The organism is Psychrobacter sp. NPDC078631 (assembly GCF_050268165.1).
Classification (GTDB): domain Bacteria; phylum Pseudomonadota; class Gammaproteobacteria; order Pseudomonadales; family Moraxellaceae; genus Psychrobacter.
In genome coordinates this window covers 519,043-633,768 of record NZ_JBNNGG010000002.1, presented here as the reverse complement: position 1 = coordinate 633,768, position 114,726 = coordinate 519,043, and the positions used below count along the sequence as shown (strand labels likewise).

At 42.4% G+C, this 114,726-nt stretch carries 98 protein-coding genes and 1 tRNA gene (1 of these 99 only partly in view); 47 read left to right on the top strand and 52 right to left on the bottom strand.

The window, feature by feature from the left end:
* Positions 1–851 precede the first annotated feature (851 nt).
* From thrS to rnr, 4 genes are all read left to right on the top strand, one after another.
* Entirely contained in the window at positions 852–2,786 is a 1,935-nt protein-coding gene (gene thrS / locus ACQKCP_RS08760) for a threonine--tRNA ligase (protein WP_057762153.1), read from the top strand.
* Between the two features lie 23 nt (positions 2,787–2,809).
* Complete coding sequence (gene infC / locus ACQKCP_RS08755; protein WP_057762155.1) at positions 2,810–3,313, top strand: translation initiation factor IF-3; 504 nt, start codon at positions 2,810–2,812, stop codon at positions 3,311–3,313.
* 407 nt (positions 3,314–3,720) lie between these two features.
* Positions 3,721–4,965 (top strand): toxic anion resistance protein, encoded by a 1,245-nt coding sequence (locus ACQKCP_RS08750; RefSeq protein ID WP_427612026.1) that lies wholly within the window; start codon positions 3,721–3,723, stop codon positions 4,963–4,965.
* Positions 4,966–5,104: 139 nt separating this feature from the next.
* Positions 5,105–7,381, top strand: a complete 2,277-nt coding sequence (gene rnr, locus ACQKCP_RS08745; RefSeq protein ID WP_427612025.1) for a ribonuclease R — start codon at positions 5,105–5,107, stop codon at positions 7,379–7,381.
* Between the two features lie 108 nt (positions 7,382–7,489).
* Here rnr and ACQKCP_RS08740 read toward each other — a convergent pair whose 3' ends face one another.
* The 3 genes from ACQKCP_RS08740 to hisA form a co-directional block, all read right to left on the bottom strand.
* The gene (locus ACQKCP_RS08740; protein WP_191114411.1) at positions 7,490–7,771 is read right to left on the bottom strand and encodes a hypothetical protein; all 282 of its coding nucleotides are present in this window, start codon (positions 7,769–7,771) and stop codon (positions 7,490–7,492) included.
* A gap of 81 nt (positions 7,772–7,852) precedes the next feature.
* The gene (locus tag ACQKCP_RS08735; RefSeq protein ID WP_427612024.1) at positions 7,853–9,526 is read right to left on the bottom strand and encodes a mechanosensitive ion channel domain-containing protein; all 1,674 of its coding nucleotides are present in this window, start codon (positions 9,524–9,526) and stop codon (positions 7,853–7,855) included.
* Positions 9,527–9,595: 69 nt separating this feature from the next.
* Positions 9,596–10,333: a 1-(5-phosphoribosyl)-5-[(5-phosphoribosylamino)methylideneamino]imidazole-4-carboxamide isomerase gene (hisA, locus tag ACQKCP_RS08730; RefSeq protein WP_102091064.1), complete on the bottom strand. Its 738-nt coding sequence runs from the start codon at positions 10,331–10,333 to the stop codon at positions 9,596–9,598.
* A gap of 1,096 nt (positions 10,334–11,429) precedes the next feature.
* Here hisA and ACQKCP_RS08725 point away from each other — a divergent pair.
* The 17 genes from ACQKCP_RS08725 (at position 11,430) to ACQKCP_RS08645 (ending at position 30,809) form a co-directional block, all read left to right on the top strand.
* Complete coding sequence (locus ACQKCP_RS08725) at positions 11,430–12,782, top strand: Na(+)-translocating NADH-quinone reductase subunit A (protein WP_101204726.1); 1,353 nt, start codon at positions 11,430–11,432, stop codon at positions 12,780–12,782.
* Between the two features lie 5 nt (positions 12,783–12,787).
* Positions 12,788–14,023 carry an NADH:ubiquinone reductase (Na(+)-transporting) subunit B gene (locus tag ACQKCP_RS08720; protein WP_057762164.1) on the top strand — a complete coding sequence of 412 codons (1,236 nt, stop codon included), beginning with the start codon at positions 12,788–12,790 and terminating at the stop codon, positions 14,021–14,023.
* Entirely contained in the window at positions 14,004–14,906 is a 903-nt protein-coding gene (locus ACQKCP_RS08715; RefSeq protein ID WP_057762167.1) for a Na(+)-translocating NADH-quinone reductase subunit C, read from the top strand. The genes ACQKCP_RS08720 and ACQKCP_RS08715 overlap by 20 nt, the downstream gene beginning before the upstream one ends.
* Before the next feature lies 1 nt (position 14,907).
* Positions 14,908–15,579, top strand: coding sequence for an NADH:ubiquinone reductase (Na(+)-transporting) subunit D (locus tag ACQKCP_RS08710; protein ID WP_057762168.1), 672 nt, complete (start codon positions 14,908–14,910; stop codon positions 15,577–15,579).
* On the top strand, positions 15,579–16,187 hold the full coding sequence (gene nqrE, locus ACQKCP_RS08705) for an NADH:ubiquinone reductase (Na(+)-transporting) subunit E (RefSeq protein ID WP_057762170.1): 609 nt from the start codon (positions 15,579–15,581) through the stop codon (positions 16,185–16,187). The genes ACQKCP_RS08710 and nqrE overlap by 1 nt, the downstream gene beginning before the upstream one ends.
* Positions 16,188–16,309: 122 nt before the next feature.
* Positions 16,310–17,545 (top strand): NADH:ubiquinone reductase (Na(+)-transporting) subunit F, encoded by a 1,236-nt coding sequence (gene nqrF, locus ACQKCP_RS08700; RefSeq protein WP_102078341.1) that lies wholly within the window; start codon positions 16,310–16,312, stop codon positions 17,543–17,545.
* 175 nt (positions 17,546–17,720) lie between these two features.
* The gene (locus ACQKCP_RS08695; RefSeq protein WP_427612023.1) at positions 17,721–18,521 is read left to right on the top strand and encodes an SDR family NAD(P)-dependent oxidoreductase; all 801 of its coding nucleotides are present in this window, start codon (positions 17,721–17,723) and stop codon (positions 18,519–18,521) included.
* A gap of 123 nt (positions 18,522–18,644) precedes the next feature.
* On the top strand, positions 18,645–19,799 hold the full coding sequence (locus ACQKCP_RS08690) for an FAD:protein FMN transferase (protein WP_427612022.1): 1,155 nt from the start codon (positions 18,645–18,647) through the stop codon (positions 19,797–19,799).
* A gap of 200 nt (positions 19,800–19,999) precedes the next feature.
* A complete protein-coding gene (nqrM, locus tag ACQKCP_RS08685; protein WP_057762175.1) occupies positions 20,000–20,245 on the top strand; it encodes a (Na+)-NQR maturation NqrM in 246 nt (81 codons plus the stop codon).
* 396 nt (positions 20,246–20,641) lie between these two features.
* On the top strand, positions 20,642–21,874 hold the full coding sequence (locus tag ACQKCP_RS08680; RefSeq protein ID WP_427612021.1) for a CynX/NimT family MFS transporter: 1,233 nt from the start codon (positions 20,642–20,644) through the stop codon (positions 21,872–21,874).
* 311 nt (positions 21,875–22,185) lie between these two features.
* Positions 22,186–23,049, top strand: coding sequence for a GDSL-type esterase/lipase family protein (locus ACQKCP_RS08675; protein WP_427612020.1), 864 nt, complete (start codon positions 22,186–22,188; stop codon positions 23,047–23,049).
* A 25-nt stretch (positions 23,050–23,074) separates the two neighbouring features.
* Positions 23,075–23,794, top strand: coding sequence for an ABC transporter ATP-binding protein (locus tag ACQKCP_RS08670; protein ID WP_427612019.1), 720 nt, complete (start codon positions 23,075–23,077; stop codon positions 23,792–23,794).
* Positions 23,795–23,813: 19 nt separating this feature from the next.
* Positions 23,814–26,441 (top strand): ABC transporter permease, encoded by a 2,628-nt coding sequence (locus ACQKCP_RS08665; protein ID WP_427612018.1) that lies wholly within the window; start codon positions 23,814–23,816, stop codon positions 26,439–26,441.
* A 208-nt stretch (positions 26,442–26,649) separates the two neighbouring features.
* Entirely contained in the window at positions 26,650–28,125 is a 1,476-nt protein-coding gene (locus ACQKCP_RS08660; RefSeq protein ID WP_427612017.1) for an AAA family ATPase, read from the top strand.
* A complete protein-coding gene (locus ACQKCP_RS08655) occupies positions 28,118–28,669 on the top strand; it encodes a hypothetical protein (protein WP_286741465.1) in 552 nt (183 codons plus the stop codon). The genes ACQKCP_RS08660 and ACQKCP_RS08655 overlap by 8 nt, the downstream gene beginning before the upstream one ends.
* Before the next feature lie 317 nt (positions 28,670–28,986).
* Complete coding sequence (locus ACQKCP_RS08650) at positions 28,987–30,309, top strand: valine--pyruvate transaminase (RefSeq protein ID WP_427612016.1); 1,323 nt, start codon at positions 28,987–28,989, stop codon at positions 30,307–30,309.
* Positions 30,310–30,341: 32 nt separating this feature from the next.
* Positions 30,342–30,809: a hypothetical protein gene (locus tag ACQKCP_RS08645; RefSeq protein WP_427612015.1), complete on the top strand. Its 468-nt coding sequence runs from the start codon at positions 30,342–30,344 to the stop codon at positions 30,807–30,809.
* Positions 30,810–30,830: 21 nt separating this feature from the next.
* On the opposite strand, the gene ACQKCP_RS08640 is transcribed toward ACQKCP_RS08645, so the two are convergent.
* From ACQKCP_RS08640 to hisB, 3 genes are all read right to left on the bottom strand, one after another.
* Positions 30,831–31,220 carry a hypothetical protein gene (locus ACQKCP_RS08640; protein ID WP_191114424.1) on the bottom strand — a complete coding sequence of 130 codons (390 nt, stop codon included), beginning with the start codon at positions 31,218–31,220 and terminating at the stop codon, positions 30,831–30,833.
* Between the two features lie 183 nt (positions 31,221–31,403).
* A complete protein-coding gene (hisH, locus tag ACQKCP_RS08635; RefSeq protein ID WP_427612014.1) occupies positions 31,404–32,039 on the bottom strand; it encodes an imidazole glycerol phosphate synthase subunit HisH in 636 nt (211 codons plus the stop codon).
* A 188-nt stretch (positions 32,040–32,227) separates the two neighbouring features.
* Complete coding sequence (gene hisB, locus ACQKCP_RS08630) at positions 32,228–32,893, bottom strand: imidazoleglycerol-phosphate dehydratase HisB (protein WP_220455963.1); 666 nt, start codon at positions 32,891–32,893, stop codon at positions 32,228–32,230.
* 375 nt (positions 32,894–33,268) lie between these two features.
* Between hisB and ACQKCP_RS08625 the strand changes: the two genes are divergently transcribed.
* On the top strand, positions 33,269–33,691 hold the full coding sequence (locus tag ACQKCP_RS08625) for a hypothetical protein (protein WP_427612013.1): 423 nt from the start codon (positions 33,269–33,271) through the stop codon (positions 33,689–33,691).
* A gap of 122 nt (positions 33,692–33,813) precedes the next feature.
* Positions 33,814–33,889: transfer RNA gene (locus tag ACQKCP_RS08620), tRNA-Phe, on the top strand.
* 124 nt (positions 33,890–34,013) lie between these two features.
* Here the strand turns inward: ACQKCP_RS08620 and ACQKCP_RS08615 are convergent.
* Positions 34,014–34,496 (bottom strand): hypothetical protein, encoded by a 483-nt coding sequence (locus tag ACQKCP_RS08615; protein WP_427612012.1) that lies wholly within the window; start codon positions 34,494–34,496, stop codon positions 34,014–34,016.
* 80 nt (positions 34,497–34,576) lie between these two features.
* Here ACQKCP_RS08615 and ACQKCP_RS08610 point away from each other — a divergent pair, with 80 nt between their 5' ends.
* Entirely contained in the window at positions 34,577–35,077 is a 501-nt protein-coding gene (locus ACQKCP_RS08610; RefSeq protein WP_347162763.1) for a DUF4385 domain-containing protein, read from the top strand.
* A gap of 117 nt (positions 35,078–35,194) precedes the next feature.
* Positions 35,195–35,878: a phosphoglycolate phosphatase gene (locus ACQKCP_RS08605; protein ID WP_427612011.1), complete on the top strand. Its 684-nt coding sequence runs from the start codon at positions 35,195–35,197 to the stop codon at positions 35,876–35,878.
* A 50-nt stretch (positions 35,879–35,928) separates the two neighbouring features.
* Here the strand turns inward: ACQKCP_RS08605 and ACQKCP_RS08600 are convergent, their stop codons facing one another.
* On the bottom strand, positions 35,929–37,509 hold the full coding sequence (locus ACQKCP_RS08600) for a YifB family Mg chelatase-like AAA ATPase (protein WP_427612010.1): 1,581 nt from the start codon (positions 37,507–37,509) through the stop codon (positions 35,929–35,931).
* A gap of 431 nt (positions 37,510–37,940) precedes the next feature.
* On the opposite strand from ACQKCP_RS08600, the gene hemN reads away from it, so the two are divergent.
* Complete coding sequence (hemN, locus tag ACQKCP_RS08595; RefSeq protein ID WP_427612043.1) at positions 37,941–39,434, top strand: oxygen-independent coproporphyrinogen III oxidase; 1,494 nt, start codon at positions 37,941–37,943, stop codon at positions 39,432–39,434.
* Positions 39,435–39,511: 77 nt separating this feature from the next.
* On the opposite strand, the gene ACQKCP_RS08590 is transcribed toward hemN, so the two are convergent.
* The 4 genes from ACQKCP_RS08590 to ACQKCP_RS08575 all read right to left on the bottom strand — a co-directional run bounded on the left by ACQKCP_RS08590 (position 39,512) and on the right by ACQKCP_RS08575 (position 42,416).
* Complete coding sequence (locus ACQKCP_RS08590) at positions 39,512–40,372, bottom strand: SPFH domain-containing protein (protein ID WP_057762202.1); 861 nt, start codon at positions 40,370–40,372, stop codon at positions 39,512–39,514.
* Positions 40,373–40,388: 16 nt separating this feature from the next.
* On the bottom strand, positions 40,389–40,868 hold the full coding sequence (locus ACQKCP_RS08585; protein ID WP_424505743.1) for an NfeD family protein: 480 nt from the start codon (positions 40,866–40,868) through the stop codon (positions 40,389–40,391).
* A 210-nt stretch (positions 40,869–41,078) separates the two neighbouring features.
* Positions 41,079–41,663, bottom strand: a complete 585-nt coding sequence (locus ACQKCP_RS08580; protein WP_427612009.1) for a porin family protein — start codon at positions 41,661–41,663, stop codon at positions 41,079–41,081.
* A 213-nt stretch (positions 41,664–41,876) separates the two neighbouring features.
* Complete coding sequence (locus ACQKCP_RS08575) at positions 41,877–42,416, bottom strand: porin family protein (RefSeq protein WP_201547565.1); 540 nt, start codon at positions 42,414–42,416, stop codon at positions 41,877–41,879.
* Positions 42,417–42,720: 304 nt separating this feature from the next.
* Here ACQKCP_RS08575 and ACQKCP_RS08570 point away from each other — a divergent pair, with 304 nt between their 5' ends.
* Positions 42,721–43,953, top strand: coding sequence for an 8-amino-7-oxononanoate synthase (locus ACQKCP_RS08570; RefSeq protein ID WP_427612008.1), 1,233 nt, complete (start codon positions 42,721–42,723; stop codon positions 43,951–43,953).
* 71 nt (positions 43,954–44,024) lie between these two features.
* Positions 44,025–44,834 carry a methyltransferase domain-containing protein gene (locus ACQKCP_RS08565; RefSeq protein ID WP_427612007.1) on the top strand — a complete coding sequence of 270 codons (810 nt, stop codon included), beginning with the start codon at positions 44,025–44,027 and terminating at the stop codon, positions 44,832–44,834.
* Between the two features lie 229 nt (positions 44,835–45,063).
* Here the strand turns inward: ACQKCP_RS08565 and dnaK are convergent, their stop codons facing one another.
* On the bottom strand, positions 45,064–47,004 hold the full coding sequence (gene dnaK / locus ACQKCP_RS08560; RefSeq protein WP_057762214.1) for a molecular chaperone DnaK: 1,941 nt from the start codon (positions 47,002–47,004) through the stop codon (positions 45,064–45,066).
* Positions 47,005–47,187: 183 nt separating this feature from the next.
* A complete protein-coding gene (grpE, locus tag ACQKCP_RS08555; protein WP_057762215.1) occupies positions 47,188–47,787 on the bottom strand; it encodes a nucleotide exchange factor GrpE in 600 nt (199 codons plus the stop codon).
* Between the two features lie 433 nt (positions 47,788–48,220).
* On the opposite strand from grpE, the gene ACQKCP_RS08550 reads away from it, so the two are divergent.
* Positions 48,221–49,633 (top strand): alpha/beta hydrolase, encoded by a 1,413-nt coding sequence (locus ACQKCP_RS08550; protein ID WP_427612006.1) that lies wholly within the window; start codon positions 48,221–48,223, stop codon positions 49,631–49,633.
* A 52-nt stretch (positions 49,634–49,685) separates the two neighbouring features.
* Here the strand turns inward: ACQKCP_RS08550 and ACQKCP_RS08545 are convergent, their stop codons facing one another.
* The 8 genes from ACQKCP_RS08545 to fmt all read right to left on the bottom strand — a co-directional run bounded on the left by ACQKCP_RS08545 (position 49,686) and on the right by fmt (position 59,908).
* Entirely contained in the window at positions 49,686–50,819 is a 1,134-nt protein-coding gene (locus ACQKCP_RS08545; RefSeq protein ID WP_427612005.1) for a metallophosphoesterase, read from the bottom strand.
* Between the two features lie 86 nt (positions 50,820–50,905).
* Positions 50,906–51,916, bottom strand: coding sequence for an epimerase (locus ACQKCP_RS08540; RefSeq protein ID WP_427612004.1), 1,011 nt, complete (start codon positions 51,914–51,916; stop codon positions 50,906–50,908).
* 290 nt (positions 51,917–52,206) lie between these two features.
* The gene (locus tag ACQKCP_RS08535; protein WP_427612003.1) at positions 52,207–52,836 is read right to left on the bottom strand and encodes an L-threonylcarbamoyladenylate synthase; all 630 of its coding nucleotides are present in this window, start codon (positions 52,834–52,836) and stop codon (positions 52,207–52,209) included.
* 117 nt (positions 52,837–52,953) lie between these two features.
* The gene (gene dprA, locus ACQKCP_RS08530; protein WP_427612042.1) at positions 52,954–54,219 is read right to left on the bottom strand and encodes a DNA-processing protein DprA; all 1,266 of its coding nucleotides are present in this window, start codon (positions 54,217–54,219) and stop codon (positions 52,954–52,956) included.
* A 75-nt stretch (positions 54,220–54,294) separates the two neighbouring features.
* Positions 54,295–55,392, bottom strand: a complete 1,098-nt coding sequence (locus ACQKCP_RS08525; RefSeq protein ID WP_427612041.1) for a LysM peptidoglycan-binding domain-containing protein — start codon at positions 55,390–55,392, stop codon at positions 54,295–54,297.
* A 325-nt stretch (positions 55,393–55,717) separates the two neighbouring features.
* A complete protein-coding gene (thrC, locus tag ACQKCP_RS08520) occupies positions 55,718–57,139 on the bottom strand; it encodes a threonine synthase (protein ID WP_427612002.1) in 1,422 nt (473 codons plus the stop codon).
* A 46-nt stretch (positions 57,140–57,185) separates the two neighbouring features.
* A complete protein-coding gene (locus ACQKCP_RS08515) occupies positions 57,186–58,772 on the bottom strand; it encodes a transcription antitermination factor NusB (RefSeq protein ID WP_427612001.1) in 1,587 nt (528 codons plus the stop codon).
* A gap of 65 nt (positions 58,773–58,837) precedes the next feature.
* Positions 58,838–59,908 (bottom strand): methionyl-tRNA formyltransferase, encoded by a 1,071-nt coding sequence (gene fmt / locus ACQKCP_RS08510; RefSeq protein ID WP_427612000.1) that lies wholly within the window; start codon positions 59,906–59,908, stop codon positions 58,838–58,840.
* A gap of 327 nt (positions 59,909–60,235) precedes the next feature.
* On the opposite strand from fmt, the gene ACQKCP_RS08505 reads away from it, so the two are divergent.
* On the top strand, positions 60,236–62,989 hold the full coding sequence (locus tag ACQKCP_RS08505) for a response regulator (RefSeq protein WP_427611999.1): 2,754 nt from the start codon (positions 60,236–60,238) through the stop codon (positions 62,987–62,989).
* A 105-nt stretch (positions 62,990–63,094) separates the two neighbouring features.
* Here the strand turns inward: ACQKCP_RS08505 and ACQKCP_RS08500 are convergent, their stop codons facing one another.
* The 8 genes from ACQKCP_RS08500 to rpmH all read right to left on the bottom strand — a co-directional run bounded on the left by ACQKCP_RS08500 (position 63,095) and on the right by rpmH (position 70,567).
* Entirely contained in the window at positions 63,095–63,769 is a 675-nt protein-coding gene (locus tag ACQKCP_RS08500) for a riboflavin synthase (protein WP_057762236.1), read from the bottom strand.
* Between the two features lie 435 nt (positions 63,770–64,204).
* Positions 64,205–65,260 carry a bifunctional diaminohydroxyphosphoribosylaminopyrimidine deaminase/5-amino-6-(5-phosphoribosylamino)uracil reductase RibD gene (gene ribD, locus ACQKCP_RS08495; protein WP_427611998.1) on the bottom strand — a complete coding sequence of 352 codons (1,056 nt, stop codon included), beginning with the start codon at positions 65,258–65,260 and terminating at the stop codon, positions 64,205–64,207.
* A 126-nt stretch (positions 65,261–65,386) separates the two neighbouring features.
* On the bottom strand, positions 65,387–65,845 hold the full coding sequence (gene nrdR, locus ACQKCP_RS08490) for a transcriptional regulator NrdR (protein ID WP_057762240.1): 459 nt from the start codon (positions 65,843–65,845) through the stop codon (positions 65,387–65,389).
* A gap of 87 nt (positions 65,846–65,932) precedes the next feature.
* Entirely contained in the window at positions 65,933–67,321 is a 1,389-nt protein-coding gene (gene mnmE / locus ACQKCP_RS08485; protein WP_427612040.1) for a tRNA uridine-5-carboxymethylaminomethyl(34) synthesis GTPase MnmE, read from the bottom strand.
* A 280-nt stretch (positions 67,322–67,601) separates the two neighbouring features.
* Complete coding sequence (gene yidC / locus ACQKCP_RS08480; protein WP_427611997.1) at positions 67,602–69,284, bottom strand: membrane protein insertase YidC; 1,683 nt, start codon at positions 69,282–69,284, stop codon at positions 67,602–67,604.
* 215 nt (positions 69,285–69,499) lie between these two features.
* Positions 69,500–69,880, bottom strand: coding sequence for a membrane protein insertion efficiency factor YidD (gene yidD / locus ACQKCP_RS08475; RefSeq protein WP_427611996.1), 381 nt, complete (start codon positions 69,878–69,880; stop codon positions 69,500–69,502).
* 1 nt (position 69,881) lies between these two features.
* A complete protein-coding gene (rnpA, locus tag ACQKCP_RS08470) occupies positions 69,882–70,253 on the bottom strand; it encodes a ribonuclease P protein component (protein WP_427611995.1) in 372 nt (123 codons plus the stop codon).
* 179 nt (positions 70,254–70,432) lie between these two features.
* Complete coding sequence (gene rpmH / locus ACQKCP_RS08465) at positions 70,433–70,567, bottom strand: 50S ribosomal protein L34 (protein WP_007394757.1); 135 nt, start codon at positions 70,565–70,567, stop codon at positions 70,433–70,435.
* A 590-nt stretch (positions 70,568–71,157) separates the two neighbouring features.
* Here rpmH and dnaA point away from each other — a divergent pair.
* From dnaA to ACQKCP_RS08440, 5 genes are all read left to right on the top strand, one after another.
* Entirely contained in the window at positions 71,158–72,597 is a 1,440-nt protein-coding gene (dnaA, locus tag ACQKCP_RS08460) for a chromosomal replication initiator protein DnaA (RefSeq protein ID WP_101204765.1), read from the top strand.
* 160 nt (positions 72,598–72,757) lie between these two features.
* Positions 72,758–73,933, top strand: coding sequence for a DNA polymerase III subunit beta (gene dnaN, locus ACQKCP_RS08455; protein WP_427611994.1), 1,176 nt, complete (start codon positions 72,758–72,760; stop codon positions 73,931–73,933).
* Positions 73,934–74,030: 97 nt separating this feature from the next.
* Positions 74,031–75,242: a DNA replication/repair protein RecF gene (gene recF, locus ACQKCP_RS08450; protein ID WP_427611993.1), complete on the top strand. Its 1,212-nt coding sequence runs from the start codon at positions 74,031–74,033 to the stop codon at positions 75,240–75,242.
* 517 nt (positions 75,243–75,759) lie between these two features.
* Positions 75,760–78,375, top strand: coding sequence for a DNA topoisomerase (ATP-hydrolyzing) subunit B (gyrB, locus tag ACQKCP_RS08445; RefSeq protein WP_427611992.1), 2,616 nt, complete (start codon positions 75,760–75,762; stop codon positions 78,373–78,375).
* A 126-nt stretch (positions 78,376–78,501) separates the two neighbouring features.
* On the top strand, positions 78,502–79,125 hold the full coding sequence (locus ACQKCP_RS08440; protein WP_427611991.1) for a manganese efflux pump MntP family protein: 624 nt from the start codon (positions 78,502–78,504) through the stop codon (positions 79,123–79,125).
* A 110-nt stretch (positions 79,126–79,235) separates the two neighbouring features.
* On the opposite strand, the gene rlmF is transcribed toward ACQKCP_RS08440, so the two are convergent.
* A complete protein-coding gene (rlmF, locus tag ACQKCP_RS08435) occupies positions 79,236–80,273 on the bottom strand; it encodes a 23S rRNA (adenine(1618)-N(6))-methyltransferase RlmF (protein WP_427611990.1) in 1,038 nt (345 codons plus the stop codon).
* Positions 80,274–80,360: 87 nt separating this feature from the next.
* A complete protein-coding gene (locus ACQKCP_RS08430) occupies positions 80,361–81,116 on the bottom strand; it encodes a LysE family translocator (RefSeq protein WP_427611989.1) in 756 nt (251 codons plus the stop codon).
* A gap of 238 nt (positions 81,117–81,354) precedes the next feature.
* Here ACQKCP_RS08430 and ACQKCP_RS08425 point away from each other — a divergent pair, with 238 nt between their 5' ends.
* Positions 81,355–82,155 (top strand): crotonase/enoyl-CoA hydratase family protein, encoded by an 801-nt coding sequence (locus ACQKCP_RS08425; protein WP_427611988.1) that lies wholly within the window; start codon positions 81,355–81,357, stop codon positions 82,153–82,155.
* 193 nt (positions 82,156–82,348) lie between these two features.
* On the opposite strand, the gene ACQKCP_RS08420 is transcribed toward ACQKCP_RS08425, so the two are convergent.
* A complete protein-coding gene (locus ACQKCP_RS08420; protein WP_427611987.1) occupies positions 82,349–83,167 on the bottom strand; it encodes a hypothetical protein in 819 nt (272 codons plus the stop codon).
* A gap of 366 nt (positions 83,168–83,533) precedes the next feature.
* Here ACQKCP_RS08420 and ACQKCP_RS08415 point away from each other — a divergent pair, with 366 nt between their 5' ends.
* Complete coding sequence (locus tag ACQKCP_RS08415) at positions 83,534–84,691, top strand: MalY/PatB family protein (RefSeq protein WP_427611986.1); 1,158 nt, start codon at positions 83,534–83,536, stop codon at positions 84,689–84,691.
* Positions 84,692–84,912: 221 nt separating this feature from the next.
* Positions 84,913–86,523, top strand: a complete 1,611-nt coding sequence (gene guaA / locus ACQKCP_RS08410) for a glutamine-hydrolyzing GMP synthase (protein WP_379543447.1) — start codon at positions 84,913–84,915, stop codon at positions 86,521–86,523.
* Between the two features lie 224 nt (positions 86,524–86,747).
* Here the strand turns inward: guaA and ACQKCP_RS08405 are convergent, their stop codons facing one another.
* From ACQKCP_RS08405 to ACQKCP_RS08390, 4 genes are all read right to left on the bottom strand, one after another.
* Positions 86,748–87,281: a hypothetical protein gene (locus ACQKCP_RS08405; protein ID WP_427611985.1), complete on the bottom strand. Its 534-nt coding sequence runs from the start codon at positions 87,279–87,281 to the stop codon at positions 86,748–86,750.
* Positions 87,282–87,453: 172 nt separating this feature from the next.
* Positions 87,454–88,455 carry an oxidoreductase gene (locus ACQKCP_RS08400; RefSeq protein ID WP_427611984.1) on the bottom strand — a complete coding sequence of 334 codons (1,002 nt, stop codon included), beginning with the start codon at positions 88,453–88,455 and terminating at the stop codon, positions 87,454–87,456.
* A 72-nt stretch (positions 88,456–88,527) separates the two neighbouring features.
* Positions 88,528–89,505 (bottom strand): zinc-binding dehydrogenase, encoded by a 978-nt coding sequence (locus tag ACQKCP_RS08395; protein ID WP_427611983.1) that lies wholly within the window; start codon positions 89,503–89,505, stop codon positions 88,528–88,530.
* A 235-nt stretch (positions 89,506–89,740) separates the two neighbouring features.
* The gene (locus tag ACQKCP_RS08390; RefSeq protein WP_427611982.1) at positions 89,741–89,995 is read right to left on the bottom strand and encodes a DUF2798 domain-containing protein; all 255 of its coding nucleotides are present in this window, start codon (positions 89,993–89,995) and stop codon (positions 89,741–89,743) included.
* Positions 89,996–90,338: 343 nt separating this feature from the next.
* Here ACQKCP_RS08390 and ACQKCP_RS08385 point away from each other — a divergent pair, with 343 nt between their 5' ends.
* The gene (locus ACQKCP_RS08385) at positions 90,339–91,058 is read left to right on the top strand and encodes an aspartate/glutamate racemase family protein (RefSeq protein WP_427611981.1); all 720 of its coding nucleotides are present in this window, start codon (positions 90,339–90,341) and stop codon (positions 91,056–91,058) included.
* Between the two features lie 19 nt (positions 91,059–91,077).
* On the opposite strand, the gene ACQKCP_RS08380 is transcribed toward ACQKCP_RS08385, so the two are convergent.
* Positions 91,078–92,127, bottom strand: coding sequence for an NAD(P)H-dependent flavin oxidoreductase (locus tag ACQKCP_RS08380; protein WP_427611980.1), 1,050 nt, complete (start codon positions 92,125–92,127; stop codon positions 91,078–91,080).
* A gap of 216 nt (positions 92,128–92,343) precedes the next feature.
* Between ACQKCP_RS08380 and ACQKCP_RS08375 the strand changes: the two genes are divergently transcribed.
* On the top strand, positions 92,344–93,252 hold the full coding sequence (locus ACQKCP_RS08375; protein ID WP_427611979.1) for an abortive infection family protein: 909 nt from the start codon (positions 92,344–92,346) through the stop codon (positions 93,250–93,252).
* Between the two features lie 115 nt (positions 93,253–93,367).
* Here ACQKCP_RS08375 and ACQKCP_RS08370 read toward each other — a convergent pair whose 3' ends face one another.
* The 4 genes from ACQKCP_RS08370 to ACQKCP_RS08355 form a co-directional block, all read right to left on the bottom strand.
* Positions 93,368–93,745 (bottom strand): DsrE family protein, encoded by a 378-nt coding sequence (locus ACQKCP_RS08370; protein ID WP_427611978.1) that lies wholly within the window; start codon positions 93,743–93,745, stop codon positions 93,368–93,370.
* A 177-nt stretch (positions 93,746–93,922) separates the two neighbouring features.
* Positions 93,923–94,474, bottom strand: a complete 552-nt coding sequence (locus ACQKCP_RS08365) for an acyl-CoA thioesterase (RefSeq protein WP_201572178.1) — start codon at positions 94,472–94,474, stop codon at positions 93,923–93,925.
* Positions 94,475–94,533: 59 nt separating this feature from the next.
* On the bottom strand, positions 94,534–95,631 hold the full coding sequence (locus ACQKCP_RS08360; protein ID WP_427611977.1) for a YheT family hydrolase: 1,098 nt from the start codon (positions 95,629–95,631) through the stop codon (positions 94,534–94,536).
* A gap of 202 nt (positions 95,632–95,833) precedes the next feature.
* Positions 95,834–96,436 (bottom strand): YigZ family protein, encoded by a 603-nt coding sequence (locus ACQKCP_RS08355; protein WP_427611976.1) that lies wholly within the window; start codon positions 96,434–96,436, stop codon positions 95,834–95,836.
* 197 nt (positions 96,437–96,633) lie between these two features.
* Here ACQKCP_RS08355 and ACQKCP_RS08350 point away from each other — a divergent pair, with 197 nt between their 5' ends.
* The gene (locus ACQKCP_RS08350) at positions 96,634–97,338 is read left to right on the top strand and encodes a pseudouridine synthase (protein WP_057757631.1); all 705 of its coding nucleotides are present in this window, start codon (positions 96,634–96,636) and stop codon (positions 97,336–97,338) included.
* Between the two features lie 393 nt (positions 97,339–97,731).
* Complete coding sequence (locus ACQKCP_RS08345; protein ID WP_427611975.1) at positions 97,732–98,796, top strand: disulfide isomerase DsbC N-terminal domain-containing protein; 1,065 nt, start codon at positions 97,732–97,734, stop codon at positions 98,794–98,796.
* A 154-nt stretch (positions 98,797–98,950) separates the two neighbouring features.
* On the opposite strand, the gene ACQKCP_RS08340 is transcribed toward ACQKCP_RS08345, so the two are convergent.
* The gene (locus ACQKCP_RS08340) at positions 98,951–99,601 is read right to left on the bottom strand and encodes a DUF2939 domain-containing protein (protein ID WP_427611974.1); all 651 of its coding nucleotides are present in this window, start codon (positions 99,599–99,601) and stop codon (positions 98,951–98,953) included.
* A 43-nt stretch (positions 99,602–99,644) separates the two neighbouring features.
* Here ACQKCP_RS08340 and ACQKCP_RS08335 point away from each other — a divergent pair, with 43 nt between their 5' ends.
* The 4 genes from ACQKCP_RS08335 to ACQKCP_RS08320 all read left to right on the top strand — a co-directional run bounded on the left by ACQKCP_RS08335 (position 99,645) and on the right by ACQKCP_RS08320 (position 103,169).
* The gene (locus tag ACQKCP_RS08335; protein ID WP_265089150.1) at positions 99,645–99,773 is read left to right on the top strand and encodes a hypothetical protein; all 129 of its coding nucleotides are present in this window, start codon (positions 99,645–99,647) and stop codon (positions 99,771–99,773) included.
* A gap of 251 nt (positions 99,774–100,024) precedes the next feature.
* A complete protein-coding gene (gene dnaJ / locus ACQKCP_RS08330) occupies positions 100,025–101,161 on the top strand; it encodes a molecular chaperone DnaJ (RefSeq protein WP_057757637.1) in 1,137 nt (378 codons plus the stop codon).
* Between the two features lie 173 nt (positions 101,162–101,334).
* Positions 101,335–102,165, top strand: a complete 831-nt coding sequence (gene dapB, locus ACQKCP_RS08325; protein WP_427611973.1) for a 4-hydroxy-tetrahydrodipicolinate reductase — start codon at positions 101,335–101,337, stop codon at positions 102,163–102,165.
* A gap of 77 nt (positions 102,166–102,242) precedes the next feature.
* Positions 102,243–103,169: a hypothetical protein gene (locus ACQKCP_RS08320; protein ID WP_427611972.1), complete on the top strand. Its 927-nt coding sequence runs from the start codon at positions 102,243–102,245 to the stop codon at positions 103,167–103,169.
* 86 nt (positions 103,170–103,255) lie between these two features.
* On the opposite strand, the gene ACQKCP_RS08315 is transcribed toward ACQKCP_RS08320, so the two are convergent.
* From ACQKCP_RS08315 to erpA, 8 genes are all read right to left on the bottom strand, one after another.
* Complete coding sequence (locus tag ACQKCP_RS08315) at positions 103,256–104,431, bottom strand: type III PLP-dependent enzyme (RefSeq protein WP_427612039.1); 1,176 nt, start codon at positions 104,429–104,431, stop codon at positions 103,256–103,258.
* 146 nt (positions 104,432–104,577) lie between these two features.
* The gene (def, locus tag ACQKCP_RS08310) at positions 104,578–105,132 is read right to left on the bottom strand and encodes a peptide deformylase (protein ID WP_057757649.1); all 555 of its coding nucleotides are present in this window, start codon (positions 105,130–105,132) and stop codon (positions 104,578–104,580) included.
* A 233-nt stretch (positions 105,133–105,365) separates the two neighbouring features.
* Positions 105,366–105,620, bottom strand: coding sequence for a GlsB/YeaQ/YmgE family stress response membrane protein (locus tag ACQKCP_RS08305; protein WP_057757652.1), 255 nt, complete (start codon positions 105,618–105,620; stop codon positions 105,366–105,368).
* 358 nt (positions 105,621–105,978) lie between these two features.
* Positions 105,979–107,460, bottom strand: coding sequence for a UDP-N-acetylmuramate:L-alanyl-gamma-D-glutamyl-meso-diaminopimelate ligase (gene mpl / locus ACQKCP_RS08300; protein ID WP_427611971.1), 1,482 nt, complete (start codon positions 107,458–107,460; stop codon positions 105,979–105,981).
* A gap of 261 nt (positions 107,461–107,721) precedes the next feature.
* A complete protein-coding gene (locus tag ACQKCP_RS08295; RefSeq protein WP_427611970.1) occupies positions 107,722–108,366 on the bottom strand; it encodes a copper resistance protein NlpE N-terminal domain-containing protein in 645 nt (214 codons plus the stop codon).
* Between the two features lie 436 nt (positions 108,367–108,802).
* A complete protein-coding gene (locus ACQKCP_RS08290) occupies positions 108,803–109,315 on the bottom strand; it encodes a disulfide bond formation protein B (protein WP_057757661.1) in 513 nt (170 codons plus the stop codon).
* A 105-nt stretch (positions 109,316–109,420) separates the two neighbouring features.
* Positions 109,421–110,995: a glutamate--cysteine ligase gene (gene gshA / locus ACQKCP_RS08285; protein ID WP_427611969.1), complete on the bottom strand. Its 1,575-nt coding sequence runs from the start codon at positions 110,993–110,995 to the stop codon at positions 109,421–109,423.
* Positions 110,996–111,348: 353 nt separating this feature from the next.
* Positions 111,349–111,729, bottom strand: a complete 381-nt coding sequence (erpA, locus tag ACQKCP_RS08280; RefSeq protein ID WP_057757666.1) for an iron-sulfur cluster insertion protein ErpA — start codon at positions 111,727–111,729, stop codon at positions 111,349–111,351.
* A gap of 661 nt (positions 111,730–112,390) precedes the next feature.
* Here erpA and ACQKCP_RS08275 point away from each other — a divergent pair.
* Positions 112,391–114,412 carry an ATP-binding cassette domain-containing protein gene (locus ACQKCP_RS08275; RefSeq protein WP_427611968.1) on the top strand — a complete coding sequence of 674 codons (2,022 nt, stop codon included), beginning with the start codon at positions 112,391–112,393 and terminating at the stop codon, positions 114,410–114,412.
* Between the two features lie 72 nt (positions 114,413–114,484).
* On the opposite strand, the gene ACQKCP_RS08270 is transcribed toward ACQKCP_RS08275, so the two are convergent.
* On the bottom strand, positions 114,485–114,726 hold the 3' portion of the coding sequence (locus ACQKCP_RS08270) for a septal ring lytic transglycosylase RlpA family protein (protein WP_057757673.1). 121 nt of this gene lie beyond the right edge of the window; the window shows 242 of its 363 coding nt (coding positions 122–363); its start codon lies off the right edge, out of view; it ends in the stop codon at positions 114,485–114,487.

Below are 114,726 nucleotides of genomic sequence, written 5' to 3'. Positions count from 1 at the left end.
CCAATGTGGCTTATCCTATTTAGCGAGCTGACCATCATATCATGTTTTAATAGTCTGTCAACTTCTTTTTTTAATTTGTTTCAACAAGTTAACTGAGTTATTAATGTGTAATTACACACTAGCTACTTCCAGCTCGTCTTGATGAGGTGCGTATTATAGACGGTTTATCTTTTGTGTCAACCCGTTTTATTAATGTTTTTAATCTTATTTTAGGAGATGAATAAATCTGTATTTCTTTCAATGGGTTATGAACTTAGGGGTCTTTATCTTCTTAAGTACTAGTGTGCAATACGACTTAATTCAACAATTTTTAGTAAAGGTAAACTTTATCTAATCCTTATGACTGGATCTATTCGTTCTGTCATTCTTGAGTATTTTCCTTAAACAAATTACCTCTTATATTTTTGAATGTTGATATTCATATAATTAGCACTATATACAAGCTAAGTTATTCAGGCTTATATGACGCTTTCAGTATATTGTCTTACATAATGCAGTATTTAATACTACCTCTATCATAAGATATGGCTCTTATATTAGTCGTCGCGCAATCCCTTGATATCTAGTGTTGAGAGACAGTTTTTGCTATAATAGGTATTTTGCTGCATTACTTATATATTTTGGCTGTTATGTTACTTCTATAGCGAAATGCGTTTTGCTGCAATGCTATTGATTAACTGGCTTTAAGCCTTGCATCAGCTCTAGCATATATAGTCATAATAAGTCTTTAGGTAATGCGTCCCTTTCACAACATATCACGATGATTAGATATAATTGATGTGGTCTCACGGTTATATGATTGATGGTTGCAATCATCACTGCCAACGGACCCAATAATAGGCGAATAGATTATGGTAGCGATTACTTTACCCGATGGTAGTGTAAAAGACTTTGAAGGTCATACAACAGTCATGGAAGTGGCGCAAAGTATTGGGACAGGACTCGCTAAAGCGACGGTTGCTGGACGTGTAAATGGTCATCTAGTAGATGCACATGATCCTATCGTCGCTGATGCCAACGTTGAAATCGTAACGCCAAAAGACGACGACGGTGTCGATATTATCCGTCACTCATGTGCTCACCTATTAGGTCATGCGGTTAAGCAGCTTTACCCTGATGTGAAGATGGTCATTGGTCCTGTTATTGATGATGGTTTTTATTACGATATCTTTAGTGAAACGCCATTTACGCCTGAGCATATGGAAGCGATTGAAAAACGCATGATGGAGCTGATCAAGCAAGATTATGACGTTATCAAAAAAATGACGCCACGTGCCGAAGCGATTGAGATATTTGAATCACGTAACGAAGACTATAAGCTAAAACTTATTAATGATATGCCAGGTGAAGAAGCCTTTGGCTTGTATCATCATCAAGAATACGTCGATATGTGCCGTGGCCCGCATGTGCCAAACACGCGCTTTTTGAAAGTATTTAAACTGACCAAAATGTCAGGTGCTTATTGGCGCGGCGATGCAAAAAACGAGCAGTTACAGCGCATCTACGGTACTGCGTGGGCTGATAAGAAACAGCTAAAAGCTTATATCCAGCGTATTGAAGAAGCAGAAAAACGTGACCATCGTAAAATTGGTAAAGCGTTAAACCTATTTCATATGCAAGAGCAAGCGCCAGGTATGGTGTTCTGGCATGCTAATGGTTGGACGATTTATCAAGTACTTGAGCAGTATATGCGTAAAGTACAATACGACAATGGCTATGAAGAGATTAAAACTCCTCAAATCGTTGATCGCAGTTTGTGGGAGCGTTCAGGACATTGGGGCAACTATGCGACCAATATGTTCACGACTTCTAGTGAAAACCGTGATTATGCGGTAAAACCGATGAACTGTCCTTGTCACGTGCAAGTGTTTAACCAAGGACTAAAGTCTTACCGTGACTTACCACTGCGTATGGCTGAGTTTGGTTCTTGTCATCGTAATGAGCCATCTGGTTCTCTACATGGTTTGATGCGCGTACGTGGTTTTACTCAAGATGATGCGCATATCTTCTGTACACAGTCGCAGATTCAACAAGAAGTTGCTGACTTTATTAAGCTAACGCTTGCTGTCTATGAAGATTTTGGCTTTGACAATATTATTATGAAACTGTCTACCCGCCCTGAAAAACGTGTTGGTAGTGACGAGTCTTGGGACTTTGCAGAAAAAGCGCTAGCAGATGCGCTTGATAGCTCAGGACTAGACTGGGATTACTTACCTGGCGAAGGTGCATTCTACGGTCCAAAGATTGAGTTCAGTCTAAAGGATTCTTTAGGACGTATTTGGCAGTGCGGTACCATTCAGGTTGATCCAAACATGCCTGAGCGTCTCGATGCTGAGTTCGTCAATGAGCAGAACGATCGTGAAGTACCTATTATGTTGCACCGTGCAATCTTAGGTTCGTTTGAGCGTTTCATCGGTATTTTGATCGAAAACTATGCCGGTTGGATGCCAGTATGGCTAGCACCGCAGCAAGTTGTGGTCATGAATATCACCGATAAGCAAGCTGATGCATGTGAAAACGTGGTTAGCGAGCTCAAAAATGCAGGTTTGCGCGCTATTAGCGACTTGCGTAACGAAAAGATTGGATTTAAGATACGAGAGAAAACATTAGAACGTATTCCCTATATGCTAGTATTAGGGGATAAAGAAGTCGAATCGGGCAGTGTTAACGTCCGAACTCGCGAAGGTGAGAACCTTGGCGTGATGAGTGTTTCTGAATTTATTACATTAGTACAGACCGCTGTCAGTAAAAAAGGCCGACAGACCCCAAAAACAGATGAGGAGTAATACCTATTAAACAGTCCAACCGTTTGAACATCAACGAAGATATCAATGTCAAAGAAGTCCGTCTCGTTAAAGAAGATGGCGAGCAAATGGGCGTGGTTGATATCGCAACCGCGATGAAAGCGGCACGTGATGAAAATCTAGATTTGGTTGAATTAGTTCCTGAAGCTAAGCCGCCAGTATGTAAGATCATGGATTATAAGCATTTCCTCTATGATCAAAAGCAAAAGGCTAAAGAAGCTAAGAAAAACCAAAAGCAGACTCAGCTTAAAGAGATGAAGCTACGTCCTAGTACCGAAGAGGCCGATTATCAGGTTAAACTGAGAAAAATCGTGAGCTTCTTGGAAGATCAAGACAAAGTTAAAATTAGCATCCGTTTCCGCGGACGTGAAATGGCGCACCAAGATATCGGTCGCAAACAACTTGATCGTATCATTGAAGATACTGCTGATATCTCAAACGTCGAACAGTACCCTAAGATGGAAGGTCGTCAGATGGGTATGCTGCTTGGACCCACTAAGAAAAAGTAATCTGTCTATTGGATTGCTTTGAGTGGTGGCTGTTAGTCTATATAGCTATTTATAACTCTAACCATCAATATGCTGCGGGATATTGATGGTTTTTTATTATTTGGACTCAAAAACTGCTGTAATGAACATAGCTATGCTGAACATAAATAGCCTAGCATCATTGACTGACGCTATTTTACAAAATCTACCTTCTCAACTTTCTGATTACACGGTAATCTAAAGGTCTAGTGATATTTGCTCGTCAGTATTTAGCAGTAACTAGTGATTATTTGATAAAAATTAGTACGAGCTAAAGACAAATCTATAAATGTATAAAAGATAAGTGTATAAATAAAAACAATGTATATCACGGCTGTCAGAGTCGTTGACAAAAAACACTTCCTTTCTCCGATATCATAGGATATTTCATGCAAGAATTGACACCACCAGAAAACGCTACAACTCCCAGTATTTCTCTAACAGCACCCAAACCTGTCAAAGAAATACAGAAAAGTGAAGCAGATCAGATGGTCAAATTGGATGAAAGCCAAATTCCTGAGCTCGATGCCAAGGTTGATGCTTTTGTTGATCATGTGATTACCAACTCTGTGCATAGCGATGAATTTCGACAGAACGTGCAGTCTATTCATAATCTAGGTACCAAAGAGATTCGTGAATCTGCACAAGTCTCTAATCGAATGTTAGATTTGCCCGCAAAAAGCCTAAATGACAGCTTATTTGATAATTCCCCTATCGCCAAATCGTTGACAGAACTACGCGGGATTGTCGAAGACTTAGATCCGAGCAAAAAAGAACTGACCAGCTCGCGCAAGCTGTTCGGTCTCATTCCGTTCGGCAACAAGGTACAGGATTATTTCCGTCAATATGAATCAGCACAATCACACATCAATGCGGTCGTTACCAGTCTCTACAATGGTAAAGACGAATTGCTCAAAGACAATGCGATGATTGAGCAAGAAAAAGTCAATATGTGGGAGCTGATGCAGTCTATTCGCCAGTATGTCTACGTTGGCAAAAAGATTGATGAGCAACTTGAGCAAAAGGTCTATGCGATAGAAGCAACAGATCCAGAAAAAGCTCGCATCATTAAAGAAGAGATGTTGTTCTATGTCCGTCAAAAAAACACTGACTTTTTAACTCAGTTAGCAGTGAATGTACAAGGCTATTTGGCGCTTGATACCATTCGCCGTAATAACTTAGAGCTGATTAAAGGGGTGGATCGTGCAACCACAACTACCGTGTCTGCATTACGCACGGCTGTGGTCGTTGCTCAAGCAATGACCAATCAGAAATTGGTATTGGATCAAATCACTGCGTTGAACAAAACCACCAGTAGTTTGATTGAATCAACCTCCGCCATGCTCAAACGTCAGTCAGGTGAGATTCACGAACAGGCGACTAGCAGTAGTATTGAGCTTGATAAACTGCAGAATGCCTTCAATAATGTCTATGACACTATGGATATGATTAGTAATTATAAAATTGAAGCGCTAGAGAATATGAAGCAAACGGTCAATACACTGACCACGGAAGTAGATAAAGCACAAAAATACTTGGATAAATCAAATCAGACTACGGTATTAGAAGTCTCAAAAGAGCTGGATAGTAAAAAAATCACTAACCAATCGAGCAATGTCGATATCGATATTTGATTTATCCCTATAGCGGTCGCCAGAAAACTGACCGCTTCCTGCTACCTAATACACATAAGACAATTGACGCAAGATATTGCGACGTCGTTCGTGTTAAGATAGCCACTATTAATAATTTTAAAAATAGATACGGTAATTTATGAGTTGGAATGATCCAAACGCCTCAAGTGAGGCAAAAAAATATGACAACCCGATTCCTAGTCGTGAGCTGATACTCAACACGATTAATGAGCATGGGGAAGTCACGCATCAACAGTTGGCAAAAGCCTTTAACATTGATGATCCTGATCAGTTTGATGCTTTGGGCAATCGCCTAAAAGCAATGGCGCGTGACGGCCAAGTGAATCGTGATGGTCGTCCTTATCGCTATCGTACGGTAACTAAGCAAGATATCGTCTCAGGTACAGTGTCTGCCCATCCAAAAGGTTTTGGTTTTGTGGTGCTAAGTGACATGCCAGATTTGTTTTTACATGAAAAACAAATGCGCTGGGTATTCAATGGCGATACGGTAGCAGCTGTCGGCACATCGACAGATAATCGTGGACGTACTGAAGGGCGTATCGTTGATGTTGTCGAACGTCGTCAAAACAACTTTATTGGTACACTTGCTCGTGATGAAGACGGCTATTGTGTTGAGCTTGGTAGCCCGAACAATCATCAACCTATTACGGTTACTGATGACAATGTTCAGGCTCTAAATATCAAGCAAGGTGCTCCTGTCAAAGTCGATATCATTGACTGGCCAAACCAGCATGAATTTGCCACTGGTAAAATCACTGAAGTGCTGTCTGATGATAATGACCGTGAATTGATTATTGAGACTACCCTGCTCAACTATGATATTCCATCAGATTTTAGCGAAGCTGCGCTTAAACAAGCTGATGACTATCAAGAGCCAACCGAAAAAGATATAAAAGGTCGCACAGACATACGTCATCTACCGCTTGTCACTATCGACGGTGAAGATGCTCGTGACTTTGACGATGCTGTATTCGCTGAAAAGCGTTCTGGTGGTAACTACCGTGTCGTGGTTGCGATTGCGGATGTCAGCTATTATGTGACACCGAATTCACCACTTGACCAAGATGCCTATGAGCGTGGTACTTCAGTATATTTCCCGCATCGCGTGATTCCGATGTTGCCTGAAGTGTTATCTAACGGTCTGTGTTCACTGAACCCTAATCTAAATCGCTTATGTATGGTTGCTGATATCAAGATATCGCGTGCCGGTAAAGTGACTGGATATGAGTTCTATCCGTCAGTGATGCACTCACAAGCCCGTCTAACTTATAATCAAGTAAATGATTATCTTGTGAACCCGAATGATAAGAGATTACCTAAATCATTAACAGGTAATAAAGACGTTAAAAAATCTGTTGATACGTTACATCAATTGTATGAGCTACTGCTTAAAAAGCGTGAAGAACGTCATGCAATGGAATTTGAAACGGTTGAGACGTATATCAAGTTCAACGAGAAAGGCGGAATCGAAGCGATTTTACCACGTACTCGTGGCGACTCTCAGAAACTAATTGAAGAGTGTATGCTGCTTGCTAATACTTGTGCTGCAAACTTCGCGCTTAAGCATGAGTTACCAGTTTTGTATCGTAACCATGATAAGCCTGATAATGAGAAGTCGATGCGTATTCATGAATATGCAAAAAACTTTGGTTTACCATTCCCAGAAGAGAACCCAACTCAAGCGGATTATCAACGCATTATCGAAGCGACTAAAGATAGACCAGATGCCATCAGTATTCATAGCATGCTGCTGCGTTCAATGATGCAAGCAAACTATGCACCTGACAATATTGGTCACTTTGGCTTAGCATATGACGAATATAGCCACTTTACCTCGCCGATTCGCCGTTATCCAGATTTGATGCTGCATCGTGCAATTAAGGCAAAAGTCACCAATAGCCAGCAACCTGTTATGGACTTTTCTCTGGAAGGTGCTGGTACACAAACATCAGATACAGAACGCCGTGCAGAAAAAGCATCACGTTATGTAGAATCTTGGCTCAAGTGTCACTATATGACCGATCATGTTGGGGAAGAGTTCGAAGGCGTTGTGACTACGGTTACTAGCTTTGGTCTATTCGTCACATTGACTGACTTATATATCGATGGTTTGGTTCATATCTCCAACGTTGGCGATGACTTCTTTGTCTACGATGAACAGCAACAGCAGCTTATCGGTAAAGATAAAGGCACACTATTTGGACTGGGCGATTCGGTTAAAGTTAAGGTTGCGGGTGTCAATATGGACCTGCTACAGATTGATTTTGATTTGAAGGCTAAATTGCAATCTAGTGCAATGAACCAAAGCAAAAAAGGTCAACCGAAGAAAGAGCAGCCTAAGAAAGCTCCGGCGAAAAGAAGCAGTAACCGCAGAGGCGCTGCCAAAAAAAGCTAAGCTGAGACTGATACTTAGATACTGGTGTTGTAATACAATAAAAAAGGCTAACGTAATCGTTAGCCTTTTTTATGTTGTGTACTTTTCAATTGTAGATAGCATAGCTACTTATTGCGCATCGTCCAATTGCTCTACACGGTCTTGCTCGGCTTGCTGTGCTTGATCAATTTTGCTAGTAGCACTATCTACGATAGCTTTCGGCTGTTGACTAAGTGGCTGGCTAGTAATATCTGTATCGGAGGTAGCTACTGTAGAATCAGGCTGTTCAGCCGCTACACTACTGGTTGCAATCTCTCTATTTTGTTCGCGACTATTGCCATTGATAATGTTAAAGCCAAGCAATGCCACAATACCAATTATTGCAAAGATAATAACGTGTTTCATTTCCATAAAAAGCCCCGTATTTGAATAACCACCAAATATAGATTCTGTTGCACTTTTTATGCCTAAATCTTATTTAACGTCTAGTACCTATTCTTGCGGGCTATTATTATTCAATAAATCAGTCTCATCTGAGCTTTGAGCAATCTCTTGCTCAACCTTTTCCATCAGCTTATCGTCAGGACGGGCATCGAGAACCTCATTAGCACTGCGACCTTGTAAAATGGTTTTGGCTCGAGCCTTGGCTTGTTTTTTATTTTGGTCATCCGTATGACTCCCGCTGACCTGATTTGTTTCAGCAGGTTCAGGAATCGACGGCGTAATCGTTATATCAGATTGAACATTATTAGCATTGTTGGCACTGCTTTGCATGTGTTCAAAGGCTTTTTCTAACTTGTTGTTAAAGCGCAGACGATAGATAGGCTCAGGTAAGCTAAAGCCTTTATCTTCTAGTGCGTGCTTGGTCTCACGAATGGCGATACTGCGTGCTTTAGCAAAGTCAGTCTCTGATTGATCTACCCAAACCTGAAATTCCAAAACAATATTAGAATCACCCACATTGGTAATAACCGCAATCGCCTTTGGTTCATTCAACACAAACGCCAGCGTATGTATCGCATCCAATCCGACTTTGATTGCTGCTAATGGATCATCATTGGCATCAACGCCCAATGCAAAAGTAAATCGGCGCTCAGGGTTTTTGGTGTAATTTAATATCGTACCTTTAAAGACTTCAGCATTAGGAATGCGCAGCTGATTACCATCCAGTGTCATCAGTATCGTCGCGCGCGAGGTCAAGCGAACCACGATGCCCTCTTGTCCATTAATCACGATATGGTCACGAGCACGAAAAGGTTGGCGAATGCTCAGCATTAGTGAAGCGATATAATTTTCAATGGTATCTTTGACTGCGAAACCAACCGCAATACCAATGACACCTGCCCCACCAAGCAATGTACCTAAAATAGTCTCTGCACCTATCAGACTTAGCCCTAGAATCAGACCAAAGATAATAAAGATGACTTTGACCGTTTGTGACAGCAGCTCAGCGACAAATGGATTGGGTGTTAGACGTTGCCACATTTTTTTGCGATTAGATAACCAACTGCCAAACCATGCTACCAAGGCAAATATAACGATGCCAACTAATAGGAGTGGTAGCGCCTTAACTAGGTTGGTCACCTGCGCTTTTAAACCTTGATAGACCGTTGAGACATTCTCTTGAACATCTAGTGTACGGTTAATTCTGTCTTCTACAGTGACGACATCTGTTAGTCGGTTGGTTAAGTTGATAGCTTGTTGTGCTTTTTTTTCGTTGGCTGTTTCTCCCGTTAGGGTAACAACCCCTTGGGTGACACTAACGTTGACGGCTTGTAAGCCTTCGATTTCAGAGAAAATACCGCTGATACGTTGACGAATATCGTTGTCTTTTTGCGGTGTGGGTGTGGTTTCAATTTGAGCATTATTAGTGCTTTCGCCACTGATTACTGGCGGTGGAGCAGGCGTTGGCAATGAGCTGTCAGGTTCTGTGGTTTCAACTTTCGATGCCTCATTTTCTGATGTGGCAGAATTATCGTTAGATACGCTTTCCTCTGTCGTCTCTACACCTTCAGTTGTCTCTATACCTAGCGCTGCTGCGATACCAGAAATTTCTTCACTGGCAGCATGCGCTGAGAACGCAAAAAGGATGCTTAGTAGCAACACCATTTGACCCCACGCTTTTATAAAACTGCGTATTATTGGACGGTCAATGTAAGTGGCCATAAGCATCCTTTATTTTTTACGGATTTTTCTCGCTTAGCTGATTGCTGATAATTAGCTGCTTGGCTTTATTTAGCTATCCAAATAAAGCTGTGCTTCGCTTAAGTTCAGCGTGCCTTCGTAGATAGCACGACCAGTGATGATACCTTCGATACAATCACCATAAGGCTTTAACAGCTCAATATCTTTCATATCGGTAACGCCACCTGATGCAATCACAGGTAATCCGCCTTCACGCGCCAAATTAACGGTTTGTTCGACGTTAACGCCTTGCATCATGCCATCGCGGGCAATATCAGTATAAACGATTGAAGACACACCTACATCTGCAAAGCGCTTAGCAAGCTCGGTCGCTTTGGTATCTGTCACGTTTGCCCAGCCATGAGTGGCTACCATACCATCTTTGGCATCGATACCGACGATGATATGCCCTGCAAATTCGCGACAAGCTTCCGCGACAAAATCAGGATCTTCAACGGCTTTTGTACCGATAATAATATACGTCAAACCTGCGGTAATATACTGCTCGATGGTGTTCATGTTGCGTACACCGCCGCCCAATTGAATAGGCAGGTTCGGGTAGGCTTTGGTAATATCGTTGACCACTTGTCTATGTACTGGCACGCCATCAAAAGCACCATTCAAATCGACCAAATGTAAGCGACGCGCGCCTTCATCTACCCAACGCGCTGCCATAGCAACTGGGTCATCAGAGAACACCGTATCATCTTCCATACGGCCTTGTTTTAAACGTACACACTTACCATCTTTTAAATCAATAGCCGGGATAATGACGGGCACAGCACACATATAGCATTCCTTATAAAGCACAAGATTGGCAATAAATTTAGTAAATTAAAATTTTGAGAATGAAACGTTATCGAAGCATCAAATAACGAGAGAAAACGCTGCTTAAAAGTAGCATAAATTATGGACAGATCGAAAACCAAGATACTGCTAAGTTAGCAATCTGTTTGAATATAAATAAGAAAGACAGAAACTAGACAATCATAACCATAAGTTTTAGTACGTAGAATCACTACCAACAATCTTTAAATTCTATTACTGACTGGCAATTTTAGGTCAATTTAGCGTATAATCCTAGGTAAATTTTTATTTGTTTCTATGTGATAGTAACCATGTGTTACGCTTTTTGTTGAGTTGTTACAACTCACTAATACAGCATGGTAATCAGGATGGATCGAGCAATCGCTCAATACGCCAATAAAATATTGGCCAAGAAATTGCTAAAAAGGACTATCTGAAAAAATCTCAACCAATAGTCTCTAAACCATCGATTCTGCGGTATTTAACCTCAATTAGATGTCTTGCAAGTCCCTATCACTAGCTAACTATATTAAAACCGTTACGATTAAAACTATAGCAGCTTATAATAAGTGAAGTTTGCTTATCAGTTGCTTAGCTAGTTTGTCTTTTAACCAGTATATCATCTACCTTAATAGATCGTTATTTGGCCACACTCTTATTCTATCGAATATCTGTAAACGGTATTAGTGAACGAGAGATGGTCAAACATACTGGTGTTACAAGTTTTAAATTTCAATGAAACGTGTGATAAAGCCATTTGTATTTAAACCAGTCTCTTTTAGCCATGTGCTGTAGCGATTGATTTCGATGAAACGGTTTTAGCATACACCTTGGTAGCCAGTCGCCACTTTGGTAATTCGAATAAGACATTAACGTGTTGTTAAGGAGTCTAAGGTCAGCGTTAATACTCTTACTAGTAGTTATGATCATGTATTGTCTTCACAGAGCTTTCATCCCTATTTCACTATAAAGGAAATAGACGATTGAAGGCTTTATTGAGTGATACAAACGTTCATGCTACCGATATACCAAACAGGACGTCTGGTATCGTTTTAGACTATGGACTAAGTTTTCGCTTATGATTACCATCAAAAAAGGTTTGGATTTGCCCATCACTGGTGAACCCTCCCGCGAGATATCTGAGCACCAACCGACACATGTAGCACTTGTTGGCTATGATTATGTGGGCATGAAGCCCACTATGAATGTCAAAGAAGGTGACATTGTAGCCAAAGGTCAGCCCGTTTATGAAGACAAAAAACGTGTTGGCGTGATCTACACTGCCCCTGCTGCCGGTAAGGTCGTCGCTGTTAAACGTGGCGAACGTCGAGTGTTTGAGAGTCTTGTGATTGCGGTCGACCCCAATGGTGAAGAAGTAGACTTTGAGCGCTATGACTCACAGCAGCTTGCTGACCTAGACTCTGAAGTCGTTGAAACCCAACTGATTGCCTCTGGCGAATGGACGGCGTTCCGTACGCGTCCTTATAGCCGCGCACCCGAAATCGGCGCTCGTCCACATGCTATCTTTGTCACAGCAATGGATACCAATCCACTTGCCTTTGACCCGATGCTTGTGATCAATGAGCAGCTACAAGCGTTCAATGATGGACTTGCTGTATTATCTACGCTTAGTCCAAAGACCTTTGTCTGCCATCACGGCGATACCCAACTGACGCCAGTTGCAAAAACTGCAGCGAATAACGTCACTGAGTATCATGGTTTTGCTGGTAAGCATCCAGCTGGTCTTGCTGGTACGCACATTCATTTCTTGCATCCTATCAGCCGCGGTGTGACCGTATGGACGATTGGTTATCAAGACGTGATTGCCATCGGTAAATTGTTTACGACAGGTCGTCTATATACGCGCCGCATGGTGAGCTTAGCAGGTCCTGCTGTCACTAACCCGCAGTTGGTTATGACTGAACGTGGTGCTGATATTACTGCATTAACCAAAGGTAAACTGGCTGCTGGCGAGAACCGTATCATTTCAGGTTCAGTATTGTCTGGTCGCAAAGTGTTTGAAAACATTGCCTATCTGGGCCGTTTTCACAATCAGATTAGCGTGTTGACTGAAGGCCGTGAGCGTCCTGCGTTCCATTTCTTTACTCCAGGTAAAAACCGCTTCTCAAAACTGCCTATCTATATTTCGCAGTTCTTTGGTGGCAAAAAGTACGACTTTACTACGACAAGTAACGGCTCACCGCGAGCGATGGTACCAATCGGTGTCTATGAAGAAGTCATGCCACAAGATTACCTACCAACTCAATTACTACGTGCATTGATTGTCGAAGACATCATTAGTGCCGTAGATTTGGGTGTGCTTGAACTGGACGAAGAAGATTTGGCACTATGCACCTTTGTATCTCCTGGCAAATATGAATTCGGTGATATTTTGCGTGATAACTTAACGCGCATTGAGCTGGAGGGCTAACCACGATGAAATTTTTACACAATATGTTCGATCGTATGGAGCCATCTTTCACCAAAGGCGGCAAACACGAAAAGTACTACGCTATTTTTGAGATGTTTGATACGTTCTTACGTCAACCAAGCTCAACCACATATGCGTCATCGCATGTACGTGACGGGATTGACCTAAAACGTATTATGATTACCGTATGGCTATGTACCTTCCCAGCGATGTTTTGGGGTATGTACAACATTGGTCATCAAGCACTGACCGCTATCGCTCAGCTTGGCTTGCAGCCTGAAGGCTGGCGTACTGTTATCACTAGCATGGCAGGCTATAATCCAGACAGTATCTGGGCAAGCTTCGTCTATGGTGCGATGCAGTTTTTGCCTATTTACATCGTGACGTTTGCGGTAGGTATTCTCTGTGAGATTATCTTTGCTGTCGTCCGTGGACACGAAGTTAACGAAGGTTTCTTTGTGACTTCAGTTCTATTTGCATTATGTCTACCACCTGATATTCCTTTATGGCAAGTTGCCCTAGGTATTATCTTTGGTGTAGTTGTCGCAAAAGAAGTGTTCGGTGGTACTGGTAAAAACTTCCTTAACCCTGCCCTATCGGGTCGTGCATTCTTATACTTTGCTTATCCAGCCTATATGTCTGGTGACTCAGTGTGGACAGCAGTAGACGGTTTCTCAGGTGCGACGCCTCTTGGCCTTGCAGCCCTTGGTGTGGTTCCTCAGGACTTCGTCGATGTCTATGGTAATGCGATCACGTGGAGTGATGCATTCTTAGGTAATATGCAAGGTAGTATCGGTGAAGTATCGACGCTAGCTATCCTAATGGGCGCTGCAGTGTTGCTATGGACGCGTATCGCTTCTTGGCGCATTATGGCAGGTTGTGTGGTCGGTCTGATTGCTACGTCTCTTGTATTCAACATGATTGGCTCTGAAGACAACATGATGATGAGCTTGCCGTTCTACTGGCACTTAGTTATCGGTGGCTTTGCTTTCGGTGCTGTATTTATGGCAACCGATCCAGTATCAGCTGCACATACAAACAAAGGCCGCTGGGCTTACGGTATCTTGATTGGTTTTATGACCGTATTGATTCGTGTCATCAACCCTGCTTTCCCAGAAGGCATCATGCTGGCCATTCTATTCGCCAACTTATTTGCTCCATTGTTTGATTACTTTGTGACTCAAGCAAATATCAAACGCCAAACCGCTCGGAGGGTTCGCTATGTCCAAGCCCAAAAGTAATAACGCGAAAACCATCAGTGTGGCTTTGACGCTATGCTTGGTGTGTTCAGTGTTGGTTTCAGCAGTGGCTGTTGGTCTAAAGCCTGCGCAAGTCGAAAACGCACGTTTAGACCGTAACAAAAACATCTTAGTCGCGGCTGACATGTATGACGCTGAGTCTGATACAGCAGACGATGTCGCCGAACGTTTTAAAGACTTTGAAGTAAAAATCATCGATCTAAACGAAGGTACTTATCTCGATGACGATGCGCTAAAAACTGCTGGCATCCCTGATCGTAATGCTTATGACGCCAGTCAAGCGACAAAGAACCAAGCTCTAAGTGAAGACTTGGGTGACAACGATCCTGCTGGTATTGGTCGTAAGCCAAAATATGCCAAAGTCTATGTCAAAAATGATGACGCAGGTCAGCCAGAAACGGTTGTATTGCCAATTCAGGGCTACGGTCTATGGGGCACTATCTATGGTTTCTTAACGCTCGAAAGTGATATGAATACCATCAAAGGTATCAGTTTCTACGAGCATAAAGAAACCCCAGGCCTTGGCGCTCGTATCGAAGAGCCAGAATGGCGTGCAAAGTGGAGCGGTATCGAGTCTTATGACGAGAATGGTAACGTTGCCACTGGTGTAACCAAAGCTGGTAACCCAAAAGAGAATTGGGTTGATGGCATTAGCGGTGCGACATTGACTAGCCGCGGCGTCAGCAACATGATTCAGTTTTGGTTAGGCGAGCAAGGTTATAAGCCTTATCTAGATACGCTACGCGAAAAGAGCGGCCAAACGGTTGAAGGTGCAGATACGCAAGCAAATCAATCAAAGCCGGCAGCTCAACCTAAAACCGAATTGGCAGCCAAGCTACCAGTAGCAAATGGCAAGGAGGCATAACATGGCTGACACTAAAAGCATTTTAACCACGCCTATCTTTGATAATAACCCTATTGCCCTACAGATCCTTGGTATCTGTTCGGCATTGGCTGTCACCACCAGCATGGCTAACGCTATGGTCATGTGTGTGGCATTGACTTTGGTAACGGCATTTTCAAGCTTCTTTATCTCGATTATCCGTAAGCAGATTCCATCAAGCATTCGTATCATCGTACAGATGACGATTATTGCTTCGTTGGTTATTTTGGTTGATCAAGTACTAAAAGCAGTGGCTTATGACGTCAGTAAAGGTTTGTCAGTTTTCGTTGGTTTGATTATCACTAACTGTATCGTTATGGGCCGTGCTGAAGCATTTGCTATGAGCAACCCACCTATCCCAAGCTTTTTAGACGGTATTGGTAACGGTCTTGGTTACTCAGCAGTATTACTATTCGTTGCAACTATCCGTGAGCTATTGGGTGCTGGTACTTGGTTCGGTATTACGATTCTACAGCCAGTCACTGATGGCGGTTGGTACATACCAAACGGTCTATTATTGTTACCACCATCAGCGTTCTTTATCATTGGTTTGTTCATCGCTGTTGTCCGTATCTGGAAACCAGAACAAGTTGAAGAAGCTGAGTTTGTAATGAAGCCGCAGTCTAAAGGCATGGCACATGGAGGCGGTCACTAATGGGACATTATGTTAGTTTATTTATAACCTCAGTCTTTATTGAGAACATGGCGCTTGCCTACTTCTTAGGCATGTGTACTTTTTTGGCCGTATCCAAAAAAGTCTCTACAGCGATTGGTCTAGGTGTTGCGGTTATTGTCGTGATGGCAATTACCGTTCCACTAAACAATTTACTATTCCAGTTCATCCTAAAAGATGGTGCGCTGGCATGGGCAGGTTTCCCTGATATCGACTTGAGCTTCTTAGGATTGCTAAGTTATATCGGTTTGATTGCAGCCACCGTACAGATCCTAGAGATGTTCTTGGACAAGTTTGTACCGAGTCTATATAACGCACTTGGGGTATTCTTACCACTAATCACCGTAAACTGTGCCATCTTGGGTGGTGTACTATTTATGGTTGAGCGTGACTATAACTTTGGTGAATCTGTTGTCTATGGTGTGGGTGCAGGCTTCGGTTGGGCACTTGCTATTACAGCATTGGCGGGTATCCGTGAAAAGCTAAAATATTCAGATATTCCAGCACCGCTGCGTGGTCTTGGTATTACTTTTATCACGGTTGGTCTTATGTCGCTCGGCTTTATGTCGTTCGGTGGTATGTCCATCTAAACCGCTAAGCTCAAAGCTTTCATTAGCTATTTGACTTATTTAATTCATTTATTCGGTAGAGGTTTGGGTACAGCATAGATTATGCCCCCACACCCCTACCCCATAGATTAAGGATACCTACCATGGATTACGCTACGGCGATTGGTGGCGTTGCTATGTTTACCTTGATCATCATGGGCCTTGTCGCTATTATTTTGGCGGCGCGCTCAAGACTGGTCAGTTCAGGCGATGTCACTATCCATATTAATGATAATCCCGATAATGATGTGGTGACACCAGCTGGCGGCAAACTACTACAAACGCTAGCGGGCGAAGGTATATTTTTATCTTCAGCTTGTGGTGGTGGTGGTACTTGTGCGCAGTGTCGTTGCCGCGTTATTGAAGGTGGTGGTTCTATTTTGCCCACCGAAGAAGGCTATTTTACTCAAGGTGAAATCCGCAATCACATGCGCTTAGCTTGTCAGGTAGCTGTTAAGCAAGACATGAAAATTGAGATTGATCCTGAGTTCTTTGATGTACAGAAATGGGAATGTGAAGTTATCTCTAACGATAACGTTGCCACTTTCATTAAAGAGCTGGTACTAAAAATTCCAGAAGGCGAAGAAGTAAACTTCCGCGCTGGTGGTTATGTACAGTTGGAAGCGCCACCGCATGAAGTGCATTACAAAGACTTTGTGGTTGATGAAGAATATAGAGAAGATTGGGAAAAATTCGGTATCTTCAACTATGTCTCAAAAGTTGATGAGCCTGTTATCCGTGCTTACTCAATGGCTAACTATCCTGAAGAGAAAGGCCTCATCAAATTTAACATCCGTATCGCAAGTCCACCGCCACGTGGTCCTGACGGTATTCCACCAGGCAAAATGTCTTCATGGGTATTTAGCTTAGTACCTGGTGACAAAGTGACAGTTTCAGGTCCTTATGGTGAATTCTTTGCCAAGAAGACCGAAGCTGAAATGATCTTTGTTGGTGGTGGTGCTGGTATGGCTCCAATGCGCTCACATATCTTTGATCAGCTCAAACGCCTGAACACTGATCGTAAGATTAGCTTCTGGTATGGTGCTCGTTCTATTCGTGAGATGTTCTACGTTGAAGACTATGATCAGCTAGAAGAAGAATTCGATAACTTTGAGTGGCATGTTGCACTGTCTGACCCATTACCAGAAGATAACTGGGAAGGTCCAACAGGCTTTATCCATAACGTATTGCTCGAAAACTATCTGAAAGATCATCCAAACCCAGAAGACTGTGAATACTACATGTGTGGGCCACCGATGATGAACGCTGCTGTAATTGACATGCTACACAGCATGGGCGTAGAAGACGAAAACATTATGCTTGATGATTTCGGTGGTTAAGTTAGATAATTAATCTGACAGCACAAATCTAAGAATATAAAAAGAGTCTCAATTGAGGCTCTTTTTTTGTGTGATTTTTACATATAGTCGTGGCTTTGTAGGCTACAAATCTAGCTAGTAGAGTCGCTTTATTATCCTATATTATGGACTATCTAAACATTGAGAAAGGACTCTTATGAAAACGAAATACAAAGATCTAACCATTTGGATTACCGGTGCTTCTAGCGGTATTGGGCAAGCATTAGCCGTTGCCTTCGCCAAACGCGGGGCTAGAATCATTCTAAGTGGACGTGACAGCGATAAGTTAGAGGTGGTCAAAAATAGCTGCAAACGTGCTAACAAGCATATTGTCGTTCCTTTTGATATTAGCGATGCCAATCAAGCCAAAGAAGCTTATGACACTGCTAAAGCTCAGGCGGAAAAAATCGACTGGCTCATCAATAATGCTGGTATCAGTCAGCGTTCACTCATCATGGACACGGCTGAAGAAGTTGAACGCCAAATCATGGAAATAGATTACTTTGCTCAGACGCGTCTTACTAGACTTGCGTTGCCTGATATGATCGCACAAGGCGGCGGCAAAGTCGTGATGGTCTCGAGTGTGGCAGGCCTATTGGGTACACAATATCGCGGTGCTTATGGGGCAGCCAAGGCAGCGCTGCATATGTGGGCAAACAGTTTGCGAGCTGAGCTACATGACCAAGGTATCGAAGTAGCCACGATATTCCCCGGGTTTATCCAGACTAATATCTCTATTAATGCGTTGACTGGCGACGGTAGCGCACAAGGTACGATGGATGAGGCAACCAATAACGGTCTGACTGCGACTGAGTTTGCTAAACAAGTCGTGAAGGCGCTCACCAAGGGAGAGGAATATATTATCGTCGCTGGTCGCAAAGAAAAACTGGCCACACGAGTCAACCGCGTCTCTCCGCCAAAACTCTATAAACTCATACGTGAGTCACAAGTGAAATAAGCTACTTAACCGAACGAATTGTCGCTGAATGGTGCCTTCATTAGTATTTTGGGGTTCAAGGGGTGTAAAATAGGCGTGGCTTGTTTTACACCCTACTCATTTCTACGCCATACCGAAAATATTATGAAAAACACTATAATCAGCTTATCTCCCAAAAAACCTCTGCACTTTACCTTAGTAAGCGTCGTCAGCCTTGCTAGTACTTTAGGGCTCAGCGCTTGCCAGCAAACCCCAGACTATAACTATCTGATCGGTGAGACGATGGGGACGAGCTACCATATTAGCTATCAGTTGCCTGATGATGCGGACGAAGCTGCCATACAAGCTGCGGTAGACGAGCGCCTAAAACAAATTAACGATAGTATGTCTACTTATCAAAACGACTCAACGATATCTACATTCAATCGTTTGGGCAAAGACAAACCTATCACTATCGATGCTGATTTTAGTCGTGTGCTCGATGTGTCGCAAATTGTCTACCAGCAATCTGGCGGCGCTTTTGATCCTACCGTTATGCCACTCGTAAATACGTGGGGCTTTGGAAGTACCATGACAGTCGAGCGCCTACAAAGCCCCCCAACTGCCGTTGAGATTGCGCAAGCCAAAGCATTGGTCGATTTTGAGAGCATCATAAAGAAAGAAGATACCATCTATAAAACCAAAGACGGCGTTGGTTTAGACTTTTCTGCTGTAGCCAAAGGTTATGGCGTCGATGTCATCGCTGACGTGTTGAGAGATGATTATCAAATTCGTAATTATATGGTTGAGATCGGCGGTGAGATTGCCACCTCTGGTGTGAATAACCAGCAGCAGCCATGGCAAATTGCGATTGACGCTCCTATTGAAGGCAGTACTGTCAGCGAACGTCAAACCATATCTGCTATTCGCCAACCAAAAAATACAGCTAGCCAAATGCATCTAGCGACCTCTGGTAACTATCGTAACTCCGTCATATTCGATGGCAAACGCTATAGCCATACTATCGACCCGACAACGGGTAACCCTATTGCAGGCGGCGCACCTTCAGTCACTGTCGCAGCGGATTCGGTTGCATTGGCGGATGCGTGGGCAACCGCCCTTACCGCGATGCCTTATCACAAAGCACTAGACCTCGCTAAAACGCAAAATCTGGCGGCCATGTTCGTGGTACTAGCTGACGATGTAAAAGCAAAGAGTTCTGACGATATGTCTAACGAAGCTGCTGACGATGATATTGACGACTGGCAGGTGGTACAGACACCAGCGATGAAGGCGTTACGTGCTGATAAAAAACTCTAAACGTTCTCCAAACTCTAGATGGCACACTCTAGAAGTCACTGGTAAATGATAGATGTGAAACAAGAGAATACGTTAACGCACAACGAGCCGCACTAAAATTTGCTATACTATTATACAGTTGTTATTAACGGTGCTTAGCTGTCATGAACTTAGACAGCACTACTAATAACTGCCCTATTTTTTAAAATGAGGTTTCCTCTATGCTTAGCCAACTGCTTCCTATGCTTGCCATTACTTTCACCGTATTTGTCCTATTCTTCATTTTTATGGGCGTCGGTTATATGGTCAAAAAAAAGCCGCTTAGAGGATCTTGTGGCGGTGTTGCCAAATTGATGGGCGACGAAAATTGCTCGTTTTGTGGTAATGATCCTAATAAGTGCGATTCACTAATCGCTGAACAACAAGAGAATGCATTAAGAGCTGCTCAATTGGGTAAATCAGTTTAATAGCCTATTGGTTACCATACGCTGGTAGCATTTACCTGACATATGTTCTTATAATAGCGTCAAGTCATTCAAAAGTGACTTGGCGCTATTTTTATTGTGCGATAAGAATGCTTATTTAAGATTCGTCATTACCGCCATCTCTTATTATCATTGTTCTAAAGCCGTAACTCGAAGTAACCACACATATATCTTGACTAACCTGCCTGCCAATTTAGCAAAGTCAGTTAAGCAAATTGTATGTCTTACGCGCTACATATATTTTTCGGTCTAATTTACGATATCGATTACCGTCTAGGTACGTGTCTGAGTAAATGCTCTCTGGTGTTATTTTATAAGCGGCAATTTCTTGGCGCTGTTTAATAACGTGTTCTTTTTCGCTGTCATCGTTGTGCTGCTATGTCTACCTCGTCCAATCTATCTGCTTCATCTAGCCTGCCCTCCTCGCGCTTTACCTTTTGGTTGGTACTGTGTGCCATGATTCTGCTAGCCACCAATATGCGTGCACCTATCGTCGCGCTAGGTTCTATCGCCCCAGTGGTAAAAGACGCGCTTGATATCTCTGAGTTTCAGATAGGTTGGCTAGGAGCAGTGCCTATGCTGAGTTTTGCCGTTGGTGCGCTGATTTCTCCAGCAATTGGTAAGCGATTCGGGCTAGAAAACACACTGATTTCTATGATTGGGCTATTAACGGTAGGGATGATTATTCGTACCGCTATCCCGACGTGGAGTGGGTTTTTAATTGGTACTTTGTTGCTTACCCTCGCCATTGGTTTCGCTAATACTTTGGCAGCACCTGTTATTAAGCAGCGTACCCCGCAACATATTCCGCTGATTACAGGGTTGTTTAGTTTAACGATGACCACAGCAGCAGGTATCGTCGCAGGCGTCGTATTACCGCTATCGGAGCAAGTTGGTTGGCAGTGGGCATTAGGTGGTTGGACGATTTTAGGTGTTTTTGCCTTTGTTATTTGGCTGTTCTTACGTGTACGTTTGGGTTCATCCAATCATCAAGCGGTTATCCCTGCGGCCTTAGGTTCTTCTGATATCTCTATGTGGCGAACCACTTTTGCGTGGCAGATTGCTATTTTTATGGGATTGCAGTCATTATTGTTTTATACCGTTGCCAGTTTTTTACCATCGATTTGGGTGAGTAAAGGGTTATCTGCCGTCAGTGCTGGACAAATGGGCTCTGTATTTCAGTTTATGGCACCGGTTTCTATCTTAAGCTTAACTTGGCTAGTCAATCGCGGTCGCCCTATTCAAGCGTTAGCAGTGTTCGCCGCTGTGCTAAATGTCGTTGGTATATTGGGCGTCAGCTATCTATCGACTGATTTGGCATGGCTATGGTCAGGCATGATGGGCATGGGCTGTTCGGCGATTTTCACCTTGAGCATGATGCTGTTCTCTATGCGTACTTATACGACCAATCAGGCAAGTGAGCTGTCTGGCATGGCTCAAGCAGTTGGTTATGTTATTGCGTTTTTTGGCCCGTTGGGTACAGGCTGGCTGCATGAAATGACTGGTAGCTGGAGTATGCCGCTTTTTATTATGCTGATACTGATGATTGTCAACGTCGTGATTGCTTGGCTTGTTAGTCGTCCAGTGATGGTCGATGGCAAATATATTTAACTGCTATCAGCTTTCATTTCTATCGGTTTTTGTGGTCTACAAGGCTATGATTGCTAACGCGCAATAAAGCAGCCTTAAATTAACCTTAGGGCAATATAGGTCACTGTCTTATTTTGCTATAGTCAGTTCAATATAACTTAGATACTTAATATAAGCTGGATACTCAATATAATCCGGATAAAAGGAAGGCGAGCGAAAGTACTACCAATAGTAGACTGAGCGATCCTGACGATTCATCCGACTGTTACTGTATCTGGTTTAGATAGGATTTGACTATACACTGGTTTGATTGCATATAGGACATAACACCCATGATGAAACTCCCCTCTCATTTTGCTCAGCGCTTGCCTGCTATGGCTATGCTCGCGGCTGTAATGGCTATCAGTGGCTGTCAGAAAGATGCTGAAACGACATCTGCTACTGACACGCAGAGTACCAGTACCGAAGCGACTAACAGTCAAGCCAGCACTGCTCCAGTAGCTACTGAAACCGCAGCAACAACTGATCAACAGGTTAAATCCTCATCACTTACTATTTTAGCGCTTGGTGACTCACTGACAGAAGGTCTGGGAGTGGATAAAGACGACAACTATCCTGCTCAGTTAGAAGATCGTCTACAAGAGATGGGCTACGCTAATGCCAAAGTTATCAACTCAGGTCTAAGCGGTGAAACCAGTACGGGATTGGTCAATCGATTGGACTGGGTATCGCAAACCAAACCTGACATCACCATATTGACTATCGGTGCTAACGACGCCATACGTGGTATCGATGTAGCAACCATTGAAGCCAATATTCGTACTGCGGTTAAACATCTACAGGACAATGGTAGTGTCGTCATCTTGGGCGGTATGTCGATCTATGACAATCTAGGCAGTGAATACGTCGCGGCATTCTCAGACATTTATCCTCGTGTTGCTAAAGACATGGATCTGACGCTTATTCCGTTTTTCTTAGAGGGCGTCGGCGGTGACCGAGAGCTCAACCAAGCAGATGCGATTCATCCGACTAAAGAAGGCTATGAGATTATCGTTAATAACAATATCTTGCCTATTCTAGAGCCGAAATTAAATGAATTAGAAGAGCTAAAAGAGTTAAAAACAGCCGATACCGATAACACAGCTGCAACGGCTCAAGACGACACGACAAAAAATACGACAAATGAGACTACTTAACGAGACCATTTAACGAGACACTGTAATGACATTATCATCTTCGACTGCCACAGCAACGCCACAAGCAGACGCTAAGACACAAGCACTACTGACCGCTTCACAATTAAATAAAACCGTGCAAGTCGGTGAGCAAAAGTTGTCCATCATCAAAGACGTAGATATCTATGTGAATGCTGGCGAGTTTGTGGTCATCATGGGTAAATCAGGTTCGGGTAAATCTACTTTGTTAGGCTTACTCGCAGCATTAGACTATCCCGATAGCGGTACGGTATCGCTGGCAGGTCAAATGCTTAGCAGTCTTGACGAGGATGCGCTAGCCGTTATTCGTCAGCAGGATATGGGCTTTGTCTTTCAGTCATTTCATCTACTTCCCACACTGACCGTCGCTGAAAATATCGCCTTTCCACTTGATATTGCCAGACGTCCAAATCCATCACGAGTAGACGAGCTGATAGATGCGGTCGACTTAGGGCATAGACGTAACAGCTTACCCAATCAACTATCTGGTGGTGAACAGCAGCGTACAGCAGTGGCGCGAGCACTAGTATCGCACCCAAAGATTGTGTTTGCGGATGAGCCAACGGGTAACTTGGATGAGCAAAACGCCGATCAAGTGATGCAGCTGCTATTGGATTTACGCCAACAGGTTGGCTCGGCACTGGTGGTCGTGACTCATGATCCTGCACTTGCCGAGATGGCAGATCGCGTCATCACCATGCATGACGGCCGCATTGTACCTACATGAATAACTGGATTGTATCTTAATGAATAGTAAGCCCACAGACAACAAATCGCCTGATACAAAAAAGACTGATACCAGTATGCATCAAGAGTCCAGTTATCCTAGCGGCATCCTTAGTCAATTCTTTACCCGTACCCTAGGCTCCCAAGCACTCAGCCGTAGTTGGTGGCAGCGCTGGGTATATCCCGTGTTGTTTCTACTCACATTGACCTTGTCACTTGCAACCTACCTGACCCTCGACTCGGTACAGCAGTCTGTCGATAGTTATATCAATGACAATCAGCGTGCGCTCGTTGGTGGCGATTTGATTTTAAACAGTAAGCAAGACTGGCCAAGCGAGGTACTGGCGCAAGTAGAAACCATCCCCGATACGCAGACCGTGTATGACTATCAGTTTAGCGCCATGCTCGTCACTGATGAACAAACCTTGCTTGCCAGCGTCAAAGCCGTCTCACCGTCCTACCCTTTATACGGTACAGCTGAGCTTGCCTCAGGACAGCCGCTTTGGGATCAGCTGACGTCTGACAGTTTGATCGTCGCACCAGAAGTGCTCAGTAGTCTAAAAGCAAGCATCGGCGACCGTATTACCATTGGTGATGCGCAATTCACGATCAGTGATGTACTGACCAAAGAGCCTGACCGTCCGCTGACCACATTTGGTTTTGGTGGGCGGGTCTTGATGAAACAAGATGCCTTAGAGGCGACCAATCTACTCGGTCAACGCAGCCGCATAAACTATCGTATCGAGATGGCAGGTGATCCTGAGCTGATAACGACGCAGCGTGATGCGTTCACAGATATTCTGACCAATTATCCTGATATTGAGCTCTCTGATGCTGATTCGGCGGACACTTCGGTCTCGCGTATCTCTGATAATGTATTGATGTTCTTAAAGCTACTGGTCATTGCCGTGTTGCTACTTTCTGCGGTCGCCATGTACGGCGTCATTAGTGCCTTTGTCAGTAAGCAGCAGTCCAATAATGCGATTCGCTTAGCGTTAGGCGAGCCGCTTGGCTCACTCAAACGTAGCTACTATCAACTGCTTATCGTCACTACCGCCATTGCTTGTGGCGCCGCGATTGTCCTTAGTCTGGGTTTGCTTAAAATAGGCCAGCCGTACCTCGTGGCTATCTTACCTGCTGATGTGGGTCTATCTATCAATCCAATCAGTGCGATCAAAACTATTGTGATTGCCTTAGCCCTGACGTTGCTGATTGCGCAGCGCGGTTTAAGCGCGCTTAACACCACTAAACCCGCGACCTTGCTAAATCAAGGGGCGAGTACGCAAATGCAAAACCTACCGTGGTATCGACGCACGCCATTACTGTGGTATGGGTTAGTGCTGGCAGGGCTGTATGCGTTCTTTGCTTATGAAGTGGGCTCATTGTCATTAGGGGCGCAGTTATTGGGCGGCTTGATCGGCTTTGTGGCGATATTTTGGCTACTGGCGCGTGGGTGGCTATGGCTGCTTAACAAGCTAGCGAGCAATACCAAGATCAGCTGGATGCAGCGTATCGCCATTCATAATCTGGCGCGCAAGGGCAATCAATCAGCATTGTTCTTTGTCACCTTATCGCTATCGGTCGCAGTGCTGACGCTCATCACGACACTCAATCACAGTATCAACGCGCAGTTTATCAATGCCTATCCTGAAGACGCGCCCAATCTGTTTTTGCTGGATGTTCAGAGCGATCAACATGACGATATTGATGCGATCATTGAGGCGCCTGTTACTTATTATCCGGTCATTCGTGCGCGTGTGGAAACGGCCAATGACGTACCTGCAAAAGATATCGAACCTGAGGATGGCTTTGATGACCCTACGCGGGTGTTTAACTTAAGCTACACAGATACGGTGATGGATACCGAATACATCGTTGACTCGCTCACAGACGATGCGCTGTATACGCCTATCGATGATGCCGATCAGCAAGTCAAACCCTTATCTATCTTGGACACTGCCGCCAGTATGCTCAATGTCGGTATGGGCGATCAGGTACGCTTTAATATTCAAGGTATCGAAATCGTCGGGCAAATCACCAGTATTCGCACGCGCTATGAGCGTGGCCCAAGCCCGTATTTTTACTTCTTGTTTGAGCCGTCGGTGCTATCCGCTGCCCCGCAAATTCAGTTTGCTACCGCGCACGTATTAGAAGATGCCATTCCAGAGCTACAAGGCAAACTGGTACGCGAGTTCCCTGCGGTCACCACAATCGATGGCACGGCTATTGCCAAGCAAATCCAAGAACTGGTGGTACAAATGAGCCGTTTGGTCTATGTGTTCACCTTGCTTGCCCTGCTTACTGGGGTCATGGTGCTGATCAGCTCGCTACTATCTACTTCGCAAGATCGCATGAAGGATAGCGCGTCATTTAGACTGCTCGGTATGCAAAAGCGTGACTTGTATATGCTCAATATTTTAGAGTTGGGTGTACTTGGTATTAGCGCGGCGACCTTTGCCGTGGTCATTGCCAGTGTTGGCGCATGGGCGGCAATCACGCAGTGGTTTAATCTACAATTTAGTGTGCCGTGGACAAGCTTGGCGATTGGCAGTGCAGCATTAGTCGTATTGCTGTTTGCTATTGCTATTATTTATGTGAGATTGGTGATTGGACGCGGGATTATGGCACGGGTACGGGCGATGATTTAGTGGTTGTAGCTAACCCTGCTTTTGCTGCTATTTCGACGTACATGGGGCTAAAAGCATTTCTTATTAGCTAGAATTTTGTAATTGAAAAACTTCACTAAAAAACGAATAGTAAGCTGCACAATTGACTAAAATAGCAGATAATATGTATTGGTGATAATATACTCTATATTTTGAAGTGATGCGCTTTACTAAAAGTAGGAAAGCTATAATGAATTATGATGTTTATATTGAGAATTTAGGTGCTATTAGAGAAGCTAATGTTACTATTACGCCTCTAACAATTCTTGCAGGAGAAAATGGCACGGGTAAAAGCTTTGTTACAAAACTCCTTTACTCTATCTTAAATGTCATTAATACTAATATCTACGCTAAACAAATGACTACTACTATTTCTCAAATAACTAAATTGCTTGAGAAAACTATTAAAAATGAAGACTTAAGTCTTAATGATATTGAATTAATAGAATTGAATTCATTTAAAAATACTTTCAATACATTGAAGAGTATCATAAATGAGGAAGATTTTTTGACATTAGATAATGTTGACTACTCTTCTGTGATAGATATTATCGAGCAATCTTCTTTATTTTTTAAAAAGCATGTAATTCCCAAAGTGATAAATGAAGAAAAAAGTTCGAAAGAATCTAGTATTTTTTCGGATACCATAAAAGAAAATATAGGACTTAAAGGGGATTTAAGCAATATAATATTTAGAATCGAAGTTAATACAATAGTTTCAAAGTTAGAAGATTTGGTAACCTATCTTCAAAGCCCAATTAATACCTATATAGAACTTACAAAAGAAGCTCTTCAAAATGAGATCAAAGAAAATTTTCAGATATCAGAATTAAAAGATATCATCAATTTTGGGCAAAGTAGGTGTATTTTTAAAATAAAAGAATTGATTGATATTAGAATAGATATTGATAATGATATATATGTGAAATTTGATCAAAAGTACTTTGAAAAAATAATTCAAATTAATAGACTAGTATTTTTCGAATCTCCGGTTTACTGGCGTTTATTAACATTGATTAATGACAATAATAGACCTTATAAAAGATTACTATCAAAAGAGGTTAATGACGAGAAACTCTCTGGGGTACCAAAACACTTTCTTGACTTAAAAGAACTTTTATTTACTAATTTTAAGGATGGTGAGCGTCCAAGCTTTATTGTCGAAAGTGCTAAGAATTTAAGGGAACAATTAAAAGGCAATTTTGATTCTAGTAATAATGATTTGGTATTTCAAAATCTAGAAGGGCATAGTATATCTAAAAGCTTAGTGTCTTTTGGGATGACAAATATAGGAATTATTCAAGCTGTGCTAAGCAAAAACATTATAAACAAGGGTGCTTTTATTTTCATAGATGAGCCTGAATCTAACCTACATCCTTCTTGGCAAAGCATTCTATCTGAAGTTTTGATAAATCTTTCAACAAATGGCGTGTATGTGATTATTACTACTCATAGCTCGGATATGCTTAAAGCATTAGAGTTTAATATAGACAACAAAGTTCACTTTGAAAATGATAATTTAATTTCGACTAGCTATTTTAATGGGGAAGGAACTCTACTAGAATTAGAAGGTAATAGCTCTATTATGAAAATAGCTTCTGCTAGAGCTGAGTTATTAAAACCTTATAACGCCCTTTCAATTAAAAAGAGTCTTTTTGATGATTGATTTAATGCCTTACAAAAGAATAATTCAGCATGATCCTGATAGAGAAGGTAACATAGAATCGTCAACTAAAAGCGCTATACAATTAGACGGTAATTCTGGGTTAGCTTCAGATTTAGGGTTTAATGCTAATATTCTGAAGAAAGTAGACTACTTTAGATCTGTTGATAATAATGTTTATCTTATAGAGTTAACTAACTTACAAGATGATATTAGAGAATGTATAGAGTGCGATGAGCTCCTTAAAAATTCAGCAGAAGTTAGAAGGATTGTTAAAGAGGTTGATAGTAAAGGATTAAAATCTGTACAGAAAAAATTGTGGATGGAGATATTAGAGGAGTTTAAAGGCAAATGGATGGGTTCAATAGCTGCTTATGAAAGATTATTAAGAAAAAACCCAGTAGATGAAGATCCAGTTTATCATCTAGTAGTGATTCTAAAGGATGATACTGATATCAAGGATAGAGATTTACTGCAAACCACCTTAAATAATAAATTAGTCGGGATGACAGCGACAATTGATGTACGTTTGACAAAAGAAGTTTAGTCTAACTGCTTCGATTAATTAACAATAGTAACCATAGCAAGGCTTTTTAACAGTGATTGAAACGGTAGCTTGGTGGGCTATAGCTTTTACAGCAAGCGTAAAGCAGGATTAGCTACAAAACCTCAGCCTCTAAAACCTCAAACCAAAGCGCCTTCTACTCACCTAGAAGGCATTTTTTATTTCACAACCTGTATAGACATATAAGTCAATATCAGTCCCGCACTTTGCTTATTTTATAGCCCTCATTTGCTATACTAGCCCAACTTTATCGGTTAAATACCCACTTATAACATCCTCCCAAACAGCATGGTAGCCTTATGAAATTCTCAAAGTTCGGTCAAAAATTTACCCAGCCCACTGGCATCTCACAATTGATGGATGATCTGGGCGATGCGCTAAAAAGCGATCAGCCAGTTAACATGCTAGGCGGTGGTAACCCTGCCAAAATTGATGCCGTCAATGAATTGTTCTTGGAGACCTATAAGGCGCTGGGCGTTGATAACGACGCAGGCGTGCCTAATAGTAGCGCGATTATTAGCATGGCGAATTACTCCAACCCGCAAGGGGATGCAGGCTTCATCGATGCGTTGGTTGGCTTTTTTAATCGTCATTATGATTGGAACCTCACGGCAGAAAACATCGCCCTGACCAACGGCTCACAGAATGCGTTTTTCTATCTGTTTAATCTGTTTGGCGGCGCGTTCACAAATGAGCAGAATGAATCTGTCGACAAATCCATTCTACTGCCATTGACCCCTGAGTATATCGGCTATAGTGATGTGCATGTGGAAGGTCAGCATTTCACAGCGGTATTACCGCATATCGATGAAGTGACGCATGATGGCGAAGAAGGCTTCTTTAAATATCGTGTCGATTTTGAGGCGTTAGAAAACTTGCCAGCCCTAAAGGAAGGTCGTATCGGCGCGATTTGCTGCTCACGCCCGACCAACCCGACTGGCAACGTGCTGACCGATGATGAGATGGCGCATTTGTCCGAGATTGCCAAACGCTATGACATACCTTTGATTATCGATAACGCCTACGGTATGCCTTTCCCGAATATCATCTACTCTGATGTCACTTTAAATTGGGATAGCAATACAATCCTGTGCTTTAGCCTGTCGAAGATTGGCTTGCCTGGTATGCGTACGGGTGTTATCGTGGCTGATGCTAAAGTGATCGAAGCGGTGAGCGCGATGAATGCGGTGGTGAATCTAGCACCGACACGCTTTGGTGCAGCGATTGCCACGCCACTGGTCGCAAATGACCGTATCAAGCAGTTATCTGATAATGAGATTAAGCCGTTTTATCAAAAGCAGGCGAAACTCGCGGTGACGCTATTAAAAGACGCATTGGGCGATTATCCGCTTATGATTCACAAGCCTGAAGGCGCGATATTCTTTTGGTTATGGTTTAAAGACTTGCCGATTAGCACGCTTGATCTATACGAGCGCCTAAAAGAAAAAGGCACATTGATTGTACCAAGCGAGTACTTCTTCCCCGGTGTTGACGTTAGCGATTACCAACATGCACACGAGTGTATTCGTATGAGTATTGCCGCGGATGAGCAAACACTGACGGATGGTATTAGAGTGATTGGTGAAGTCGTACGTGAGTTGTACGATGAGGCTAATAGCTAATAAATATAGCTAACATATAAACCTAGAGTCTGATGGCTATGTACCCAATATTTTTACTCTATGGCATATTTATATTTTCAGCTATTTTTTTGGTGTGGATCTTAATAGCGATCATAACTGACTTTATATTTTTATGTTTTCCAAAAGTAGATTCAAAGGTTTTAAGCAAAAGAGTAGTGATTACTTCTGCCAAATTCTCTTATCTAGATGATGTGCATGAGCTTTTCATTAAGTATCAATATGAGTTCGAAGGTGTCATCTATACCAGCACATTACTGAATGCTTTTGGAGGGGTGCGTAGTTTTGGTGAAAAAGGAGTTAGAAAGGCAGTAGCGAATTCGATGACTTCAGAAGACAGAATAGCTGTCTATGTCTGCCCTTTTTACCCGAAGCTGGCTTATGCTTTGCCGTTTGGATGGAGTAAATTTTTGGTGTTGCCGATAATTGCTGTGGTATTAGCTTTGTTTCTCTCCTCAAGCAACAAACTAAATATTTTTTGAGGTACAACAAAAACGGACTTATTAATAGTCCGTTTTTTTATGGCGTTTGGTCAATGAAGTCGATTTATTGGTTGGTCGAAATATAGTCGTCCACTTGTTCAGAGCAAAGAGTACATACGGCAGCATACAAGTATTAATCAAATCGCGGATACTTGCGAGTATCTGATCACGGCTCAAGCCTGCCAAGCCAAGTGATTCAATCGTATCTCGATTGTCCAAATACTCACCCAACAGCGCAATGCAAGTTACGACGATCAAAGCAATAAATGACCGAATACCTTGGCTTTTGATAATAGGTCGCAGCGCAACCAGACACAGCAGATAAACACCGACACCGACATAGATATGTAAGGCATCTTTGGCAAGGCCCGTTGTTTCTACAACATTCATTTTAAAGGCAGTAAAATCCACTGAGATATTCCAAATATAAGCGAGTAGAAAATAACTGAGCGTATCACTAAACCATGATGGCTAAACTATAGTAGCTAAAGAATGGCAGCTACAAAGTGATTGCTGAGCATAAAAAAGGCAGATTATACAATTGATAATCTACCTTCTACTAAATTAAATATTCACTTCACGTTTATCAACTACTTACACATTCCACTCTACAAAGTTCTTGAGCAGTTGCAAGCCAGCAGTATGGCTCTTTTCTGGATGGAACTGGGTGGCAAATAGATTGTCTTGGATCACACTGGCGCAGAACGGTTGACCATAGTCACATACCGCCGCCACTTGTGAGCTATCGGCAGGTTCACAGTAATAACTATGCACAAAGTAAAAGTGCGCGTTGTCTTCGATACCATGCCATAGCGGATGGTCAAAATCCATACCACTAATGGTATTCCAACCCATATGCGGTATTTTTATCGTCGCGCCCTGTTTATCTTTCCACGTAGGGTCAAACGCTTCTACAGTGCCGTTTAAGATGCCCAAACAGTCCGTGCCACCATTTTCAGCTGACTGCTCAAACAACGCTTGCATGCCCACACAGATGGCCATAACGGGCTTATTAAATACTGCATGCCGTATCACTTCATCAATGCCTGCATCACACATACCAGCGATACAATCACGCATCGCACCCACACCAGGGAATACAATCTTATCAGCCGCCGCGACGACTTTTGGATCATTGGTGATAGAGACTTCTGCCCCGACTACCGATAGGGCCTTGCTAGCAGAGTGCAGGTTGCCCATACCATAATCTAATAGTGCTACTTTAGTCATCGATTGGTTCTCATTTTTAAATATTTTGACTACTGTACTATTTATATTATTGACCATTTATATTGTTGGCTATTACTAAGGTGTAGATAAGGTTTTGCTACAAGGAAGTCAAGCGCAGGCTGTACAACTAGTACGCCAAGCTTGACTGGCCCTTTTGAGTAACCTTGTAGAACAGCCTTAAATGCGCCTTAGAAAGCCTCTTTGGTCGATGGCAAGGTGTTCAACGCACGCTCATCGTACTCACAGGCCATACGTAACGCACGAGCAAAGGCTTTAAAGGTTGATTCGATCTGATGATGGCTGTTTTTGCCTTTTAGATTGTCCAAATGCACAGTCATCCATGAGTGATTGACGAACCCGTAAAAGAACTCACTAAATAAATCAACATCAAAACGGCCGACGTGCGAACGCGTAAATGGGATGTCCATATGCAAACCAGGACGACCTGACAGATCGACGACAGCACGGGTCAATGACTCATCTAGCGGCGCATAAAAGTGCCCATAACGACGAATGCCTTTTTTGTCACCCAATGCTTTATTGAACGCTTGGCCAAGGGTAATGCCAGTGTCTTCAACGCTATGATGGTCATCAATAAACGTATCACCGGTACATTTGATGTCTAAGTCAAACAAACCGTGACGCTTGATTTGATCAATCATATGATCCAAAAATGGTACGCCAGTGTCTACCGTGCCTTTACCTGTACCATCTAAATTAACGGTACAGGTGATTTGCGTTTCGGCAGTGATACGTTCAACGGTCGCGATACGTTCAGGGCGACCATATAGATTTACGTTTTTTGACTCAGTTTGCTCAGGTGTGGCAGCAGTCGTCGTTGCATTGGCTGTCATGGCTACTCTCTATCAGTTTTTATCAGTGAAAAGCGGTCAATAAATAAGGCAAAAATATTTTACTAGTGTCTGGGTTAGCCCCTAGCAAAAAATGTATTAGAAAATGATATATACAAAAGATATCAATATATTAGGGTTTATACATACTAAATATTATATAGCCTCATCATAGCAAACCCTAACATTTACTGCCACGACCAAGCGGTAAACCACGCACAAAATCACGTCATTCTGCTAAAATAGTGTGTTTAGTATTATCAATCATGACTCGCACCAACTTTGAAGACCCTTACTTATGGCACTACACGCTATGACATTGTGCTGTCTCATACTGCTAATTTATACTATAGAAACCCTCTATTTATAGGAACTGCTATGCCTTTAGAAGCGATCGCCATTAATAGTTTGGATGCGCCACTTATCAAAAAACCTGCTCGCGACAATGAGCTAGCAGAGCGCTTGCAGGCGTTGTACGATAGCGATGATGCGCAGCCTGACGGTATTGAGGTATTAAATATCGTTGAGCAAGGGTTTAAACGTGGACAGTACCTCTATGTCGGTATGTTCAATGATAAGCCTATCGCTGCGGTCGCCTGTTTTGATGATGGTCAGACCAATGCTAAGCGCCTGCAATATCTCACGGTGCATTCCGAAAACCGTAAACGTGCTATCGATGCCAAGTTTATTAAACTGGTCTATGATTGCGAAGTTAGAAAAGGCGTACGTGAATTTGTCCCTGCGGACGCTGATATTCACCGCATCATGAGTGAGTACGAACTGTTGCGTGTAAAAGACTAAATTGAGTGCTAAAACGGTTAATTTTACTAATATCTAATTATTTATCGCCTTTTATTCGATAAAATGCAAAAATTGCTTGACAGCTGAGCCTATATTTAGTTTAATAGCGCCTCAACGAAGACGGCTCGATAGCTCAGTAGGTAGAGCAACGGATTGAAAATCCGTGTGTCGGCAGTTCGATCCTGCCTCGAGCCACCATTCGTTAATAGAATTCTAAAAGGCCCTGAACAGCAATGTTCGGGGCTTTTTTTATGTTTAAATTTTACCGTATTCGTTAACATTCATTCTATTTATGCATTGTTCTTATTCGTATAGCCGACCACTATTCGTAAAAACGACCACGTAATAGTAAATTACAGCGCTCACGCGAATCCAAGTCGTATATAGTTGCGTGGTAATCAATACCGTGACGCCCTTCAAAAAATATCACTCGGTCGCCCACTGCCAAAAAACAAGACGTACGCGCATCATAGATAAAGCCATCTATCACAAATGCCAAATCGCGATCTATCTCGCGTACCGTATACGTCTCACCTTGCGGAATCAAACGTTCAAACCACGCGCTGTGGGCAGCCGTAGTAGCTAGTATGCTTGTCGTTAGCAATAGCCACGCTACCAGTATGTTTTTTGGTAATCGCAAACGGCTGAGCTTATTTAAACTTATTTTATTTCTCAACATAGTATCTCTCGTGGCATTGTATTCATCATACTCATAGCCTTCATACCTCTCACAGCTGACTTTACCATAACCATTTTCGCTCATCGCTTCTGACGCTAAATACTTACTGTCACGGTTGCATAACATTTTTGTGCTTTTTTCTAAACAGCTTGGCTAAGTATACTCAATAACCATATACGAATAGATAAAAATAATAGGTCATAGATATGAGAGAGTTTGATTACGACTTGGATTATAAGAGTTTGGATTTGCGCGCTCAGCCTGAGTTGTACCGTGTCGGTCGCGGTGAGCAAGGCGTATTACTGGTAGAGCCTTATAAGTCTGAGATTTTACCCCATTGGCGTTTTGCGACTCCTGACATCGCCCGCGAGAGTAGTGAAGTTATCTATCAGATGTTTTTAGATTACTTGGCTGACGATGACTTCGTCGGTGCAGATATGGCGCGAAAATTTATCCAAATGGGCTATACCCGTGCTCGTCGCTATGCCAATCATAAAGGCGGCAAAAAATATAAAGGCGCGGTACCTGATGATAAAAAAGGTCAAAGCGGCGCCCATGGCCGCGAAGAATTGCCACGACAAGAGGAAGACCCAATCAAAGCAGAATCCGCACGAATCTTTAAAGTTAAATGGGATGAGTGTCGTGAGAACGAAGACTATTTAAGAATGAAAAAAGAGCATCGTGAACGCTATAAAAATGTCGAATAGTTGCTAATACTCAAGACATTCAGCACAACAGGCAACTAAATTGACTGGTCTCGAAATACTACTGTGCTAAGGTATGGCCAATATAATAAATATAACGATTTTTAATAGTGAGGAATAATGAATAAGCAGCTTTTAATTTTTGATTTTGATGGAACACTCATTGATAGCGTACCTGATTTGGCCGATGCAACCAACGCCATGCTAACCACATTAGGCAAAGATACTTACCCTATCGAGACAATACGTAACTGGATAGGAAATGGTTCACGACTGCTCGTAGAGCGCGCTTTGGTCGGCAAGGTAGAAGTAGCAGAGGGTGAGCTAACGGTTGAGGAAGCCGATCACGCAGAGCAAATATTTTTTGAGGCTTATCAAAACCTCAGTGGTAGCAAAACCGTTGCCTATCCAGATGTCGATGACGGACTCAAAAAACTGCATGCAGCTGGCTATACACTTGCTTTAGTCACCAACAAGCCCATTCGATTTGTGCCGAAGATATTGCAGTCGTTTGGCTGGCAAGATTTGTTTAGTGAAGTGATGGGCGGTGACAGTTTAGCTGTCAAAAAACCAGACCCAGCGCCCCTACTACACGTCTGTGAGACTCTCAATGTCAGTGTTGATCAGGCAGTGATGATTGGAGACTCTAGAAACGATATGTTGGCTGGACAGAACGCCAATATGGACACGCTCGGCCTATCTTATGGTTATAACTACGGGCAAGACATTCGCGAATTAAATCCGACCGAAGCATTTGACCACTTTGCTGACTTAGTTGCTTGGATTATGAAAGATAGATTTTAGTCTATAAAGAACCTATCAAATCATCATGATGTAACTTGCTCAAACATAGATTACGCTTTGCTGCGATAGCTCAGCGCCTCAGATACGTGGGCGCTGTTGATATCGGTACTGTTAGCCAAATCCGCGATTGTACGCGCTACTCGTAATACTCGGTGGTAGCCACGCGCTGATAAATTCAGACGCTGCTGAGCAAGTCGCAATAACTGCTTTTCATTGTCGCCTAGCTGGATATATTCATCGATTTCGCTAGGGCTAAGCTCATTATTAACCTTTTGCTGGCGCTGCATTTGATGCTGATGCGCTATTACTACGCGAGCCCGTACTTGCTTGGATGTTTCACCTACCTGACTATTTTGCAGATCGGCAATCGGTAACGCAGGCACGGTGATATGCAAATCAATACGATCTAACAGAGGCCCAGATAATTTGTCTTGATAGCGTTTGATCTGCTCAGGTCGACAGCGACAACGTCCTGATGTATCGCCATCATAACCACATGGGCAAGGGTTCATCGCAGCGACCAGTTGAAAATTCGCCGGAAAGGTCATTTGAGAGTTAGCGCGGCTAATAGTAATTTGCTTAGCTTCTAGCGGCTGACGCAATACTTCCAGCACACTCCGATCAAACTCAGGTAACTCATCTAAAAACAACACGCCTTTATTAGCTAGCGTAATCTCGCCCGGTTTTGGCCGTGAACCACCACCGACTAGTGCTACTGCTGATATCGTATGATGTACTTGTCTAAATGGCCGCGTCCCATAGTTGTAGTCGCTGTCTGCCACCGAATACGTACTGGCAACCTCTAGTGCATCCTCATCACTCAAGTCTGGCAATATCGTTGGCAATCGTGATGCCATGAGTGTCTTACCTGACCCCGGTGGCCCTGTAAATAACAATGAATGGCCGCCCGCAGCGGCAATCTCTAACGCGCGCCGAGCATGGTGCTGTCCTTTGACATCAGCTAAATCCACTTGATAGCCAACATGCTGCTGTGCAGGACTAGGCTGTACCACTGCTAGACTCTCATAGCTTGCACTTGGGTCAACGAGTGACTGTAAATGGTCGCAAACTGCTTTTAAGCTCTGTGCAGCTAGTATCGTTACGCCATCAACGCGGCTGGCCTCACGACCATTATCAATCGGCACGATCAGTTGCGGTGTTATCGGCGGCAGGGTATCTGGATTACTTTGCCCTTGTTCATTGGCTTCTACCTGAGACAACGCTATTGCCAATTTCTCAGCTTTAATTGCCCGTGCAACTGCCAAACTACCAGTTACTTGTCGCAATTGACCATTGAGCGCTAATTCGCCAATAAACTCAAATCCTGATAGCACCTCTGGCTCAAGCTGTCCGCTTGCTGCCAGTATACCGATAGCAATTGGTAAGTCTAAACGCGCGCCATCTTTAGGCAAATCAGCAGGGGCTAAATTAATAGTGAGGCGGCGGTTAGGAAACTGGAAACCTGAATTGAGAATGGCGGAGCGTACCCTGTCTTTACTCTCACGCACGGCGGCCTCAGGTAGGCCAACGATGGTCAATGCAGGTAATCCTTGCGATAGATGCACTTCAATGATGACCTTGGGAGCATGCAGACCAACCACCGAACGGGTATAGACTTGGGCAAACGACATCAGCATCTTCCTAATACAGAGTGTCATTGATAATAAAGTATTATTTATCAACGCGCAAACGTCGTGTTTTATTGCTGGTGTAGAGAGAATCACCACAACCTCAGCGTCGTTCTGGGGTTTTTTATGTGTAAATGATAGCTCTATTTTAATATTTAAGAATACTCACCGACCACCCCACTGCCAACAAGGATTTGTTATACTATCTACTATACATTTAGCGATACATACTGCTGCCGATGACGTATTCAAAATTTATTATCAATCAGTCATAAAATTGAAAAATGAAAATTAAATTCGAAATCATTGATAATATAAAAACTAGCAGTATCTAGAGCAAAAACGAGGAATATCGCATGACAGACTATTCAGAACAGAACGCTCAGCAGCCCTACAACCGTGCGGACGAGCCGCCCACGACTGTGCGCCCTGTTATGCAACCTGACAACCCTTATGCCAGTACACGTGGCAGTATTACTAGCAAGCAGCTACCAGCATTTGATGAGGCAATCATCAATAAGTACAATCGCTCAGGGCCACGTTATACCTCTTATCCGACTGCTCTAGAGTTCGCTCCAATACCAGATAACCTTGAAACAAACAGCTTTGAAGCTATTGGTCTTGAGACAAAAATCCTGCAAAGTCGCGAAGCGCGTGCTCTCTTATCATTATATTTTCACATACCGTTTTGCCGCCACCTTTGCTACTACTGTGCTTGCAACAAGATCATTACCAAAAAAAATAGCTATTCTGGCGATTACTTACAGTATTTGATTGCTGAAATTACTCATAAACGCCGCTTGTTATCTACGCCAGAAGGCAGCGACAAACCATTAGTCAAACAGCTACATTTGGGTGGTGGTACACCAACGTTTTTGCGTGACGAAGAGATGGTGCAATTATGGGATTTTTTACAGACTCAGTTTAAGTTTTTGCCAGAAGATGAAGGTGACTACTCTATTGAGATTGACCCTCGTGAGCTGAGTGAAAACACTCTAAAGATACTGCGTAATCTCGGTTTCAACCGTATTAGCTTAGGCGTGCAGGACTTGGATGAAACGGTGCAAATCGCCGTTAATCGTGTGCACTCAGCAGAGCTTATTGAAAGCGTGCTAACAGAAGCACGTGAGCTTGGTTTTCGCTCTATTAATATTGATTTGATTTATGGTTTGCCGCATCAAACGCCTGATACGTTGGACAAAACCGTAAATCGTATTATCGAGATGTCGCCAGATCGCCTGTCAGTCTTTAACTATGCGCATTTGCCTGAACGATTTAAGGCCCAGCGTCAGATAAAAGATGAAGACTTGCCTAGCCCAGCTACCAAACTGACGATGCTCGGCAGTACTGTTAACACATTGACCGAAGCTGGCTATCAATATATCGGTATCGATCATTTTGCCAAACCTGATGACGAATTGGCTATCGCCCAGCGTGAAGGTAAATTACATCGTAATTTTCAGGGTTACACCATCATGGGTGACTGTGACTTATTAGGCTTTGGTGTCTCATCAATCAGTCAGATTTCTAATGCCAATACGCGCTATATTTTGCAAAACGATACTGATCTACAGAGCTATCAAGCCAAGATTGATATGGCGAAAATTAATCCGACTGTCATGCCTGCGGTAAAGTATATAAAAACCTCTATTAAGGATCGCTTGCGTGAGTACGTCATCATGAACCTACTGTGTCATGACTATCTTGATTTTAAAGATGTGAATCAAAAATTTGGTATCGATGCCATCACCTATTTTATTAATGAGATTCAGCAGTTGGGCGCTATGCAAGACGACAGACTGGTTGATATGGATGCAGCAGGTATTCGCGTCTTACCCAGAGGTCGCTTGCTTGGCCGTAACGTCGCTATGGTATTTGATGAATACTTAGAAAAGAAACACCAAAACCGCTTTTCAAAAGTTATCTAAGTTAGCGATTCATTCGTCAATTATTAAACATAAAAAAGACCTCAAACGAGGTCTTTTTTTAATATTGCTATGACTTTTTACACTTTTAATTTATCACCGACCATACCTTTTACGGTACTTAAGATATCTGCTGGTAGTACCACCATTTTAGAGTTGTCAGACTCAGCCAACTCTCGTATCGCTTTGATATACTGCTCACCCAGCAAGTATACGATCGGCATCTCTTCCTCGCCCATCGCACTAGTAATCAAACGAATCGACTCTTCAGAACCTCTGGCTAGTACTACCTGCGCTTCAGCATCACGGCGTGATGCTTCCAAGCGACCATCGGCTTCTAAGATAGCAGCTTGCTTTTGACCATCAGCACGGGTCACGGTTGCACGGCGTAAACGCTCTGCCGCTGCTTGCTCTTCCATAGACGCTTGCATGGTCTGCGAAGGATTAATATCTTGAATTTCCACTGTCTTAAGGGTAATACCCCAATCCGCGATATCTTCTGAAATAGCATGTTTTAGCTTGGTTTTGATCTCGTCGCGACTAGACAATGCGCTATCAAGATCCATTTCACCAATAATCGAACGTAGCGATGTTTGCACCAGATTACGGATACCGTATTCATAATCTTCAATACCATAGACCGCCTTGTCAGGACGCACGATATTAATATAAGCGACAGCGTTTGCAATGATAACGACGTTGTCACGAGTAATGACTTCTTGTGACGGGATATCGAGTACGATGTCCTTGGTCGTTACTTTATAAGCCACATCATCTACATAAGGGATGATGAGGTTGAGTCCCGGCTCTAGCGTTTGGCTATATTTGCCCAGTCTTTGTACGACCCATTTATAACCTTGCGGTACAATACGTACGCCTTTAAACACGGTGAATACCACCAGTGCAATTAATACCACCATGACAATACTAAAGCTTTCCATAACTCATCCCTTATTATTATACCTGCATGCTTTTATGCATCGCTGCCTGCGCTTTTGTACTGCTCACAATCAGCTCGTTACCCACGATATCCGTCACGACCACTCTATCACCGATTGCTACCTGCTCCCCTCTCGTACGGCACATCCATTCAGCCGCACCAACGATAGGAACACTAAATCTAACCGTGCCAGCTTTATCTAGTTGCGGTGACACGATAATCATGCCAACCTCACCAACTATGACACTACCACCCAGCCCAGCTTTGGTACGATCTACTGACAACGGTTTGATAAACTTAAACCAAGCCAGCAAAAACACAGCAGAGAGCACTAACCAGACGATAATCTGAATAGAAACAGAAATAGGCAACAGCCATGATAGCGCTGCAACGATGATGGCAGCGGCACCAAACCACAGACTGGCAAACGTCGGTACAAACATCTCGACTATTAGTAATAAGAAGCCCAATACCAACCAATGCCAAGGTTCAATCATCCAAAGTATCTCCATCCTTGCCACCATTCCTATCTTTATCATTCCAGTTTTTAATGTAGCACATTTTTAAGGATAACAACGCTTTAACGATAATGATATATTATCGGTGAGCTACTTATAAATTATTACCCTAAAAGTTTCATCATAAATTTTAAGCAAAAAAAACGACCACTTAAAGTGATCGTTCTATTGACTAACTCTAACTCTATACTAGAATTTAAAATGGGCACCTAGAGTAATGCCGCTTGCATCAAAATCATCGCCTTCTACATCTATAGAAGGATAATAGTTGTACATGACTTCGGTAGAGACCATAGGAGTGAAGTTATAGCCTAAACCCAAGCCACCAGCTATACCTGTTTCTGAGTAGCTATCATCTGCACTAAACTCAGAATCTTCTTTGTCAGTATATTCTAAATCTAATTCATTCTTTGCTATTCCTAAACGACCTTTTGCATAAAGTGTAGTATTTGGAAATGCATAATCATAAGTTGCATATAAACCGTATACATCAGCGCTGTATTCTAGCTTTTCGAATGCATCATTGAAAACTTCTTCATCGCTAGTTGTCAAATATTCAGCTTCAATACCTATCTCTGGAGCAAACTTGTATCCCCCATAAACTCCATATGATACCGCATCATCAAGGTCAACTGCATCTACATCTGGGTTGTACTGGCCTACTTTCGCACCAACGTAAGACTGACCAGCACCATAAGAGATTGCTGCTTGTGCGCTCATCGTCATTACTGAACTAGCGATTACTGCGATTAAAGCCTTTTGTAGATTTTTCATAGATTTTCTCAACTTTATGTTTAGTAGAAAAACAACTTTCTAGTTATCAGATTTTACTGAACTATTTTTCACTAAATAGCAGTGTCAGTATCATACCAAACTGTTTGATAAAGTAAACATATGTTTTATATAATTTTAAGCAAAAAAAACGACCACTTAAAGTGATCGTTTCTTTATTATAGCTGTTTAGCTAAAAGCTTATTTTCTAAATAATTAGAATTTTAGCTGTGCACCAACAGTCATAAGATCAGCGTCGCTACCTAGCATGTCATATTCAGCTTCAACACTGAAGTCAGAGTTTACTGCGTAACCAAGACCTACACCACCAGCGATGTTAGTATCGTCGTCTGAGAAATCAGAAGCGCCAGCAAAGTTAGTGTTGTTAGCTTCTACTTCAGTTTTTGCAACACCTAGCTTACCTTTTGCGTATAAGCCGCTATTTGGGAATGCATAACGGTAAGTACCATAAGCACCGTATGTCTTAGCATCGATGTCGCCGCCTCTATAGTCAGCATCATCTGAACCTACGTATTCTGCTTCGATACCGAAGTTAGGATCAAAGTTATAACCAGCAGTTACACCGTATGCAGTTGGATCATCAGCGCCATCAACATCTAGATCGAACTGACCAACTTTAGCAGCAACATATGGCTGACCTGTGTAGCCGTTGCCATAGTTAACAGCAGCTTGTGCACCTACAGAAAGTAAAGAACCAGTTGCTAGTGCAAGTATTGTTTTTTGTAGAGTTTTCATGATTAGCTCCTTGAAAGAAATTTGGACAAACAAGTTATTTATTTATATTGGCCTTGTGGCCCTATCGCCTTGTCTGCTAACGATGAATGCATAGTAACAAACTATTTCAGACACTCTGTCAGTGTTTAATGGTATGAGAGTTAAGAATTGAAAGCGTTTATCAGTGTGTGGGTTACAAAGGCCTAGATATGAAACCTTTTGTTACATCCATCCAGTTTATGCAATAATCCGTACTCATTTCACAGTTTTCTTGCTAGACAAATCAGCTAAATATGGCTGATATAACAATAATTAGAGAGAAAAAATGCAAAATTCAATCACTGAGCGTTTGCAAAGCGCACTTGCAGACTTAAAAGCAAAGCAGCAGTATCGTCAATTACCAAACTTGCAGCACGATGGACGATACGTCGTTAGTGCAGGTAAAGCTTTGCTTAATATCGCGAGTAATGATTATCTTGGATTGGGTGGTGATACTGAGCTGCAAGCTGAGTTTCTTACTCAAGTGAGACAGCTATCTACTACGCACACTCCTAAAATGAGTGCCACTTCCTCACGCCTACTCACAGGCAATGATATACAGTTAGAAGCTCTAGAAGAGGAACTGCAAAATTGGTATCAAAGCGCCATAGAAAAACAGAGTTTAGCCGATTCAAAGTCGGTGCTGGTGTTGAACAGTGGCTATCACGCCAACCTAGGTATCTTGCCAGCATTGACAGCTTTGCCAGTCAAGACACTCATTTTGGCTGACAAGCTAGTACATGCCAGCATTATCGACGGGATGCGCCTGAGCCAAAGTAAACTTGTCACCTATCGTCGTTACCGTCATAACGATTACGAACATTTAGCCAAGTTTATTGAACAAGCAGACGAGACGGTTGAACGCATCATTATTGTCACCGAGAGTATATTTAGTATGGATGGTGACCGTGCCGACTTGCCTCAACTAGTACAATTAAAATCCAAAGATGCTCGTATTGAGCTGTATGTCGATGAAGCACATGCTGTTGGAGTGCTTGGCGATACAGGTCTAGGATTAGCGGAAGAAACGCAGACCTTGGCGGATATTGACTACTTGGTGGGTACCTTTGGTAAAGCATTTGCTTCAATTGGTGCTTATATAATGTGTGATGAAGTCGTCAAACAATGGCTGATCAATGCCATGCGTCCGCTGATTTTTAGCACTGCACTTCCTCCGATAAACCATGCATGGACACGATTTATTTTGGCAAAAATGTCGACCTTAACTGACCAACGTGCGCATCTAGCACAGTTGTCTACCACGCTTAGCCAAGCCATTAACCCACGGCACCGTGTATCGCCAACTTTGCAAGATATACACTATAAATCCCCTATCGTTCCTTATATATTAGGCGATAATGCGAGTACCCTTGCCAAAGCACAACAGCTACAAACCGCTGGATTTTACGCGCTACCTATCAGGCCGCCTACTGTGCCTGCAAACACTGCTCGCATTCGCTTAGTTATGAATGCCAAACTGACTAACGAAGACTGCGAGCGATTGATACAGCAGTTGTAACTTTATCGTTTGACACAAACTTTATTTCTACTATTGATAGATAACTGGTGCACTTGGACATAATAAAGCCTATGACAACATTCGACACAGCTGATGACCTCAGTGTTAGAAAACAAACCATCGCTCGCCACTTTGCTAATGCAAGCGACTATGACCAGCATGCCAATGTTCAGCAGATCGTTTGTCAGTACTTATTAGACAGTATTGCTCATACCAAGCAAAGTAGTGTGCTAGAAGTGGGTGCAGGTACAGGTCAAATGACGCGCCTACTCGCTGATCATATTCAAGGCCAGTACTGGCTCATCAATGAGTTATGTAATGAGCAGAGTGCTACATTGCAGTCAATACTGCCAACCGCTAATGTAATGATTGGTGATGCTGAAACCATAGATTTAGCAGAGAATCATAGTTTGATAGTCAGCGCCAATGCCGTGCAATGGTTTGATAGTCCGTTGAGTTTTGTCACGAAATCAGCGCAGCGTCTACAATCTAGAGGACAACTGGTCTTTAGTACTTTTACGCCAAATAACTTTTTGCAAATTAAAACTCTCACGGGTCAAGGACTTCACTATCCAGATATTGATGAATGGCAATTAGCATTAGATAGTGCTGGCTTTAAGAATATCGAACTTTCTATTAAACGCTTTGATTTACCATTTCCTACTCCCTACGCTATCTTAAAGCATATGAAACTCACCGGCGTATCGACCAATCAAACTCAGATTACGTCAGATGATACTCAAACCTTTGTATGGACAAAATCGCGTCTACAGCAATTTGAGTCAGACTATTGGCAGCAATTCTCAGAAAAGAATGGCATAGGACAGCTCGTGGTTAATTTAACCTATGAAGTGCTCATAGTGAGCGCGTTTAAACCATAAGCACGCATCTTATTAAGAAAAATAATAGCTAGCAGAAACAGTAGCCGATAGGAAAAACAGCCATAAAAAAAACGCACCCCGAAGGATACGTTTTTTAATTTAACTAGTTATCGATTTGTATCGACTATACCATTTTCAAAAACTTGAGTAGCAAGGAAAACGGGCGTAAGTACTACATTAAGTAGACTAAGCGAGTTTGACACAGCTAATCGCGTTTTTGGATTTGGTATTACTTCTTGTCTTCGTCTACTTCAGTGAACTCAGCATCAACGACGTCGTCATCAGCTTTGTTGCTACCAGCATCGTCAGCACCTTGTTGGAACTGGCTTGGATCCATACCTTCTGCACCAGCGCCGCTATCAGCGTAGATTTTTTGGCTGATTGGCAAGAATGCATTGTCTAACGCTTCAAGCTTAGCTTTGATTTCGTCATGGTCATCTTCTTTCGCTGCGGCTTCAAGCTCAGTGATAGCAGATTCTACTGTTGACTTTTCTTCATCAGTGACTTTATCTTCTGCTTCTTTTAGCGCTTTTTGTACGGCATGAATACGACCATCTGCTTCGTTACGAACTTGCGCTAGGTTAGCGAATTTCTCATCTTCAGCAGCATTGGCTTCTGCATCGCGAACCATTTGTTCGACTTCTTCGTCCGACAAACCAGAATCTGCTTTGATTTGGATACTTTGTGCTTTACCAGTACCTTTATCGGTTGCAGAGATGTTCATGATACCATCAGCATTGATGTCAAAAGACACTTCAATTTGCGGTAGGCCACGTGGTGCTGGTGGAATATCCGTCAAGTCAAAACGACCAAGCATTTTGTTTTGGTTAGCGATTTTACGCTCACCTTGATATACCTGAATCGTTACAGCTGGCTGGTTGTCTTCAGCCGTTGAGAATACCTGTGATTTCTTAGTAGGAATCATGGTATTTTTCTCGATAACTGGCGTCATAACACCGCCCATCGTTTCAATACCTAGGGTCAATGGTGTTACATCAAGTAGCAATACGTCAGTTTTGTCACCAGACAATACGGCACCTTGAATCGCTGCACCAGCTGCAACTGCTTCATCAGGGTTCACGTCTTTACGTGGCTCTTGACCGAAGAAGTCTTGTACTTTTTGCTGTACTAGTGGCATACGAGTCTGACCACCAACCAAGATTACATCGTTGATGTCGCCAATTTTTAGGCCAGCATCTTCAAGTGCAGTCTTACAAGGACCCATTGTACGTTGTACTAATTCTTCAGTTAGGCTTTCTAGTTTAGAGCGGCTGATAGTAACAACCAAATGCTTAGGACCACTGCTATCAGCAGTGATGTATGGCAAGTTTACTTCAGTGCTTTGTGCACTTGATAGCTCAATTTTCGCTTTTTCTGCCGCTTCTTTTAGACGCTGCATCGCAAGAGAATCACCTTTTAGGTTAACGTCTTGCTCTTTTTTGAATTCAGCAACTAAGAAGTCAATCAATGCTGAGTCAAAGTCTTCACCACCTAGGAAAGTATCACCGTTGGTCGCTAGTACTTCGAATTGTTGCTCACCATCTACGTCTGCGATTTCGATGATTGAGATATCGAAAGTACCACCGCCCAAGTCATATACAGCAACAGTGCTATCGCCCTGCTTCTTATCCATACCATAAGCAAGTGCAGCAGCAGTTGGCTCATTGATGATTCGTTTTACATCAAGACCAGCGATTTTACCTGCATCTTTAGTTGCTTGACGCTGTGAGTCATTGAAGTAAGCAGGTACAGTTACAACTGCTTCAGTCACGCTCTCACCAAGATAATCTTCTGCTGTTTTTTTCATTTTTTTCAAGATTTCAGCAGAAACCTGTGGTGGCGCAAGCTTTTTACCGTTGATTTCTACCCATGCATCGCCGTTGTCTGCTTTAGCGATTTTGTAAGGAACCATGCCGATATCTTTTTGCACGACTTTGTCATCAAAACGACGACCGATCAAACGCTTGATCGCAAACAAAGTGTTGCTTGGGTTGGTTACTGCTTGACGCTTAGCTGACTGACCAACAAGCGTTTCGTCATCTTTATAAGCGACGATCGATGGTGTTGTACGAGTACCTTCAGCATTTTCGATAACTTTAACTTTGTCACCTTCCATTACTGCTACACACGAGTTAGTAGTACCTAAATCAATACCAATTACTTTACCCATAATCAATTGCTCCTAATTTGTTTTTAACTATAAATACTTATTTATCCAGACCGTAGTCGGTCACTTGTTGCTATATATCGGTTTACCCGTCGTATTTTTCAAGGCGATAATCACGCAAAAACTGTGTTTCATGTCATTTTTTGTGAAAAACCTTCATATTAATAGGGTTTAGCCCTAAAAATATTACTGACCAACACGAACCATAGCCGGACGCAATAGACGACCGTTTAGGCTATAGCCTTTTTGTAAGACCGTACCAACTGTATCTGCCGCTGCTTCTGGGTCAATACCCACTGCTTCATGGAAGTCAGCGTTAAATTTTTCACCTTGTGGATCGACCACTTCTACGCCGTTTTTGGTCAATACCGCAACCAACGCTTTGTGCGTTAATTGCACACCCTCAGCGACTGGATCATTGGCATCGGCATTTTCGATAGCGCGCTCTAAGTTGTCAACGATGTCTAACAATTCTTTAGCAAATTTCTGTAGTGCAAACTTTTTGCTCTTATCCGCTTCTTGCTCCATGCGTTTTTGCGCATTGTAAGCTTCAGCATTAGCACGTGCAGTACCTTCTTTGGCTTGTTTTACTTCGCCTTCTAGCTCAGCAATACGCGCTTTGAAAGTATCAAGGTTGATTTCGTTTTCGATAGTCGTTTCTTCACCTGAATTATTCTGTGGATCAAACTCTTTCATGGTTTCTTCTAAGATACTGTCATTGTGATCAATATTCTCATGTGCCACATTTTGGTCAAGATTTTCGTGGTTCGGGTTTTGCTCGCTCATGATAGCTCCTTGGAATTTCAATAATGAAGATTAAGAGACGGCACAGTAGACCAAAGAATTGCTGGTCCTACTATGCCATTATTAAATGCTCGATGTTTCTAACTCATTGTTTTTTTAATACGCTTCAATAGCTGCTTGATAAAGGTGATAAGGACAAATTTCAAGCCTAGAGCAAAGGAATTTTTACCATTTATGACAAATATTTGTGAAGTCTGATTAAAGAGATGCATCTAACTTTTTTGTTCTATGTCAATAAATCTCAATATTCGCTCACAAAAAAAACAAAAAACTGCTATTTATTCCAATTGCTTTACGCTTATTAATCAAGCTATTACCAAACGATACTCTATTATTCTGCTAGCTATTTTATCATTGCTATAAATATTATCGCCCACACTCAAATGCACGCTAAAAATCATTTATGAGAGCTGTTATGTCTAATACAAAAAATTTATCTATCAATACTTTGCTTAATAAAGCATTGATGACATTGCACTTAGCGTCAAAAGAACACCTAGCGTCAAAAGAGTCATCAAGTCAAGTTACAGAAGCATATAACTCATTAGAAAAACGTCTGAGCGTTAAAGAGAAAATACTTGCTTACAACCCTGTAGCAAACTATCAGCCGCATACATTGCACTATGCAATGAAAAGTCTGGGCTACTTACCAGACCCTATTTTAGAAGGGGTAATTGGTTACCTTAAAGGTCCCAACTCAAAACAATATCTGCATGCAAACGCTCATCTGCGTCTCATCCTTGCAGTGAATAGCTACCTAAAAACACCGTTAGAACTAACTCCAATGCCGGAATTGCGTGAGAGGTTTACTGCTGATGCGGTAGCCATGCAATCACCTAGAGTATGGCAGCAAGCCAGTACGACTATGCTAAGCAATATAAAGCCCTTTACTAAAAAAAATGATTCGCCTGTTAGTTGGAAAGATGAAACGATTGCTAATGCGGATGATGGCGATATGACTGTCCGTTGCTATAAAGCAGGCGGCAAAAAGTCTGGTTTTAGAAGAAAACGTATCCACAATCCTGATGAAACAGTCATGCTGTTTTTTCATGGTGGCGGGTTCTGCATTGGTGATGTCGATACACATCATGAGTTCTGTCATGCGGTATGTGAGCAGACTGGCTGGTCTGTGGTTAGTGTCGATTATCGCTTAGCACCTGAATGCCCTGCTCCAGCAGCATTGAAAGACTGTATCACTGCATATGCTTGGTTGGTTGAAAACTCTGACAAATTAGGTGCGTTACCCTCTCGTATCGTTTTAGCAGGTGATAGCGCAGGTGGTGGTCTATCAACTTTAATTGCGCAGCAGCTGACCGCACCGAGCAAAAGCGCATGGGCAGACCTAGGGATAGATGGTCAGAAAATGTTTAGTCTATTAGAAAAACTACCCGAACCTCTAGCGCAGATGCCTTTATATCCAGTCACTGATATTGAAACGGATTATCCTAGTTGGGAGCTATACGGCGAAGGTCTACTATTAGATCATGCTGATGTAGCAGTATTTGATGCTGCTTGTTTGGAAAATAGCCCACTGCCTCGCTTGCATATACTGAATTCACCTATGCTGGGTGATAATAGTAAAGTTTGCCCAACTTACATTGTAGCTTCTGAGCTCGACGTATTACGTGATGAGGCGTTTGCTTATGCAAAGCAGCTGAAAGGTTACGGCGTTGCTGTAGAGACCTATACTGTGCTTGGTGCACCGCATGGCTTTATTCACTTTATGAGTGTTCATCAAGGTCTTGGACAAGAGACAAGCAATATTATTCATGGGTTTAGCAGCTTTGTACGTGAAATCATCAGTACACAATCCCAGTTAGCTGCATAGACCGTTAATTAGTTAGTTAGTTAGCCAACCAATTAATGATTTGTATAACTGATTAATTTGTATTACCAGATAGCGTAATCAACCAAATCTCTGAGCGCGATCCCAATCGAAAGGGAATGCCCCAAAAGCCATAACCAGAGGATACGATAAAGTGTCCTTTACCAATCTGCTCATAGCCATAACCCAAACGATTAATAGCATTGACGATAAAATTAGCGGGAAATACTTGACCGTTGTGAGTATGTCCCGAGACTTGTAAATCTATAGGTAATTGACTGTGATTATCTATATCACTCGGTCTATGGTCTAACAATATCACTGGCTGCGACGTATCTACTTGCGCAAGCAGATCGGTAGTCGCTACACGTTGACGTTTATGATTATCAAAACGTCCAACTAGCCATACTGGTTGACCCTCGTGCTCGATACAGAGCACCTCATCGTTCAACAGTTGTATACCTGCAGTTTGCAGCGCTTCGCTAATAGGCCGTTCATGACCGTACAAATCATGATTACCCAATGTCGCATAGACACCACCTGGCAGACTACGGCACAGTTCTGCTAAGTTTCGCTCCATATGATATTCATTAAAGGCATCTGTATTATCATCCATAATGTCCCCTGGCATTAGCAGCATATCTGCACCAGAGCGAATCATAAGTTGTTGCAATTTATCTATGGCTTTTACACCAAATAATCGCCCTATATGCAAGTCACTAGCGACTCCAATGCGTAGCGGCTCAGTTAAAGGTTTATCTATCTTAATAGACAGCTCGCGTATAACAGGGGCATAAGCACTATATAACGAATAAATAAATAGTCCTATAAATAGGAATAGCGCTAGTACTCTTAACCCTATAGCTATCTCATTCGATTGGTGCAACGTACTGCCTGATAAAGCATTTACTAGCAGATACCCTCCGTAGAGTAGACTCACTGCCAACGCCGTCAGTATCATAAAATGCATGATTAACATCCACCCGCTAACCCAGCGATAACTGTTGGCAAATGCTCTTTTTACGCTCAATACTAATAGACCATTAGTAATAATAAATACACTGGCCCATATCGTCGTTTGTAATGTTGGCGTTATCCAAGGCTGAAGCCACCACTGTATACTTAATATTGTACCTAGACTAAATAGCTGTAATAGCAAAAAGATGGTGAAGAAAAATGCGTAACGCATGGACTGCCCTTAGACATAAACATGGTTCAGTAAGTGATTATCAGAAGATAGTTTGTAATGTTTCACATGAAACAACACCCCTATAACTATTTTTGGTTTTCTAATGCTTGCTGCAGTGTTGAGTGTCTAAATGAATAACCTGCATCCAATAGCGCTTGTGGCAACACTTTTTGACCATCGATAAGTAACGTCGACATTTCGCCAAACATTAGCTTAAGCAAAAACTCTGGTAAAGTAAAAAACGTGGGGCGATGCAGCCATGAGCCAAGTGCTTTGGTAAAAGTATGATTGGTCACAGGATTTGGAGCAGTAAGGTTATATACGACTGTATGTGTATCATTTGCGGTACTGTTTGTAGTCTTGATAGTGCTGTCACTAATAGGTGTACTGTCTTGGGCTAAGCTTTCGATATAATTGACGTCTGATTCGTTAGTAAATTCAAGCTGCTGCTCGATAATAAAGATGACCGCATTGACCCAATCTTCACGGCTAATCCAGCTCATGATTTGCTGTCCATTACCCAACTGACCACCGACACCAAATTTAAAGGGTAGCAACAATTTAGCCACCATACCGCCCTCAGGATGAATAACCACACCTGTTCTGACAATAGCTACAGGAACATCGTAATCGGTCGCTTTAAGTGCTAATTGCTCCCATTCATCACATAATGTATGAGCAAAATCCGTCTCATAATCGCTACTTTCAGTCAGTGGCTTGTCGCCTTGCGTACCATACCAACCGATTGCTGAGCCGCTTACCAGTAACTTGGGTTTTGTGCTAGCACGTGCGATAAAATCCAATATCGACTGAGTAGGTTTGATACGGCTCGCCATCAACTGCTCTTTGCACTCATCGCTCCAACGAGAGTCAGCAATCCCAGCACCTGCCAAATTCAATATGACATCAAAGCTCATATCAGACATCGCAAGCTCGTCATAAGTCATCATATTGATATCATCGGGATGTGGTTGACCGCTATTACGAGTTAGCCAAGTAATCGCCACGTCTTTATTTTGCGCGCGATATCGTGCTAGTAGCTCTCGACTAAACGCACTTCCCAAAAACCCTGAACCGCCACTAATCAAAACCTTCATACACTACTCCCTATATGCCTTAAATATCACCAATATGACTGATCGTTGAACTACTTATTGTTGAAGTACTTATCGTTCAATAAAAACCAGACCGTTATAACCATCGTCTGCTTTTTTGTGGTTTTTATCAAAACGACTTTTACATGCTTTTGGTAAAGGAAGGTAGAAAAATAGGCAAGCTAGCAAATGGTTAATCTGTAAACGCTCACATAAATAAGTCGCAGCGACATCTATCACTTTGCATTGCAAGCAATCGCTTCTGAAAAGTTTAAGAGTTTGTATAGAGAGCGCTATCGAATGACAAAACCTGTCGTTGCGTCACGAATTTGGCTAGGCAAGGTATAACCTAAAGTATCTCCCTGCAAATAACCAATTTGCTCATCAAAATAAGCATAGGCGGCATCAAAAGTGCTAGCAGGCGTTTGCCCTGATGGGTTGCAGCTTGTAGAAACCAATAGACCAAATGGGTTCTCTTCACTGACCATCTGCTGGCAAAGCTGGCGAACTGTAGGATGCGAGATAACTCGAACAGCAATAGTCTGATGCTGACCGGTAATCCAAGTAGGTACAGTGTTCGCAAGCGGCTGAGGAATCGGTAATAACCAAGTATGTGCTTGGCGATTGTGCTGTTCATCTCTACTATCGTCTGTCTGCCAGCTATCAATAATCTGCTGGCGCTGAACATCATCTAAAGAGGCTAGCAAAAGTGCTAAGCGAGACACACTATCAGTGACGACTATCATGCCTTTGGCTTGTGGACGTTGTTTAATATCCAAAATACGCTGAACAGCTGCTTGGTCATAAGGGTCGCAACCAATACCCCAAACGCTTTCTGTAGGATACGCGAGCAGTTGTCCGTCTTTTAGCCACTTAGCAGCTTGGATGGCAGAATCAGTAATAAGAGGTGTAGGTTCGCTCATGACTTAAGTGGTTCGTAGAAGTAAATTCTAATAATACCACAAGAAAGATATTGTCTAGGAGAGTCTATAATTAAGTGCTATCTATGCCAGTGTCCAATAAGGAATATTTACGATACTTTAAACGCGCAAATATCGTCCACCTTGTTCGCTGATAAGACCCATTAACTCAAGCTCCATTAGCTGTCCAATCAACTGCGGCGGTGCAAGCTTGGTTGCACTAATAAGCGCATCTAAATCTTGCCCATGCCAGTCAAGCTGCTCATAGATTACAGTTAAATGCTCAGGTACAACGACTGTGCTGCGCGCAGGCTTTATATCAGAGGATGGTTGCTGGCTAGTAGATTTGATTGATTTTTTCTCTATCTCAAACGCATCGGAAGTCTGAGTAATATTAGAGTGATTGCTATTAGAGTGATTACTATTGAAAGTAGTAGCGTTCGCTATTCTATAAGCGCTTTTATCATAGTCAAGCTGACCATTGACGTCTTCTAGTACTTGCTGAGGATGATAAATCAAGGTCGCACCTTCACGTATCAAATGATGGCAACCCTCTGCATTACTGTTATCAATATGACTAGGAATAGCAAAGACCTGTTTACCTTGTTCAGACGTTAGACGTGCTGTTATAAGCGAGCCACTTTTGATGGTCGCTTCCGTTACAATGGTCGCGAGACTTAGCCCAGCTACCAAACGATTGCGACGCGGAAAAGTATGTTTATGAGGCTGCGTATGCGGTAGTAGCTCACTAATAATGCAGCCACCTTGCTCAATAATTTGAGTAAATAACTGATCCCGGTGATTGGGATAGTTTACATCGATCCCCGTACCCATCACACCAACCGTCCGTCCCTGATAGTCAGGGTCTGCCTGTGCTAATGCACCTAAATGTGCGCGTTTATCTACACCCATAGCTAGACCGCTAGTAATGATATAACCTGCTTGCGCTAAGTACTGCGCCATATCAAACGTTATTTTTTGCGCATGCGCGGTGGGTTTGCGGCTACCTACTATAGCTATTTGTGCTTGATGTAGGCGCGCGCTATCCCCACGATAAAATAATAAGGGCGGTGGGTCGTAGATTTGTGAGAGTTGGGCAGGATAATCGGCGTCATCAGCGAATAGCAGACCATAGCGCCCATCTATCAATGCTTGCTGAATCTTATCGATATTGGCAAGTGTTTGCTCTGGCTGCTCATGACGTTTGAGATGGGTGTGGTGAATACCGAGCTGCTTCCATGCCTCTACTTTAGCTTGCCAAGCAAGCTGCGGATAACCGAAAGAAGTGATCAATTTGTGATAAGCAGATAATGACGCATTCACCTCGTACCACAGCGCTAAGATAGCGCGCTGATCGTCGGATAAAGAAGAGGTGACTGCCGTCATTGTCATCTGTCTCGTATAGGCAAGCTTAGATTAGTATTTAGTTTAATATATTGCTTAATAAAACCTTATAGCTATTTATAAATAAGGAGGTGGTAATAACTGATCGCCAATATTAAGTGGTAACTCAGAATCAAGTACATAAGCATAGCTGATGTGGTCAAAGGTATTAAAAACCATCACCATACCACTTGGCTCGTTTGGTAGACGTACCGGTGTGTCATTGTCCTTAGTATCACGTACCAAAGGCCCTTTTTGATAAACCGTCAGCACATCACCTGGTTTAGCACCTTGTAAGCTACCCAAATTGATGGCGACCACACTACCCTTCGCAGCCGAGCTGATAGAGTCCATCACACGTACGATCATACCGCCGCGACTAACACTTGCAGGCGTTGGATAGAAGACAGGAGGAATAGCGTTATCTAACTCTACGAATACGCGATCCCCTTCACGCACTTCTTTGCCATAGCTATCGATAAGCTGCAAGCTAGTCACACCATTACTTTCTGTAGAAGTAACAAGACCAGTCGCTACCTGCGTAACTTCTAAACCAATCACTTCTTGCGTTTTGGGGTCTACATATAGCTCACCCTCACGGTAAACGCCGTAACGCTGACCCACGATAAGCGGTACGCCTTTAGCATAGACTTTATCACCGCTCGCAGTAATCAAGTTACGGTTTTTAGAAGCCAAAATATAAGGCGTGGTATTAAAGTCTTGAGGATTAACGATAAGTGTTTTATCAAGCCAATGCTGAATAGCAGATAATGGAATAGGAGGAACACTGTTAGCCGTCGAGGTAAGAGCCACCCTACTTGTACTTACATTCCCAGTAAGCTGCTTTTCAACGCCAGCACAACCTTCACCTGTATCAACACCAATTAGCGTTTTACCTTGAATCACACAAAGGATGAGAACATCATTAGGGTAAATAAGGTTTGGATTTTTAATTTGTTTATTAGTGGCCCAAATTTCTTTCCAACGCCAAGGGCTATCTAGATAACGACCTGAGATATCCCATAATGTATCGCCTTTTTTCACGATATAACGATTGGGTGCATCTGCCTTGATAGTAGGTGGTGGATTGTTTGCGTGGGCTGTGGTCATCAACATGGCACTACTAAACGTCGTAATTAACAGTGCTTTTGCTATCTTTTTTAAGCTCATCTTCATCGTTATATCCACAATATGTACCACTGTGCTTGTCATAAAGAACCGTACTTAACTTATCACTGTAAAAACACTTTAAATTAATAAAAATTTAACTATATCAGTAATTTATTAATAAAATTCTTATGAAAATTATAGGGTAACTGTTCAGTGTAATTGGCTAGAATAATTCCTAAAAAAGCGCCTAGCACGATGATGACTTGCTGACGCCGTTTCTAATATTACAATTATATCTACCATAACACAATCATAAACACTTTATTACAATGGTGTAACTTTCACGCGGATACTTTTCCTTGTTGATGATGAGTCTAAAGACCGTAGTTACTTAAGCAGGATTCGGTGCGACATGTTGGCGGATTTGTTCAGCGACCAGTTCAGCCTTGTTTTCCAGTACCACTACGTGCTGCGGTAAATCTTCTAACCCTTCAGTGTGCGCTGGACGCTCAATGTCTATTTGACCTACTGCTTCAACAATAGTGTCAGCGAACTTAACGGGTAATGCCGTTTCTGCACAAACAATAACTTCGCCATCTAACTGTAGCTCTTTAGCGACTTTAATGCCGTCTGCAGTATGTGGATCAACCAATTCACCATGCTGCTCATAAAGCGCTTTGATAGTCTGCAAGCGGTCGCTATGAGTAGATTTACCAGCAGCAAAGCCATAACGCGTATTAACTGCTTCCATCAAGTCAGACAAGTCAAACCCTCGGCCTGATTTCACCCCTTCAAATAACTCATGAACGCGTACGCTGTCTTTTTCTAATAGCAAATAAACAAAACGCTCAAAGTTAGATGCTTTTGAAATATCCATCGACGGACTAGAGGTTACGTAGGTTTTTTCAGTCGGACGTGGTTGATAAGCACCTTGGTTAAAGAAATCATTCAACACGTCATTTTCATTAGTTGCAACAATCAGACGGTCAATTGGCAGTCCCATTTCGCGAGCGATGTGACCGGCACAAATATTACCGAAGTTACCTGATGGTACGCTAAAGCTGACTTTTTCATCGTTGCTCGTCGTGACCGCAAAGTAAGCTTTAAAATAATAAACAATCTGCGCTAGGATACGACCCCAGTTGATAGAGTTTACCGTGCCTAGGTTATAAGCGGCTTTAAACTCAGCATCTTGCTGTAGCGCTTTAACGATGTCTTGGCAATCATCAAACATACCATCGATCGCAATGTTATGAATATTAGTATCCGTCAAGCTATACATCTGCGCACGCTGGAATTCACTCATTTTGCCATGCGGTGACAGCATAAAGACTTCGATATTTTCTTTGCCGCGCAATGCATACTCTGCTGCACTACCCGTGTCACCACTGGTCGCACCAATGATCGTAATACGTGCGTCTTTTTTCTTAAGTACATACTCGAACGCATTGCCCAAAAACTGCATGGCAACATCTTTAAATGCCAATGTCGGACCGTTTGATAATCCTAGAATATATAAATTATCTTCGAGCTTGCGGACAGGAACAATCTCGTCGGAACCAAACACATCAGCAGTGTAAGTACGCTCAATGATATCTTGCAAATCAGCCATAGGAATATCAGTGGCAAAACGCTGCATAATCGCCATCGCAAGCTGCGGATAGCTGAGCGTACGCCATTCATCAAGGGTTGCACTATCGATATTTGGATAATGCTCAGGCAACATCAAACCACCGTCTGGGGCAAGCCCCATCAAAAGCACATCACTAAAATCCATCGGCGCTGTCTGACCACGGGTACTGATATATTTCATTAGATTGTCCTGTCTACAATAATGTTATTCAATAGTTAAAAACGGTTTATTCAGCAGTTTTTTGTAGCAACGCATAATAAAAACCATCGCCGCTTGCGCTATCAATTGGCAAGCACTGACGACCGATTGCTTGTTCGATACCCCAGTTGCAATCGTCGGTAAACTCAATCACTACTGCATCATTATGATGAGTGATAAAGTCCTGCATTTGCTCGACGTTTTCTTGCTTCAAGATAGAGCATGTCACGTACAGCAAATAACCACCAGCTTTGAGTTGTGGCCATAAGTTATGCAAGATATCTGCTTGCAACAGTGCCGTTTGCTCGATATCTTCTTCAGTACGTAAGATACTGATATCTGGATGACGACGTATCACGCCAGTCGCAGTACAAGGAGAATCTAATAATATCGCATCAAATACCGGCTCATTTGTCGCCGCTTTTTTATTTTTGCCATACTGCCATCTGGTCGCATCTGCACAGACGATATTTAGTGCGATGCTGTTATTTGCTTGCTGCAAATCATGCTGACTCAAATTTAGGCGCTGTAAATTCTCACGAATACGCTCGATACGTGGTGCTTCATTATCAATAGCTGTTACCTTGATATCAGTAATCGCAGGTGACGTTTCAGATGATATCTCATTATTATCTTGTTTCACGTGAAACAACGATGATTCGTCATTAGCACTTATAAGCTCTAACCAATGAGCAAGCTTGCCACCAGGTGCTGCACAAGCATCTAGAATATGTATCTCATTATTCGTATTTTCCGTATCAGATTTTTCAGCAATGAGCTTAGCTATCAATGCTTTATTAATGATTGGTGCAGCTAATTGCGCATGCATGTCTTGGACGCTAGCCGTTCCTAAAGCGAAATCAGGCAAAGCGTTAACGGCAGTGCTTTGATGTAGTCTAAGGCCTTTGATCGATAGCGTAGTAGAAGTGGCAGACCCTGATGAGCTTGCTACCTTAAAGCCAGTCGTTAGCTCAACGATATCTGCATCAATTTCTGCACCATCCAATGCATGCTGATAATCTTCTACCGACGTAACCGCCGAATTCACTCGTAAAAACATCGGGGCTGGATGGCGCAAGCCTTGTGTCAGCTCATCATACTGTTCGCTCCAATCTTGTTTAAGCTGATAAGCGAGCCAGTTCGGTAGACTATGCTTTTTATCGCATTTCTTACGGAATTTGCTTGGATTCTTAGCGACTTTACGCAAAATAGCATTTACCAAACCAGTCGAATGAGCGAACTCAATTTCTTTGGCAGCTTCAACGGTTTCATGAATTGCAGCATGGTCAGCCACTTCTAAATATAGCAACTGTACTAAGCCGACTTGAATAGTGGTACGCACTTCAACTTCGTCGATAGGGTTGTCTGCTAAGCTATCGAGCAAACGTGCCAGCGCATGCCACTGGCGCAATGTCGTGAGCAATAATGCATGGGCAAAGCCTTTGTCACCATCGTGCAGACTATTTAGCAATGGATCAAGGACGCTTGAGAGCGACTGACCATTTTGAATAGCCAGTAAGGTACGAATCACACGCACGCGTACGCTGCCATTCATAATAAGATTGCTTGATGGTTTGAGCTTATTGTTTCTAGGCGCAGTACTGTTTTGTCTCATTAAATTTCATTTCCTTGACGTATGATCGATAGCGTCTTGTGCAAGTAGGTTAGATATAAGTAACGTTATTTTGTTTCTGACGTAAATTGATCGCCGTCATTTAATTGGTTGCCATGGCAAACTTGTTCAGCAGTCATTGGCTTACCACCCGCAAACTGTAAATGGGTAATGGCTAAAGTGGTGGCTGATGATTCAGCGTCACTCTCCTTACCACAAGCGACTAAAATCGCTTTTCGTCCGACACTGATAACCGTTCCAGCAGGTTCATTGGTTTGCTGCGATGTATTTACAGGTAAGCTAGCCAACACTTTGACACGTTGCCCTGCAAGAAAAGTATAAGCACCCGGCCACGGAGTCAGCCCTCGGATTTGGCGTTCGATAGCGGCAGCAGGCTGCGACCAATCAACTTCGCCTTCGGTTTTGACCAGTTTTTCAGCGTAGTTGGCTTGACTATTGTCTTGAGCGATAGCTTGAGCTTGATAGGCAGCTAAATCTTTTAGCACCGTACTAATGGCTGTCGCACCAAGTGCCGCCATCTTATCATGTAGGCTAGCAGCGGTATCATCAGAGGCAATACTTTCGCTAACTTTATAAAGCATGTCACCTGTATCAAGACCTTTGTCCATCTGCATAATGGTAATGCCAGTCTCATCGTCTCCGGCCAAGAGTGCACGATGGATAGGTGCAGCACCGCGCCAGCGTGGCAACAGTGAAGCGTGAATATTCAAGCAACCATGAGTAGGCGTCTCTAATACACCGATAGGTAGGATCAACCCGTAAGCAGCGACAATCATCACATCTGGTTGGTAGGTGCGCAGAGTTTGCCTAGCAGCTAGCCCTTCTGCACTAGACTTTTTGAAAGTGACTGGCTGCTCTACAGCGATATCATTTGCCAATGCAACTTCTTTTACCGCAGAGGCTGACAGCTTCTGACCACGACCTGCTTTACGATCAGGCTGCGTGTAAACAGCGACTATCTCTATATTCAGCGCTTCTTGCTGCTTAATTAATGACTCAAGGCTAATAGCAGCAAATTCAGGCGTACCCGCAAATACTACCCTTAATCGGTTAGTAGTTGGGTTATCATGGTCAGTAAGCGAGTTAGATGTATCAAAGGTAGGAGCAGTTGTAGTCATAATCATGCATTATATAAGGTTTATTTATTCATTATAGGTGAGTTTACGGCGCAGTGCCATGGTTGTAATGACCTCACTTCATGATAACCAATGACATTATTTGCCTTTATAATATCAAGGACATCGAACGTTCTATTTATATCTTTTACAAAACAATTTGGTGTTAATAACCACTCTCTGTAAACAGTAAGCCGTTATTCTGCTATAAATAGAAGGTAACACTAGAAATGTTAGACAATTCAACTGTCGTATAATTCACCTACTATATGTAGAAACTTCGTTTTTATTTCACTATATTTTTTCGTGTCGAGATAGGGCCACGCTTTCATGCAACAGTTTCAGTCCTTACAGCGCTTATTGATTTTCTATACCTTATCTCTCACGGTTATGTTACTGCTGTACTATGTCACACTGTTTGATGGGATGAAAAAACATAGTGAGCAACATAGCATAGACACTTTTTATGCCCTACAGCACAGTATTATTGAGCATGCAGCACCTGTAGATAGTGAAATAAAAAAAATCTTAGAACAACCTACTTTTGATCACCTTAGTTATCAGCTGATTTTGATGATGCCTTCTGGGCAGACCTATATTCATCATAATACTCGTCCCAATGAATCTGCTTTTTCTACCGTTGCTTTCCCTACCATCGGTACATCAGCTTCTAGCAGCAGCGACCATAGCTCCTATACAGTTAATAGTAATGAACTAACAGGAATCATTAATCTAAAAAGCGGACATCAGATTTATATCGTATTACGCCACGAACCTTTTGTTGTCGACTGGATATCTTACCGTTACTGGCTTCCTTTGATGGTCGCTATCGTACTATTTTTCATGGCATTGCTCTATATGCTCAATCGTCGAACTAACTGGGAACAATTACTGGTTTATACCGATAATTTGAGTAGCCGCGCAAAAGAATCTTATACGCCGCCGCCGTTTCTACAAAAGAAATCTACTACCGAGTTCATGCTGCTAGGTCATGCATTAAGTCGAGTCAGCTACCAACTACATAATGACTATCGGCGTATAAAAACATTGACTCATCGGTTAGAACGTTTGGTTGATCAGGCACCCTTACCAATGTTGATGAGTATACGACATGGTCAAATTAGTTTCTATAATCAGCGCTTTGAGCAAGTGTTTACTCCTCCTACACAGAGAGAGCAAAGCTATGAGCTGACTGATTTTGTTGAAGGGAAAGATGAGGCCACTCAAATACTGTTAAAAACTATTTCAAGTTTGCGCGTTACTCGCACACTCATAGTTTATGGCTTGGAGAACAAACAAGCCTACCAACTACACGTAACACCATGGTTCGGTGAACATGGGCAAGTTCACGGTTTTACTGTGATTTTTAATAATGTCGATGAAATTTTCCATCAATCTGAACAACTACAGCTGCACAACCAACAACTGCAATTACAAATTGATGAATCAAACGAAGCCCAAGCATTTATAGGTCGTAAGTTAAGGTTACCACTAGAGAAGATAATTGATTCGTTGGAACCCATCGACCCTTCAACATTGACAGCTCAAGGCAAAAAGACTCTAAATACATTGATTACAACCAGTCAAAGCATGTTGACTGTGCTCAATGAGACGCTAGCAACAAAGGAAGTTGAAGTCCGAAAAACACGTCTAAGTATCGAAACGGTTGATATTTATAAGGTAAGCAAAGAGGTTAGCAATTTAGTCACAAAAGAAATAAGACAACAAGGGTTAGAGTTGATCTATTTCTTTGCGCCGGACTGTCCTCGTTACATCGAAACTGATTACATTCGACTGCACCATATCCTATTAAATCTGTTGAAAAACGCTATTAGTTTTACAACATCAGGCTATGTCGCGCTCACTGTTGATCGTGTACCTGAAGATAAAGTAACGCGAATAAGTAATCAGCATTTAACTCCTAACAATGACACGACAATGCCTGCGCAGACATATTATTGGATTCGGTTTAGCGTAAAAGACACTGGAGCAACTATTACTCCTGAGAGAAAAAATCAATTAGTCAATATCTTGAATCAAAGCAATCATAACTTAGTTGAAGACAGTAATATTGGCTTGAGTGATGCCAATAGCTTTGCTCAGTTACTCGGCGGTTTTATCGAACTAAATAATACGGTGGATAAAGAAACGATATTTAGCCTCTACCTTCCTTATGCTCATACCACTTATCAATCGGTATATCATCGTTGTTCGCAGCTGCCCCATATTCACCTTATCGCTGTCATCAATCAGCCTCTAGTTGCTGAACATTTACAACGTTTGTGCGAGTACTTAACGATATCCGTGACTATCTACAGCACTTTAGATAGAGCTACTGTACAGCAGCTAAAAAATAAATTAAAACAAGATGAGCAAACCGTCATTCCTATCTTGTTATTAGATTATGAATACAGCGAATCCATCACCTTATCAGCTCATGCGAGCAACAAGTATAGCGAGCAACAAGAAGTGTTAAACGACCTAGTCGCTACGCCTTCACTACCGAAGATATTACTTAGCATGAAACTTGAAAGGCATATCCCTTCTACTTTACTAGGCCAATATGATGGATTTTTGACCAAACCCTTGGACGCAAGTTTATTACTTTCTGAACTGCTACGTTTAACCTTGTTTGCAAGGAAAACGCTAAACATACTGGTCAAACATCAATATGACAGCAGTCTATCTTTTGTAGAAGATACACCTAAAAAAGAAATCTTGTCTCCACTGATTTTGGTCGTAGAAGACAGTCCTACTAACCAAAAGATAGCCTGTAAGATGTTAAGTAAACTTGGTTATCGTAGCATCGTCGCAGAAGATGGACAGCAAGCACTTGAGAAACTCAAAAGCCAACGTGAAGAGATTTCTTTGATTTTGATGGACTGCCGAATGCCCGTTATGGATGGCTTACAAGCCACACAAGTGATTCGCTCGCAAGGTGATAAAATACCGATTGTGGCGCTAACTGCAAATAATACAGAAGAAGATCGTGAGGCTTGTATGCAAGTTGGTATGGACGAGTTTTTATCCAAACCCATTAGCAAAAAAGACTTAGAATCCGTTTTGCAGAGTTTTATACAATAAATCTCTAGTGCAAATAAAAAATACCCTATCGATATCACTTAGTCAAAGTAATATCGATAGGGTCAAAAACTTGGTACGAGGATAATATTTCGGTAAGCTTAATTGTTATTTCATAAACCCATTATCGGCCAAAAATGCTTCTGTGATTTGACTTTGCGGGTTTGACGCATTCATACCGCCAGATTGAGATTTATTTAATAGACGCTCTAGATAACGGGCAACGATATCTACTTCAATATTAACTTTATTACCTACTAACCAATGCTTAGCGATATTTGTCACTTGAGCAGTATGCGGAATGATATTTAGAGAAACAATATTGTCACGCACTAAATTGGTCGTCAGACTAATACCATCTACTGTAATAGAGCCTTTGGTCGCTGTATAGTGCGCCAGATCCTGGGGTATCTCAATCTCAATATAGATAGAACGAGCATCTTGTTGTAATTTACTAACGACCCCTACTCCATCTACATGACCAGCGACAATATGACCACCAAAACGAGTCGTTGGTAGCATGGCCTTTTCTAGATTGACCGTATGTCCGGCTTTTAACCCTTCTAATGCTGTTCTAGCAATCGTTTCACGTGAGACATCAACAGAGTAGTAGTTACTTCCGAGCTCTACCACGGTTAAACAGATACCATTCGATGCAATAGAATCGCCTAGCTTCACGTCACTGAAATCTAAGTCATCAGACTCTACTGTCAAACGTATGTCACCGCCTGTAGCCTGCATCGATTTAACTTTTCCAACGCTTTCTATAATTCCAGTAAACATATTACCCTCATCTCATTACTGTATTGCCTTCATAGGCGAATATTTTAGTTTATCAAATCATCTATCAATTCTTTATCACAATTTGTTCAAATATCTGACAGTGAAACATCGTTAGATTTGACCTTTAATAGGATAGATTGTGGATAAGTAAGGATAAATCAATAGAGGTATAGCTAGAAGTCGCTATAAATACATAGTTATCCACAATAAATAAAAATTTCACATGAAACCTATTTATTTATGAATAGACTTTTAAGATATTGATTTATATAAATATTTATTAAAATAACCGAGATGCGAACGTCTTTTGTGTTTCATGTGAAACAAAGTTATACACAGTTCCATGTGAAACACGTAAGTTAATAATTGATTTATCCATATTCTAAGGTTTTTTTTATAATTTTTGGAAAACCTACTCATACGAAGAATATTTATTTATAAAGGTAATAGGGTTAATTTGAGATCTGGGCCAAGCTGCTGATGACTTTCTATATCAAATCGTAACTGCTGAGCAAGGGACATAGGATTGAAATCAACCATGGGACGAGCTTGCTCACCAAGTAAACAAGGTGCTTGATAAACGATTAGCTCATCTACCAACTGTTGACTCAAAAAACTACCTGCAACGCTAGCACCTGCTTCCACCAACACATCATAGCACTGGTGCTCACTAACCAGTGTCGCCAACAACGCCGACAAATCGTCTTCATACCAATAAATAGTATCTGGATGCCGACACAGCTGATGATCAGACTGTAGGCTGTGCTTTAAACGCTGACGCCTATCAAGTATGACTATCTTAGGGTTAGGTATTTTTTCAGATGGTACGTCCAATTGTCTTGAGCGCACATTGAGCTGTGGGTTATCAGTTATTACGGTTTCACTACCTGTAATAATCGCACCACTTTGTGCTCGTAATTTTTGTACATCCTCGCGAGCAGCTGTCGAGGTAATCCACTTAGATTCGCCAGATGCCATCGCTGTACGGCCGTCTAAACTGGTCGCTATTTTCAATCTTACATAGGGCATCTGAGTGCGCATGGCTTTTAGAAAACCAAGGTTTAGTGCCTCTGCCTGCTCTGTCAGAACACCGACTGTTACCTCAATGCCAGCTTGCTCTAATAGTTTCACACCGCGACCTGCGACCTGCGGATTTGGATCCAGACCTGCAATCACAACACGCTTTACCTTAGCGGCAACAAGCGCCAACGCACATGGCGGCGTACGTCCCGTATGACTACATGGCTCTAACGTTACGTAAGCAGTTGCTCCTGCTGCTCGTATGCCCGCTTCTTTCAGCGCAAACACTTCTGCATGTGGTTCGCCAGCTTTTGGGTGAAACCCTTGACCAACAATCTGCTCTGCCTGAACAATAACGCAGCCTACTGCAGGATTGGGTCTAGTAGTATACAAACCGCGCTTTGCTTGTTCGATAGCGAGCATCATAAAGTAGCGGTCTTGTGCATCTTGAGCATGGCTTTGAGTAGACATAAGGCTAGGCTTAATAAATGGTTGAGGGTTCTATATAAGAAAGTAAGGTTTGAAAGCTGATTGGTAATTCTAATTAGTAATTAGGAATCACTTATCAACTAGGGCTTATTTAAAAGCTTACTTTGCTTACTTTTCATTTGGACGAATATTGGCAATTTCCTGATGAAATGCATCGATATCTTGAAAGTCGCGATACACACTAGCAAAGCGCACATAGGCGACATCATCCAAAGTTTTGAGCTCACTCATGATGATTTCACCCAAGACTTTACTACTGATTTCTCGCTCACCCATTTGCCTAACACGTTTTTCAATACGACTAATCATCGCCTCTTGTTCATCGATAGTGATAGGACGCTTTTGTAAAGGCAGTAAAATAGAACGGCGTAGCTTTTCATTGTCGTAAGGTTCAATCTTGTTACTTGATTTGATAATCCTTGGCATGACAACTTCTACCATCTCAAAAGTCGTGAAACGTTCTTGGCAGCTGTTGCACGAACGGCGTCGACGCACTTGTGCACCTTCCGCAGCAAGACGTGAGTCAATAACCTTGGTCTCTGACGCATTACAGTACGGACAGTGCATAGCATTTCCTTATTTTACGATTGAGAATAAGAGCAGTGTTTCTAAGATAGCTAAGTTTATTGGATAATAACAAAGACCACTTACCAGTTATTTACCAATACAAAAGCTACCAAATATCTTACCTAATAAGTCATCAGCGCTGAACTCACCTGTGATTTCACCCAAGCTCTGCTGTGCCTGACGTAAGCTATCAGCAACCAATTCACCCGCTTCGAATACCGTTAATTGCTCATGGGCTTCTGCCAAGAAATTAGCTGTCCGTCTAAGCGCGTCTAAATGTCTGGTACGAGCAATTAAACTGTTTTCTGGTGGATGAAAGCCTACTTTCTCACATAGTGCTTCAACCAAATTATCAATACCCACACCTGTTTCACATGAAACATTAACCTGATGATAGCCTCTGTTTTTGATTTCAGTTTGGGTCATAGCAGCACTTTTTTCACTACTATTATCGCTCAATAAATCGCTTTTATTAGCAATGATTAGTAAGCGTTTAGCTTCTGGCAGTTCACCAAATAATTGTTCAGCAAGCTGTAAAGGTGTACTTTCTTCTTCAACATCGCGAGTCACATCGTAGACCATCAGTAGCATATCGGCTTGCGTGATGGCAGTACGGGCACGCTCAATTCCGATACGCTCTACAGTATCTTCTGTCTCGCGTAGGCCTGCCGTGTCAGTCAGATGTAGTGTCAAACCATTGAGCACGACTGTCTCTTGCAGCGTATCACGTGTAGTACCGGCAACATCAGTCACGATAGCACGCTCTTGCCCTGCAAGGCGGTTAAGTAAGCTAGATTTACCTGCGTTTGGCCTACCTGCTAGCACGACATGGATACCGTCGCGCAAAAGCTGACCTTGCTTTGCCGTTGCTAGAACTTGTTGTATCTTATCTTGCGTTTGCTCAAGCTTGCTTTGTATGACTCCATCAGACAAAAAGTCCACATCCTCTTCATCAGGGAAATCAATCGCTGCTTCGACATGTAAACGAAGATGAATGAGTTGTTCTAATAGTTGGTTAATTTTTTGTGAGAACTCACCGCTTAGAGAGCGAATCGCACTACTAGCCGCCGCAGCACTGGTCGCATCAATCGCATCGGCAATTGCTTCGGCCTGCACCAAGTCCAACTTGTCATTATCAAAGGCACGATAAGAGAACTCTCCTGCACTCGCTTGCTTGGCGCCTAGCTCAAATACACGCGCGAGCAATTGGTTTTGTAAAATGACACCACCATGCCCTTGCAGCTCAATAACGTCCTCACCTGTGAATGAATGTGGGCCCTTGAAGAATAAGACCAATCCCTCATCGATGACAGTACCATCAGCCTGATAAAAACGACAAAAGCTGGCCATTCGCGGCGTAAAAGCAGACTTACCTGTTAGAGCGCATGCCATGTCGTAAGCACGGCTGCCTGATAGACGTATGACACCCACACCCCCTCGCCCGAGCGGCGTTGCAATCGCAGCAATTGTGGCCAATCCAGATGTATTAGACTTTTCAGAAGAATTAGGTACGGCTAATGCTGTCTCTAAGGAATCCACAATGACTCTCAATGTTTAAAAGCTCCATTATAGACGTCTGGACTCATACTGACAAAGCAAACTTTGAAAGGTAGCCGCATCAGACATATTTTCGTTTTAATATTTATAAACTATGGATAATGTTGATAAGCTGTGGATAACATTTACCACTTATCCACCACCTATAAAAAAACCACCGCTTGCGCGATGGTTTTTTATATTTCTGACAAAGAATTAATTAATCGACTACTTTTACCGTACGACGCTTCTGCTCTTCATCGACTTTTTTATTGACGATATATTGCTGAGTCATACTAAACAAGTTGTTGACTGTCCAATATAAAACCAAACCTGCTGGGAAGAATAGCATGAACGCAGTAAAGATAATCGGCAAGAACTTCATGACTTTTGCTTGCATCGGATCTGCTGGCTGCGGGTTCAACTGCTGCTGTACAAACATCGACGCACCCATTAACAACGGCAAGATAAACCATGGATCCATCGCTGACAAATCTTGAATCCACAAAATCCATGGTGCATGACGCAGCTCAACACTCTCTACCAACACCCAATATAAAGCTAAGAAAATAGGCATCTGCATCAAGATTGGTAGACAACCCGCCATCGGATTGACTTTTTCTTCTTTGTATATCGCCATCATCTCTTGCGACATTTTCATACGATCATCGCCATGCTCTTCTTTGAGCACTTTGAGTCTCGGCGCAATGGCACGCATTTTAGCCATCGAGTAGTAGCTCTTATTAGAGAACCACATTAAGGCAATTTTTACTAAGATAGTCAGTAAAATAATTGACCAACCCCAGTTACCAACAACCTTATGCACACCTTCCAAGATAGCAAACAAGACCTTTGATATTGGCCATAGCAGACCATAATCAACTGTTTTGTTAAGGCCTACAGCAACGTCTTTTAGCTCAGACTGAACTTTTGGACCTGCATACAGCGTTGCATTTAAAGTAACTTGTTTGTTTGGTGCTACGTTCACTGGTTGGCTATTGAAGCCGATAAAGTAATCACTACCTGTTTCACGAGTGAAGAATTTGCCAGTGAAGTTTTTAGGCGTCCAAGCAGATACAAAGTAATGCTGTACGATACCAACCCAGCCTTTATCGCTAGTGGTCGTCAACTCGCCGTCACTAAAATCACCAAATTTCAGCTTATTATAAGGATCATCCGGTGTACCCCAAGCGCCGCCTAGATAAGTCGCCATGCTCAGCGCGCCTTTATCAGACATACCAGGGTCTTTACTATCATCACGCTTTAATTGCGCAAACATCTGACCTTGCCAAGCATTGGTAGACGCGTTTTGAATCTGATAGCTAATATCGATTGGATATTTATTTTCAGTAAAAGTGAAAGTCTTGGTAATCGTCACGCCGTCTTTCTTGTAAGTAAGTGGCACTGACAACGTTTGCTGTCCATCTTCCATCACATAGTTGTTAGCAGTATGGTTATAAGTCGCTCTACCTTCTGCTGTATCAATACCGTTCTGACCAATAAGTCCAGATTGAGCCACATAAACACGGTTACTGTTGTTTTCTAACAATACGAAAGGCTTATCGCTATCGAGCGTTGCGTCATACTGCTTGAGCGCAGCATAAACAATATCACCACCTTCTGGATTGATTTTTATATCATAGCGATCAGTTGTTACCGTGATTAGACCAGCGTTTTTCGCAGGAGTCGCTGTCATAGCACTATTATCCACAGGTAATGTCTGTACCGGGATATCACCTGCTGCACCAGTAGTAGAAGGAATGTCAGCACCTACCGAACTCGTAGTTTCTGGCACCGCATCTACCGCTGGAGCATCGGCATAATCATCTCGCCATGCCAAAATCAGCAGATAAGCGGTAATTAGCATCGCAATGATGATCATCACCCGAAATATCTTTTGCATAAACCTTTCCTAGATTAAAAAATTAGGGAATGAAAAATTAGGGCATGTGTCATGACTGACCTACACAGCTGTCCTGTCACATTGCAACTGAATTAGTAGTCATTTACATAAAATGTGCATCATTTTACTAAAAATCTGTCTCAAATGATACCAAGAGTGTGGATAACTTGTGGGTAACTCAACAGAGTATCTATCTGAGACTAGAGAAAGCGACTTTATGTTGATTTCATCAAATGATTAAGCTGTGAAACATAGCTATTATTGTCTCGATAGACACCTAAACCCTGATTATCAGTATTTAATACATCAGTAAAAGATATGTATTGATAGTTATAAGAAGCTAAGGGTAAGGGTACAAAGTCTATGCCATGCCCACCTAATGGGTGACACCTGCTAAGACGTTTTAAAAGCAACCAACCACCCTTACGAGCGCCATGCCATGTTAAAGCTTGTTTGCCATAATTAGAGCATGTCGGATAATAACGACAACGTGCAGGTATTATAGGACTAACTATTTTTTGATAAAAAATTATTAAATTAAAAAACATATTATAAAAAATTTTATTTATATTTTTTATTTTAAATAAAAATTTCATTTTATTTTTTTTCTATTTTTTTAAATATATTAATTATTTGGTTTTTTAATTCTTCATTATCTATATCTTTAATAGGTTTTTTAACAATAAAAACGATATCTTTATTTTCCATTTTAAAAGCTTTGGTACGGAACTCTTCACGTACATATCTTTTGATCAGATTACGAGCGACAGCAGTAGGTACTTTACGTTTAGTAATAGCCATACCGACTCGCGGCTGTGCATGCTCGTTGGCGCGTACAAAAGCCATTAAATGACTCTGATGAATCTTGCGCTCAGGTGCGTCAAATACTTCACGAAAGGCTGCAGGGGTAAGCAGGCGTTGCTGTTTAGTGAAACTAGCTGCAGGTGTATCTGATAGAGTATTGGACATAGTACAACCTAGTAGAATAACGATAGAAGAAATGATAACAAATTATAGAGACAAAAAAAGCGCCGATGCGGGCGCTTTTAATATATGGCTAAGTGTCAGTTGTGATAATTGACTATCGCAATCTATAAACAATAGGAACACAACAAGCACTATTAGCCATGCTTATCGCAATCTACTGATTATACAGTAAGGCGATGACGTCCTTTAGCGCGGCGACGAGCTAAGACCTGACGGCCTTTTTTAGTTGCCATACGAGCACGGAAACCGTGAGTACGTTTACGCTTGATCACGCTTGGTTGGAATGTACGTTTCATAACTCACCTATCAAAATAATGGACTAAATTCGTAATAACGGAGGATTATACCATTCAGTATAGTTTTGGTCAATAAACTAATTTGCTTTGTCCTTAAATAGGAAATACCTCATACGAATCTAGTAAAGATATTTCCTTAAAACCTATTTCTAGTTAACCAAATTTTATAGTTATATATTCTATAACTTACAAAGTTATCCACAGTTTGGTTCAAACACTATAATAATAATTAATTAATATAAATATAGTATTGTTATTATTGGGACCATGATTATCTGTGGTTAAGTCTATTTTTATTTTTATTATCAATTTACTAAGCTATGGGTAAGCCTGTGGATAAACTGTGGGTTAAATATGGATAACTAGCTTGTGAAAGTTATGCACAAAACTGTCCACAGTCTTATCCACAAAAAACAAGGTTTTATCCACAGGGTATCTGTGTTAAATTAGGCGCTACTTGATATACACCTTCGTATAGGATATCAGTACGAACTCTTTGGTTAGTTGTTACGTGTAATATCGAGGCTTAGGTAGCAATTTATATTGCTAAAAAATAACTATTATTTCAGATTACAAGGTCAGTACTTTTCATGATAGACACAGCAAATATTTGGGATAAATGTCTAAACGATTTGCGTTATAACGTCAAAGACAACGTGTTTACTATGTGGCTGAGACCTCTGTCAGCTCATCAAGAAGCACAAACTTTGATTATTCTTGCTCCCAATGATTATTTTGTGACGTATATCAAGAAGAATCATCTTCAGGATATTCAGCAGTTGGTGACCAAACACAGTCAAGGTAGTATTGAAGAGGTCGTCGTACGTGTTGATAATGCTGGCCGCAATGCAGAAGATAACAGTCAATCAGGTTCTTTGTTTGTAGAAGACGACGTCTCCCCTACCCCATCCGAACATAAATTTGAATCTATTCATCATAACAACGCAAAAGCAGATATCGACGCGAACATGCGTCATAACGAGCCAGTTGAGTCTGCTGATACAAAATCATTAAGCTATCTGAACCCCGAATTTACTTTTGAAACCTTTGTTACAGGTAAGTCCAATAATTTGGCTTACAAGGCTTGTTATGAGCTTGGTAAGCGCCAATCAAAAAATCGTCACAATCCCTTATTTATATACGGACCTTCTGGCTTGGGAAAAACGCATTTAATGCATTCTGTAGCTCATCGCTATTTAAAAAATAATCAAAGTTTTTATTATTTCACTTCTGAAAAATTTATAAATCAATTAGTTTATTCATTAAGAAATAATAAAATAGAAGATTTTAAGAAGAAAATAAAAAAAGTAGATTTATTGATTGTAGATGATATTCATGTATTGGCAGGAAAGACTAAAAGTAGTAATGAGTTTCTAACATTATTTGCAGATTTTACTAGTGGTGATAAACAGTTGATTTTGGCCTCTGATCGACACCCCTCCCAAATGACGGAATTTGATGAACGATTTAGATCACGGTTTTCTTGGGGGTTAACAGTCGCTGTTGATCCTCCTGAAATTGATACTCGAGTGCAAATTCTGCAGAAAAAAGCGGCTTCCTACGGTATGGTATTACCAAAGGAATGTGCGCTATTCATTGCGCAAAATGTGGTGTCTAATGTCAGACGTTTGGAAGGTGCTTTAAATCAGGTATTTGCCAATGCTAACTTAACAGGGGCGCAGATTACCCTTGAGATGGTGCAATACGCACTAAAAGATATCGTTGCGATGCGTGTGCAGGCAGTAAATATGGATAACATCCGTAAGATAGTTGCTGAGTATTATGATGTCACGGTCAAAGATATTATGGGGCGTAAACGTACGCGTAGTATTGCAAGACCACGTCAAATAGCGATGGCTTTGTCGCGTGAATTAACAGGCGATAGCTTCCCTGAAATTGGTCAGTCGTTCGGTGGACGCGACCATACGACGGTGATGCACGCTTGCGATAAAGTAAATGAGTTAAGAGCAGCAGACCCTGCATTTGATAAGGATTATAAAACCCTAGCTCTGATGTTACAGGCAGGATAAAAGCGCTAGATATCGTTGTATTCTAGTAGATACAGATGGTTTATAATATCGAAAATATAAGTCCACAGATGCTTTGTAGATTATCGTCAGCAGACAAGGTATTATTAAGTCATTACGACAAATTTTTATAAAAGAATCATTCAAATAAGAGTAACTAAGCATGCAATTATCGATCAATCGAGAATCGTTACTAAAAGCTATCAACTTGATCGCCAAAGCCGCTGATAAACGCCACAATATGGTTATATTGGGTAATATCAAGCTACAGCTATCAGATTCTGAGCTTATCTTAACAGCGTCAGATTTAGAGGTAGAGCTGACATCGACATTGAAATTGCCTGCTGGTGCTTGTGTAGAAGCAGGTACAACGACACTTCCTGCAACCAAGCTAAAAGATATTTGTAAATCGCTACCTGCACAGGCGCAAGTTACTCTAGCAACTCAAGCAAATGAGCGTTGCTTGTTAACTAGTGGTAAGAGTCGTTTTACATTAGGAACATTGCCAAGCGAAGACTATCCGAGCTTGGGTAACCCTGAAAATATCACACCTCTGACTATTAGCCGTAATCGTTTGACAGATTTGATTCACAAAACGCAGTTTGCAATGGCGATTCAAGATGTACGCTACTACTTAACAGGTATGTTGTTTGACGTTTCACAGCAGCAACTGACAACGGTAGCAACAGATGGCCATAGATTGGCATTAGCCCGTAGTGTGATCAATGTAAGCGCAGATCTCAATATGCAGGCTATCTTGCCACGCAAAGCAGTGATCGAACTTGAGCGTTTAGCTTCTGAGCTTGGCAAAATGTTGGGTGATCAGGATAACGTAGTTACTCTGAGCTTCGGTCGAGAGTTTCTACAAGTAAGTTTGCCATTTGGTGATGTAGATAGTACAGGGCAAGTTAGCCAAGATCTGATGGTGACTTTTACTGCACGTTTGATTGATGGTAAGTTCCCTGATTATCGCCGTGTGATGCCAAGCAATACTGACAAACTGGCTTTGTTTAGTCAGGAAAAAATGACAGACGTACTACGTCGTGTTGCCATCTTGAGTAATGAAAAATCTCGTGGTGTGGTCTTTAATTTTGCTAGCGATGGTATGGTTGAAGTACGTGCTAATAATGCTGAGCAGGATGAAGCAGTAGAGATGATACAAGCTAAGTATCAAGGTGAGCCGATGGAGCTGTCATTTAATGCTGCGTATCTGCAAGATGTATTAGGTGTCATCCAAGGCGATTTGCAAATGCATATGAGTCAATCGAATGCCTCTGTATTGGTCAATCAACTAAATGACGAGTTCCATCAATATGTCATTATGCCAATGCGTATATAGTGCGTTTTAAAGAGCTTTATTTTCAGTACTGAATATTAATTTTTAATAAACTTTTGCCTGCTGAACTAGCAGGCTTTAATGGGCGGCTATCGATACTATGATTGAACGTCTACAAATATCCCATCTTAGAAACCTTACTCAAATTAGCCTAGAGCCTGCTGCTTGCAACGTTATTATCGGTGCAAATGGCAGCGGTAAAACCTCGTTTCTCGAAGCTATATTCTTGTTATCAAGAGGTAAGAGCTTTCGTCATCACCAACCTAAACGTTATATCCAACACCATCAAAATAACACAACTGTCCATGCTAATCTCAGTGACGGTCGTACTTTAGCTATTCAAAAGCAAGCAGATGCTACGACCATCTTACGCCTCAATCAAACCACTGTGTATAACCAAAGTATCTTGACAGAGCAGCTACCTACGTTACTGATAGATCCATCGACAATGGATATGTTGGAGCAGGGAAGTGCGAGCCGTCGACAACTATTAGATTGGTTAGTGTTTCACATGAAACAAGGGTTTCATCCGCAATGGATGGCTTATCAACGCCTCCTAAAACAGCGCAATAGTTTACTAAAAAGTACTCGTCATTTAACCCAAGTACAGCTAGCTGAGCTGAAATCATGGGATAAAGGACTGAGTAACCATGCTGCCTTGATTCACCATTATCGCGAGCAAGTATTTACTGATTGGAAGCCTTATTTTGCCAACAGCATCGTACAGCTATTGCCATCTTATGCTGAGCAACTGAGCCTAAGCTATAACGCTGGTTACGACACCAGTGTTGCGTTAGATGTGCAGCTTGATGAGCGGTTAGAGCAAGATTTGCAATTGGGATATACTCGTATAGGTAATCATCGTGCTGATATTCATGTGCATTGGCGTTCTGATGAGCCTATAAATAATCAAACGACAGATGTCAGAACAACAGCTTCAGCACATGGTGTTCAAACCAAACTACCAACTTTGAAAGAGCAGGCAGCAAATGTATTGTCTCGCGGTGAAAAGAAACTGCTTATTACTGCACTGCGCTTATCGCAGCTACCACTGTTGCTAAACGATGAAGATCGCAGTGACTCACTCAATGATGATTTATCATCGAAAGTAACCCCTGTTGTGCTTCTAGATGATATCACTGCAGAACTAGATGATAGAGCTATAGAAATACTGCTATCGACCCTAGCTCAACTCCCTTGCCAAGTATTTATGACCAGTCTAACAGACGATATTTTACCTTTAGTTAATGAACTTTGGTCACAACCAAATACGTTTCACGTGAAACAAGGAAAAATCTTATTTATTAACTAATATTTCATTCTTCTGCTTATACTTTTAATGATTACCCATCTACTTTCACCTCTCATTACTCATTACTCAGTACACTAGCCACTATTATCTGTCCTGACAGTTACTATGTTAAGACGACCTTTCGCAGACCGTAAAACTCTCAGTAAACAGTGACTTAGAAGCAAAAAAATGTTAAAATAACCCTTTGTTTTTGTCCTGTGCTCAGCAATTTATTTGATAACATCATAGAAAAAATTTCTATTTTTCAATTATCTATAAGTATTTGATAATTATGTATTTTATTTATTTCAATAGTTTTGACAATGTCTAGAAGAACAAAGACTATTACTAATAAATAATTTGCTAATTTTATCTCTGTGCGGCCTTTTTAAGGCTAACGGTGGTTAGTGGTTTAGCTGCTCATATGCACTCTAGATTATGAATAATAGACGTTAATTTTAAGATGCCATTATTAAGTGGACTTTTTATAAGTGCGCTAATCGTAAATGGCTGATTATGGCTAGATTAAGGAATGTACATGAGTGATTCATTACCTATTGACCACGAGCAATTGATAGGAGACAGTGCTACTGAAGCAGCTGTTCCTACTGTAGTTTCAGAAGTATTGCCTTCTGATTATAGTTCTAAAGATATTCGCGTATTGCGTGGGTTAGAGGCCGTACGTGTGCGTCCTGGTATGTATATCGGTGATACCGATGATGGCACAGGCTTGCATCATATGGTCTTTGAGGTGGTGGATAATTCTATCGATGAGGCACTTGCCGGTCACTGTGATCAGATCGATATCATCATTCACGAAGATGAGTCTGTCAGTGTAATGGATAATGGCCGCGGTGTACCAGTCGATATTCATCCAGAAGAGGGTGTATCAGCGGCACAGGTCATTATGACTGTTTTGCATGCAGGCGGTAAGTTCGATGATAATAGCTATAAAGTATCAGGTGGCCTGCATGGTGTTGGGGTATCGGTCGTCAATGCGTTGTCTAAAAAGCTTGAGATGAATATCTGGCGTGAAGGCTATCATTACCATCAGACCTATACTGATGGCGTACCTGACGCCGACATTCAGCAGATGGAAGCGACCGATCAAACCGGTACGCAAATCCGCTTTTATCCAAGTAGCGACGTATTCACCGGTACAGTCTTTGAATATGATATTTTGGCAAAACGCCTACGCGAGCTGTCATTTTTGAACTCTGGTGTGCGTATCGTTCTGACCGATGAGCGTATTGATAAGCGTCATGAGTTTGAGCACAAAGGTGGCTTACTAGAATTTGTCAGCTATATCAATGCAGGCAAAGACGGTATCAATGAAGTCTTCCATTTTACCAGTCAACAAGACGATGGTATCAGTGTCGAGGTTGCGCTGCAATGGACCGATACGTATAACGAAAAAGTGTTGTGCTTTACCAATAATATTCCGCAAAAAGATGGCGGTACGCATCTATCAGGTTTCCGCTCAGCACTTACACGTGGCCTCAATAGCTATATGGATCGCGAGAATTTATTCAAAAAAGAAAAGGTCGCTGCGACTGGTGATGACGCTCGTGAAGGCCTAACGGCTATTGTCTCGGTGAAAGTGCCAGATCCAAAATTCTCAAGTCAGACCAAAGACAAGCTAGTCTCAAGTGAAGTGAAGTCTGCTGTCGAATCAGCGATGCATGATAAGTTCAATGACTATCTGCTAGAGAATCCAACTGCTGGTAAAGCCATTGCTAATAAAATTATGGAAGCAGCAAGGGCGCGTGACGCCGCTCGTAAAGCGCGTGAAATGACCCGTCGCAAGACGACTCTGGATATTGCAGGTCTGCCCGGTAAACTTGCTGATTGCCAAGAAAAAGATCCAGTACTATCTGAGCTATATATTGTGGAGGGTGACTCTGCAGGTGGCTCAGCTAAACAAGGTCGTAGCCGTAAGACCCAAGCTATTTTGCCACTAAAAGGTAAAATTCTAAACGTTGAGCGTGCGCGCTTTGATAAGATGCTCTCGTCTGCTGAAGTGGGTAATCTGATTACCGCACTTGGCTGTGGTATTGGCCCTGACGAATATAATCCAGATAAAGTACGCTATCACAAAATCATTATCATGACCGATGCTGATGTTGATGGGTCACATATTCGTACTTTATTGCTGACTTTCTTCTTCCGTCAAACGCCTGAATTAATCGAGCGCGGCTATGTATATATTGCTCAGCCGCCGCTATACAAAGTAAAAAAAGGTCGTCAAGAGTTATATCTCAAAGATGACGAAGCGCTTAAAGCCTATCTATTGTCTTCAACAATTGACAATACTAAGCTGCATATCAGTGCCGATGCGCCTGCGATTACTGGTCAAGCGCTTGAGACACTGCTTAATGACTATAACCAAACGCAGTTGATCAAAGCACGTCTGCAGATTCGTTTCCCAGCGGTGATTTTGGACGCATTGACGCATACGCCAAAACTTAGCACTGACATGACTTATGATGAGTCTGCCATGCAGGATTGGAAAGCAGCAATGCAGACTAAGCTTGATCACTTCGGTAGCGATCTGAGCCCTGAGATTGAACTGGTTAATATTCATGCGCCGCAGCCAAAAAATATGGATGCAGCCGCAGCAGATCTATTGGGTATGACGCCAGTAGTAGGTACTGAAGAAGGTGAAGCGTCAGATAGTGAGGCCTTATCTACCAAGGCACAGTGGCTACCACGCGTCACGGTATACGTGCATCAACTAGCACACCATTATCTGTTAGATGCTAGCTTTATCAACTCGGGTGAGTATGGCAAGTTGCTGCGTTTATCAAGCGAGTGGAATACATTGCTTGAGAGCGATGCTTTTATCCGCCGTGAAGCATCTGCAGGAACAACGAAAGATATCCCAGTGCGTGACTTTGATTATCTCTGGCAGCAAATGATGCTTGATGCGCGTCGTGGTCTAGCTATCCAGCGTTATAAAGGGCTAGGCGAGATGAACGCTGATCAGCTATGGGATACAACGATGGATCCTGAAAACCGTCGTATGCTACGCGTTACGATCGAAGATGCTATCGCTGCTGACCATATGTTTACCTGTTTAATGGGTGATCATGTTGAACCGCGCCGTATATTCATTGAAGAGAATGCATTAACAGTATCGAACCTAGATATTTAAATTTGAAACTGGTTACTGACAATTTATAAAAATACCGCTTTGATATTCAAGGCGGTATTTTTGTTTCACGTGAAACTCATTTGTTAGCGTTGCTATTACTTAATAATTATAATTCGTGGGAATCGAATGATTGAAGTAATTTTACTCGCTATTGCTTTAGCGATGGATGCGTTTGCAGTATCGATAGGGTTGGGTGCTAAGGCTCAAAAATATAGTCATCAATATGTACTGCGCTTGGCTATCTATGCTGCGCTTTACTTTGGTATTGCTCAGGGCGTAATGCCTCTTATTGGATACTTATTGGGTGCGGCAATGTTGGGTTGGCTAGCCGCTGCTGCACCTTGGATTGGTGGTACTATATTGATTGCTCTAGGTGGGAAAATGCTTTACGAAGTGTTTACTACTGATGAGTTAGATGATGACAATGATGATCTGGACGTCAATGATGATGCTATTAATACTGGTAGTGACACAGTAACAGCCACGAGTAAGCATGGACATATCAATCACCGCACCATGTTTACGTTAGCGGTTGCAACCAGTATTGATGCAATGGCGGCAGGGTTTACGCTGAATTTATTGGCACTGAACGCGTGGTTAGCTTGCCTTATTATCGCTGCAGTAACCGCTATATTTGGCTGGCTCGGGGTCTATTTGGGACGTCGCTCAGGCACATGGCTAGAGGATAAAGCTGAAGCATTGGGCGGTATCGTGCTTATTGCAATTGGTCTAAAAGTAATGTTTTTTTAGCTAATATATTTAGATTTTTACTGAGTATTTATACAAAAGCACCGCTTTGAATATCAAAGCGGTGCTTTTTTGTTTCACGTGAAACTCAAGTTAGTGATTTTGCTTAGTGATTATTCTTCGTCAGTGTCAAAACGCCAAGCTAGTACACGAGTGCTTTTCTGACCTTGGCTCATTTCGATAATACGCATTTGAGCGACGTTTAGCTGCTTTAACAATAATTGCAATGGCTTAACGTTTTCAGATTTCGACACTAAAGTAGTAAACCAGCCAACGTGTTCTGCAAAGCTCTGGCTTTCTTTTGCCATTTTGGTCAAGAACGCAATCTCGCCACCTTCACTCCATAGCTCTTTGTGCTGACCGCCAAAGTTCAGGTTTTGCGCAGCGTTGCCTGATTTGGTTGAATGACGGCTGATTTGCTCGCTTTCATTCTTACCACGATGGCGCTGCAAATTGTGCTGCTTGCGGCTATTGGCTTCCATCGCTTCTTCTAATGAAGCATGAAACGGAGGATTACAAACCACGACATCAAAATAGTCTTGACGACCAATGATGTTTTTAAAGATAAACTTAGGCTCAGGCTGCAGCTTTACTTTGACCGCACTCTTTAGTTTTGGATTGGCTTCACAAATCAGCGCTGCGGTGTTGACCGAAATAGGGTCAATATCACTTGCTGTAAAGCGCCAGCCATAGCTTTGGCTACCGACGATAGGATAGATAGCACTGGCACCAGTACCGATATCAAGGGCGTGAATTTCCTTGCCCGTTGGCGGTGTGTTATGGGCATTTACGTGAGTGGTTTGCGCCAACAAGTCCGCGATATAGTGAATATAATCGGCACGTCCAGGAATAGGCGGACATAGATAGCCTTCAGGAATGTCCCAAAATTTAACCCCGTAATAGTTCGCCAATAGTGCTTTATTTAGCACGCGAACAGCCTGATGATCCGAGAAATTAATCGTCGACTCACCTTTAGGATTGGTAATGGTGTGGTCAGCAAGCTCGGGTAAGGCGCGAGTCAATACTGCAAAGTCGTAACGTCCTTGGTGCGGGTTACGTGGGTGCAGCTGACCGAGTTTCTTCGCGGTCGCAGGAGATCTGTTTCTGTGTTTACTATTTGCAGGGTTACGGGTCATGGGCTTACTTGTCATAATGTCAGGCTACGATATATGGATATAATTAACCAGTGTAGCAGATTTCGCAGGTTGCTAATTGTTTATCCGCGCTTTATCGGTCGCTTATCGATGGCGCAATATCAAGTTAAGCCCTAATACGATCATCGCAGTACCCAATACACGGTCGATCCAATGCTCAAATCTTTGGAATCGTCGATGTACCGCAGGGATAGAGAGTAGCATGACAACCGTACTAAACCATGCCATCTGTAACACCATCATCCATACACCATAAGTAGCCAATTGCCAAAGCGGGATGTCAGGCGACAATACAAGAGTAAAAATAGCTACAAAATAGACAGGTGCTTTTGGATTAAAGACATTACAAAGGAATCCGCGACGCAACGTAGCAAAGGTAGATTCGCTATTGCTAGATGATTTTTCGATAGTGGTTTCTTTGGTTGTAGGTGTGGTCTGGCTAGTAAGCGCATCTTGCGAAGTGTGAGTGCTTGAACCTACTTGTGAATCTGCTTTTTCTAAAGCATGTGTTTTTTCTAAAAGATGAGCTGTTTCTAAATCTGCTGGTTTTTTAGGCTTGGCTTGGATACCTTGCCAACCTAAATAAATCAGATAGCCGCCACCCAACCATTTAATAGTAGTCAATAATGGCTGCGAATGAGCAATGACAGTCGCCAGTCCTAATACAGAATAGATAATATGGACGGCAAGACCTAGGGTAATACCGAGACTACAAATCAAACCTGTGCGTCGACCTTTTGCTAATGTCTGCTGCGAGACTAAGACAAAATCAGGGCCAGGTGAGGCCGCAGCCAATAGATGTACGCTAGTGATAAGTAAAAAACCGTGCCAAAATTCCATAAAATACTCTGAACCATATTTAGACCTGCAACATAGTTGCACTTATCGTAAATGAGGTCAACTTTTATCGATTTTTGCACTATGCGAGTCATCTCTATTGCTTGTGTTATAGAACGAGGGTGTCTATATTAAAGGTGACTTATCACTCAATCTCTACCGATAAATTATTGAGATTCGACTATATAACCACTCATTATATGCAAAATATGCAAATAATTACTTTAACAAGGATGGAACCATGACTACGGATAGTAACGCCACAGAAAACCGCATCACTTATAACACGCAAGGCCATGTTTGCCTTGTAGGGCTAAATCGTGCCAATAAACGCAACGCCTTTGACAGTCATATGATTGCTCAACTGTCTGACGCCATGACTCGCTACGAGGCGGACGATAACTTACGCTGTGCGTTGATATTTGCCCATGGAGATCACTTCACTGCTGGGCTGGATTTGGTAGAGCTACAAGACAAGCTAAACGATGGCGTGTTTGAGTTTAATGACGATCAAATCGACCCATGGGGTATTAGTGGAAAACTACGTACTAAACCCGTGGTCGTCGCGGTAAAAGGTACTTGCTTCACTGTGGCTATCGAGCTGATGCTCAACAGTGATGTGGTCATCGCCAGTGATAACTGCAACTTTGCACAAATGGAAGTCCAGCGCGGTATCATGCCATTTGGCGGGGCGACGGTACGTTTTGTCGCCGCTGCTGGCTGGCAAAAAGCCATGCCGTATCTACTCACTGGTAAAACATTTGATGCGCAAACGGCCGATAGACTGAATTTGGTCAGTGAAGTAGTAGCAAGTGGCACTGAATACGAGCGTGCATTAACGCTAGCCCAAGAGATCTGTAAAGCCGCACCTTTGGGTGTGAGAGGGGCATTGTCTTCAGCGCAAGATGCTAGCCGCAATGGTGCAGCAACGGCATTGGCCAATATCCATAGCTATCTCCCGCCGCTGTTTCATTCAGAAGATGCCAAAGAAGGCGTGATGGCGATGGTTGAGAGACGTGAGGCTGAGTTTAAGGGGCGTTAATATTAATAAAGTTTAAGAATGATTTCTCATACGCAAAAGATAAAATTTCGATATGTGTGATTATCTTTTAAACTTTCGTAAAAATCCTATTTAATCAAATACATCACCCAAAAAAACCTCGCAATCGCGAGGTTTTTTGTTTTATCTAGTATGACTGACTACAACAGCATCAGTGTTGACCACTCAACTATAATTATTTAGCTTTTTGGTAGTAGTCAACCATCATAGTGCCTAAAGTGCCGTTGTCATCGATTGTGACGATTCTGACCTTACCTGATTGTGCTGCGGTACTCGACTGAACTTGTCCGGCGTTACCTAGGACGACTTGGTTGTCTTTAGATGCTTTTGCCTCATTACCGATAGCGATACTGTTCATGCCGCCTGCCATAGATTTATTACCAACCGCGACCGAAGTTGCGCCTTGTGCCATAGCCGCTTCACCGACAGCGGTAGAGCGCATACCGCTTGCATTGGCTAGATGACCAAATGCTTGTGCGCGTTCAGCAGTGGCTTTTGACTGCCAACCGATAGAGGTTGAGCCTAGACCAGCGGCATTAGCTTCACCGCCAACGGCAGTGGCTGAGTTTAGACCTGCATTGGCTTTATTACCGACAGCAACCGTATCGTTATTTCCACCTGCCATAGCTGCTTCACCGACAGCGGTAGAGCGCACACCACTTGCATTGGCTAGATGACCAAAAGCTTGCGCACGTTCGGCAGTGGCTTTTGATTGCCAACCGATAGAGGTTGAGCCTAGACCAGCAGCGTTAGCTTGACCGCCAACGGCAGTAGCTGAGTTTAATCCTGCATTGGCCTGACTACCGATGGCAACGGTATCATTGGTGCCGCTAGTCGTGGCAGCATTGCCGAGAGTGATAGCAGTGCTGCTAGTTACGTTTGCAGTTTGATGGTCAGTTCCTGTTGCCATAGCAGTGCAAGAAGCGGTTGCGGCAATGGCAAAGGTAAGGGCACTAATCTTTAGTACTGATTTCGGTAAAAAGTCCATTTTCATTCTTCATTCCTTTTTGTTAGCCTTGATGGCTTATTAGATAGTTTGGGTAGATGTTGATAGATTATAATCATGGCAACATCAGCGCACTTTGGCATAAATAACTTTATCATAGATAGAGTCCGAAACCTTAATGTAGCATTAATTTTTAATCATTATTGAAATAAAGTTTACTTTATATCTTTGACGGTTATTTAAGCCGATAAATTGATATTTAGGGTCTAAAATCACTTTAATTCTTTGTGAAAAATTGAATGCGCCTTAATCTACTAGAGCAGATAGCGTAGCGTATATTGATAATACAATGCATATATTGCGCTGTATTTTTTACGTTCCAAACCATTATTATTCCAAATAAGAAGAGTACCAATGCAATATAACTTTGATGAAATAATCGACAGACGCGATACCGGTTCACTCAAGTGGCACTATAGCGATGACACGATTGCGCTATGGGTAGCAGATATGGATTTTAAGGCTGCCACACCGATATTAAGTGCGGTTGAGCAAGTCATGCAGCATGGCATCTTGGGTTATACCAAACCTACTGACGCTTTATATAACTCGATTATGAAGTGGCATGGTAGTCGTTATGACTTGCAGTTAGAGAAGCAAAATATCTTGTTTTCCCCTGGTGTCGTGCCAAGCCTAGCGCTGATGATGAATGTCTTTACCAAGGTAGGCGAAGCAGTATTGGTCAACGATCCTATCTATACACCCTTTATGAGCAAGGTTGAGCAAAATGGTCGCAAGCTTGTACTTTCTACACTGAAGGAAGTCGAAGGTAAGTATCATCTTGACTTGGCTGATATCGAAACCAAAATCATCGAGCATGAGGTTAAGCTTTATCTACTGTGCAATCCGCATAATCCTGGCGGGCGCGTATGGACGAAGGACGAGCTAGAAGCGCTACTTGCGATTTGCAGAAAGCATAATGTGGCAATTGTGAGTGATGAAATTCATCAAGATTTAACCCTGACTGGTCATACTTTTACGCCATTTCTGACGCTGGCAGAAGGCTATGAGCACAATGTCGTCAGCCTGACTTCGATGACCAAAACCTTCAACATCGCAGGTATCAAAGGCTCGATGATATTTGCTAAAGATAAAGCGCTAATCAAAAAAATCAGTCAGCAGCAGCAATTAAATGATGAGTACGAGCTGAATCTATTTGCGTATACAGCCATGCGTAGTGCTTATGAGTACGGCGGTGAGTGGTTAGAGCAGGCGCTAAGTTATATCGAAGCCAACATTGAATTGACGATGCAGTTTTTAAATGAGTATTTGCCTGATATTAAAATCATGCGCCCAGAAGCCTCGTACTTAATTTGGCTAGATTGCTCAGCATATAGCCAAGACGATCAGGCGCTGTATGATGCGCTTAGAGCTGCCAAAGTTGAGCTAAACGCTGGTATTAAATATGGCGAGGAAGGACATTTAAAGATGCGTTTGAATGTGGCCTGTCCTAAAGAGACATTGATAGAAGGGTTGAATCGTATGCACTCAGCGTTGGGTGATATTACGTAATAGACCTAGCAAATGACTGATAAACAGAGAGGAAGATAGCTTGCTGATAATTGGGTTTGCTGTCTACTCTTTGCTTATTTTTATCCTTACTTAGGGAGTAATTATTCAAATTGAGGGTATGCGTGAATAATAATCGCGAATAATTAATCATCTAATAGCCAATAGAGGTCGTAAACTTGTTAAAATAGGGCACCAATTTATCTATTGATGGATATCGATTTATGACCACTGCTGCTGCCACTCCTGCAATCAAAGAAGATCGCATCTTAATCCTCGATTTTGGCTCGCAATATAGCCAGTTAATCGCTCGCCGTGTGCGCGATTCTGGGGTATTTTGTGAGATGTTCCCTTATGATATCGACACTCAGCGCATCATCGATTTTGGTGCAAAAGGCGTCATCTTATCGGGTGGCCCTGAGAGCGTCCACGCAGAAAACAGCCCACGTATCAACGATGCCGTGTTTGATTTAGGCGTGCCAGTATTAGGTATCTGCTACGGTATGCAAGCAATGGCAGATCGTTTTGGCGGGCAAGTCCATGCCAGTGATATCCATGAGTTTGGTGCAGCGACCATCGAAGTAAATGGGCACTCGCAGCTGACTGACGGTATCGAAGACAGCAAGACTGACGGCGCGGCTGCTAAGCTAAACGTTTGGATGAGTCATGGTGATAAGGTCATCGAAGTACCTGAAGGCTTTGACATCATCGCTAGCACGCCAAGCTGTCCAATCGCGATTATGGCCAATGATGACAAGCAATACTACGGCCTACAGTTCCACCCAGAAGTGACGCATACGCTACAAGGTCAAGCGCTGCTTGGTCGTTTCGTGCATCAAATCTGTGAATGTGCAGGTGAGTGGACACCAGACAATATCGCTGATATGCGTATCGCACAGTTAAAAGAACAAATCGGTGACAAGCAAGTATTGCTAGGTCTATCGGGCGGTGTTGATAGTTCAGTCGTTGCCGCGCTGTTGCACAAAGCAATCGGCGATCAGCTGACCTGTGTGTTCGTCGATAACGGTCTATTGCGTCTGCACGAAGGCGACCAAGTCATGCAAATCTTTGCAGAAAACATGGGTGTAAAAGTCATCCGTGTTGATGCTGAAGATTTGTTCTTGAATGCGCTAGCAGGCGAGTCTGATCCAGAGAAAAAACGTAAAATCATCGGCAAGACGTTCATTGACGTATTCGCTGATAGTGCGCGTCAAGTGAGTGAGCAGAGTGATGGTAAAGTCGTTGAATTCTTAGCACAGGGTACGATTTACCCAGACGTCATCGAATCTGCTAAGTCACATCAAGGTAAAGCACATGTGATTAAGAGCCATCACAACGTTGGCGGTTTGCCAGATGACTTGGCATTTAAACTGATTGAGCCGTTACGTGATTTGTTCAAAGACGAAGTACGCAAGCTTGGTATTACCTTGGGTCTACCAGCCAAAATGATCTATCGTCATCCGTTCCCAGGTCCAGGTTTGGGCGTGCGTATCCTTGGTGAAGTCAAAAAAGAATATGCGGATATCCTGCGTTTGGCAGATGCAATCTTTATGCAAGAGCTTGAGCGTTCAGGCTGGTATGACAAGACGGCACAAGCATTTGCGGTATTCCAACCAATCAAATCTGTCGGCGTGGTCGGCGATGGCCGCCGCTATGCGTGGGTAATCGCGCTACGTGCGGTTGAGACTGTTGACTTTATGACGGCTCGCTTTGCGCATCTGCCATATGATTTGATCGAGACGGTATCGAACCGCATTATGAATGAAATCGCTGAAGTATCACGCGTGACTTATGATGTGTCGAGCAAGCCGCCTGCAACGATTGAGTGGGAGTAGTTTTTAATAAAAGCTATCAAACTAAAAATCTGATTAGCTTCGTCAAACTCGTTCAGCCTACTTGATGTAGTGCTATCACTCGTTTTCCTCGCTACTCAAATTTTTTGAATTGATATACAGCTTGTCGTAAATAAAAAAACACTCAACTTGGTTGGGTGTTTTTTTATATAAGTAATTTAAGTTAGTTTTTACTGAAAATATAGAACCTTTATTAGACCTGTTTTTTAAGTGAAAATTCCTATTACACCAATCACTATTGCGATGAATATAGCAAAGCGCGTCCAATACATCGTTTCATTGTGACGTATTTCTTCAGTACTCATAAAGTCGTTATCTACTAACTCTATCAATCCTTCACTTGGAAGAATAAAGTTACCTATTTTTGTATACAAGAAAATTGATAAAGGCGAAACTAAATCGATTGTAATACCTTTAGGATACTGGTATCCAATAGCGTTTTTGACTTGATTCTCATCGCCTATAAATGAGACTAATCCTAATTTTTCAATATCGATTAATAAGTTTACCAGTCTTGTTACCTCTATGATTTCCTTCCTGCATTCGTCTTTATCTGATGAGCTCATAGATAATTGCGCTTTTCTAGCATTTGGATCAACAAGAATACTTTTACTATATTCGTTGCTAAAAAAGTTTTTCTCAAGAAATACATCCAGCAAAACCATGCCTTCATTTCTGAGTACATCTGTTTCAACCAATTTTTTCAGAATACTTTGCTCTTCTTTACCAAATTTCCTCATCTCTAATACCTAATTGAAAATCAAACTATTGTATATAAAAAATCTTAAGTTTTGACATCGTTACTCATTAACGATGAAAAATATTTAGAGTTTGTAGAATTTCTTTTAAAACCTAAAAAAGGCAGCACCTCAAAAAAGATACTGCCTTTTTAATGCTTTGCCTTTATAACCTTTACCCCTTCACATTCACCACATAACGCCCAACCACTTTGCTACACATAAAGCGATCTAGGTATTCTGGCGTTTGCTCTAACGTGATCTCCTCGCCATAGCTCTCAAGATTAGGTAGCTTCATATCGGTTGCGACACGATTCCAAATGGCTTCTTTGTCAGCCAGTGGAATATAGACCGAATCGATACCCAATAATGATACTGCTCTAGTGATGAATGGCATGACCGTCATCGAAAACTCAGCGCCACCCGCTAGACCGCAACTGGTCACTGCGCCGCCCGCTTTGGTTTGTTTGAGTAAGTTAGATAGGTAATCGCCACCGATGGTATCGATAGCGTTTGCCCATAGCTCACGGCCGACAGGTTTATTACCGATTTCATTGATGGTATCGCGATGACGTACTTCGCTTGCGCCTAGTGCCTTTAAGTGCTCGCTTTGCTCTGGCTTACCTGAGAATGCAATCACTTCGTAGCCGAGTTGCTTTAAGATAGCGATACTGATCGTACCGACGCCACCTGTTGCGCCAGTCACAGCAACTGGGCCATCACTTGGTTTTGCGCCCATTTTCTCTAGCTTTTGGACACTTAGCGCTGCGGTTAAGCCGCCAGTACCATAAGTCATCGCTTCTTTTAGGGTGAGTGTTTCTGGGCAAGGTAGCGCCCACTCTGCTGGGATTGATATCATTTGACCCAGACCACCATCGGTATCCATACCAAGATCATAGCCGAATACCAATACTTCTTGTCCTGCGCTAAACGTGCCTGATTTATCACTGACGACCACGCCAGCGGCGTCGATACCTGGGGTATGCGGGTACTGTTTGGTGATTCGTTTATTACCAGTGGCCGACATCGCATCTTTAAAGTTTAATGATGAATAATGCACTTCGATGAGCAAGTCATTCTCTGGCAAGTCACTGACTTTACGCTCTTGAATGCTTTTGCTAAAAGTACCGTCTTCAAGTTCTTCAACGACCAAGGCTTTAAATGTGCTGTTAGACATAAGGCTGTTCCTCATTATATTTTTTGTATACGTGTTTATATATCAGTACAGATAAGCGTTTAAAAATACGACTTATGGCTTTAACAACACTTTACCTTTTTTGCTTGATTGTACTTTTCCAGAGACGGCAGTTGTGATGTCATCTAGACTATAAATGGCTTCGATAGGGAGCTTTAGGTCGCCGTTCGAAGCGCGTTCTAGTAGCTCATCGATTAGACGTTGTTTGTTTTCTAGATCCATTTCTTGACTGGTTTTGCTGCCCCAGAAGCCTTTTACAACGGCTTGCTTAAAGATCAAGCTGCCAGCGTCCAGTGCCATTGGTTTGCCTGACATGATACCAAATGAGACCAGCGTGCCTTTGCTGCCAAGTAACGATAGCAGTTCGTTGCTCGACTCACCACCGACTGAATCGACGGCTGCTGTGATTTTGTCATCACCAATGATAGCGCGAACTTGGTCTTTCCAGTCATCATCAGCGGTGACGACATTGTTTTTGATACCGAGTGAGGTCAGCTCTTCTATCGCGTCTTTACTACGTACGAGATTGATCGTATTTACACCGCGTGCTGCTGCTAGCATCGCAAGCGTTTTACCGACAGCGCCGTTTGCCGCGTTATGAATAATCCATTGACCTTTATCTACTTCTAGGAACTCTAATAGCATTAGGGCAGACAGCGGCATAGCGATCAGCTGGGCAGCCAACTCATCTTCAATACTATCAGGCATGTTAAATACCATGCTGGCAGGAGCGACAAAATACTCTGCCCACGTCTCATGTACACTAGCGCACGCCACACGTTGGCCGACACTTAGATCTGTGACGTCATCACCCACAGCATCGATAATACCTAGCGCCTCACTACCACCGATGGCTGGCATCTCAGGCTTATAGCCGTATTGACCATTTACCGTTAGCAAGTCATGGTTATGAATAGGGGAGAGAATGGTTTTGATACGGACTTCGTTGGCAGCAGGCTGCGGCATGGGGCTGTCGCCAACGCTTAATACGTCAGAAGGTTTGCCAAAGCTGTTATGAATAGCACTACGCATGATGATTTCCTTTGTTTATTTTTAATAATCGTATTCTAGTTATTTGATTGTCTGTCAGTGATGGACACTCGAAGAAAGCGTGCAATCAGCTAACAACAGTAGCAACTTTGATGGATTGTTATCAGTACTTTTTTGGTTAAGTAACGTTGTTGCTTACTGATGAGGACATTGCACAATCATGGCAAATTCAAGATAGCGATATTATTGGTAATCATGCTGTAGTGCGCAGGAATATTTAATAAAACTCTATTCTACTCAGTACATGCTCTTGTATTAGATAGGCGCAGATGTACGCACTTGGCCACGCAAAGACAAAAGCCAGTCCCCAAGAATGCATCAATTCTGTAAAAAAGCCATCAACGTAGCCTACTTTTACTAATAATAGCGCTGACGAGATAATAAGCGACATCATCATCGCCATCAGACCTGTAAAGATAAGGCGATAGAGTTTGCGACGAATGCGTATTCTGATAGTGGGGAAGTTGGTCATAGTGTTCGGTGTCCTACAGGATGATAGCAATTAATGACGCTCAGCCTATGATGCTGGCGTATGGCACAAATATAATTATGCGGTAATAAATAAGCGTAACTGACAAGATAGTTGGCTACGAGCGCACATGATACGCTTCGAAAATGAGTAGGTAAAATCGTTATTATTAATGGTAGGGTTTGCGATATGTTATTAATATGATTATTGTCTTTAATGCAGCATTTTAAAACTTTTGAAGAGATTATTTCTAAAACGAATATCTCTAAAAATAGCGCGTTCTCAGCAGTCGGTTTTGCTACGATAACTTACTATAACTAAGACCAGAAACAACTAGGAGTATAGTATGGCAGCTCAAGAACAACGAGGGTCTCAACAAAAAACATTAGGAATCATCGGTGGTATGAGCTGGGAGAGTACCGAGAGCTATTATCGTCTGATTAATGAAGGTGTCAAGCATCAGCTTGGCGGACTACATTCAGCAGATTTATTGATTCATAGTGTGGATTTTGCGTTGATCAATACGTTACAGGAGCAAGGCAGATGGGACGAGTTAGGTGTGATAATGGCTAACAGTGCTCAGCGTTTACAAGCAGCTGGCGTACAAGGAATCATGATTGCATCTAACACGATGCACAAACTGGTCGATGACGTGCGCTCCGCCACAGACTTGCCATTGACTCATATCGCTGATGCGACTACTGATGCTATCAAAAAACAAAATCTCACCAAAATAGCCTTACTTGGTACTCAGTTTACGATGACTCAAGATTTTTATAAGCAGCGTCTTATTGATGCGGATTTACAAGTATTGATACCAGAAGATGAGGCGAGAGCAGAAGTACATCGCATTATCAAAAAAGAGCTGTGTGTCGGTGAGTTTAAAGACAGCTCTCGAGAGTATTATCGTCAAGTGATTAAAGATTTGGCAGCGCAAGGGGCAGAGGGTGTGATCTTGGGCTGCACAGAGATTGGTCTACTTATTAAACAGGCTGATAGCCCGATACCTGTATTTGATACCACAGCTATTCATGCAGCGGCGGCGGTAGATTTTTTGTTAGAGTAGTTCGGACTGATAAAAATATTTAAGCCTCTAACGTTTTCACCAGTCGCTCAAGCAGTTCAAGCGTGCTTTCTTGTTTGACCAAAGTTACCCCTTGTCCTGCCCATAAGGATTGATGTTCTGCATCCATATTCTGGGACGCATTAGCTCGCATAGATTTGGACATGGCATTTAATTGTGGGTAGGGCGGTAGCTCATCAGCGCTTTCAAATTGAGCAAAATCACGTAGATAATCGTTTAATAAACCACGAGCGAGCTTACCTGAAAACAATCGAGTTAAGCGCGTTTCTGAGCTACGTCTATTGTGACTGGCATTGAGTAAGGCTTGTTTATAAGTATCATTGATACCGCATTGGTCAGTGGTCAAAAATGCCGTCCCCATTTGTGTAAGCTCAGCACCTGCCGCTTGTATTGCTTTGATATCTTGTCCTGTCATAATGCCACCCGCTGCAATCAAAGGAATATTAGCACAGGCGCGCGTTTGGCCAATCAGCGTCAATAATCCCAATGGATCGCTTTCACTTTGCGGTAACCAACCACCGCGATGTCCACCCGCTTCGACCCCCTGTACACATACCGCATCTGCGCCAATTTCGCTCCATGCTTTCGCTTCTAGTGGATGATTGGCAGTGCCGATGACGCGCGTGCCGAGACTTTGCAGACGCTGAACTTGCTCTGCACTAATAATGCCAAAGGTAAAACTGGCAACAGGAACGGGATTGTCATAGAGCACTTTTAGCTGCTCTGCGAAGCTCTGCGCTGGGCGTTCAGGTAGTGTAAATTCAATATTATTGTCTTGATAGTATTGACTTAGCCAAGCGGGAATTTCGGTATCAAAGGTCGTAGATTCTTGCTCAGACAATACCATGAGATTGATCATAAACGGACGGTCGGTGAGCGATTTAATGGTATCAATTTGGCTGGTCAAAACATTTGGCGCAGTCATACCAGATCCTAGTGAACCCAGTCCGCCAAAGTTACTTACCATCGCTGCTAGTTCAGGTGTGGTTGCTCCTGCCATTGGGGCTTGGATGATAGGGTAGGTTAAGTTTAGAGTATCAAGTAAGGTCATGACGGGTAGCCTTTTATTAAGGTGTTTGCATGACTTACTTTAACAGAGCTGGGCGAACAGTACGTGAGATAGTGTTTATTTAGTTGCTGAATAGGGTGGTGGGTTTTGGCTACGAAGTTGTAGTTAAGATAGTTGGCTATAAAACTGTAGTTAAAGCTTATTAATACATATACTTGAGATTACTAAATATCTAGCCAAAGAAAGTTGAAACAAATCATGAATAATATCTCTCAAATTACTCGACGCAACATATTTGATATCTTAAAAATAGAAGATATTTGGTGGGCAGGAACGCTATACGAAACGGAGTTTTTGTCTAGAATTTATGATTTAGAAAATATGCCTTCGACAGATCCTAGGTACAAAAATGCCTTAGGTGATATATGGCAACATAGAATTAATAATTATGACTGGGAAGATGATTGGATATTCAGTGATGCAAGGTTTAACTTATCAAATTGTGATGATGTTACTCTTTTGAACTTTCTCTGTCTGATGATACATCCAGTGGTAAGAACTGATCAAAAGGAAGTTGAAAGAATGATTAAGGTATTTAATGATAATTTGTATCATGACGAATTTGAGATTGTTGAAACAACCAATATATCTGGTAGACCAGTTTTTAGTGGAAAAATGAAGTTTACAGGAAAATCATCGATCGAAAAAAAAGGTAATGAGATCAAAATTATTTTTAACGCTGATTATGTCTCTCAACAGATTAACTTAATGGAATCATCAATTGAAACTTCTCCCTATCAGGCTATAGGAGTAGCGAAAGAGTTAATGGAAACTGCCTGTAAATCGATATTTACAAGTAGGCAGGAAGAATATAATAAAAACTGGGATTTATCTAAGTTAATGAGAGAAACCACCAAACTTTTTAAACTTACGCCTGATGATATATCTAACGAGGCAAAAGCAGCGAAGTCAATAAGACAGATTTTAGGTAGTTTATCCGCTGTAGTTCAAGGAATTGCAGAGGTTAGAAATGAATATGGTAGTGGTCATGGTAAAGATAGCCAGTTTAAAGGCTTGCAACCTAGACATGCTAAACTGGCAGTCGGAGCTGCTTCCACTTTAGCAATATATTTGCTGGAAACACATGAAATGAGAAAAGATAATTAAAATTTATCTTTTTAAGAAAGTTTGCTCACCTAAAAGGTAAAAAATAGGTCAGCTTTCAAGCCATCCAACGATGACTGAGAAAGCTGACCCATTCTTATAATTCTACTTTTTACTATTAATTCAACTGCAATGACCCTTTCGCATTCATCAGTAGCTCAACCACATCATCACCGCTAATCACTTCAAAGCGCTTATCGATATCTGATTCTTCTACACCGTTGTGTTTCATACAAGCGCCGCAGACCAATACCTGACCACCTTTTTCAATAAAGGCTTCTAGTAACTCACCAGCTGGCTCAAACGGATCGCCAATATCTACATTGTCTAGCGCGTTTGGTTTTGCCAAATGTACGGCATCTACCATTAATATCATAGTAGCAGAGTGGCCTTTTTTCAGTGCCACGCCTGCCATAGTAAACGCTAAAGTAATTTTGCTTGGGTTTGATTCGCTATTATCAAATAGCGTGCCGACATAATCTGTTGTATTAGCCATATTATTCTCCTTATAAGACTATATTTGTTTTGTCTGAGTATGTACTCACTACTATCCTAACATTTATTATATGTATTTATATAATGAGTTGTTATGAAATAGTAGCTATAAGGTTGCTTGCTTGTACTATCTGTTAGATAAGATAAAAGTAATGGATTACTATTTTATCAAGTCTAGTTAGTCAGCTGTATCGACAGGTGGCCACGGACGATCAGCATCACTTTTGATCCACTCAGCCACGTAACCTGTTGGCGGTAGATCCCAGTCAGATTGACCAAGTGCAGCCAATACTTGTGCCGTGTCGATCACTCTGCCACCTTTGGTTACACCGGTACGCAGTAGACCAGATGAGCAGGGCTGCCCTTTGACCCACATTGATTGCTCAATATACAGCCAGCGCGCGTCGATACCGACGATTTTGGTCTTGAGTGTGACTTTTTGAAAGGCGCGAATACGCTTACGGTATTGAATAGTGCTGCCAGCGATGACCAAGCCCCAGCGTTGTTTTAACAACTGCTTGCCAAGCCCAGTCCGTACCGCAAAGTCCATACGACCCAAATCATAAAGCGTAAATACGCGGCCGTTATTCATCTCCAAAAAATTATCTATATCGGATAAGCGGCAGCGAAACTGAATCTCACTGGTGTCCTTGAGCGCCAAAGTATCGCCCTTTTTTGCTTTTAGGGCAGCATGAGCGATGGTGCTAGCATAACGGATAAATGGGTACATAAAACACTCTCAAAAGGTTATAAACGTTGGCGTTATTATTTTGTCATTGGTGACAGTGATTATTTATTGTCAGAGACCACGTCCTGAGAAGGTTCGCTAGTAGAAGCCACACCAATCCAATTAAAATAAGCGCTGACAGTTTCCGGTATCCAGTTAATATCGAACTTTGAAGTCTTGGACTCTTTATCATTACTGACAGACGATTTGCTTTTGGAATAACCGTTGTCTGAGCGATAACGTAAATAACCAATGTGCCCACCGTGGTCAGTATCTAAGATAGTGACACTCTCAGAGACATCATTTGGGGTAGCAGTAAAGCCAATAAAAGGGTCGTCTTTTGCACTGATTAATAGCAGAGGGTGAGTGACGTTGCGCAAATACGGCATGGCGGATGCAGTATGGTAATAGTCGTTTTTGGAGCGATATCCGTGACGCGGCGCGGTAAAGATGTCATCGAAATCACTGATACGATTGGCAGCTTTGATAGAGTTGATTTCATCTTGCGTAAGATCGTTTGCCAATGCTTTTTTGATAATTGGGTTAAGCAGATAAGGCGTATAGATACGATGACTCAAAAAGCTGTGCATAGTAATGGCAGCTGAAGACATATCGACTGGCGCGGAGATAACAACGGCACCTTTACATAGGACTTTGTCCTCATATTCGCCCATGTATTTGGCCAGTGCATTGCCTCCTAATGAGACACCAACGGCATAGATATTGGCATACTGCTCACGCAAATTCTGTAGCGCATGATGCACCTCGTCAGTGTCGCCTGCATTATAAAATACTGTGCCACTAGCAGGAATACCACCGCAACTACGGAAATGTGCCACCACAAAATGCCAGCCTTGCGCGTGCATTTGGTACGCTAGTGCGCGAGCGTAATGACTGTCACTACTGCCTTCCATGCCGTGGAATAAGACAATCAATGGGGTTTGCTCAAGCTCGCCATTTTTTGACACTTCTACAGGATGCGCATCATAAAAGTCATAGGCAATATCACTCTCGTCCAATGAGTCTTTTTCGACCACGCGGCGGTAGGTCGGTGCCTTTGGCGCAAAAAACTTAGGTAAGATGCTTTGCAAGTGTGGATTGGTCAGCCAAAATGGTGGCTTAAAAGGGGCTGGAGAAAAAGGTTTGGTTGAAGTTGGCATATATTGGTCTTATTTAATGATCGTGGAAAAACAAATAGAGTAGTGTAATAAGGGTTTTTTTATCATAACGCCAGTACTTGTGAAAACCAATAATTTTCAGTGAACGCATGATTACTGAAAAGTAGTTACTGAAAAATCTAACAAATAAATATATTGAAAAGAGAGCTGTCCAAAATTTGCGACGAGAGTAGTTAGTTAGATTTTAGTCTTCTGGCTTATCTAATACCCGCCCGTCCATCGCAAGTCGCTCTTTTAAATTTTCGACATCTGCTTCAGCAAGTGTGGCGGTTAAGGTTACTTGCTTGCTATAGGCGACATCGTCGATATGACCGCCAAGGCTCTCTATCATATAGCGGCATTGCGCTTCGGTCGCAAATTCTGCCAGTATTTTAATCTGGGTCATCGGTACATAAGGGTTTAATACCATCTCGTCGACGGCCGCTTGAGCAGAGCCTGCATAAGCGCGTGTAAGGCCGCCAGCACCCAATTTGATACCACCGAAGTAACGCACCACGATGACAATTACGTTGCCGATCGACTTATGTTGCAATACATTTAATATTGGCCTGCCTGCCGTACCGCTAGGCTCGCCATCATCATCGAAACCAGCACTAGTGGTATTGTCTGGATCACCGATGATGTATGCCCAGCAGAAATGCCGGGCATCGGGATATTGCTCGCGTAGCTGTTCCACGTGAAACATTGATTGCTCGCGAGAGGTTACCGGATAGGCATAAGCAATAAACTCGGATTTTTTAATTTCGAGTCGCGTGGTAACGGCACGTTTTAATGTTTGATAGCTCATATTTCATCAGGCTTAGGTTGGATATGTTAAACTGGTCTGACTTTCACTGGCTGTTGTATTGAGCACAGTGTTCATTTAATTTTTCATTATAGTACCATTTCTAACCATCGAAGATAACGAGCTGCTCACGGCTGAGTGCTGGCGTCGTTAGTTTCTGATTTAGGGCTGGTATAATAAAACCGATGGTAGTAAATAGTATGCGTTTAGATAAATTCATTAGTAAAGCCACCGAGCTGTCGCGTAAAGAGTCAAAGAAGATCATGCACGCCGGCGAAATCACTGTAAATGATCAAGTGGTTAAAGATCCTGGCCTACATGTTGATGTCGTCAATGATGATGTGATGTGGGCAGGTGAGCCATTGTCGGTTGCTGCGGGCAATCGCTATATCTTGTTATATAAGCCTGAAGGCTTCGAGTGCACGCTAAAAGTTAAAGAGTATCCAATCGTCACTGAGCTGATTGCTGTACCAGAATTGGGCAGCTTGCGTATCGCTGGGCGTCTCGATGTCGATACCACTGGCGCATTGCTCATGAGTGATGATGGTGGCTGGCTACATCGTGTCACCAGTCCTAAGCACGAGCATGCAAAGGTGTATGAGCTGACTTTGGCAGATGCAATGGATAGTGATGCACAAGAAAAAGCCGTGAAGAAAGTGGCTGAAGGCATCTTGCTTGAAGGTGATTATGAGCCAACCAAGCCTGCTGTTCTTGAGTTCATTGATGAAAAACATGCACGCCTAACATTAGAGCAGGGCAAATACCATCAGGTCAAACGTATGATGGGTTACTTCGGTAATCGAGTAACTGAGCTGCACCGCGCCAGTATCGGTCATATAAATCTAGAAGGCCTAGAAAAAGGCGACAGCCGTTTCTTAACGCCAGAGGAAGTTGCTAAGTTTTAATAAATAAGCACTAGAATTATTAAGTCTTTGCATTGATACTCGTATTAAAATTATCGTTTTAAACCCGTTAGCAGCCGCTACCCAGTGTGCTGCTTTTTGCGGTCTGCTATATTGTATTTATGTCTATTATCTAGCTGTGTTGCCTATCTCTTAAAGCCAAGTAGCAGTTTTGCGACTTTAGCCATTTTGTGCTTTGCAAAACTATCCCATATGCTACAGTCTTTTTTATCTATATTTTTATGACAGACAACCCTTAAACCAATTCCAAAAATCTGACTAATCAGAAAATGTATTGCTACCTTTCAGTTAGTAATAGCTTTGGAATTGGGCTTAATATTGAAAACTGCCATTATTAAAAACTGCCATTATTAAAAATCAGATAGGAATCTCTCTGTGACATTACCTGTATTAAAGTCCGCTAGCCTAATCAGCGTCATACTATTGGCAACCACTGCTTGTGCTCAGCCAAGTTCAGCGGATGCCAACAGTAATAACGTAACGCAAAGCACTACAAATTCGCAAGCAACTCAGACAGTGAGTGCGACTGTCGATAAGCGCTTGCGCCAAGTACTGACCCAAGCAGGCATCAAAACACAGATTACTTCTATTGTGCCATCCAAACTGCCCAATATGTATCAAGTGAATTTGGCCGGCCAGTTGCCGCTGCACATCACCGAAGATGGTCGCTACGTCATACAAGGTGAGCTACAGAAAAACCCAAGCAATAGGGTAGTGACCAAAACGCCAGTACGTAGCACGAGTTCGCAGGTAGGCGAACCTGTCAGTGCCTCAGTCAAATCAAATATGCTAGCAAATATGGCTGCGCTTAAGAACATGAGCGCGAAAACACCATTCTTTTATACCGCAGTACCGGGTGTCATCTGGGGTGCAACGCTAGAAGGCGTGCCGTTTTTACTATCGGACGATGCGCAGTACATTACCGATGGTGAAATATCAGTCATCGAAAACGGTCAATTTATCGGCCTTGATGAGAACTTTGAAAAACGTAAAAACCAGTCTGTGTTTGCGTCATTGGACAAAAGCCAGCTGATTACTTATCCAGCGACCACTGCTGAAAGAGCCGTTATCTATGTGGCAGATGATGTGAACTGCCCTTACTGCCGCCGACTACATCAGCAAGTGCCATCACTCAATGCAAAAGGCGTGACGGTCAATGTCATCGGCTATCCGATATATGAGGCGTCACCGAAGCAGATGCGTGGTATCTGGTGCCAAGCGAATGAGGACAGTCGTCGTCAGGCATTTGATAAGGCGATGCTGACAGGTGAAATGACACCTGCATCAGCAAGTTGTACGGTTGACCATGTGACACCTAATCGTGAAAAAGCAGCTGGACTTGCGGTAATGGCGACGCCTGCCATCTATCGTGAAGATGGCGTGCTATATCAGGCGAGTTTTGAGAGTCCAGAATTTCTAGAATTCTTGGGTGTTGAATAATCGATTGGTATGGTTAAGTGTTTCAATAGTTCAAAAAATTAATATATTTGACTGCTAGTCAAAGTAAAAAGACCGCCTTATGAATCAGTTCATAAGGCGGTCTTTTTGGGTTCTATTCAGACATTTTTGCATCTCAAAAGCTGTCTTAAATAATCTATGGTAAGACGATATCAACGATTTTCCAATCGATAAGCCCTTCACGCTGCATCTCGATAGTGAGAGGATATCCTTTTACCTGACCACTGATACTAAAGCAATTGATACCGCAGTAGCTAAGCGTTGGCTTTTCGCTGTCATTGCCTTGGGCGACTTGCTGCTCAAGTTCGGCCGCTTGTTTTTTCATGACTTGCTGCATTTGGCTTTTGACCACGGCATCGACATCACCGCGCTGAATGATTAAGCTCTGAATTAGGTTTTTCAAGTCAACTTGATCGCTAGCGATGGCCCATGCTGCAGCTAGCTCTTTGGTTGCTGTATTGGCTTGACCTTGGGTATTAATCACCTTTTCGATATTCTGCGGTGTGATGGCACCTTCAACTGCCCGCGCGATAAAACCATTCGCGGCTTCGGTCAACGGCTCACCGCCCAGTTCAGAAATTAGTGGGTACTTAGTCATTGTCGTCGCAAATTGGCTAGTTAGCTGATTTTGGACGCTTGGTCGCACTTGCTCATAATCAATAGCCGCTGCGATAGTGGCACCGTCTTTATCGTCATAAGCGTTTTTGAGCTGATAAGCGCTGTAATAAGGCGAGCCTGCATACACTGCTACCGCAATGATGATTAATAGAATAACCAGCTTTTTCATAAGACTTGATACCTTGTCGCAATCGTCATCACTATGAGTATAAATGACCGTAGATGTGGCGGTAAATATTAGCACGACTGGGCACCGCTCAGGTACGAAAAGCTTTGCAGTAACCTTAATGAATCGTTTGGCTTTTGCCGCAGCAATGCCAACTGCTAATTTCATCATTTAAGAGCTTGATAAATCAGCAGACCATCTCCATAAATAGCGCAAACTTTTTATAATTGATTTGGCTAAGCAGCCTTCACCGTATTTGTTGGTTAAGTCTAAGCATTATGGTTCTATAGCATGGTGAGTTTTTATGTTTCATGTGAAACGTTATACATATCCGATAGCTAAGAACCATGAATAAGATTAAGACAATTATCAATTGAGCTAATGATTTGACGAACCGGTGTGGCTGTAAAGACGATAGGAGAGAGCATGAGTAAGCGCGATTTTTATGAAATATTAGGTGTCAGCAAGACCGCTGACAGCAAAGAAATTAAGCGAGCCTACCGTAAGCTTGCCATGAAATACCATCCAGATCGCAACTCTGATGATCCTGATTCGGAAGACAAATTCAAAGAAGCTTCAATGGCTTATGAAGTATTGAGCGACGAAGAGAAACGTTCGGCCTACGACCGTATGGGCCATGCAGCCTTTGAAAACGGCATGGGTGGCGGCGGCTTCGGCGGCGCAGGTGGCGGCAACTTCCAAGATATCTTCGGCGATATCTTTGGTAACTTCGGTGATATCTTCGGTCAGCAACGTGGCGGCGGCGGTGGGCGTTCGCGTCGCGGCTCTGACTTACGTTATGTGATTGAGCTGACATTAGAAGAAGCTGTACGTGGCTGCAAAAAAGAAATCAGTTTCACGGCTCCTGCGCCTTGTGATACCTGTGATGGTAAAGGGGCGAAAAATGCATCTGATGTGGTCACCTGTCAGACTTGTCATGGCCAAGGTCAAGTACGTATGCAGCAAGGTTTCTTTGCGGTACAGCAAGCTTGTCCTCATTGCGGCGGTACTGGTAAGCAGATCAAAAACCCTTGTTCGGACTGTCATGGCAATGGCGTAAAAGACAAATCACGCACCTTAGAAGTCTCTATCCCTGCAGGCGTCGATGATGGTGATCGCGTTCGTCTAGCAGGCGAAGGCGAAGCGGGCGGCGCTGGCGTACAAAACGGCGATCTATATGTCGAAGTACGTGTCAAACAGCACAATGTCTTTACCCGTCAAGGCGCTGACCTATATATGGATGTACCCGTCAGCATTACTGATGCAGCATTGGGTAAAGAAGTTGAAATCCCAACTCTAGATGGCAAAGTAAAAATCAAAGTGGCAGAAGGTACGCAAAGCGGTAAGTTACTGCGTGTACGTGGCAAAGGTGTAACGCCAGTCCGTACTACCATGAAAGGTGATTTGATTTGCCGTGTGGTTATCGAAACACCAGTGAATCTGACTCGTGAGCAAAAAGACTTGCTACGCCAATTCCAAGACACGCTGGATGACGACAGCAAGCACCAACAGTCGCCACATAAGAAGTCATTCTTCAAAAAAATCGGCGATTTATTCGATTAAGAAATAATCTAGCTAAGTAGCTAGTATTAAACTAAGCCCAAAGGTTTCATGTGAAACCTTTGGGCTTTTTATTGATGGTATAAAAAGCCATTCATGTGATGATATTTGCTAAACTTACAATAAATGATAGTCAAAAATAGTTTCACTAAATATAAAACATCTAAGGTAAAAGTATGAGCGAACAAGCAAATAATAAATCTATCAACGTTGGGGTAATCGGTGCAGGCGGCCGTATGGGTCGTATGCTTATCGAGGCAGTACAGAATAACCCGCAAACTACATTAAAAGCAGCGATTGAGCGTCAAGGCTCTAGCCTAGTCGGTGCTGATGCAGGCGAAGTTGCTGCTATCGGTCATTTAAATGTACAAATCGTTGACGACTTAGCCGCTGTGATTGATGATATCGATGTGCTGATTGATTTTAGCTTGCCTGATGCCACTGAAAAAAACATGCAAGTTTGTGCTGAGCATAATGTTGCTATGGTCATCGGTACGACAGGATTCAATGAACAGCAAGAACAAGTACTGGCAAAAGCAAGTGAGCAAATCACTATCGTATATGCGGGTAACTATTCGACAGGCGTTAATTTATCATTGAAGCTGCTCGGGATGGCTGCCAAAGCGTTTGGTAATGACGCTGATGTAGAAATCATCGAAGCCCATCATAAACACAAAATCGATGCACCTTCTGGTACCGCATATATGATGGCCGAAGCAGTCGCAGAAGCGCGCGGACAAAACCTAAAAGACGTCGCTATCTATGGCCGCGAAGGACAAACTGGCGAGCGCGAATCTGGCACAATTGGTATTCACGCGATACGTGGTGGCGAAATCGTAGGCGACCATACTGTTATGTTTATCGCAGATGGTGAAGTGGTCGAGATTACCCATCGTGCGCGTGCCCGCATGACATTTGCCGCTGGTGCCGTACGTGCCGCAACTTGGGTTGTTGAGCAAGAAGTAGGACAGTACAACATGCAAGACGTGCTTGGATTAAGTGACTAATAACTACTTATGGTTGACGGTCAAGTTTAGCGTCATAACTGGTGGCTCGATGACTTAATAGCAGCAAGGGAGCAGGTATGAATAGTATCAAACGTTATATTAGTCATAGACTGATTAGTGCTGTTTGTACCATTAACCTTGCAAGCCTATCAGCCTTTGCACTGAGTCTAGCGGTCCTACCAATTACCGTACAAGCTAGCACTTCTCAAACCTATGTTATCCATACCTATGGCGGGGCTAGCCTACTACCTGCAGTAAGGCAGCTATTAAGTAGTAGCGCAGACGGTGGCACGGTGACTACGTATCAAGATAAATTGGTACTGCGAACGACGGCACGCAATTATCAGGCGGTACAGCAATTGTTGTCTCAGATTGACCGTCAGCCACAGGCATTGACGGTCGCTGTACGTGTTGGCAATAGTAGTAGCGAGCAAGGTAATATTCAGCAGGGTCAGGTCATTATCACCAATCGCGGTATCCAAGGTGCAGGGGTTATTAGTCAGCGTAGCAGCCTGCAGCAGAGTAGTAATCTATATCAAGTACAAACATTATCTGGCAGTGCGGCGAGTATCAGCACAGGTACGCTCTACTCACTGACTCAAACCTATAATGCTAATAACTATTCAACTTATCATCGTTCAGCTAACGATAATTTCAAACCACAGATCGTGATTCAGCAGCAAATACTACTGCCAACGACACAAGGGGTTGCCGTCACACCAAGACTGTTGCCCAATGGACAGGTGGAAGTACAACTCTCCCAAGTAGAAGAAAGGTTAGTGCAGCCAAATTCACCTTATAACCGAATGAGTTCTACTGACAATTCTACTGGCAGTGCTAGCAATGCTATTCGAGGTCAAAGATTGAACAGTACGATTATCGTGCCACGTGGACAGTGGGTGACGATTGGACAGATTTCACAAAACTCAACCAGTAGCACCAGCAACGGTAGCCGAACTACTAATAACAATAATAGCTTGCCTATTTCTTTGCGAGTTGACTAGTTGAACAATCAAGTCGTTAAGCACAAAAAAGCGCGACACGAGTATTAGCAACCGTGCCGCGCTTTTTTGTGGAATAGTATTAAGTATTAGTCAATATAAACCACTTCTAATGGTGGGAAACCATTGAACTCTACCGATGAGTAGGAGTTGGTATAAGCACCAGTAGTGAGCCAGTAGATTTTGTCACCAATCTCAAGCTCTTCTGGTAGTTGATAGCCTGCTTCTTCATACATAATATCAGTTGAATCACAGGTTGGGCCTGCCAATACTACTGTACCTTCACTGGTAGACGTTTCCATCTTAGGCGTATAGACAGGGTACTTGATAGCTTCACCTAGCGTCTCGATTAAGCCTTGGAATAGACCAACGTCGGTATATACCCAACGAGTTAAATCAGTATCAGACTTACGAGAGATCAGTACCACGTCACTGACCAACACGCCTGAACCACCAACCAACGAACGACCCGGCTCCAAAATAATTTCTGGCATTTCGTCATCATTATAGTCATCAGTCAGATAGCTGGTAATTTCTTCCGCATAGACTTTAATAGGGTTGACTTCGCTAATGTAATTGGTCGGGAAGCCACCACCCAAATTGATCATTTGTAGCTTGATACCTTCTTCGTTCTTCATCCAGTCAAACATATATTTAACTTTGGATAATGCATCATCCCATGCAGCAACGTCTTTTTGCTGGCTACCGACGTGAAACGAGATACCATAAGGAACCAAGCCCAACTCGCGTGCTTGAACCAGTAGGTCGATGGCCATATTAGGATGGCAACCAAACTTACGTGATAATGGCCATTCTGCTGTCTCTGATCCTTGCACCAAGATACGAACAAATATTTTAGAGCCTGGAGCGTGTTTGGCAATATTTTTTAGATCTGCTTCTGAGTCAGTCGCATATAGATCGATGCCCTTCTCAAAAGCATATTTAACATGCTCAGCTTTTTTGATGGTGTTGCCATACGAGATACGAGATGGATCAACGCCGCAACCAAGCACGCGATCAAGCTCATAAATAGAGGCACAGTCAAAGTTTGAACCAAGGTTTGCTAGTAAATCGATTACTTCCACCGCAGGGCTAGCTTTCATTGCATAATGAAGTTTTGCATTAGGAAACAGGCTTACCATTTCATGGTATTTGGTTTCGATACGACTAAGGTCAACTACTAAGAAAGGCGTCTCGCGACCTTCAGCAGCCTTGGTAAATTTCTGCCAGCTGGCAGGTTCAAAATATTGGTCAATTTTGATCATTGTCATAGTAGTAAACCTTTTGTGGAAACTGTATCGGTTAGAAAAATTATCGCCAAACAGTGAATGCTAAATACTAACACTCACTGTGACGTAACTATGTGAAGGATAAAGACGGAATAAAAAAGATAAGAATAAAGAGTAGGGCTTTAAGAATTGACGGCTTGTGTCTGTTTTTCTGCTGATTGTGCTTCTTGCTTTTCGCGTATTTTAAGAACTTTGCGAACTTTATCACGAGCACGAGTCTGTTTAAGACGAGACAAGTAGTCAACGAAGATTACGCCATTTAGGTGATCCATTTCATGCTGAATACAAACAGCAAGCAGTCCTTCGACTACCTCGTCGATGACCTCACCGTTACCGTCTAACGCTTCGATACGGACCTTATTAGGACGTTCGACTTTGTCATAGACATCAGGTACAGATAAGCAGCCTTCTTCATACGGTTGCTTTTCTTCTACCAGTGGCGTGACTTTTGGATTGATAAAAACTCTAGGAGAGCTTTTGTCTTCAGACAAATCCATGACGATAAGCTGAATATGATGATCCACTTGACTGGCTGCAAGCCCGATGCCTTGAGCATCATACATCGTCTCGATCATGTCTGCGATTAAGGTTTTGATTTCAGCAGTCACTTCCTTGACAGGCTTGGCGATAGTACGCAAGCGAGGATCTGGGTAACTTAAGATAGGGAGTAGTGCCATAACGCTCACCTCAATGATAAGGACAAAATAGGGTTGATATTATAAGATAAATGGGGACAAAAGTAATGCTTATCAATACTTTCGCAGTCATATGATGCTATATGTAGATAGAAAGACTGGATTTTGATGATAAATGGCATAAAAAAGCCCTGCTTAACGCAAGGCTTTGTTTATATAGTATTTTAATTAGCTAGTAATCATTTATGACTAAACTATGCATGGCTTATTACCAATTATGCACGGCGTTTGTTTACAATCATTTCATATAGGAACAATAAGATAATTGCACCAATTACTGAGAATATAAGACCAGTAAAACCACCATCAGCGTTAATACCGATTAGACCAGCTAGGAAACCACCTAGCATTGCACCAACGATACCCAATACGATAGTCATAATCCAACCCATAGGGTCGTTACCTGGTTTGATAGCACGTGCTAATAAACCTGCGACTAAACCTACAATAATCATCCAAATAAAGCTCATATTATTCTCCTAATATTATTAATATTTATAATGTGTTACAAGTTTTGATAAATCTATTGTAAACACTCCCTGGACGCAAAAGTAAGCATAAAATGTTACTACTGTAGGGGCTATGTGAGGAAAAAGTCCGATTTGCTATCGAGTAAGGGCAATAAGTAAACGAAAGGTTACAAAGGTAGCAGTGGTGCTAACAACGTTTATCAACGTGGTACCTGTAGTACCGAATTCATATAATGAAGACATATAAATATTAGAAGTAAAAAACGCAGCCATCTATTAGATGAGCTGCGTTTGTATAGAGGAGAATAAGAAGATCTATTTCTTTATAAAAGCTGCCTCTTTATCTTAATTATAAGCGTTAGCCGTTATGCAATGCGGTTAATAAACGCTGATGAATCCCTTCAAAACCGCCATTTGACATGACCACAATCGCATCACCTGCTTTTGCATGACTGCTGATATGCTCAATAATAGCGTCAATGCTTGATAACACTTGTTGGTTGCCGATAGAGTCGCTAGTAGCCTTAGCTTGTTCGATGACCTCTTTTAAGCCCCATTCCAAACCAGTAGGCTCGTACCATAATGTATAGTCAGCAAGTGCCGCTGATTGAGCCAAGCTGTCTTGATGAATACCCATTTTCATGGTGTTGCTACGCGGCTCAATGATAGCCCAAATACGTCTATCAGCCAGCTTCTTTTTGGCACCATCCAATGTGGTTGTAATAGCTGTTGGATGATGGGCAAAATCATCAAAGACTAAGATGTCATTGACGTCGCCAATCAGCTCCATCCGGCGCTTGATACCAGCGAAATCTGATAAAGCAGCACAAGCAGTCTCAACACTGATACCAACATCATAGGCAGCAGCCACAGCAACTAACGCGTTATTGACGTTATGGATACCGCTCATTGACCAGTTTACGACAGCAGTTGCCTTTTTATCAGTGGCAAAACTGACTTTAAACTTACTACCATCTTCTTGGATCAGCTCAGCCTGCCAGTCGCTACTATCTTTTAGAGCACGCGCGTTTTCGCTGGCATCATCTAAAGTAGAGTCGATGACGGCAGTACGCCAGATAGGTGTCCAAACCCCTTTTGCTAGCGTATCTTCTAAACTGATGGTCGCGGCTGGCATAATGATTTTGCCAGTGCTTGGAATCATACGCACCATATGGTGAAACTGAGTTTGTATTGCATTGAGATCTGCAAAAATATCTGCATGATCAAACTCAAGGTTATTCAAAATAGCAGTACGCGGACGATAGTGAACGAACTTTGAGCGCTTATCAAAAAACGCAGAGTCATACTCATCTGCTTCAATCACAAAGTAACTAGATTTATCATCATCGCTTTTATCAGCACCCAAATAGCTGCTGTGCGCAAACACTTGTTGTAAGTGCTCGTCAGTCGTATCAACTAATGGCACACCGCCAATCAAAAACCCTGCATCGATACCAGCATAATGTAATATCCACGCAAGCATCGTCGTAGTTGTGGTCTTGCCATGTGTTCCTGCAACGGCGATTACGTGACGTGACTGCAATACTTGCTCAGATAAGAACTGCGGACCTGAGGTATAGCGCAAGCCATTATCTAGCATATACTCAATCACATCCATGCCACGTTTCATCGCGTTCCCAACGACAACTAAGTCTGGCGTTGGTTGCAAATGTTCTACCAGATAGCCTTCTTCGATAGTCACGCCAGCATTTTCGAGTTGAGTGGACATAGGAGGATAGACATTGGCATCTGAACCTGTGACCGTATGCCCAAGCGCACGTGCTAGCAATGCCAGTGAGCCCATAAAAGTACCACAAATACCAAGGATATGAATATGCATAGACGTTCCGTACGCGCTTGAATGAAAAGAATAGAGAGCTGATAAAATAAAGTATGAGGTGCCTAGCTGTTATCAGTAAAAATAACCACCTTGATAAACAATGACCAATACATCAGCTTAGCAAACAAGCAATCATTGTAAAGTAAACCCTGTTCGATGACCAATAAAAAACGCCTAACAAGTAGGCGCTATGTAGCTAATGTAATTTGGTCATTTTAGTATGTAGCGATACGCCAACTAATAGTTAGCATGATGACGCTTTTATTTGCGAGATAACGTATAGTCATCCTCTAAATTATCGTGCTCATCGATCCGTATCAAATGATTGTCTTGGATATGATAGGTTTCGATATTTTTCCCTTCATAGACAATGGTGATTTTGTCATTGTCTTGTCGGTAGATACCCGATTCGAGTAGAGGTGTTTTTGGTTTTTCAGGATTATGATAATAACTTGCTTTTAGTACGGAACCATCGGCGAATAAGTTCAATGTGACGTCGATACTGTCGCAATCTGTACAAGAGACCATACCGCCATAATCACCCATCAATGTTGCTTGCAGCATACTACTTTTCGCTTCTGATCGCTCCAGAGAGCTGTCTGCATAGGTATCTTTATTTGACTGAGCAGCAGCAATCAGCGATTGCCCTTCAACCATCTCGCCTGTCTCATCATCACTCGCTAGCTCAGCATTTTTAGCATTGTCATCTTGCAATGATTGTGAAGCCTCCTGCGATTCAGAACCAGTCGCCGCGAACGTAGATACCATGTCTTTATCTGTATTGGACGAGGCACTATCACAGCCTACGAGTAGCACGCATAGTGACGCTACCAGTAACGAAGGACGCCACTGTTTTACGATAGCAAGCGTAGTAGAGCGAACGGGAGCAAAATATATCATGGTCATACCAAAAACAGTTTTTAACAAGTATTTTTCAAGCTCATCTATACTATCGACAACGTAAAGCCATTGTCAAAGATAAGGATAATAAGGCATGGGCTCGTAGTAATAATATAAATTAAGAACTTGATAGCATTATCTTATATTCAAAATACAGATAGCTTATGAGTAGAAAGCGACAAATATCCAATGCTTATCTGTTTATAAGGTAAGCTGACTAAAGATATCAAAGGCTTGAAAATATCTCTGTGGGCTTTTTGTTGTTGCCCATATATCTAAAAGGCATAAGTTGACATTAGCGATACCTGTTGGTAACGCTAATATGGTTTGTAAGGGCGGGTTAATAGTAGACAAAAAAACAGACATTGTATCGAAGATAGCAATGTCTGTTTTAAAAGCAGCAGTAGGAAAGAAACCTAACGTCTTATTAATTCATAAGATACTAATTGGCAGATTTTACGATACGCATTAATATCAAGACATGTACGATCAGCAGCACACTAAATAGAATCAACGACTGCTCAGGGATACTTAATCCCATAAGCGTCCAATCAACAGAGGCACATTCGCCAGATCCTGCAAATACTTCTTTGAATACTTGTAGGATAGGGAGGGTATCAAGCCAATAGTTCAGTCCTGGACCACAAGAAGGTACTTGGTCAGCAGGCAAGTGTTGCAGCCATACATGGCGTGCTGCTACTGCGGTTGCCCAACCAATACCAACTAGACTACCAAGCCATAATAGTAGTCTTATTACTTTAGATTTAGGATTAAACAACGCTGATATGAGGGCAAATCCGCCCATAACGATTAGACCAACACGCTGAAAAATACAGAGTGGGCAAGGTGAAAGCCCTAGATGACGCTGTAAATAAAACAGCGCAAAGCTCATGCCTATGATGGCCATTATCACCAAAAATACTTGTAGGTTACGGTAAGTGGTTAGCTGTCGCATTGTGCGGTTACTCTTATGGGTTTATCTATAATAGATGTGGGGTAGCAATCAAGATTAAGCAGTCAAAATTTCACAGTCAGGACTTAGCAATTAATAACTAGTAACTTAGCGATATTGCTGTAAAAATTCCGCAAAGTCTTCTGTTTCAGACTGCTCAATCTCAGCTTGCTGCAAGATAGATTTTTCTGCCAACACTTCGTATTTAGCTTGAGTATTTGGACTAAGTGTCTGCTGTAATAAAGACTCGCGATGCTGCTGAGCCAACGTAAATCCAAGCTGCCATAAGCTGCCTAAGCGTTTGCTATCGGAATTTACTTGTGCAGAGATAGTCGACTCAGAGTGTCCTGCTTTGCCTTGCATCAATGCTACAGCCGCGCGGTAATCGTTACCACCATAGTGAGCATCAAGCAATGCAGCAAGCGGCTGCATACGCTCTAGATGCGTGAGCATCCAGCTTTCAAGTGACTGCTCTTGACCATTATTGATAATATGCAAGTCATCACGGCGACCTTCATTGACCACACGCTCAAGATTGATAGCGAGCGTGTCTTCTTCTTCAGGTAGCAAGTCTGGTGAGTCGCTGAACAGACAATACAGCGCCATCACTTCCAAGAAGCAAGCGCTAGATAGGCGAATACCAACGTCACTGTATGGGTCAAGATCGATAGCACGGAACTCGACATAGGCGATACCACGACGCTCAAGCGCTTCGGTTGGTGTTTCACCGCTCATCGCAATTTGTTTAGGACGAATAGGGCTGTAGTACTCGTTTTCTATTTGTAGAATATGATTGTTGATTTGGATCGGATTGCCAGCTTCGTCTTCTAAGCCAAGCTTAGTAAAGCTCTCGTGCGGCGTTTGAATGGCACGGCGCAGACCATCGACATACTCTGGCAGATAGTTATAACGGATATCAAGCTGCTCTTGCACGCTATTGGTATAGCCAAGCTTACCCATACGTAGGCTAGTCGCAGCAGGTTTGTAATAAGTCGAATCATTAAGCAATTCTAAATCGTGCTCACGCCCTGCCAAGAAACAAGGACATACGCTTGGACTGGCACCTAGCAAATATAAAACAAGGCTAGTTAGACGTTTAAAGTTACGAATCAACCCTAAGTATTTTTCGTTTTTGAACTCTGTCAATGTTTGGCTTTGGGCAGTCGATGTTTGGGCTTGCCACGTCTCAAACAACGTATCACCAAAAGACAAGTTGTAATGCAGACCAGCAATCGTCTGCATACGGCGACCATAGCGAATGCCAAGGCCACTACGATATAGGGTTTTTAGCTTACCCGTATTAGAGCTACCATAATCAGCTAGTGGGATATCTTCATCTTTAGAAGACAACATGCATGGCATCGATAATGGCCACATCAGCTCACCTTCAGGTATACCCTGATAGACCAATACGTGCAATTGGCGCAGCATATTGAGAGTCTCTTTTGGTGAGGACTTTGGTTCAGTGATGAGCTCAAGCAAGCTTTCTGAGTAATCGGTAGTAATAAAAGGATGGGTAAGTTTTGACCCAAGTTTGGTTGGATGCGGGGTCTGTGCCAAGAAACCATCAGGCTTTACGCGCAGGCCCTCTTTTTCAATACCGCGGAGCATACCCGTTAAGTGTTGGCTGTCAAACCAATTAGGGATTTCGAAATTAACAAAGCTACTCGCAAAATTACTCATAATAGTCATCTATTGTTATTTATTATGGCGGATCAAAACACGATAAGCGTTTGTCCATAAAATAGGTAAATGTTAGGTCAATAATTCCGTCAGTTTAGCTCAAAGCTGTCTTGAAAACCACGGACAATTACAAATACGATAAGCTTTAGGCAACGCGATTTGTGAGGATTTTGACCCTGTTTTTAATACAAATTCATCTCGAATATAGCGTTATTCTGGCCAGACATTTTGATAAAAAAAGCATCTACCTGAGAGATAGATGCTTTGTTCATTATGCCTACAAGCCATTTGACATAGTATTGGCACACTACCGCATTATCTTAATAACCATAGCGCGACCGCGTCTATTTAGCTTATATAGAGAATGACGAACCGCAGCCGCAAGTGGTCGTGGCATTTGGATTGGTCACCACAAAACGTGCCCCTTCCAGTCCTTCGGTGTAGTCAACGGTAGAGCCTTGCAAGTATTGATAGCTTAGCGAATCGACGACTAACGTCACATCACCATTATCAAAATTGGCATCGTCTTCATTTAGATCGTTGGCAAAGTTAAACCCGTAAGAGAAACCAGAACAACCGCCACCCGTCACATAGACACGTAACATAAGATCGCTATCGCCTTCTTCTTCGCGTAGACGGCGTACTTTTTGCGCCGCACTATCAGTTAGGCTTAATACGGTTGGGTCTACTGGCTGGCTTGAGCTTGGGCTAAATTGGTTGGCTGATTCGTTCATATCTACCTCAGTTGCTAGGATCAAATGCGGTCGTCGTCCTGTTTGGGTTTGCAATAGGGTACTTGCAAATAAAGATACGCACGGCGTTTGATTTAATTGGGTGCTGTCATTATGGCAAAGCTATTGGTGCATTATAAGCTGTTTGTACAATTTCAAAATAGTATTTGTGCTACTACAACGTTTTATTGGCTCTATTGATAGTGGGCATTTATCTTTTAGCAGTATATCATAATGGGGGTGCTGATTCGTTTGTCAAGAGTGATGCAACTACTGAATTTTACTAATGAATAGCAGTGTTCCATTTTTGATATTGTATTTTTTAAAATAACTGCGTCAAGAGGCTAAACCAATAACCAGACTAAAAAATAATAGCGTGTGACTATATAAAACACTACTTAATAATATTAGGCAGTCTTAAAGCTTATTAGTCATATTACGGTATTTTACGGCCATAACCTTTATAATAGTAACCACCATGTATGAGCTCAAGAGTCGCTTATGCAACGTAAGGTATTTAGCATAATAAATACTTAGTTTTGAAATAGTTATTTAATTGTTTGCCTATGGGGCAAGCGTTTGAAATAATAGCCGCCAGTTGGCATACCCTATGTGTGTTTCTTATTGCCCTATATCTATATTATTGTTGAGATGAAGAAATTATATGATCGAATTTAAAGACGTTGGTGTTCGCCGTGATGGTCGTGAATTGTTTGCAGGTGCAAGCTTTCAGCTCCATCCAGGTCACAAAGTTGGACTGACAGGCAACAACGGCACAGGCAAATCTACCTTATTTGCGCTATTACTGACGCAGATGGGTACAGGCGATACAGAGGTCACCCTTGATAAAGGTGAAGTCAGTATTCCTGATAGCTGGCATGTGGCGCACATGGCACAGGAAGTTGGTGCTACGACGCAGTCTGCAATCGATTATGTATTGAGCGGTGATGAGCAGTGGTATGAAATTAATGCTGCGCTAAATGATTTGAGCAGTGTCAGTGATGAGCAAATTGGTGTGTTGCACCAGCAGTTCGATGAAATCGACGGATATCGTACGCCGACCAAAGCGGCACAAATTATGGCAGGTCTTGGTTTTAAAACTAGCCAGCATGAGCTGCCAGTAGAAGGGTTTTCTGGTGGTTGGCGTATGCGCTTAAACCTCGCCAAAACCTTGATGAGCCGTGCTGACTTGATGTTACTCGATGAGCCAACCAACCATTTGGACTTGGACGCTATCTTGTGGCTTGAAACATGGATCAATGCCTATATGGGTTTGGTCATTGTGATTTCGCATGACCAAGCGTTTTTGGACGCGACAGTCGGTCATATCCTGCATGTAGAGCAACAAAAAATCACCCTTTATACTGGTAACTATCAGCAGTTTATTCGTACTCGTCACGAGCGTATGGCGCAGCAGCAGCAAGCGTTTGAAAAGCAAGAAGCGACTAAGGCGCATTTAGATGACTTTATTCGTCGTTTCCGTGCTAAAGCCAGTAAAGCTAAGCAAGCACAGAGCCGTATTAAGCAGTTAGAGCGCATGGCAGAGCTATCACCAATGATGGCTGACAATCCTTTCTCGTTCCAGTTCTACGAGCCTGCAAACATGAGCTCACCGCTGATTGAGCTGACCAACGCAGATATTGGCTATGGTGAGACACCGCTTCTACACAATGCCAATGTACAGGTTACCCCTGATACCCGTCTTGGCTTATTAGGTATGAACGGCGCTGGTAAATCAACATTGATTAAAGCATTAGTCGGTGAGCTTGGCGTACTAACAGGGAAATATCGTGTTTCGGATACTCTAAAGCTAGGCTATTTCAATCAGCATCAAATGGATATCCTAGATGCCAAAGCAACGCCTATAGAGATGCTACGTCGCCTAGCAGGTAAAACCTCTGATGCGATGTTACGTTCATTCTTGGGTAGCTTTGACTTCCGCGGTGAGCGCATTGATACACCAAGCGAGCTATTCTCAGGGGGTGAGCGCGCGCGTCTGACTTTGGCATTGATTGTTTGGCAACGTCCAAATGTCCTTGTACTCGATGAGCCAACCAACCATTTAGACTTACAAATGCGTCAAGCATTGACGATTGCATTACAAGGTTTCAAAGGTGCAGTGGTACTGGTATCGCATGATCGAGAATTAATTGCTAATGTTTGTGATGAGCTGTATCTGGTACACGATGGCATTATCGAAGAGTTCGATGGCGACATTGGTGACTATGGTAAGTGGCTAGCAGAGAAGCGCAAACAAGAAAACGCATCAGATAAAAATACTGGTAAGAAAAAAAGCAAAAAAGAGAGTAAGAAGTTTGTTTCACGTGAAACAGATAATAGCCAAGCAAATAATAAGGCGTCTGATAACTCATCAAACAGTAAAGCTGCGACGCCTGCACTTAGTAAAGAAGAACAGCGTAAGCTAGCCGCTGAACAACGTAAAATGACAGCACCTATCCGCCGTGAGATAGAGGAAACAGAAAAGACATTGGCTAAGATTGATAAGCAGCTCGTGACGCTTGAAGAAAAACTGGCTGATACAGATCTGTATGAAGAGAGCCGTAAGTCTGACTTGCTTGTATTGCTCAATGAGCAAACAGCGCTACAGCAGCAGCATAGTGATAATGAAGAGAAGTTACTACTGTCAATGACGACTTTAGAAGAGATGGAAGCTAAGTTCGCATAAAGCGTTCTAGATAGTTAGTTATATAAGCAGACATAAAAAAGGGATGGCATAAGCCATCCCTTTTTTATTACATTATTCCTTACGATATTTGCCATCGCCGTACGACAGTATTTCCATCGTGGTCGTACAAAGCTGACAGTTTATTTCACCAGCAGCGGCTTTTGATAAATCAAGGATACGACCTCTAATAAAAGGTCCTCTGTCCGTGATTTTTACAACGACGCTCTGCTTTGTCTTTTGATTGGTTACTTGTACCTTCGTGCCGAACGGTAACGTGCGATGTGCAGCGGTTAGAGAGTTCATGTTGAAGATAC

Excerpts from the sequence above, each read along its gene's own strand:
- ACQKCP_RS08395 (WP_427611983.1), bottom strand. The coding sequence starts at position 89,505 with ATGCGTAGTGCTATTCATAACAGCTTTGGCAAACCTTCTGACGTATTA.
- ACQKCP_RS08535 (WP_427612003.1), bottom strand. The coding sequence starts at position 52,836 with ATGAGCGAACCTACACCTCTTATTACTGATTCTGCCATCCAAGCTGCT.
- ACQKCP_RS08660 (WP_427612017.1), top strand. The coding sequence starts at position 26,650 with ATGAATTATGATGTTTATATTGAGAATTTAGGTGCTATTAGAGAAGCT.
- ACQKCP_RS08275 (WP_427611968.1), top strand. The coding sequence starts at position 112,391 with ATGATCGAATTTAAAGACGTTGGTGTTCGCCGTGATGGTCGTGAATTG.
- ACQKCP_RS08565 (WP_427612007.1), top strand. The coding sequence starts at position 44,025 with ATGACAACATTCGACACAGCTGATGACCTCAGTGTTAGAAAACAAACC.
- erpA (WP_057757666.1), bottom strand. The coding sequence starts at position 111,729 with ATGAACGAATCAGCCAACCAATTTAGCCCAAGCTCAAGCCAGCCAGTA.
- ACQKCP_RS08735 (WP_427612024.1), bottom strand. The coding sequence starts at position 9,526 with ATGGCCACTTACATTGACCGTCCAATAATACGCAGTTTTATAAAAGCG.
- ACQKCP_RS08715 (WP_057762167.1), top strand. The coding sequence starts at position 14,004 with ATGTCCAAGCCCAAAAGTAATAACGCGAAAACCATCAGTGTGGCTTTG.
- dnaN (WP_427611994.1), top strand. The coding sequence starts at position 72,758 with ATGCAATTATCGATCAATCGAGAATCGTTACTAAAAGCTATCAACTTG.
- ACQKCP_RS08570 (WP_427612008.1), top strand. The coding sequence starts at position 42,721 with ATGCAAAATTCAATCACTGAGCGTTTGCAAAGCGCACTTGCAGACTTA.
- rpmH (WP_007394757.1), bottom strand. The coding sequence starts at position 70,567 with ATGAAACGTACATTCCAACCAAGCGTGATCAAGCGTAAACGTACTCAC.
- ACQKCP_RS08400 (WP_427611984.1), bottom strand. The coding sequence starts at position 88,455 with ATGTCTAACAGCACATTTAAAGCCTTGGTCGTTGAAGAACTTGAAGAC.
- dnaJ (WP_057757637.1), top strand. The coding sequence starts at position 100,025 with ATGAGTAAGCGCGATTTTTATGAAATATTAGGTGTCAGCAAGACCGCT.
- ACQKCP_RS08675 (WP_427612020.1), top strand. The coding sequence starts at position 22,186 with ATGATGAAACTCCCCTCTCATTTTGCTCAGCGCTTGCCTGCTATGGCT.
- ACQKCP_RS08650 (WP_427612016.1), top strand. The coding sequence starts at position 28,987 with ATGAAATTCTCAAAGTTCGGTCAAAAATTTACCCAGCCCACTGGCATC.
- ACQKCP_RS08305 (WP_057757652.1), bottom strand. The coding sequence starts at position 105,620 with ATGAGCTTTATTTGGATGATTATTGTAGGTTTAGTCGCAGGTTTATTA.
- ribD (WP_427611998.1), bottom strand. The coding sequence starts at position 65,260 with ATGTCTACTCAAAGCCATGCTCAAGATGCACAAGACCGCTACTTTATG.
- ACQKCP_RS08665 (WP_427612018.1), top strand. The coding sequence starts at position 23,814 with ATGAATAGTAAGCCCACAGACAACAAATCGCCTGATACAAAAAAGACT.
- ACQKCP_RS08500 (WP_057762236.1), bottom strand. The coding sequence starts at position 63,769 with ATGTTTACTGGAATTATAGAAAGCGTTGGAAAAGTTAAATCGATGCAG.
- ACQKCP_RS08680 (WP_427612021.1), top strand. The coding sequence starts at position 20,642 with ATGTCTACCTCGTCCAATCTATCTGCTTCATCTAGCCTGCCCTCCTCG.
- ACQKCP_RS08590 (WP_057762202.1), bottom strand. The coding sequence starts at position 40,372 with ATGGAAAGCTTTAGTATTGTCATGGTGGTATTAATTGCACTGGTGGTA.
- nqrM (WP_057762175.1), top strand. The coding sequence starts at position 20,000 with ATGCTTAGCCAACTGCTTCCTATGCTTGCCATTACTTTCACCGTATTT.
- yidD (WP_427611996.1), bottom strand. The coding sequence starts at position 69,880 with ATGAAATTTTTATTTAAAATAAAAAATATAAATAAAATTTTTTATAAT.
- ACQKCP_RS08430 (WP_427611989.1), bottom strand. The coding sequence starts at position 81,116 with ATGGAATTTTGGCACGGTTTTTTACTTATCACTAGCGTACATCTATTG.
- recF (WP_427611993.1), top strand. The coding sequence starts at position 74,031 with ATGATTGAACGTCTACAAATATCCCATCTTAGAAACCTTACTCAAATT.
- hisH (WP_427612014.1), bottom strand. The coding sequence starts at position 32,039 with ATGACTAAAGTAGCACTATTAGATTATGGTATGGGCAACCTGCACTCT.
- ACQKCP_RS08290 (WP_057757661.1), bottom strand. The coding sequence starts at position 109,315 with ATGCGACAGCTAACCACTTACCGTAACCTACAAGTATTTTTGGTGATA.
- ACQKCP_RS08315 (WP_427612039.1), bottom strand. The coding sequence starts at position 104,431 with ATGATCAAAATTGACCAATATTTTGAACCTGCCAGCTGGCAGAAATTT.
- ACQKCP_RS08615 (WP_427612012.1), bottom strand. The coding sequence starts at position 34,496 with ATGTTATGCAACCGTGACAGTAAGTATTTAGCGTCAGAAGCGATGAGC.
- nqrE (WP_057762170.1), top strand. The coding sequence starts at position 15,579 with ATGGGACATTATGTTAGTTTATTTATAACCTCAGTCTTTATTGAGAAC.
- ACQKCP_RS08365 (WP_201572178.1), bottom strand. The coding sequence starts at position 94,474 with ATGTACCCATTTATCCGTTATGCTAGCACCATCGCTCATGCTGCCCTA.
- def (WP_057757649.1), bottom strand. The coding sequence starts at position 105,132 with ATGGCACTACTCCCTATCTTAAGTTACCCAGATCCTCGCTTGCGTACT.
- ACQKCP_RS08710 (WP_057762168.1), top strand. The coding sequence starts at position 14,908 with ATGGCTGACACTAAAAGCATTTTAACCACGCCTATCTTTGATAATAAC.
- ACQKCP_RS08320 (WP_427611972.1), top strand. The coding sequence starts at position 102,243 with ATGAATAGTATCAAACGTTATATTAGTCATAGACTGATTAGTGCTGTT.
- rnr (WP_427612025.1), top strand. The coding sequence starts at position 5,105 with ATGAGTTGGAATGATCCAAACGCCTCAAGTGAGGCAAAAAAATATGAC.
- ACQKCP_RS08515 (WP_427612001.1), bottom strand. The coding sequence starts at position 58,772 with ATGAGACAAAACAGTACTGCGCCTAGAAACAATAAGCTCAAACCATCA.
- rlmF (WP_427611990.1), bottom strand. The coding sequence starts at position 80,273 with ATGACAAGTAAGCCCATGACCCGTAACCCTGCAAATAGTAAACACAGA.
- rnpA (WP_427611995.1), bottom strand. The coding sequence starts at position 70,253 with ATGTCCAATACTCTATCAGATACACCTGCAGCTAGTTTCACTAAACAG.
- ACQKCP_RS08550 (WP_427612006.1), top strand. The coding sequence starts at position 48,221 with ATGTCTAATACAAAAAATTTATCTATCAATACTTTGCTTAATAAAGCA.
- dnaA (WP_101204765.1), top strand. The coding sequence starts at position 71,158 with ATGATAGACACAGCAAATATTTGGGATAAATGTCTAAACGATTTGCGT.
- ACQKCP_RS08405 (WP_427611985.1), bottom strand. The coding sequence starts at position 87,281 with ATGAGGAAATTTGGTAAAGAAGAGCAAAGTATTCTGAAAAAATTGGTT.
- ACQKCP_RS08355 (WP_427611976.1), bottom strand. The coding sequence starts at position 96,436 with ATGAGCTATCAAACATTAAAACGTGCCGTTACCACGCGACTCGAAATT.
- nrdR (WP_057762240.1), bottom strand. The coding sequence starts at position 65,845 with ATGCACTGTCCGTACTGTAATGCGTCAGAGACCAAGGTTATTGACTCA.
- ACQKCP_RS08545 (WP_427612005.1), bottom strand. The coding sequence starts at position 50,819 with ATGCGTTACGCATTTTTCTTCACCATCTTTTTGCTATTACAGCTATTT.
- ACQKCP_RS08390 (WP_427611982.1), bottom strand. The coding sequence starts at position 89,995 with ATGACCAACTTCCCCACTATCAGAATACGCATTCGTCGCAAACTCTAT.
- ACQKCP_RS08740 (WP_191114411.1), bottom strand. The coding sequence starts at position 7,771 with ATGGAAATGAAACACGTTATTATCTTTGCAATAATTGGTATTGTGGCA.
- nqrF (WP_102078341.1), top strand. The coding sequence starts at position 16,310 with ATGGATTACGCTACGGCGATTGGTGGCGTTGCTATGTTTACCTTGATC.
- ACQKCP_RS08600 (WP_427612010.1), bottom strand. The coding sequence starts at position 37,509 with ATGTCGTTTGCCCAAGTCTATACCCGTTCGGTGGTTGGTCTGCATGCT.
- guaA (WP_379543447.1), top strand. The coding sequence starts at position 84,913 with ATGACCACTGCTGCTGCCACTCCTGCAATCAAAGAAGATCGCATCTTA.
- ACQKCP_RS08610 (WP_347162763.1), top strand. The coding sequence starts at position 34,577 with ATGAGAGAGTTTGATTACGACTTGGATTATAAGAGTTTGGATTTGCGC.
- hisA (WP_102091064.1), bottom strand. The coding sequence starts at position 10,333 with ATGTGTGCTGTGCCCGTCATTATCCCGGCTATTGATTTAAAAGATGGT.
- ACQKCP_RS08385 (WP_427611981.1), top strand. The coding sequence starts at position 90,339 with ATGGCAGCTCAAGAACAACGAGGGTCTCAACAAAAAACATTAGGAATC.
- thrC (WP_427612002.1), bottom strand. The coding sequence starts at position 57,139 with ATGAAATATATCAGTACCCGTGGTCAGACAGCGCCGATGGATTTTAGT.
- dapB (WP_427611973.1), top strand. The coding sequence starts at position 101,335 with ATGAGCGAACAAGCAAATAATAAATCTATCAACGTTGGGGTAATCGGT.
- ACQKCP_RS08625 (WP_427612013.1), top strand. The coding sequence starts at position 33,269 with ATGCCTTTAGAAGCGATCGCCATTAATAGTTTGGATGCGCCACTTATC.
- ACQKCP_RS08725 (WP_101204726.1), top strand. The coding sequence starts at position 11,430 with ATGATTACCATCAAAAAAGGTTTGGATTTGCCCATCACTGGTGAACCC.
- ACQKCP_RS08370 (WP_427611978.1), bottom strand. The coding sequence starts at position 93,745 with ATGGCTAATACAACAGATTATGTCGGCACGCTATTTGATAATAGCGAA.
- ACQKCP_RS08580 (WP_427612009.1), bottom strand. The coding sequence starts at position 41,663 with ATGAAAAATCTACAAAAGGCTTTAATCGCAGTAATCGCTAGTTCAGTA.
- grpE (WP_057762215.1), bottom strand. The coding sequence starts at position 47,787 with ATGAGCGAGCAAAACCCGAACCACGAAAATCTTGACCAAAATGTGGCA.
- ACQKCP_RS08415 (WP_427611986.1), top strand. The coding sequence starts at position 83,534 with ATGCAATATAACTTTGATGAAATAATCGACAGACGCGATACCGGTTCA.
- ACQKCP_RS08340 (WP_427611974.1), bottom strand. The coding sequence starts at position 99,601 with ATGAAAAAGCTGGTTATTCTATTAATCATCATTGCGGTAGCAGTGTAT.
- ACQKCP_RS08540 (WP_427612004.1), bottom strand. The coding sequence starts at position 51,916 with ATGAAGGTTTTGATTAGTGGCGGTTCAGGGTTTTTGGGAAGTGCGTTT.
- ACQKCP_RS08525 (WP_427612041.1), bottom strand. The coding sequence starts at position 55,392 with ATGAAGATGAGCTTAAAAAAGATAGCAAAAGCACTGTTAATTACGACG.
- ACQKCP_RS08585 (WP_424505743.1), bottom strand. The coding sequence starts at position 40,868 with ATGATTGAACCTTGGCATTGGTTGGTATTGGGCTTCTTATTACTAATA.
- gshA (WP_427611969.1), bottom strand. The coding sequence starts at position 110,995 with ATGAGTAATTTTGCGAGTAGCTTTGTTAATTTCGAAATCCCTAATTGG.
- mpl (WP_427611971.1), bottom strand. The coding sequence starts at position 107,460 with ATGCATATTCATATCCTTGGTATTTGTGGTACTTTTATGGGCTCACTG.
- ACQKCP_RS08360 (WP_427611977.1), bottom strand. The coding sequence starts at position 95,631 with ATGCCAACTTCAACCAAACCTTTTTCTCCAGCCCCTTTTAAGCCACCA.
- ACQKCP_RS08505 (WP_427611999.1), top strand. The coding sequence starts at position 60,236 with ATGCAACAGTTTCAGTCCTTACAGCGCTTATTGATTTTCTATACCTTA.
- ACQKCP_RS08750 (WP_427612026.1), top strand. The coding sequence starts at position 3,721 with ATGCAAGAATTGACACCACCAGAAAACGCTACAACTCCCAGTATTTCT.
- ACQKCP_RS08425 (WP_427611988.1), top strand. The coding sequence starts at position 81,355 with ATGACTACGGATAGTAACGCCACAGAAAACCGCATCACTTATAACACG.
- ACQKCP_RS08440 (WP_427611991.1), top strand. The coding sequence starts at position 78,502 with ATGATTGAAGTAATTTTACTCGCTATTGCTTTAGCGATGGATGCGTTT.
- hemN (WP_427612043.1), top strand. The coding sequence starts at position 37,941 with ATGCAACCTGACAACCCTTATGCCAGTACACGTGGCAGTATTACTAGC.
- ACQKCP_RS08655 (WP_286741465.1), top strand. The coding sequence starts at position 28,118 with ATGATTGATTTAATGCCTTACAAAAGAATAATTCAGCATGATCCTGAT.
- ACQKCP_RS08380 (WP_427611980.1), bottom strand. The coding sequence starts at position 92,127 with ATGACCTTACTTGATACTCTAAACTTAACCTACCCTATCATCCAAGCC.
- ACQKCP_RS08670 (WP_427612019.1), top strand. The coding sequence starts at position 23,075 with ATGACATTATCATCTTCGACTGCCACAGCAACGCCACAAGCAGACGCT.
- fmt (WP_427612000.1), bottom strand. The coding sequence starts at position 59,908 with ATGACTACAACTGCTCCTACCTTTGATACATCTAACTCGCTTACTGAC.
- ACQKCP_RS08335 (WP_265089150.1), top strand. The coding sequence starts at position 99,645 with ATGACCGTAGATGTGGCGGTAAATATTAGCACGACTGGGCACCGCTCA.
- ACQKCP_RS08295 (WP_427611970.1), bottom strand. The coding sequence starts at position 108,366 with ATGACCATGATATATTTTGCTCCCGTTCGCTCTACTACGCTTGCTATC.
- yidC (WP_427611997.1), bottom strand. The coding sequence starts at position 69,284 with ATGCAAAAGATATTTCGGGTGATGATCATCATTGCGATGCTAATTACC.
- thrS (WP_057762153.1), top strand. The coding sequence starts at position 852 with ATGGTAGCGATTACTTTACCCGATGGTAGTGTAAAAGACTTTGAAGGT.
- hisB (WP_220455963.1), bottom strand. The coding sequence starts at position 32,893 with ATGACAGCCAATGCAACGACGACTGCTGCCACACCTGAGCAAACTGAG.
- ACQKCP_RS08420 (WP_427611987.1), bottom strand. The coding sequence starts at position 83,167 with ATGAAAATGGACTTTTTACCGAAATCAGTACTAAAGATTAGTGCCCTT.
- dnaK (WP_057762214.1), bottom strand. The coding sequence starts at position 47,004 with ATGGGTAAAGTAATTGGTATTGATTTAGGTACTACTAACTCGTGTGTA.
- ACQKCP_RS08350 (WP_057757631.1), top strand. The coding sequence starts at position 96,634 with ATGCGTTTAGATAAATTCATTAGTAAAGCCACCGAGCTGTCGCGTAAA.
- ACQKCP_RS08645 (WP_427612015.1), top strand. The coding sequence starts at position 30,342 with ATGGCTATGTACCCAATATTTTTACTCTATGGCATATTTATATTTTCA.
- ACQKCP_RS08605 (WP_427612011.1), top strand. The coding sequence starts at position 35,195 with ATGAATAAGCAGCTTTTAATTTTTGATTTTGATGGAACACTCATTGAT.
- ACQKCP_RS08695 (WP_427612023.1), top strand. The coding sequence starts at position 17,721 with ATGAAAACGAAATACAAAGATCTAACCATTTGGATTACCGGTGCTTCT.
- ACQKCP_RS08575 (WP_201547565.1), bottom strand. The coding sequence starts at position 42,416 with ATGAAAACTCTACAAAAAACAATACTTGCACTAGCAACTGGTTCTTTA.
- gyrB (WP_427611992.1), top strand. The coding sequence starts at position 75,760 with ATGAGTGATTCATTACCTATTGACCACGAGCAATTGATAGGAGACAGT.
- ACQKCP_RS08375 (WP_427611979.1), top strand. The coding sequence starts at position 92,344 with ATGAATAATATCTCTCAAATTACTCGACGCAACATATTTGATATCTTA.
- ACQKCP_RS08720 (WP_057762164.1), top strand. The coding sequence starts at position 12,788 with ATGAAATTTTTACACAATATGTTCGATCGTATGGAGCCATCTTTCACC.
- ACQKCP_RS08690 (WP_427612022.1), top strand. The coding sequence starts at position 18,645 with ATGAAAAACACTATAATCAGCTTATCTCCCAAAAAACCTCTGCACTTT.
- dprA (WP_427612042.1), bottom strand. The coding sequence starts at position 54,219 with ATGACGGCAGTCACCTCTTCTTTATCCGACGATCAGCGCGCTATCTTA.